The 110714-nt window shown below is 62.1% G+C and carries 106 protein-coding genes, 1 tRNA gene, 5 pseudogenes and 1 riboswitch (2 of these 113 running past the window's edge); of the genes and pseudogenes, 63 read left to right on the top strand and 49 right to left on the bottom strand.

Annotation, left to right across the window (positions count from 1 at the left end; all coding sequences use genetic code 11):
* Positions 1–446: the final stretch of an ATP-dependent DNA helicase gene (locus RHE_RS14180; protein WP_011426017.1), read on the top strand. It extends 682 nt beyond the left edge of the window; the window shows 446 of its 1128 coding nt (coding positions 683–1128); the start codon falls outside the window, past its left edge; the stop codon is at positions 444–446.
* A 71-nt stretch (positions 447–517) separates the two neighbouring features.
* On the opposite strand, the gene RHE_RS14175 is transcribed toward RHE_RS14180, so the two are convergent.
* A complete protein-coding gene (locus RHE_RS14175) occupies positions 518–1210 on the bottom strand; it encodes a MerR family transcriptional regulator (RefSeq protein WP_011426016.1) in 693 nt (230 codons plus the stop codon).
* Between the two features lie 431 nt (positions 1211–1641).
* Here RHE_RS14175 and RHE_RS14170 point away from each other — a divergent pair, with 431 nt between their 5' ends.
* Positions 1642–2394: a pyridoxine 5'-phosphate synthase gene (locus RHE_RS14170; RefSeq protein WP_011426015.1), complete on the top strand. Its 753-nt coding sequence runs from the start codon at positions 1642–1644 to the stop codon at positions 2392–2394.
* 233 nt (positions 2395–2627) lie between these two features.
* On the opposite strand, the gene RHE_RS14165 is transcribed toward RHE_RS14170, so the two are convergent.
* Positions 2628–3536 (bottom strand): SDR family oxidoreductase, encoded by a 909-nt coding sequence (locus RHE_RS14165; RefSeq protein WP_011426014.1) that lies wholly within the window; start codon positions 3534–3536, stop codon positions 2628–2630.
* Positions 3537–3658: 122 nt separating this feature from the next.
* Between RHE_RS14165 and RHE_RS14160 the strand changes: the two genes are divergently transcribed.
* Complete coding sequence (locus tag RHE_RS14160; RefSeq protein ID WP_011426013.1) at positions 3659–4075, top strand: winged helix-turn-helix transcriptional regulator; 417 nt, start codon at positions 3659–3661, stop codon at positions 4073–4075.
* Here the strand turns inward: RHE_RS14160 and RHE_RS14155 are convergent.
* The 4 genes from RHE_RS14155 to RHE_RS14140 all read right to left on the bottom strand — a co-directional run bounded on the left by RHE_RS14155 (position 4072) and on the right by RHE_RS14140 (position 7952).
* A complete protein-coding gene (locus RHE_RS14155; protein WP_011426012.1) occupies positions 4072–5286 on the bottom strand; it encodes an MFS transporter in 1215 nt (404 codons plus the stop codon). The two genes, RHE_RS14160 and RHE_RS14155, sit on opposite strands and share 4 nt — an antisense overlap.
* A 107-nt stretch (positions 5287–5393) precedes the next feature.
* The gene (locus RHE_RS14150) at positions 5394–6017 is read right to left on the bottom strand and encodes a TetR/AcrR family transcriptional regulator (RefSeq protein WP_011426011.1); all 624 of its coding nucleotides are present in this window, start codon (positions 6015–6017) and stop codon (positions 5394–5396) included.
* Positions 6018–6077: 60 nt separating this feature from the next.
* Entirely contained in the window at positions 6078–6995 is a 918-nt protein-coding gene (locus tag RHE_RS14145; protein ID WP_011426010.1) for a bifunctional helix-turn-helix transcriptional regulator/GNAT family N-acetyltransferase, read from the bottom strand.
* Between the two features lie 237 nt (positions 6996–7232).
* On the bottom strand, positions 7233–7952 hold the full coding sequence (locus tag RHE_RS14140) for an aspartate/glutamate racemase family protein (protein ID WP_011426009.1): 720 nt from the start codon (positions 7950–7952) through the stop codon (positions 7233–7235).
* A gap of 154 nt (positions 7953–8106) precedes the next feature.
* Between RHE_RS14140 and RHE_RS14135 the strand changes: the two genes are divergently transcribed.
* The 4 genes and pseudogenes from RHE_RS14135 (at position 8107) to RHE_RS14125 (ending at position 13177) form a co-directional block, all read left to right on the top strand.
* On the top strand, positions 8107–8571 hold the full coding sequence (locus RHE_RS14135; RefSeq protein WP_011426008.1) for an Lrp/AsnC family transcriptional regulator: 465 nt from the start codon (positions 8107–8109) through the stop codon (positions 8569–8571).
* A gap of 238 nt (positions 8572–8809) precedes the next feature.
* Entirely contained in the window at positions 8810–9337 is a 528-nt protein-coding gene (locus RHE_RS31740) for a BA14K family protein (RefSeq protein WP_011426007.1), read from the top strand.
* 239 nt (positions 9338–9576) lie between these two features.
* On the top strand, positions 9577–10842 hold the full coding sequence (locus tag RHE_RS14130) for an NAD(P)/FAD-dependent oxidoreductase (RefSeq protein WP_011426006.1): 1266 nt from the start codon (positions 9577–9579) through the stop codon (positions 10840–10842).
* Between the two features lie 368 nt (positions 10843–11210).
* Positions 11211–13177: pseudogene (locus RHE_RS14125) on the top strand (GTP-binding protein).
* Positions 13178–13395: 218 nt separating this feature from the next.
* Here RHE_RS14125 and RHE_RS14120 read toward each other — a convergent pair.
* Positions 13396–14442 (bottom strand): NAD(P)-dependent alcohol dehydrogenase, encoded by a 1047-nt coding sequence (locus RHE_RS14120; protein WP_011426005.1) that lies wholly within the window; start codon positions 14440–14442, stop codon positions 13396–13398.
* Positions 14443–14646: 204 nt separating this feature from the next.
* Between RHE_RS14120 and RHE_RS14115 the strand changes: the two genes are divergently transcribed.
* The 3 genes from RHE_RS14115 to RHE_RS14105 all read left to right on the top strand — a co-directional run bounded on the left by RHE_RS14115 (position 14647) and on the right by RHE_RS14105 (position 18386).
* Complete coding sequence (locus RHE_RS14115) at positions 14647–15555, top strand: AraC family transcriptional regulator (RefSeq protein WP_011426004.1); 909 nt, start codon at positions 14647–14649, stop codon at positions 15553–15555.
* Between the two features lie 90 nt (positions 15556–15645).
* Positions 15646–16704: a glycosyltransferase family 2 protein gene (locus RHE_RS14110; RefSeq protein ID WP_011426003.1), complete on the top strand. Its 1059-nt coding sequence runs from the start codon at positions 15646–15648 to the stop codon at positions 16702–16704.
* Positions 16704–18386, top strand: coding sequence for a hypothetical protein (locus tag RHE_RS14105; RefSeq protein WP_042118735.1), 1683 nt, complete (start codon positions 16704–16706; stop codon positions 18384–18386). Before RHE_RS14110 ends, RHE_RS14105 begins: the two co-directional genes overlap by 1 nt.
* Before the next feature lie 177 nt (positions 18387–18563).
* Here RHE_RS14105 and RHE_RS14100 read toward each other — a convergent pair whose 3' ends face one another.
* Both RHE_RS14100 and ugpC read right to left on the bottom strand, forming a co-directional pair.
* Complete coding sequence (locus tag RHE_RS14100) at positions 18564–19568, bottom strand: sugar-binding transcriptional regulator (protein WP_011426001.1); 1005 nt, start codon at positions 19566–19568, stop codon at positions 18564–18566.
* Positions 19569–19650: 82 nt separating this feature from the next.
* Positions 19651–20694 carry a sn-glycerol-3-phosphate ABC transporter ATP-binding protein UgpC gene (gene ugpC, locus RHE_RS14095; RefSeq protein WP_011426000.1) on the bottom strand — a complete coding sequence of 348 codons (1044 nt, stop codon included), beginning with the start codon at positions 20692–20694 and terminating at the stop codon, positions 19651–19653.
* A 152-nt stretch (positions 20695–20846) separates the two neighbouring features.
* On the opposite strand from ugpC, the gene RHE_RS14090 reads away from it, so the two are divergent.
* From RHE_RS14090 to RHE_RS14065, 6 genes are all read left to right on the top strand, one after another.
* On the top strand, positions 20847–22205 hold the full coding sequence (locus tag RHE_RS14090) for an extracellular solute-binding protein (RefSeq protein WP_042118732.1): 1359 nt from the start codon (positions 20847–20849) through the stop codon (positions 22203–22205).
* The gene (locus RHE_RS14085) at positions 22192–23184 is read left to right on the top strand and encodes an ABC transporter permease subunit (RefSeq protein WP_042118731.1); all 993 of its coding nucleotides are present in this window, start codon (positions 22192–22194) and stop codon (positions 23182–23184) included. The genes RHE_RS14090 and RHE_RS14085 overlap by 14 nt, the downstream gene beginning before the upstream one ends.
* Positions 23185–23186: 2 nt before the next feature.
* Positions 23187–24107 carry an ABC transporter permease subunit gene (locus RHE_RS14080; RefSeq protein WP_011425997.1) on the top strand — a complete coding sequence of 307 codons (921 nt, stop codon included), beginning with the start codon at positions 23187–23189 and terminating at the stop codon, positions 24105–24107.
* 28 nt (positions 24108–24135) lie between these two features.
* The gene (locus tag RHE_RS14075; protein ID WP_011425996.1) at positions 24136–24864 is read left to right on the top strand and encodes a glycerophosphodiester phosphodiesterase family protein; all 729 of its coding nucleotides are present in this window, start codon (positions 24136–24138) and stop codon (positions 24862–24864) included.
* Positions 24865–24867: 3 nt separating this feature from the next.
* Positions 24868–25584 (top strand): HAD family hydrolase, encoded by a 717-nt coding sequence (locus RHE_RS14070; RefSeq protein WP_011425995.1) that lies wholly within the window; start codon positions 24868–24870, stop codon positions 25582–25584.
* A gap of 152 nt (positions 25585–25736) precedes the next feature.
* Entirely contained in the window at positions 25737–27368 is a 1632-nt protein-coding gene (locus RHE_RS14065) for an FGGY-family carbohydrate kinase (protein ID WP_011425994.1), read from the top strand.
* Between the two features lie 27 nt (positions 27369–27395).
* On the opposite strand, the pseudogene RHE_RS14060 reads toward RHE_RS14065, so the two are convergent.
* Positions 27396–27853 (bottom strand): annotated as a pseudogene (locus RHE_RS14060) (hypothetical protein).
* 173 nt (positions 27854–28026) lie between these two features.
* On the opposite strand from RHE_RS14060, the gene RHE_RS14055 reads away from it, so the two are divergent.
* From RHE_RS14055 to RHE_RS14040, 4 genes are all read left to right on the top strand, one after another.
* Positions 28027–28692 carry a TetR/AcrR family transcriptional regulator gene (locus tag RHE_RS14055; protein WP_187331690.1) on the top strand — a complete coding sequence of 222 codons (666 nt, stop codon included), beginning with the start codon at positions 28027–28029 and terminating at the stop codon, positions 28690–28692.
* A gap of 50 nt (positions 28693–28742) precedes the next feature.
* Entirely contained in the window at positions 28743–29762 is a 1020-nt protein-coding gene (gene ilvC, locus RHE_RS14050; RefSeq protein ID WP_004668557.1) for a ketol-acid reductoisomerase, read from the top strand.
* 244 nt (positions 29763–30006) lie between these two features.
* Complete coding sequence (locus RHE_RS14045) at positions 30007–31068, top strand: polysaccharide pyruvyl transferase family protein (protein WP_011425991.1); 1062 nt, start codon at positions 30007–30009, stop codon at positions 31066–31068.
* Between the two features lie 115 nt (positions 31069–31183).
* Positions 31184–32485, top strand: a complete 1302-nt coding sequence (locus tag RHE_RS14040) for a Coenzyme F420 hydrogenase/dehydrogenase, beta subunit C-terminal domain (RefSeq protein WP_011425990.1) — start codon at positions 31184–31186, stop codon at positions 32483–32485.
* On the opposite strand, the gene RHE_RS14035 is transcribed toward RHE_RS14040, so the two are convergent.
* From RHE_RS14035 to RHE_RS14025, 3 genes are read right to left on the bottom strand one after another with little or no spacing between them, the layout of a single operon-like run.
* Entirely contained in the window at positions 32459–33433 is a 975-nt protein-coding gene (locus tag RHE_RS14035) for a beta-xylosidase (RefSeq protein WP_011425989.1), read from the bottom strand. The genes RHE_RS14040 and RHE_RS14035 overlap by 27 nt on opposite strands.
* A gap of 32 nt (positions 33434–33465) precedes the next feature.
* Positions 33466–34065, bottom strand: coding sequence for a histidine phosphatase family protein (locus tag RHE_RS14030; RefSeq protein ID WP_011425988.1), 600 nt, complete (start codon positions 34063–34065; stop codon positions 33466–33468).
* Positions 34062–35165: an inositol-3-phosphate synthase gene (locus RHE_RS14025; protein WP_011425987.1), complete on the bottom strand. Its 1104-nt coding sequence runs from the start codon at positions 35163–35165 to the stop codon at positions 34062–34064. The genes RHE_RS14030 and RHE_RS14025 overlap by 4 nt, the downstream gene beginning before the upstream one ends.
* A 143-nt stretch (positions 35166–35308) precedes the next feature.
* Between RHE_RS14025 and RHE_RS14020 the strand changes: the two genes are divergently transcribed.
* Positions 35309–37057, top strand: coding sequence for a hypothetical protein (locus tag RHE_RS14020; RefSeq protein ID WP_042118725.1), 1749 nt, complete (start codon positions 35309–35311; stop codon positions 37055–37057).
* Positions 37058–37086: 29 nt separating this feature from the next.
* Here RHE_RS14020 and RHE_RS14015 read toward each other — a convergent pair whose 3' ends face one another.
* From RHE_RS14015 to RHE_RS13980, 8 genes are all read right to left on the bottom strand, one after another.
* A complete protein-coding gene (locus RHE_RS14015; protein ID WP_011425985.1) occupies positions 37087–37830 on the bottom strand; it encodes a TIGR04290 family methyltransferase in 744 nt (247 codons plus the stop codon).
* A gap of 426 nt (positions 37831–38256) precedes the next feature.
* The gene (locus RHE_RS14010) at positions 38257–38580 is read right to left on the bottom strand and encodes a hypothetical protein (protein WP_011425984.1); all 324 of its coding nucleotides are present in this window, start codon (positions 38578–38580) and stop codon (positions 38257–38259) included.
* 75 nt (positions 38581–38655) lie between these two features.
* Entirely contained in the window at positions 38656–40227 is a 1572-nt protein-coding gene (locus RHE_RS14005; RefSeq protein WP_042118722.1) for a PQQ-dependent sugar dehydrogenase, read from the bottom strand.
* Positions 40227–40664: a DUF2231 domain-containing protein gene (locus RHE_RS14000; protein ID WP_011425982.1), complete on the bottom strand. Its 438-nt coding sequence runs from the start codon at positions 40662–40664 to the stop codon at positions 40227–40229. Before RHE_RS14000 ends, RHE_RS14005 begins: the two co-directional genes overlap by 1 nt.
* A gap of 269 nt (positions 40665–40933) precedes the next feature.
* A complete protein-coding gene (locus RHE_RS13995; RefSeq protein WP_011425981.1) occupies positions 40934–41521 on the bottom strand; it encodes a class I SAM-dependent DNA methyltransferase in 588 nt (195 codons plus the stop codon).
* The gene (locus RHE_RS13990; RefSeq protein WP_011425980.1) at positions 41511–41834 is read right to left on the bottom strand and encodes a type II toxin-antitoxin system RelE/ParE family toxin; all 324 of its coding nucleotides are present in this window, start codon (positions 41832–41834) and stop codon (positions 41511–41513) included. Before RHE_RS13990 ends, RHE_RS13995 begins: the two co-directional genes overlap by 11 nt.
* On the bottom strand, positions 41818–42069 hold the full coding sequence (locus tag RHE_RS13985; protein ID WP_011425979.1) for a ribbon-helix-helix domain-containing protein: 252 nt from the start codon (positions 42067–42069) through the stop codon (positions 41818–41820). The genes RHE_RS13990 and RHE_RS13985 overlap by 17 nt, the downstream gene beginning before the upstream one ends.
* A 333-nt stretch (positions 42070–42402) precedes the next feature.
* Positions 42403–43503: a branched-chain amino acid aminotransferase gene (locus tag RHE_RS13980; protein ID WP_011425978.1), complete on the bottom strand. Its 1101-nt coding sequence runs from the start codon at positions 43501–43503 to the stop codon at positions 42403–42405.
* 380 nt (positions 43504–43883) lie between these two features.
* Here RHE_RS13980 and RHE_RS13975 point away from each other — a divergent pair, with 380 nt between their 5' ends.
* Positions 43884–45104: an aminotransferase-like domain-containing protein gene (locus RHE_RS13975; protein WP_011425977.1), complete on the top strand. Its 1221-nt coding sequence runs from the start codon at positions 43884–43886 to the stop codon at positions 45102–45104.
* A 225-nt stretch (positions 45105–45329) separates the two neighbouring features.
* Here the strand turns inward: RHE_RS13975 and RHE_RS13970 are convergent, their stop codons facing one another.
* Positions 45330–46388 carry an aldo/keto reductase gene (locus RHE_RS13970; protein ID WP_011425976.1) on the bottom strand — a complete coding sequence of 353 codons (1059 nt, stop codon included), beginning with the start codon at positions 46386–46388 and terminating at the stop codon, positions 45330–45332.
* A gap of 206 nt (positions 46389–46594) precedes the next feature.
* Positions 46595–47065 carry a MarR family winged helix-turn-helix transcriptional regulator gene (locus RHE_RS13965; RefSeq protein WP_011425975.1) on the bottom strand — a complete coding sequence of 157 codons (471 nt, stop codon included), beginning with the start codon at positions 47063–47065 and terminating at the stop codon, positions 46595–46597.
* Positions 47066–47256: 191 nt separating this feature from the next.
* Here RHE_RS13965 and RHE_RS13960 point away from each other — a divergent pair, with 191 nt between their 5' ends.
* From RHE_RS13960 to RHE_RS13915, 10 genes and pseudogenes are all read left to right on the top strand, one after another.
* A complete protein-coding gene (locus tag RHE_RS13960) occupies positions 47257–48024 on the top strand; it encodes an alpha/beta fold hydrolase (RefSeq protein ID WP_011425974.1) in 768 nt (255 codons plus the stop codon).
* A gap of 134 nt (positions 48025–48158) precedes the next feature.
* On the top strand, positions 48159–49136 hold the full coding sequence (locus RHE_RS13955) for an ABC transporter substrate-binding protein (protein WP_011425973.1): 978 nt from the start codon (positions 48159–48161) through the stop codon (positions 49134–49136).
* A 7-nt stretch (positions 49137–49143) separates the two neighbouring features.
* Positions 49144–50838 (top strand): ABC transporter permease, encoded by a 1695-nt coding sequence (locus RHE_RS13950; RefSeq protein WP_011425972.1) that lies wholly within the window; start codon positions 49144–49146, stop codon positions 50836–50838.
* Positions 50826–51846: pseudogene (locus RHE_RS13945) on the top strand (ABC transporter ATP-binding protein). The gene RHE_RS13950 and the pseudogene RHE_RS13945 overlap by 13 nt, the downstream one beginning before the upstream one ends.
* 272 nt (positions 51847–52118) lie before the next feature.
* Positions 52119–53228: an endonuclease/exonuclease/phosphatase family protein gene (locus RHE_RS13940; RefSeq protein ID WP_011425970.1), complete on the top strand. Its 1110-nt coding sequence runs from the start codon at positions 52119–52121 to the stop codon at positions 53226–53228.
* Positions 53225–53998 (top strand): NUDIX hydrolase, encoded by a 774-nt coding sequence (locus RHE_RS13935; RefSeq protein WP_020921712.1) that lies wholly within the window; start codon positions 53225–53227, stop codon positions 53996–53998. Before RHE_RS13940 ends, RHE_RS13935 begins: the two co-directional genes overlap by 4 nt.
* Positions 53999–54062: 64 nt before the next feature.
* Positions 54063–54974 carry a PhzF family phenazine biosynthesis protein gene (locus RHE_RS13930; protein ID WP_011425968.1) on the top strand — a complete coding sequence of 304 codons (912 nt, stop codon included), beginning with the start codon at positions 54063–54065 and terminating at the stop codon, positions 54972–54974.
* Between the two features lie 219 nt (positions 54975–55193).
* A tRNA-Lys gene (locus RHE_RS13925) sits at positions 55194–55269 on the top strand.
* 124 nt (positions 55270–55393) lie between these two features.
* The gene (locus RHE_RS13920) at positions 55394–55690 is read left to right on the top strand and encodes a hypothetical protein (protein ID WP_042118718.1); all 297 of its coding nucleotides are present in this window, start codon (positions 55394–55396) and stop codon (positions 55688–55690) included.
* Positions 55691–55780: 90 nt separating this feature from the next.
* The gene (locus tag RHE_RS13915) at positions 55781–56083 is read left to right on the top strand and encodes a hypothetical protein (protein WP_011425967.1); all 303 of its coding nucleotides are present in this window, start codon (positions 55781–55783) and stop codon (positions 56081–56083) included.
* 335 nt (positions 56084–56418) lie between these two features.
* On the opposite strand, the gene RHE_RS13910 is transcribed toward RHE_RS13915, so the two are convergent.
* Positions 56419–56733 carry a hypothetical protein gene (locus tag RHE_RS13910; RefSeq protein WP_020921710.1) on the bottom strand — a complete coding sequence of 105 codons (315 nt, stop codon included), beginning with the start codon at positions 56731–56733 and terminating at the stop codon, positions 56419–56421.
* A gap of 428 nt (positions 56734–57161) precedes the next feature.
* Here RHE_RS13910 and RHE_RS13900 point away from each other — a divergent pair, with 428 nt between their 5' ends.
* Both RHE_RS13900 and chrA read left to right on the top strand, forming a co-directional pair.
* A complete protein-coding gene (locus RHE_RS13900; protein ID WP_011425966.1) occupies positions 57162–57977 on the top strand; it encodes a chromate resistance protein ChrB domain-containing protein in 816 nt (271 codons plus the stop codon).
* A gap of 1 nt (position 57978) precedes the next feature.
* Complete coding sequence (gene chrA / locus RHE_RS13895) at positions 57979–59400, top strand: chromate efflux transporter (RefSeq protein ID WP_011425965.1); 1422 nt, start codon at positions 57979–57981, stop codon at positions 59398–59400.
* Here chrA and RHE_RS13890 read toward each other — a convergent pair whose 3' ends face one another.
* Together RHE_RS13890 and RHE_RS13885 are read right to left on the bottom strand one after the other, a co-directional pair.
* Positions 59401–60732 carry a hemolysin family protein gene (locus tag RHE_RS13890; protein WP_011425964.1) on the bottom strand — a complete coding sequence of 444 codons (1332 nt, stop codon included), beginning with the start codon at positions 60730–60732 and terminating at the stop codon, positions 59401–59403. It lies immediately after the preceding gene.
* A gap of 93 nt (positions 60733–60825) precedes the next feature.
* Positions 60826–61209 carry a VOC family protein gene (locus RHE_RS13885; protein WP_011425963.1) on the bottom strand — a complete coding sequence of 128 codons (384 nt, stop codon included), beginning with the start codon at positions 61207–61209 and terminating at the stop codon, positions 60826–60828.
* Positions 61210–61440: 231 nt separating this feature from the next.
* Between RHE_RS13885 and RHE_RS33255 the strand changes: the two are divergent.
* Positions 61441–61533: pseudogene (locus RHE_RS33255) on the top strand (RcnB family protein); the annotation flags it as partial.
* Positions 61534–61862: 329 nt separating this feature from the next.
* Here the strand turns inward: RHE_RS33255 and zigA are convergent.
* Together zigA and RHE_RS13875 are read right to left on the bottom strand one after the other, a co-directional pair.
* A complete protein-coding gene (gene zigA / locus RHE_RS13880; protein ID WP_011425962.1) occupies positions 61863–63068 on the bottom strand; it encodes a zinc metallochaperone GTPase ZigA in 1206 nt (401 codons plus the stop codon).
* 138 nt (positions 63069–63206) lie between these two features.
* Entirely contained in the window at positions 63207–64265 is a 1059-nt protein-coding gene (locus RHE_RS13875; RefSeq protein WP_011425961.1) for a zinc ABC transporter substrate-binding protein, read from the bottom strand.
* A 101-nt stretch (positions 64266–64366) separates the two neighbouring features.
* Here RHE_RS13875 and RHE_RS13870 point away from each other — a divergent pair, with 101 nt between their 5' ends.
* The 3 genes from RHE_RS13870 to RHE_RS13860 are packed head-to-tail and all read left to right on the top strand — an operon-like array spanning position 64367 to position 66505.
* Positions 64367–65305 (top strand): ATP-binding cassette domain-containing protein, encoded by a 939-nt coding sequence (locus RHE_RS13870; protein WP_011425960.1) that lies wholly within the window; start codon positions 64367–64369, stop codon positions 65303–65305.
* The gene (locus RHE_RS13865) at positions 65298–66110 is read left to right on the top strand and encodes a metal ABC transporter permease (RefSeq protein WP_011425959.1); all 813 of its coding nucleotides are present in this window, start codon (positions 65298–65300) and stop codon (positions 66108–66110) included. The genes RHE_RS13870 and RHE_RS13865 overlap by 8 nt, the downstream gene beginning before the upstream one ends.
* Entirely contained in the window at positions 66107–66505 is a 399-nt protein-coding gene (locus RHE_RS13860; protein ID WP_011425958.1) for a Fur family transcriptional regulator, read from the top strand. The genes RHE_RS13865 and RHE_RS13860 overlap by 4 nt, the downstream gene beginning before the upstream one ends.
* Before the next feature lie 235 nt (positions 66506–66740).
* Here RHE_RS13860 and RHE_RS34350 read toward each other — a convergent pair whose 3' ends face one another.
* A complete protein-coding gene (locus RHE_RS34350) occupies positions 66741–68027 on the bottom strand; it encodes a hypothetical protein (protein WP_042118714.1) in 1287 nt (428 codons plus the stop codon).
* Positions 68028–68217: 190 nt separating this feature from the next.
* Here RHE_RS34350 and RHE_RS13850 point away from each other — a divergent pair, with 190 nt between their 5' ends.
* A complete protein-coding gene (locus RHE_RS13850) occupies positions 68218–68793 on the top strand; it encodes a transglutaminase-like cysteine peptidase (protein WP_011425956.1) in 576 nt (191 codons plus the stop codon).
* A gap of 69 nt (positions 68794–68862) precedes the next feature.
* Positions 68863–69261 (top strand): ester cyclase, encoded by a 399-nt coding sequence (locus RHE_RS13845; protein WP_011425955.1) that lies wholly within the window; start codon positions 68863–68865, stop codon positions 69259–69261.
* A 21-nt stretch (positions 69262–69282) separates the two neighbouring features.
* On the opposite strand, the gene RHE_RS13840 is transcribed toward RHE_RS13845, so the two are convergent.
* A complete protein-coding gene (locus RHE_RS13840; protein ID WP_011425954.1) occupies positions 69283–69654 on the bottom strand; it encodes a hypothetical protein in 372 nt (123 codons plus the stop codon).
* Between the two features lie 311 nt (positions 69655–69965).
* Between RHE_RS13840 and RHE_RS13835 the strand changes: the two genes are divergently transcribed.
* Both RHE_RS13835 and RHE_RS13830 read left to right on the top strand, forming a co-directional pair.
* Positions 69966–70367: a hypothetical protein gene (locus RHE_RS13835; RefSeq protein WP_042118711.1), complete on the top strand. Its 402-nt coding sequence runs from the start codon at positions 69966–69968 to the stop codon at positions 70365–70367.
* A 215-nt stretch (positions 70368–70582) separates the two neighbouring features.
* Positions 70583–71284, top strand: coding sequence for a methyltransferase family protein (locus RHE_RS13830; RefSeq protein ID WP_011425952.1), 702 nt, complete (start codon positions 70583–70585; stop codon positions 71282–71284).
* A gap of 163 nt (positions 71285–71447) precedes the next feature.
* Here the strand turns inward: RHE_RS13830 and RHE_RS13825 are convergent, their stop codons facing one another.
* Positions 71448–71978: a gamma carbonic anhydrase family protein gene (locus tag RHE_RS13825; RefSeq protein ID WP_011425951.1), complete on the bottom strand. Its 531-nt coding sequence runs from the start codon at positions 71976–71978 to the stop codon at positions 71448–71450.
* 10 nt (positions 71979–71988) lie between these two features.
* Complete coding sequence (locus RHE_RS13820) at positions 71989–72684, bottom strand: fumarylacetoacetate hydrolase family protein (RefSeq protein ID WP_011425950.1); 696 nt, start codon at positions 72682–72684, stop codon at positions 71989–71991.
* 269 nt (positions 72685–72953) lie between these two features.
* On the opposite strand from RHE_RS13820, the gene RHE_RS13815 reads away from it, so the two are divergent.
* A complete protein-coding gene (locus tag RHE_RS13815) occupies positions 72954–73706 on the top strand; it encodes a nucleotidyltransferase domain-containing protein (protein ID WP_011425949.1) in 753 nt (250 codons plus the stop codon).
* A 293-nt stretch (positions 73707–73999) separates the two neighbouring features.
* On the opposite strand, the gene RHE_RS13810 is transcribed toward RHE_RS13815, so the two are convergent.
* Complete coding sequence (locus RHE_RS13810; protein ID WP_011425948.1) at positions 74000–74980, bottom strand: SDR family oxidoreductase; 981 nt, start codon at positions 74978–74980, stop codon at positions 74000–74002.
* 161 nt (positions 74981–75141) lie between these two features.
* The gene (locus RHE_RS13805; RefSeq protein ID WP_011425947.1) at positions 75142–75699 is read right to left on the bottom strand and encodes a DUF308 domain-containing protein; all 558 of its coding nucleotides are present in this window, start codon (positions 75697–75699) and stop codon (positions 75142–75144) included.
* Between the two features lie 136 nt (positions 75700–75835).
* Here RHE_RS13805 and RHE_RS13800 point away from each other — a divergent pair, with 136 nt between their 5' ends.
* Positions 75836–76420 carry a TetR/AcrR family transcriptional regulator gene (locus RHE_RS13800; RefSeq protein WP_011425946.1) on the top strand — a complete coding sequence of 195 codons (585 nt, stop codon included), beginning with the start codon at positions 75836–75838 and terminating at the stop codon, positions 76418–76420.
* Between the two features lie 115 nt (positions 76421–76535).
* Here RHE_RS13800 and RHE_RS13795 read toward each other — a convergent pair whose 3' ends face one another.
* Positions 76536–78506: a CHASE2 domain-containing protein gene (locus RHE_RS13795; RefSeq protein ID WP_011425945.1), complete on the bottom strand. Its 1971-nt coding sequence runs from the start codon at positions 78504–78506 to the stop codon at positions 76536–76538.
* Positions 78506–82225, bottom strand: coding sequence for a FecR domain-containing protein (locus RHE_RS13790; protein WP_011425944.1), 3720 nt, complete (start codon positions 82223–82225; stop codon positions 78506–78508). The genes RHE_RS13795 and RHE_RS13790 overlap by 1 nt, the downstream gene beginning before the upstream one ends.
* A gap of 130 nt (positions 82226–82355) precedes the next feature.
* On the opposite strand from RHE_RS13790, the gene RHE_RS13785 reads away from it, so the two are divergent.
* A complete protein-coding gene (locus RHE_RS13785; RefSeq protein ID WP_020921689.1) occupies positions 82356–82895 on the top strand; it encodes a Pycsar system effector family protein in 540 nt (179 codons plus the stop codon).
* 66 nt (positions 82896–82961) lie between these two features.
* Here the strand turns inward: RHE_RS13785 and RHE_RS13780 are convergent, their stop codons facing one another.
* Together RHE_RS13780 and RHE_RS13775 are read right to left on the bottom strand one after the other, a co-directional pair.
* A complete protein-coding gene (locus RHE_RS13780; protein WP_011425942.1) occupies positions 82962–83450 on the bottom strand; it encodes a RidA family protein in 489 nt (162 codons plus the stop codon).
* Positions 83444–84169: an SDR family NAD(P)-dependent oxidoreductase gene (locus RHE_RS13775; RefSeq protein ID WP_011425941.1), complete on the bottom strand. Its 726-nt coding sequence runs from the start codon at positions 84167–84169 to the stop codon at positions 83444–83446. The genes RHE_RS13780 and RHE_RS13775 overlap by 7 nt, the downstream gene beginning before the upstream one ends.
* Positions 84170–84358: 189 nt before the next feature.
* On the opposite strand from RHE_RS13775, the gene RHE_RS13770 reads away from it, so the two are divergent.
* Positions 84359–85261, top strand: coding sequence for a LysR family transcriptional regulator (locus RHE_RS13770; protein WP_011425940.1), 903 nt, complete (start codon positions 84359–84361; stop codon positions 85259–85261).
* A 138-nt stretch (positions 85262–85399) separates the two neighbouring features.
* Positions 85400–86176 carry a DUF1194 domain-containing protein gene (locus RHE_RS13765; RefSeq protein ID WP_011425939.1) on the top strand — a complete coding sequence of 259 codons (777 nt, stop codon included), beginning with the start codon at positions 85400–85402 and terminating at the stop codon, positions 86174–86176.
* 145 nt (positions 86177–86321) lie between these two features.
* Here RHE_RS13765 and RHE_RS13760 read toward each other — a convergent pair whose 3' ends face one another.
* Positions 86322–87011, bottom strand: a complete 690-nt coding sequence (locus tag RHE_RS13760; protein WP_011425938.1) for a VOC family protein — start codon at positions 87009–87011, stop codon at positions 86322–86324.
* A gap of 147 nt (positions 87012–87158) precedes the next feature.
* Positions 87159–87593: a 6,7-dimethyl-8-ribityllumazine synthase gene (locus RHE_RS13755; protein WP_011425937.1), complete on the bottom strand. Its 435-nt coding sequence runs from the start codon at positions 87591–87593 to the stop codon at positions 87159–87161.
* 79 nt (positions 87594–87672) lie between these two features.
* Positions 87673–87815: riboswitch (FMN riboswitch) on the bottom strand.
* Between the two features lie 519 nt (positions 87816–88334).
* Between RHE_RS13755 and RHE_RS13750 the strand changes: the two genes are divergently transcribed.
* A complete protein-coding gene (locus RHE_RS13750; RefSeq protein WP_041678693.1) occupies positions 88335–88781 on the top strand; it encodes an SRPBCC family protein in 447 nt (148 codons plus the stop codon).
* Positions 88782–88954: 173 nt separating this feature from the next.
* Positions 88955–89263 carry a GCG_CRPN prefix-to-repeats domain-containing protein gene (locus RHE_RS13745; RefSeq protein ID WP_011425935.1) on the top strand — a complete coding sequence of 103 codons (309 nt, stop codon included), beginning with the start codon at positions 88955–88957 and terminating at the stop codon, positions 89261–89263.
* 75 nt (positions 89264–89338) lie between these two features.
* Here RHE_RS13745 and RHE_RS13740 read toward each other — a convergent pair whose 3' ends face one another.
* Entirely contained in the window at positions 89339–89563 is a 225-nt protein-coding gene (locus RHE_RS13740) for an alpha-amylase family protein (protein ID WP_020921685.1), read from the bottom strand.
* A 450-nt stretch (positions 89564–90013) separates the two neighbouring features.
* Here RHE_RS13740 and RHE_RS13735 point away from each other — a divergent pair, with 450 nt between their 5' ends.
* The 5 genes from RHE_RS13735 (at position 90014) to RHE_RS13715 (ending at position 95061) form a co-directional block, all read left to right on the top strand.
* Entirely contained in the window at positions 90014–91111 is a 1098-nt protein-coding gene (locus RHE_RS13735) for an adenylate/guanylate cyclase domain-containing protein (RefSeq protein ID WP_011425933.1), read from the top strand.
* A gap of 103 nt (positions 91112–91214) precedes the next feature.
* Positions 91215–92183 (top strand): ABC transporter substrate-binding protein, encoded by a 969-nt coding sequence (locus tag RHE_RS13730; RefSeq protein ID WP_011425932.1) that lies wholly within the window; start codon positions 91215–91217, stop codon positions 92181–92183.
* Between the two features lie 19 nt (positions 92184–92202).
* Entirely contained in the window at positions 92203–93207 is a 1005-nt protein-coding gene (locus RHE_RS13725; protein ID WP_011425931.1) for a FecCD family ABC transporter permease, read from the top strand.
* Between the two features lie 41 nt (positions 93208–93248).
* The gene (locus RHE_RS13720) at positions 93249–94241 is read left to right on the top strand and encodes a FecCD family ABC transporter permease (protein WP_011425930.1); all 993 of its coding nucleotides are present in this window, start codon (positions 93249–93251) and stop codon (positions 94239–94241) included.
* Positions 94242–94248: 7 nt separating this feature from the next.
* A complete protein-coding gene (locus RHE_RS13715; RefSeq protein ID WP_011425929.1) occupies positions 94249–95061 on the top strand; it encodes an ABC transporter ATP-binding protein in 813 nt (270 codons plus the stop codon).
* On the opposite strand, the gene RHE_RS13710 is transcribed toward RHE_RS13715, so the two are convergent.
* Complete coding sequence (locus RHE_RS13710; RefSeq protein WP_011425928.1) at positions 95042–95725, bottom strand: class I SAM-dependent methyltransferase; 684 nt, start codon at positions 95723–95725, stop codon at positions 95042–95044. The genes RHE_RS13715 and RHE_RS13710 overlap by 20 nt on opposite strands.
* A gap of 156 nt (positions 95726–95881) precedes the next feature.
* Between RHE_RS13710 and RHE_RS13705 the strand changes: the two genes are divergently transcribed.
* Together RHE_RS13705 and RHE_RS13700 are read left to right on the top strand one after the other, a co-directional pair.
* Positions 95882–96532: an ArsR/SmtB family transcription factor gene (locus RHE_RS13705; RefSeq protein ID WP_011425927.1), complete on the top strand. Its 651-nt coding sequence runs from the start codon at positions 95882–95884 to the stop codon at positions 96530–96532.
* Entirely contained in the window at positions 96529–97767 is a 1239-nt protein-coding gene (locus tag RHE_RS13700) for an MFS transporter (protein WP_011425926.1), read from the top strand. Before RHE_RS13705 ends, RHE_RS13700 begins: the two co-directional genes overlap by 4 nt.
* On the opposite strand, the gene RHE_RS13695 is transcribed toward RHE_RS13700, so the two are convergent.
* On the bottom strand, positions 97730–98686 hold the full coding sequence (locus RHE_RS13695; protein ID WP_042118706.1) for a LysR family transcriptional regulator: 957 nt from the start codon (positions 98684–98686) through the stop codon (positions 97730–97732). The two genes, RHE_RS13700 and RHE_RS13695, sit on opposite strands and share 38 nt — an antisense overlap.
* 187 nt (positions 98687–98873) lie before the next feature.
* Positions 98874–99896: an LLM class flavin-dependent oxidoreductase gene (locus RHE_RS13690; RefSeq protein WP_011425924.1), complete on the bottom strand. Its 1023-nt coding sequence runs from the start codon at positions 99894–99896 to the stop codon at positions 98874–98876.
* Positions 99897–100177: 281 nt separating this feature from the next.
* On the opposite strand from RHE_RS13690, the gene RHE_RS13685 reads away from it, so the two are divergent.
* On the top strand, positions 100178–101185 hold the full coding sequence (locus tag RHE_RS13685) for an SDR family oxidoreductase (protein WP_011425923.1): 1008 nt from the start codon (positions 100178–100180) through the stop codon (positions 101183–101185).
* Positions 101186–101277: 92 nt separating this feature from the next.
* Here RHE_RS13685 and RHE_RS13680 read toward each other — a convergent pair whose 3' ends face one another.
* Together RHE_RS13680 and RHE_RS13675 are read right to left on the bottom strand one after the other, a co-directional pair.
* Positions 101278–101607, bottom strand: a complete 330-nt coding sequence (locus RHE_RS13680; protein ID WP_011425922.1) for a hypothetical protein — start codon at positions 101605–101607, stop codon at positions 101278–101280.
* Positions 101608–101612: 5 nt separating this feature from the next.
* Positions 101613–102410 carry a DUF899 domain-containing protein gene (locus RHE_RS13675; protein ID WP_011425921.1) on the bottom strand — a complete coding sequence of 266 codons (798 nt, stop codon included), beginning with the start codon at positions 102408–102410 and terminating at the stop codon, positions 101613–101615.
* A 115-nt stretch (positions 102411–102525) separates the two neighbouring features.
* Between RHE_RS13675 and RHE_RS13670 the strand changes: the two genes are divergently transcribed.
* Together RHE_RS13670 and RHE_RS13665 are read left to right on the top strand one after the other, a co-directional pair.
* Entirely contained in the window at positions 102526–103746 is a 1221-nt protein-coding gene (locus RHE_RS13670; RefSeq protein ID WP_011425920.1) for a hypothetical protein, read from the top strand.
* Positions 103747–103773: 27 nt separating this feature from the next.
* Entirely contained in the window at positions 103774–104403 is a 630-nt protein-coding gene (locus tag RHE_RS13665; RefSeq protein ID WP_011425919.1) for a Vgb family protein, read from the top strand.
* A 96-nt stretch (positions 104404–104499) separates the two neighbouring features.
* Here RHE_RS13665 and RHE_RS13660 read toward each other — a convergent pair.
* Positions 104500–104847 (bottom strand): annotated as a pseudogene (locus RHE_RS13660) (N-acetyltransferase family protein); the annotation flags it as partial.
* A 95-nt stretch (positions 104848–104942) separates the two neighbouring features.
* Between RHE_RS13660 and RHE_RS13655 the strand changes: the two are divergent.
* Positions 104943–106685 carry a sensor histidine kinase gene (locus RHE_RS13655; RefSeq protein WP_011425917.1) on the top strand — a complete coding sequence of 581 codons (1743 nt, stop codon included), beginning with the start codon at positions 104943–104945 and terminating at the stop codon, positions 106683–106685.
* Between the two features lie 10 nt (positions 106686–106695).
* A complete protein-coding gene (locus RHE_RS13650; RefSeq protein WP_011425916.1) occupies positions 106696–107097 on the top strand; it encodes a response regulator in 402 nt (133 codons plus the stop codon).
* A gap of 149 nt (positions 107098–107246) precedes the next feature.
* Here RHE_RS13650 and RHE_RS13645 read toward each other — a convergent pair whose 3' ends face one another.
* Entirely contained in the window at positions 107247–108659 is a 1413-nt protein-coding gene (locus tag RHE_RS13645) for an aminotransferase-like domain-containing protein (RefSeq protein ID WP_042118702.1), read from the bottom strand.
* A 182-nt stretch (positions 108660–108841) separates the two neighbouring features.
* Between RHE_RS13645 and RHE_RS13640 the strand changes: the two genes are divergently transcribed.
* Together RHE_RS13640 and RHE_RS13635 are read left to right on the top strand one after the other, a co-directional pair.
* Positions 108842–109705 (top strand): DMT family transporter, encoded by an 864-nt coding sequence (locus RHE_RS13640; protein ID WP_011425914.1) that lies wholly within the window; start codon positions 108842–108844, stop codon positions 109703–109705.
* A 173-nt stretch (positions 109706–109878) separates the two neighbouring features.
* Positions 109879–110331 carry a DUF4168 domain-containing protein gene (locus RHE_RS13635; protein WP_011425913.1) on the top strand — a complete coding sequence of 151 codons (453 nt, stop codon included), beginning with the start codon at positions 109879–109881 and terminating at the stop codon, positions 110329–110331.
* Positions 110332–110429: 98 nt separating this feature from the next.
* On the opposite strand, the gene RHE_RS13630 is transcribed toward RHE_RS13635, so the two are convergent.
* Positions 110430–110714 carry the 3' portion of a cupin domain-containing protein gene (locus RHE_RS13630; RefSeq protein ID WP_042119270.1) on the bottom strand. The gene runs 102 nt beyond the window's last position, so only the last 285 of its 387 coding nucleotides appear in the window; its start codon lies beyond the right edge, outside the window — the gene reads right to left on this strand; the stop codon is at positions 110430–110432.

Here is a 110714-nt window from a genome sequence, read left to right as displayed (position 1 = left end):
GCTATAATCAGCGCCTGCGCGAATTGAAGGGTTTCAGCGCCGATTATCCGCAGACCGGCGACAAGCTCGTCTGTCTTCGGAACGATCCGGCCAAGGGCCTGCTCAACGGCTCGCTGTGGCAGGTGATGACCTCGTCCAAGGAAACGACGAAGCCCGGCATCAATCTCCTCGTCCGCCCGGAGGATGACGACATGGATCGCGGGGCGGCGAAGATCAAGCTGCTCAAGCAGGCCTTCGAGGATGTTGACGGTGAGATCCCCTGGAACACCCGCAAGCGTTACGACGAGTTCGACTATGGTTATGCCCTGACCGTCCACAAGGCGCAGGGCTCGCAATGGAACGACGTCGTGCTCTTCGACGAGAGCTGGGCCTTTCGCGACACGCGGGAACGCTGGCTCTACACCGCGATCACACGCGCGGCGGAGACGCTGACGATCGTGCGCTGATCCCGATCGCGTCGCGATTCCGATCAAGATTGGGAAGGGGCGGTGGCGACGATCTGGGCGTTGTCCGTGCGTCAAGCCTGCACGATGCCGAGCAGGACGGCCTTGGCGATCGCCTGAAAACGGTTGTTGGCGCGGAATTTCAGGATGATTCCAGCTTCGAGATCCCTGGTTTCGTCATGCTTCAGGTCGAGCGCCCGAGCGATGCGCTGGGTGGAATAGCCCTCTGCCATCAATTCCAGGCAACGCAGTTCCTGCACAGTCAGGCTTGAACTGTCCTGATTGTCATTGAGCGGCTGCGTCTCGATGCCGTCGTCGAAATCCAGGAGGTCGCCGACCTGCTGGAGCTGGCGGTGCAGCGTCGACATTTCGGCCGTCAGCTCGCGCTTGCGGACCTGCAAGGCCTCGCGAAACATCGCCTCGGCCGATTCCTGCGAATCGGCTTTGCGAAGCTCGTCCATCAATTCCTGGATAACCGCGATCGGCATGCCCGTCTCGCGGCAGACGGTGATGACAGCCATGCGCATCACGTCGTCCTGGCCATAGACCCGCATCAGGCCGATGCGATTGGCCGAGATCAATCCCTTTTCTTCGTAGAAATGCAGTGTCCTGTGCGTAACGCCGAATGCGTTGGCCATATCGGCGATAGGCACCGGACCTTCCGGTAGATCCGGCGGCAGCGCGGCCGAAGGCAGGAACCGGTATTTTGACCGGGCCTCCGAAGCGATACCGGCGGCAGCAAACAGGCGTTTGGAACCGTCTGGCATGAACCCTCCTAGGGCATCTTGTTGCACCTCATGCGGATTTGCCAGTTGCTTCCCGGTCGCGGCGAGTGGGGTTTCCTCTGAGCATCTTACATGGAGAAAGAAGCAGTACGCGGCTTACGTTTACGCGACACAATGTCCACGTTATGCGTGAACGATCTTTTTTATAAGTGCTAAAAATAATCTCTTTTAAATAGGATAGCAACGCGACGGGGCGCTTTGCAGGCTTTGCGCGAAGGTTCAAGCAAAACACGCGCTGCGCCCGCCGCATCTTCGCAGCCGGGGGAACTGCTATTCCTGGTACATTCCTCCCTGTTGTAATGCCGATTCATCAATGATCGGCGTTGCACTCATTTGCGAATCTCGTTGGCCATCGCCGGGCACTTGGCTTAAAAGCGTGGCCTCCCATTTCCGAGACCAATGGATAATCCGCCATGCCAGCCAAGCTCTCCGTGAACCTCAACGCCATCGCCATGCTGCGCAACCGGCGCGATCTGCCCTGGCCGAGCGTCGAAACCCTCGGGCGCATAGCCCTTGCATCAGGCGCCAGCGGCTTGACGGTGCATCCGCGCCCCGACCAGCGCCATATAAGATTTTCCGACTTACCCGTCATCCGCAACCTGATCGACGACGAATTCCCGAAGGCCGAGTTCAACATTGAAGGTTATCCCACAGAGGAATTCCTCGAACTCTGCGCCGGCGCTGCACCCGAGCAGGTGACGCTGGTGCCCGACGATCCGTCGCAGGCGACCTCCGATCACGGCTGGGACTTCCGCAAACACCAGGCGTTCCTCACCGATGTCGTCGCGCGGCTGAAGAAGATGGGATGCCGGGTCTCGCTTTTTGCCGACGGCGACGGCGATGCGGAAGCGGTCAAGATCGCCAAGGTGGTCGGCGCCGACCGGATTGAACTCTATACCGGCCCCTACGGCGGCTGTTACGACGCGCCCGAGCGGGCGGCTCCCATCCTCGAAGCGCTGGGAAAGACTGCAGACGCGGCGCTGGCGATCGGTCTTGACGTCAATGCCGGGCATGATCTGACCGTCGCAAACCTGCCTGATCTGGTGAAGCGCATTCCCGATCTTGCCGAAGTTTCTATCGGCCATGGGCTGACCGCCGATGCGCTGGAATATGGCATGGCGGAAACGGTGCGGCGGTTTTGCAGGGCTTGTGGGCAGAAGGTTTGAGGAAGGTCGTTGCCCTTAGCGCCTCGCGGGGGATCGAGTGACGACGTTCTGGCGGTGAGACGCACGGTGCATATTGAGTCTGCCGCGCCCAAGGACTTGGGCGCACTGGATTCCTGTGCTTGTCACAGGAATCCAGCCACGGCGCGTCTGCCCCGCGAGTGACTCATTTGCGGCAATGAGATTTCTCATTCAAAGCCTTATCCCTGCGGCAAGCGCAGGGATAAGCGAAGTGCTCAATGGCCCCCAGCGCTGCCAGCGGCCGTCAATGCAGCCTTATGCGCCACGAAGAAATCCTTCAGCGGCTGCGGCTGTTTACCCGTCAGCTTGGTGAAGTCTTCGGTCACGACTTCGAATTTGCCGGCGCGGATGTTCGCGTCGGCGGAGACCAGCATGTCGGCGATGAAGCCGGGGAGGCCGGCGCCGCGGATGCCCTGGCCGAGCTGTTCGTCATTGACGTCGACCACGTCGAGCGGCTTGCCGGCGGCCTCGGAGACGGTGGCGGCGACCTGCCGGTTGGTCAGCAGTTCAGTGCCAGTCAGCGTATAGGTGGCGCTTTCGGAAGTGCCGGAGGCGAGGGCGGCTGCGATCGCCAGGGCGCAGTCGTCGCGCGCAATGGTCGAGATCTTGCCGTCGCCCGTGGCGCTGTACCATTTGCCGCCCTGCAGGTTGTGCGGCATCCCATGCAAGTAATTGTCGTGGTACCAGGCGTTGCGGATGATCGTGTAGGCGATGCCGCTTGTCTTGACAGCGTTTTCGCTGCCGAGGTGATCGGGCGCGAAGATGACGAGCGAATCGTCCGGGGCTGGCATCGAGGTATAGGCGATGTGCTTGACGCCTGCCTTGACGGCAGCAGCGACGGCGGCCTTGTGCTGGGTGAGGCGCTTGCCGGGAGTATCGAGCGCGTCGGTGCTGATGATCAGCAGCCGGTCGACGCCGGCGAAGGCCTTCTCCAGGCTGGCCGCATCATCGAAATCAGCCTTGCGGGTGACGACGCCCTTGTTTGCCAGCTCAGCGAGCTTTTCCGGGCTACGCGTCGCCGCGACAATCCTGGCGGGGGCGACCTTATAGGTCTCGATGAGATGGTGGATGACACGCTGGCCGAGCTGTCCGGCGGCGCCGGTGACCAGGATGGTTTCGCTCATACGTCATTTCCTTCTGCGTTTGATGGTGGTCTCAAAAAGAGACTAACACTAGAATAGGAATTGACTTCGCGGTGTAAAGGAGGCAGTTTTTCGGCTGTACGTTACCAAAAGGGAACCAGCGGATGAGCGGCAAGGTCATCAGTCTGAAGAACAGGGTGTCGGGTATGCGGCGCGAGATCGATCTCGCCGGTCTCGATTTTTCCAACTGCCCGGTCAGGGACATGATGCAGCAGATCGGCGGCAAGTGGTCGACGCTGCTGCTGGAGGTGCTGGCGGCCGAGCCCCGCCGCTTCGGCGAGCTCAGGCGGATGCTTCCGGATATTTCGCAGCGCATGCTGACGCAGACGCTGCGTGATCTGCAGAGGGATGGTTATATTGCCCGCGAGGTCTTCCCGACCAAGCCGCCGAGCGTCGAATATTCGATGACCGAGCTCGGCCGTTCGCTCTACCAGCCGCTGTCGCAGCTTTTGAACTGGGCGGAAGCGAACCATGACGCGGTGCGCGCCGCCCGCTCCCGTTTTGATTCCGCCGATGGTTAGGCTTCGTTGCCACGCCCTTCCGTCAGGAACAGCATGAAGGCGAGTGCCGGAAAGGCGAAGCCGATCCAGGCGGTCATCGTCCAGCCGCCGGTCGCATAGGCCCAGCCGCCGAGTGCCGAGCCGATCGCACCGCCGGTAAAGAAGGTGGCCATGAAGAGGCCGTTCAGTCGGCTGCGATGTTCCGGGTTCAGCCCATAGATGGCGCGCTGGCCGCAGACAAGATTGGTGGTCACGCCGAAATCGAGCATGATCGCGGCCCCCGTCAGCAAGATCAGGGCGGTGAGCGAGCCGTCGGCGGCGAAATGGCTGATCAGGAAGGAGGCCATGCCGAGCAGCATGGCGATGGTCGAGGCGATTTTCGTCATGCCCCGATCGGCGAGCCGGCCGGCGATCGGCGAGGCGACGGCGCCGGCCGCACCCGCAAGGGCGAAGAGGGCGATGCCGTTCTGCGTCAGGCCGAATGCCGGGCTTGCGAGCAGCAGCGGCGTCGTCGTCCAGAACAGGCTGAAGGCGCCGAACATGCCGGCCTGGTAAAGGGCGCGGCGCTGCAGCACGCGCGAGGTCAGCGCCAGATGCGCCATAGACCCCAGCAGTTCGCCATAGCCGAGCTTCGTTTTCGGCACGCGAACCGGCAGGTTGGCGCGGAGTACGATGGCGAGCACGAGCATCAGCGCTGCCGTGACGTAATAGACCATGTGCCAGGAGGAGGCCTCGGCGACGAAGCTCGCGAAGGGCCGCGCCAGCATGATACCGCAGAGCAGGCCACTCATGACATTGCCGACGACCTGGCCGCGCGTCGCATCCGGCGCCATGTTGGCAGCAAAGGGCACGAGCACCTGAACGGCGACGGAGGCGAGGCCGATAGAGAGTGAGGCGGTGAGGAACATCGCGGGTGTCGTCGATACTGCGGCGCCAATCAGCGCCACGGCGGAGACGGCGATCAGCAGCAGCACCAGCCGGCGGTTTTCCGTCAGGTCGCCGAGCGGCACGATCAGAAGCAGGCCGAGGCCATAACCGATCTGCGTCAGCGTGACGATCAGGCCGGTTGCGGCAGGGGAGAAGCCGAGATCGGCGCTGATCGGGCCGGCGAGCGGCTGGCCGTAATAGAGATTGGCGGCCACCAGCCCGCAGGCGGCGGCGAAAAGGAAGGTGAGCCAAGGGGACAGCGCTCGTGACATGGCCTTATCCGGCGTGGTGGCTGAAATGCTCATCAGAAACTCCGGTATTCAAAGATTGTGAGAATTGAATGCAAGAATGCTGGCTGCAGCCACCCGATCCTTGACCGGATGCCGCTATTTCGATCGTTGGGCGTACCCGTTCAGGTCACGAGCTTCATCGCCGCTTCGGCTGCGGCAAACATCTCCTGCCTGCTGCGTCCTGTTTTGCCGATGACGCGCAAGCCCTTGGTCAGGCAGAGAAAGGCGAGGGCGGCGGCATCAGGGTCCACCGTCTTCGGGATGGTGTGGTCGGCCTGGCCGATGCGGATGAGATCGGCCATCAGCTTCTCGTCGGCGGCAAAAGCAGTGACGACATGGGCGGCCGTTTCATCGTCGAGCAGGGCGAAGTCATTGGCGCCGCCGACGACGAGACAGCCTTTGCGGCCGGCCTCGCCATGCGAGAGCTCCGTATAATACATCACCATCTGAAAGACCTTTTCGCGGCCTGTTTCCGCTGACGCGATCATTGCTTCCAGGCGCCGCCGGCCGAGCTTGCGATAGCGGGCAAAGGCGGCAACGAAGATGCCGCGCTTGTCCTTGAACGCCTTGTAGATGCTGCCCGAGGCAAGGCCCATCGCCTCGGTCAGCTCGCTGATCGAGGTGGCGTGGTATCCACGCTCGGAAAAGACCAGCAGGGCCGCATCGAGCGCTGCGTCCATATCGAATTCGCGCGGACGGCCACGGCTACGGGTTTTTTGATCTGATGTGAGGTCGGTAGCGGTCATGGTCCGTAATTAGGGAATGACCGTTTCCAAATCAAGCGAAATCTTCGCGATGCAGCAAATTCAGAGATCGAGTATCCAGGTTTGACCATTCGCCTCGGGGCCGAACATTTTATGTCTCTCCTCGGAGACAAGGCGGAAGCCAGCCTTGATGTAGATGCCACGGGCCGTCTCCAGCATATCGTTGGTCCAGAGCGAAAGCTGGCGATAGCCCTTCTGTCTGGCAAAGCGGATGCATTCGTCGACCAACAGTTTGCCAAGCCCGAGGCCGCGGGCTGATTTGTCGACATAGAGCAGGCGCAGTTTGGCAATGCCGTCGCCGCTATTGGTGACGAGGATCGAGCCGACATTGACGCCGCCGCGCTCGGCGATCCAGCAATATTCCTTCTCAGGATCGAAATTGGCGAGGAACTTTCCGGCGACTTCGGCGACCAGAGCCTCGAAGCGCAGGTCCCAGCCATATTCCTCAGTGTAGAAGCGGCTCTGGCTCTCGACGATCCAGCCCATATCGCCAGCGCGATGGGCGCGGATGATCGCCGGCGCGCGCTTCGCCGCCGGGTCAAGCAAAGCGCGGATCGTATTCATCGCCGAGACGACTGCCTGCGGCTCGCCGGCTGCGAGCGTGTCGAAACGGGTGGCGATCTGCGCGTTGGCGCGTCGTCCGAGTTCCTCGAACTCTTCTCGTCCCTGGTCGGTGACATTGATGATCTGGCTGCGCAGATCGGCCGGGTCGGGGCTAGTCTCGATCAGTCCTTCGGCGCGGAAACGCTTGAGGATGCGGCTGAGATAGGCCGGGTCGAGATGCAGATCGCGAGCGAGTGCGGTGGCACTGACGCCCGCATGCGAGCCGATTTCGAAGAGGATACGTGCATCCGTCAGCGTATACGGCGAGTCGAGATAGGCCTTGTTCAGGAGGCCGAGGAAGTTCGTGTAGAAGCGGTTGAAGTCGCGGGCAGTTTCGATGAGGACGATGTCAGACATGGTGATCTCCAGGTGGAGATCTCCGCAAGATTGCTGACGAGGCCTGGTCCTCGCTCGCCATCATCCTCGGCCTCGTGCCGAGGATCTGCTGCCATATCGGCTGGAAGCAGATGCTCGGGACAAGCCCGAGCATGACGAAAGAAGGTTGGCCGACTGTGTCAACAAACTGACAAAAGTCTCCGCATGAAGACCTTGTCATGCATTTAATTGACTGAGTCAACTAAATTGCAGCCTGCATCAAGCAGCGTGCTCTTCCACTTCTTCCTCTGCGCCAAGGGCGAATTCGACCGCAGCCCGGGCATGAATTGCCGTCGCGTCGAAGCCGGGCAGCGGCAGGCGGTCGGGGTCGAGGATGAGGCAGATCTCGGTGCAGCCGAGGATGATGCTGTCGGCGCCGCGCTCCGCGGCGCGGTCGATGATGTCGATCAGCTTTTCTCGCGAGCTGTCGCGCACCCTGCCGGCGCAAAGCTCGTTGAAGATGATGTCGTGCACGGTGGTGCGATCGGCAGCGTCGGGCACGATGATGTCGAGGCCGAGGCCTTTCATACGTTCGGCGTAGAAGCCGTGCTCCATCGTGTAGCGGGTGGCGAGCAGCAGCGGGCGCTTGCGGCCGGCGGCATGCAGCGATTTCGCCGTCTCGTCGATGATGTGGATCAGTGGCACGGAAATCCTTGCCGCGACCTGCTCGGCGATCAGGTGCATGGTGTTGGTGCAGATGAGGACGCAGCCGGCGCCGCCAGCCTGAAGGCGTTCGGCCACATCGCCGAGGCGGCGGGCGGCGTCAGCCCAGTCGCCGGCCTTCTGAAGAGCGACGATCTCTTCGAAATTGACCGAGTGCAAGATGAGCTCGGCTGAGGCGAGGCCGCCCTTGCGGGCGCGCACCATCTCGTTGATCAGGCGATAATAGACCGCCGAACTTTCGAAACTCATGCCACCGATCAGGCCAATCGTTTCCATCTCTTTACGCTCCCATGCTTCGAGTTTCGAAGATGATGACGCAATGTGGGCGCGCAATGTTTGCGTTGTTTGTTCCAATGCCGAACTATGTGGTATTTCTTTGCGCGATTTCATAAAATCGCGCAAATGAAACGCGCAAGGTACGCCTCACACAATGCTTGACGATCGCGACAGACGGATTCTCGACACGCTGCAAAGGGATGCTGGCATCTCCGTGACCGATCTTGCCGAGCGCGTGGCGCTTTCCGTCTCGGCCTGCTCACGGCGCATTCAGCGGCTCGAGGAAAGCGGCCATATCGCCCGGCGCATCGTCGTGCTCGACCGCGAAAGGATGGGCGTGCCGACGACGGTCTTTGCGCTGGTCAAGACGGCGCACCATTCCGATGAGTGGACGGAAAACTTCCGCCGGATCATCGGTGGCATCCCCGAGATCGTCGAGGCGCACCGGTTGACCGGCAACCACGATTACATCCTGAAGATCGTGCTGCCGCGCGTCGAACACTACGACGTGATCTACAAGCAAATCGTGCGCAAGCTGGAACTCTTCGACGTCTCGGCTTCGATCTCGATGGAAGAGTTGAAGCATGGAATGACGATACCCGTGGGTTACGTCCGATGAAAAGTCTGTGCCGAGGTTGGCAGTATGAACGCCGGAGATATTTGTAGCTTTTTCATGTCGGGGAAAATTTCTCTGGTCCGGGCGTCCGACACGATTGCACGCGGAGCCGATAATCTCCAGCGGCGGCCATAGCGATTCATTTGTCCCGGTATGGAACGTTTTTCGACATAATGCGTTCACCTTTGGTTCAGGAGGAGGGGAGGATATTCCTCCAGTTGGAGGATAGAGGAGAACAGTCATGAGAACCCTGACCGTCGCCGCGTTATGCTTGATCATAGGTGCCCCTGGCATCACGCCCGCTCAGGCGTTTCCGGCTATGAACCCACCCAAGATCGAGACACAGCAGCAGCAGATAGAGCAAGTACGATGGCGTGGCCGAGGCGGACATCATCGACGAGATAACTGGGGCTGGGCCTTAGGGGGTCTAGCCGTCGGCACCATCATTGGCAGCGCATTGTCACAGCCCTATTACGGCTCGCCCTACCGCTATTACGGGTCGCCTTACGGCTATTACGACCCGCCCTACCGCTATTACGGCTCGCCTTACCGCTATTACGGCTCGCCTTACCGGTACTATGGCCCGCCCTACCGCCACTATGGCCGGTATTATGCCCCGCCCTATCGGAACTATGCATCGACCGTCTATTACGGGCGGGGCGGCACTCATGTGAGCTGGTGCTACGCGCGTTATCGTTCGTATAGGGCTTTCGACAATACCTTCCAGCCCTATTATGGACCCCGTCGCCAGTGCATCAGTCCCTATTGATCCGCACTTGCGCATCGGCGCCGTGAACTGGTTCCAGGCCGACCAATGTGATGATCCGCTCGGACGGCCTGTTTGTATCGAACATCGGCAGAGGCCCAGTCTGGCTGCCGGCGCAGTTTTGCGCGACAAGCTCTGTTGACTGCGATCGGTGCAGGGGAGGCATTCCAAAACAGCAGTTGCAACCTTTGCGCCGAGGCCCACATTGGCTTTCAGCGAAAATGGCGCAGAAGGGGCAGGGCATGAGCGATCATCGCGTCGTCGTTGTCGGCGGCGGTTTCGGCGGGCTGCAGCTCGTCAACGGGTTAAAGGGCGCAGGCGTGAAGATTGCGCTCGTTGACCGGCGCAACCATCATCTCTTTCAGCCGCTGCTTTATCAGGTGGCGACGACCATTCTCTCCACATCGGAAATCGCCTGGCCGATCCGCCGTCTCTATGCCGACCGGCCTGATGTGACGGTGCTGCTCGGCGAGGTCACCGATGTCGACAGCGGCGCGAAGACGGTATCCCTACGCAACGGCATGACTCTTGGATACGACACACTGGTGCTGGCGACCGGCGCGACTCATGCCTATTTCGGCCATGACGAATGGGAGCCGGTGGCGCCCGGCCTGAAGACGCTGGAGGATGCGACGACGATCCGCCGGCGGGTGCTGCTCGCCTTTGAGAAGGCAGAGATGGAGGCTGATCCGGCCATACGCGACGCGCTGCTGACCTTCACCATCGTCGGCGCCGGGCCGACCGGGGTCGAGCTTGCCGGCATCATCGCCGAGCTCGCGCATTTCACGCTGCCGGACGAATTCCGCAACATCGATACGCGCAAGACCCGCGTCGTGCTGGTCGAGGCTGGCCCGCGGGTGCTGCCGACCTTCGCCGAGGAGCTTTCGGCCTATGCCCAAAAGGCGCTGGAGAAACTCGGGGTCGAGGTCCTCCTCGGCAAGCCGGTGACGGAGTGCGCCGCCGACGGCGTACAGATCGGCGAGACCTTCATCCCGAGCCGGACGATCGTCTGGGCCGCCGGCGTCACCGCCTCGCCGGCCGCCCGCTGGCTAAACGTGCCGGCCGACCGGGCAGGGCGCGTCGTCGTCGAAAAGGACCTGAGCGCGCCCGGCCTGCCGGATGTCTTCGTTATCGGCGACACCGCCTCCGTGATGCGCGACAATGGCAAGCCGGTGCCGGGTATCGCACCCGCCGCCAAGCAGCAGGGCGCTTATGTCGCCAAGGTCATCCGCGCGCGTCTTTCGGGCAAGCCGGCGCCGGCGCCCTTCAAATACCGGCACCAGGGCAGTCTGGCGACGATCGGCAAGAGTGCGGCAATCATCGATTTCGGCCAGATCAAGCTGAAAGGCTGGATCGCCTGGTGGATCTGGGGCATTGCCCATATCTACTTCCTGATCGGCACCCGCTCACGCTTCTCCGTCGCCTGGAGTTGGCTGTGGATTTATCTGAGCGGCCAGCACAGCGCCCGGCTGATCACGCAGCGGGAGACGATGCGGGAGGAGGGGTAGTCTGCTGCGTTGCCTCTCCGGCCTCAATCCTGAGGTGCCCCGAAGGGGCGTCGAAGGACGAGGCCGCCGTCGCTTCACCCAGCAGACGGCCCTGCGTTGCTGCAATCGATTCACAGGATCGATTGCTCCGCTCCTCACCCTCACCATGACGGCTGATCGTCGTGTCCCGAGGCGCACACGTCGCCCGCTGAAGCCTTGAAGCAGGGCGCGTTCAAGCTTGACACATCTCCTCACGCGCCCTTAGCATCCAACCCGCGTCTCCTACCACCGGAGGTCACGCATCCAGCCGCAACAACGGACAGAGGTTCCAATGCGCCGAGTCACTTCTCACGAAAATCACATCCGAATTTCTGAGAAGTTGGTGGTTCATGGGCACTTTGAATCTGGGCATCCTCGCCCATGTGGATGCAGGCAAGACTAGCCTTACCGAAAGACTGCTTTTCAACGCCGGCGTCATCGACAGGCTCGGTAGCGTCGATACCGGCGATACACACACGGACAATCTCGAACTCGAGCAGCAGCGCGGCATCACGATCCGGGCTGCGGTGGTGTCGTTTAAGATCGGCGACAGGACCATCAATCTGATCGACACGCCCGGCCACCCGGATTTCATCGCCGAGGTCGAGCGGGTGCTGGGATTGCTGGATGCCGCAGTCGTCGTGGTCTCCGCGGTCGAGGGTGTGCAGGCGCAGACCCGTGTGCTGATGCGGGCGCTGCGGCGGCTCGGCGTTCCCTTCGTCTTCTTCATCAATAAGGTCGACCGTCTCGGTGCACGCTATCAGGAGGTGCTGGAGGCGCTTGCCGCTCAACTCTCGGTCCGGCCGATCGCCATGTCCACGATTATCGATGCAGGCAGCAAGCTTGCCCGGGTCGAGGCGCTCGCTCTGAGAGACGAGCCGCTTTTTTCGGCGCTTTGCGAGGCGCTCGGGGAAAATGACGAGGCGATACTTGATGACTATGTGCTCGCTCCCGAACGACTGACAGAGGAAAGGCTTGGGCGCTCTCTGGCCGATCAGGTGGCGCGCGGCCTCGTGCATCCCGTCTTTGCGGGTGCTGCGATGACCGGTGTCGGCATATCAGACCTGGCATCGGCCTTTACGACGATCTTACCGGCGCGACGACCCGATGCGGATGGTCCGGTCGCGGGCAAGATCTTCAAGATCGAGCGCGGCTGGGCGGGGAAAAGCTGTGCTATCTCTCCCTGACCTCAGGCACGGTACGGCTCCGGCAATATCTGGATCTGCCGAAAGGCCCGGGACGGGTGACCGCGATCCAGGTGTTCGAGGATGGCCGGATCCATGGCGCCGAGAGCCTCCGCGCCGGGCAGATCGCACGCGTCAGCGGCCTGGCCGGAGCGCGGATCGGCGACGCAGTGGGCTCCGATCGGTTTTCCAGCGGGCAGGCTCACTTTGCGCCGCCGGCACTCGAAACCCGCGTGCTTGCCCGTCGCCCGTCCGACAAGGCGGCGCTCTGGCTAGTGCTGAGCCAGATGGCCGAACAGGACCCGTTGATCAGTCTGCGTCGCAACGAGGAGACGGACGAGGTGTTCGTCTCGCTTTATGGCGAGGTGCAGAAGGAGGTGATCCAATCGACGCTGCTGACGGATTTCAGTCTCGATGCCAGCTTCGAGGAAAGCACGGTCATCCTCGCGGAGAGGCCTGTGGGAATTGGGACCGGCCTGCAGATCCTCTTCAAGGAACCCAATCCGTTTCTCGCGACCGTCGGGCTGCGCGTCGAACCCCGCCCTCCTGGGGCGGGCAACAGCTTCGCACTGGAAGTGGAGGTCGGCCAGATGCCGGTCGCCTTTTACCGGGCGGTCGAGGAAGCCGTGTTCGAGACGCTGAACCAGGGAATTTTCGGCTGGCAGGTCATCGATTGCCATGTGGCGATGACGGCGGTCCGGCATAGTTCGCCGGCAAGCACCGCCGCCGATTTCCGGCAGTTGACACCCTGGGTGCTGGCCACGGCGCTGTCGGCCGCGCAGACCGTGCTCTGCGAGCCGGTTGACCGCTTTCATCTCGAGGCGCCGGCGGAAAATCTAAGCGGCGTGCTGACCTTGCTTGCGAGATCAGCCGCGATGACGACGGATTCGGTGATCGCCGATGGCGTCGCCCGGCTCGAAGGCACCATGGCGTCTCAGATGGTGCGGAGCGTCCAGCAGCAATTGCCGGGGCTGACGAGCGGGGCGGGGACCATGGAAACCGCTTTCGATCACTATGTGCCGATGGCGGGGCCCCCGCGCCTGCGCCGGCGTTCGGGGCCTAATCCATTCAACAGTGCGGAATATCTGCTGCGTTTGCGCCGGGATAGCTTAGGGGTATCGCTAAACGGCTGAGCTTTGCATCGGAGCTCAAGAGAGCTCATGCTGAGGTGGGTAGGCAGAAAGGCCGGAGCCTCGAAGCACGGGGCGGGCGCTCCGACTTGGTGGATGGAAGCGGCGTTTGCGGGCGATGCTTCGAGGCTCCGCCCTACGGGCTGCGCGCACCTCAGCATGACGGCGGTGGAGTTTGCCGCTTAAAAAAGGCGGCCCTCTCGAACCGCCTTCCATTATCCTCAGGCCGCCAGCGAGGCGATGTCGATGACGAAGCGGTAGCGGACGTCGCTCTTCAGGACGCGTTCATAGGCTTCGTTGACCTGGTCGATGTTGATTTTCTCGATCTCGGAGACGATGTTGTGCTTGCCGCAGAAATCCAGCATTTCCTGGGTTTCCTTGATCGAGCCGATCATCGATCCGGAGATGCTCTTGCGGCCTGGGATGATCGAGAAGGCATGCACCGGGATCGGATTTTCCGGCGCGCCGACGACCACGAAGGAGCCGTCCACCTTCAGGAGGCCGAGATAGGCGTTCCAATCGATCTCGGCGCTGACGGTGCAGATGATCAGGTCGAACGTGCCGGCGAGCTTGGTGAAGGTTTCCGGGTCGTTGGTGGCGTAATATTCCCTGGCGCCGAGCTTCAGACCGTCTTCCTTCTTGGAAAGGCTCTGGGAGAGAACGGTGATATCGGCGCCCATGGCCGAGCCCAGCTTGACGCCCATGTGGCCGAGGCCGCCCATGCCGACGATCGCGACCTTCTTGCCGGGGCCGGCATTCCAGTGACGCAGCGGCGAATAGAGCGTAATGCCGGCACAGAGCAGCGGCGCGGAGGCATCGAGCGGCAGATTGTCAGGAATGGACATAACATAGCCCTCCTTGACGACGATCGAGTCGGAATAGCCGCCCTGGGTGCGTGTCTTGCCGTCGGCTTCGAAGTCATTGTAGGTGCCGCTGAGACCCGGCATGTATTGTTCGCGGTCGAGGTCACGCTCGGCGCAGCCGATGCAGGAATCGACGAAGCAGCCGACGCCGACGCGGTCGCCGACCTTGAACTTGGTGACGGAGGAGCCGACGGCCGAGACGATGCCGGCGATCTCATGGCCGGGCACGATCGGATAGACGGCGTTCTTCCACTCGTTGCGGACGGTGTGGATGTCCGAATGGCAGATGCCGGCAAACTTGATTTCGATGACCACGTCATCGGGGTTCGGGTTGCGGCGTTCGAAGGTGAAAGGGGTCAGCGGCTTGGAAGCGTCGGTTGCGGCGTAGCCTCTTGCAATAGGCATGGGAACCTTCCTTTTCGTTTATGGGAGGGGTTGAGCGGGATGGGGGACTATTGCTTGGAACGGCGGGAGAGGGTTAGAGCGATCCTCTCAGCTTTTTGCATGATCCTGCAAAAGTGAGGCGCCCGCCTGTTTGCGAAACGGCTGAAGCACTCTAGATAGAGGCGGTATCGACGGCGTCGGACAATCGACAGAAAGAGTTGCCGCATGACCTTGCCCTTCAGCCCCTATCAGGAAATCGTCGACATCGCGATGCGCTTCGCGCCTGGCGACGGCGAGTTCTCGACTGCCATCGGCAATCTTCATGTCAGCCGCCGCTCCAAGCCGAGCGATCCCTTGCACAGCAGTTACCGGCCCTGTTTCGCTTTCGTGCTGCAGGGCGCCAAAAGCCTGCAGCTTGGCACGGAGCAGATCAGCTACGGCACCGGGGATTATCTCCTGACTTCGCTCGACCTGCCGGTCGCCTGGCGCGTCACGGAGGCGAGCCCCGATGTGCCGCATCTCTGTCTCGGGCTGGCAATCGATTCCGAGAAACTGCTGGAGCTGCTCAGCCGCATCGATATCCCGCGCCCGGCCGCCCATACAGACGGTCAGCGCGGGATGGTGGTGAACGTCGCGCCGCCGGAGCTGATGGATGCGGCCGTCCGCCTGCTGCGCTTGCTCGATCGTCCAGGTGACATTCCCGCCATGGCGCCGCTGATCGAGCAGGAAATTCTTTACCGGGTGCTGACCGGACCGCACGGCGCACGGCTGATCAATATCGCCACTGCCGACAGCCACAGCAACCGGATCGCGCGCGCCGTTGCCTGGCTGAAGGAGAATTTCGCGCGGCCGCTGCGCATCGAAGACCTTGCCGAGCGGGTCAACATGAGCGTGTCGTCCTTCCATCACCATTTCAAGTCGGTCACGGCGATGACGCCCGTCCAGTATCAGAAGCAGCTTCGCCTGCACGAGGCCCGCCGGCTGATGCTCGTCGAGCGGCTCGATGCCGGCACGGCCGGCCACCGGGTCGGTTATCAGAGCCCGTCGCAGTTCAGCCGCGAATACAGCCGCCTCTATGGCGCGTCACCAGCCCGCGATGTCGACGGCGTGCGCGAGATCATAGCGGCCGGATAGCGCTGGGGCGGCTGCCGGCCTGCCATTAAAGGATGTTTGACCTTTCCCGGCTAGGCTGGCGCCATCCATCAAGCAGGCACCGCCGTCCGCATGACGCAAGCACCGTTCCTTTCAATTGTCGCGCCTTGTCACAACGAGGAAGAAGGCCTGCGCGAATTCTGCCGCCGCGCCGCCGCTGCCGCGCAGAGCGTCGCCGGCGACGCCTTCGAACTCATTCTCGTCGATGACGGCTCATCTGACGCTACCTGGGAAATCATTTTGGATCTGGCGGCAAAAGTGCCGCAGGTGCTCGGCGTCCGTCTCCTGCGTAATCACGGCCACCAGCTGGCATCGACGGCGGGTCTTTCGGCGTCGCGGGGCGAGCGCGTGCTCCTGATCGACGCCGATCTCCAGGATCCGCCCGAGTTGCTGTTGATGATGATGCCGATCATGGAGCGCGGCGCCGATGTCGTCTACGGCCAGCGCACGCGCCGAGAGGGCGAAACCTGGTTCAAGCTCGCCTCCGCGTCGCTCTTCTACCGCGCGCTCACGAGGCTCGCTTCCGTGACCATTCCGCGCGATACCGGCGATTTCCGGCTGATGCGCCGGCGCGTCGTCGATATTCTGCTGGCGATGCCGGAGCGCGATCGCTTCATCCGCGGCATGGTGAGCTGGATCGGCGGCCGGCAGGTGGCTCTTCCTTATGAGCGGGACCCTCGTTTTGCCGGCACGACGAAATATCCGCTGCGAAAGATGATCAATTTCGCCCTCGATGCGATCACCAGCTTTTCGACGACGCCGCTGCGCATCGCCACATGGCTCGGCATGATCAGCGCCGGAGTTGCGGTCGCGCTGCTGGTCTATACTTTCATTCGCTGGCTGCAGGGCGAAACCGTCACCGGCTGGTCGTCCATCATGGCAGCCGTCAGTGTCTTCAGCGCCATCCAGCTGATCTGCATCGGCATCATCGGCGAGTATCTCGGCCGTCTGGTGCAGGAGAGTAAGAAGCGGCCGATGTTCATGATCGAGACCATCCTGCGCGGCAGCGAGCAGACCGAGCTGCCGGCCGCTTTTTCGGAGATGAGCGCCGGCGACAAGCGTGCCGCAGTAGACGCGGCCCTGGCATCCGATAAGCCGTCGCGCCCGCAAAAGAACGGCCGGATCGGCTGATGGACCGCATTGCGAGGTCTTCAATGGCGGCAGCCGAGCCTATGGAGCTGGCCGAGCGGCAGGATTCCACCATTGCGATTGTCGCCTTCGTGGGACTTGCGGCGATCCTGATCATACTGTTTCCCTTTCCGCCGGTGCTCGACTACGCCAACCACTACGCCCGCATCTGGCTTCTTTCCGGCGGCATCAGCGAGCAGCCGTTTTCTCAGATCTACGCGGTCGATTGGAATCGCACCTTCACTAATGTCGGAATCGATCTTCTCGCCTTCTTGCTGGGGCCGCTCGTCGGCGCTGACAGGCTGGCGCGAGCATTGCTTTTTTTGGCAATCGTGTTGCCGCCGATCGGTGCGATCGGGCTGCACCGTGCGCTCTTCGGCGGTCGGCACTATTGGCAGATCGCCATGCTGTCGTTCGGCTGGTGCGCGACGATGATCGGCGGGTTCATCAATTTTCAGATCGGTCTTGGCATGGCATTGCTCTTCTCGTGCATCGACCTGCGGCTGCAGGGCGGAAATCCGGTCTGGACTTTTGCCTGGCGGCTCGCCGCCGCACTGCTGCTGACGGTGATGCACATCTTCTCGCTCGGGTTCTATATCGCGATCGTCTGCGGCCTCGAATTTTCCTGGCGCATCGACATATTGCGATCAAAGACCGCGTTGGCGAGGCTTACCGCCCGCTTGGCGCTGGCGATCAGTGTCTGCGCCCTACCGCCGCTCGCGTTGTACCTCCGCACTGCTGCTTTACCGGATGCCGGCGGGAGTGGCCTTGGGCTTGCCTGGAACGATGGCGTCATCCTGATCCTCATAAACCTTGTCTCCGCCATCACGACCTATGTTCCATTGGTGGACGTCGTGCTGATTCTGCCACTGATCCTCATATGCACGCGGGCCGCACGTGCGGGCGACATGCAGGTGCATGCGGGGCTTGCCGTTACCGCCTGCGGATTATTGCTTCTTTCCTGTATTTCGCCGCGACACGCTCTCGGCACCGGCTGGATCAGCTGGCGCTTTCCGATCATGACGGCTTTCGTCGCCATGGCGATGATGTGCCCGTTCGCCAGTTTGACACGCCGGCAGGCGCTGTCGCTGGCGCTGATCATCAATCTCGCGGTCTTCGGCCGAGCCGGCTGGATCGGCTGGAATTGGTGGCTGGCGCAGAAAGATGTCGCGGCTGTCGAGACTGTGCTGAGAAAGATACCTGCCGGCGCGGCCGTGCTGCCTCTGGGGCATGAACCGGAGACCGCCAGCAGCCTTGCCCATTCCAATCGGCACTTTGCCTGGGGTTTGGATACCTTCCGGCATCTGCCGACGCTCGCCGTGCCGTTCTCGCATGCTTTCGTGCCGACGCTCTTCACGGCAAAGGGCAAGCAGCCGCTTTCCGTCCTGCCGCCATGGTCAGAGATCGCGGTTCCCGAGGGAAATCTGGTGTCGATCAGCGTACTTTCATGCCCGACAATGATGCGGGAGTATAAGGATTTTACGCCCTATCTGTCGGATTGGCGCAGGCGTTTCGATTTCATTCTCGTCGCCAATGCCGATATCCCTGACCGCTATGTCGGCAGCTTGATGCCGGCGGGACTGACGCTCATCGAGGATGCCGGTTTCGCGCAGCTTTATGCGATCGACAAGGTAATGCCGGCGGAACCTCTCTCCATCCCGGCCGGTTGCGCCAGGGCGTCCTAGTTAGAGCGGTTCAGCTTTTCACGGAAGCGCAGAACCGCTCTAAGCTCTTGGATTTACGCAATTCCCGGCAAAAGCAGTTCGCGCTTTGCCCGGCAAAAGCGGTTCGCGCTTTGCCCGGGAAAACCTCGCACTTTTCCTGGAATTGCTCCAGGCTGCCGATGCAGTGCATGTTCGGCTCTAAAAACCGCCGCTCGTCCTGAGCTCGACAGCAAGCTTTTGTGCCTGTCGTGCCGTGTCTTCGTCGGAAATCAGGATGTTGCCCAGGCCGGACAGCAGCACGGCTGCGATCGCCTGCGCCTTGTTCAGGCCCCCTGACGCGAAGACGACATTGGGAATGACGCGCAGGGCCTCCAGCTCGGGAGCGATCGCGCACCTGTTTATCGCATGGTCGATCGGCCGCCCGATCTTATCGACGAACTGGCCGAGCACGTCACCACAGGCACCGGCTGCGAGCAATTCCTCGATGTTGATGTTGCGTGGCAAGCCGTAGCGCATCAGCAGCGAACGCTCGGTCATGTCACCGATGCTGAGCACGATGATATCATTGGCCTCGATTTGTCGAAAGGCTGATTCAAAAACATCCTGCCGTACGATTGCCGTCCGCGATTCCGGGCTGCCGGCATAGATCGGAGCAGCCAGATAGGAGCATTCGGCATTGAGTTGGCGGGCAAGATCGCTTGCAATGTCAAAGGTATTAATTTCGATGCCGTGCGTCAGCCCGCCCATGACCGAATTGACGCAGATATCAGGCCGTCTGAGGGAAGGCATATGCCGCACCATCTCGCGGAGCGTCGCTCCCCACCCGACGCCGACGCCGCGGATATTGCCGCCGTTCAGCAGCTGGACGAGATAATCGGCGGCCGCCTGGCCGAGCAGGACCGGGATCAGTTCCGCATCCTCGGGCGTCGGTACGATAATTGCCCGATTGAGGTTGAATTCTGCCGCCAGCTGCTGCTCCAGGGCGACACAGGACGTCAGCCGGGAATTGAGGGTGATCGTCACAAGGCCAGATCGGCGCGCCTCAGCGATGATCTTGTTGACGCGAAGCCTGTTGGTCGAAAGTGCTTCTGCGATTTCACCTTGGGTGCGTCCCTCCATGTAATAGAGCCAGACCACGCGCACCTGCATCTGTTCGTCCGGGAGCGCTACGGGCGCGGAAGAAGCATTTCTGTTCTGTGACATGCGATAATCTGCGCCTCCGCTTCGACGCCATGGATCTCAAATCCCCGGCGCTTGTCAATCGCCGGAGGCCGTGTCAGCCGCTTCACCTCGATCGGTCGGTTCGCCGGCCGGTCGACTTGTTGAAGGGATGCAAGGCTTCCATGCGTACATGACACGAAATGCGATCACTTTCCCGCAGATGTCGATCGGTAGGCACGCTCGCGATGATACGCTTTCGGCTGTCGTCGATGCGCAGATGTACGTTGTTCTCATCGCCGACGGTTTCGATCAATTCGACATGGGCATCGAACCGGAGATCGTGCGCCGATCCGGCGCCGAGGTTGATCGCACCAGGTCTGATGCCGACGAGATCCGTGTCCCTGGGAAACGCGCGGTCGCTGGGGCCGAGTTCATCTAGATCGATCAGGTTCATCGGCGGAGAACCGATAAAGCCGGCAACGAAGACAGTTTCGGGACGGCGATACACCTCGACGGGTGTCCCGATCTGCTCGATTCGGCCGCCATTCATGACGACGAGCCTGTCGGCGAGGGTCATCGCCTCAAGCTGGTCGTGCGTCACATAGAGACTGGTCGTCTTGAGCTGCCGCTGCAACCTGCGAATTTCGACACGCATTCGCACGCGAAGCTTCGCATCCAGATTGGATAAGGGTTCGTCGAAGAGGAAGGCGGCGGGATCGCGGACGATGGCGCGGCCCATGGCAACGCGTTGGCGCTGTCCGCCCGAGAGCTGACGGGGGCGTCGCTCGAGGAATTCGCCGATTTCCAGAATGTCGGCGGCGTCCGCGATCCGCCGGTTGATCTCGTGGCGAGGAACGCGGCGGTTCTTGAGCCCGTATTCGAGATTCTGCCGAACGGTCATGTGAGGATAGAGCGCGTAGTTCTGGAAGACCATCGCAATGTTGCGGTCGGCCGGATCGACATGGCCAACGTCGTTGCCTGATATCCTGAGATGCCCGGAGCTTATGACTTCGAGACCCGCAATCATCCGCAGTAAGGTCGATTTTCCGCATCCTGATGGGCCGACCAGCACAATCATCTCGCCGTCCGCGACAGTCAGATTGATCCCTTTCACCGCGGGAACCGGTCCGTAGTTCTTCTTCAGGTCGATCAGTTCGATAGCCGCCATAACATCCTTCCTCCGAGGTCGTCATACATTTGTAACATACTATTGACATTTGTAACAAGTGACCCCAACCTTGTTTTATAGCCACTCTGGGAGGGGTTGACCGGCGCTCGGCGCACCGGTCGGCGAACAAAGGCAATGGAGAGGAAAACGAAATGACGGCAATGTCTTCAATAGGATCCCGTATCGGGCGGACGATCCGGTCATTCGGGGCGGGCGCTGCACTGATGACACTCGGATTGGCAAATGCAGGCCACGCCAGCGCCGCCGATCGCGTCAAGGTCGAATGGTGGAACGCGGCAGGCGGCCGTCTGGCCGAGATCACCAACAAGCTGATTGCCGACTTCAACGCCTCGCAGGACAAATACGAGGTCGTCGGCATCGGCAAAGGCAATTACGAGGAGACCATGGCGGCGATGGTGGCCGCCTACCGCGTCCACCAGCAGCCGGTGCTGATCCAGGCGGCCGAGCGGGGATTCCTGACCATGTACAATTCCGGCGCCATCATTCCGGTGCCGCAGCTGATGGAGAAGGAAGGCTACAAGATCGACTGGAACGATTTCGTCGCGCCGGTCGCCGGTTTCTATCTGGTCGACGGCAAGCCGGCGGCGATGCCCTTCAACAGCTCGACGCCGATCTTCTGGTACAATGCCGATCACTTCAAGGCAGCCGGCTTCGACAAGCCGGGCGAGACCTGGCAGGAGCTCGACAAGCAGCTGCGCGCCATCAAGGAGAAGGGCGTTTCGAAGTGCCAGATGGCGCTCGCCAACGACTTCTACTGGAGCCTGATCGAGAATTACGCGGCGATCCAGGACCAGCCTTACGGCACCAAGGCGAATGGCTTCGGCGGCCTCGACACCGAATTCATCTTCAACAAGAGCCCGCTTGTCGTCGGCCAGGTGACGCGCCTCAAGACATGGCTCGACGCCGGCATCCTGCAGATCGCCGGGCAGGGACTCTCGCCCGACCAGCTGTTCACCTCGGGCACCTGCTCGACCTATGTGGCCTCCACCGCGGCGCATGCTGCCGTCGAAAGCGGTGCGAAATTCAATTGGAGCGCAACCTTCCTGCCGCATGAGGAAGGCATCCAGCCGAAGAACAGCACTATCGGCGGCGGCGCGCTCTGGGTCCTGAAAGGCAAGTCGGAGGAAGAATATGCCGGCGCTGCCGCCTTCCTGAACTTCCTCGCCTCACCGAAGACGCAGGTCTGGTGGAGCAAGCAGACCGGCTATGTGCCCGTCACCAACGCCGCCTATGAACAGGCCAAGTCCGAGGGCTATTTCAAGGATCACCCGACCCGCGAAATCGCCATTCTCCAGCTGACGCGCGGCACGCCGACCGATAATTCGCGCGGCTTCCGCTTCGGCAATCATAACCAGTCGATGGCGCTTCTGGTGGAAGAAATCCAGGGTGTGTGGACCGGCCAGAAGACCCCGCAGCAGGCGCTGGATGCGGCGGCGGCGCGCGGCAACCAGATCCTTCGCCAGTATGAGCAGCTTCATGCAGCAAAGTAGAACCATGGGAAAGATGGAAGGCGCCGCCCGGCGCCTTCGCATCCCGGATCTTCTGTCGACGGGGCGCTCCATCGGGCAGCCTTCGGAGGCCGGGTTGAAGTCCGCCCACTTCAACAGGCCGTGGCTTGCCTTCGGCCTCGTTGCGCCGCAGCTGCTGATCCTGCTGTTCTTCTTTTTCATCCCGTCCTACAAGGCGCTGTCACTGGCCTTCGTTCAGGTCGATCCCTTCGGCGGCACGCAGATTTTCGTCGGGCTCACGAATTTCTACAATCTCTTTGCCAGCCCGGAATATCGCGGCAGCGCACTGTTCACGCTGTGGTTCACCGTTGCACAGAACGCCGCAACGCTTCTGCTTGCCGGTCTGTTCGCCTTCGCGACCGATTTCGTGATCAGGGGCAGGGGGATCTACAAGAGCATCATCCTGCTTCCCTATGCGATCGCGCCTGTCATTTCGGGCGTGATTTGGGCCTTTTTGTTCAACCCGGCGGTGGGGCCAATCGCGCAGCTTCTCCATGGGTTCGGCTTCGAATGGGACCCGAACCGGCGGCCATTCGATGCGCAGCTTCTGGTGACGATCGCTTCGGTCTGGAAGAATGTCTGCTACGACTACATCTTCCTCGTCGCCGCATTGCTGGCCGTGCCTGCCTCGCTGCTGGAGGCGGCAAAACTCGATGGCGCAGGACCCGTCCGGCGCTTCTTCACCATTTCGCTTCCCCTGATCTCGCCGACGATCTTCTTCCTCGTGGTGATGAACTTCGTCTACGGCCTGTTCGAAACCTTCGGTATCATCGACGCGGTCACCCGCGGCGGTCCGGCGGGGGCGACGAACAGCCTGGTCTACAAGGTCTATCAGGATGGTTTCGTGCAGCTCGACCTCGGCTCGTCGGCCGCGCAATCGGTGCTTTTGATGCTGATCGCCATCCTCTTCACCATCGTTCAATTCCGTGCGCTCGAGCGCAAGGTCAATTACCAGGTGTAGCCATGCCCGAACGCCATCTCGGCCTTTCGATCTTCTGCCACGCCATATTGCTGATCGGCGCGGTTTTCGTCTGCCTGCCGCTCTATTTCGCCTTCGTCGCCGGCTCGCTGACTTTGCAGGAAGTTCAACAGGCGCCGTTCCCGCTTTTGCCTGGCTCGCATTTTTTCGAAAACCTGGCTGCCGCCTGGCAGCAGGGCGAGTTCTCGCAGCTGTTCCTGAATTCGATCATCGTCACCGCCGGCATCGTCGTCGGCAAGCTGGCGATCTCGCTGATCGCCGCGTTCGGCGTCACCTATTTCCGCTTTCCGTTCCGCATGACGGCGTTCTGGCTGATCTTCGTGTCGCTGATGCTTCCGGTCGAGGTCCGCATCATTCCAACCTACGAAGCGGTCGCCGATGCCTCCGGGCCGGTCCGTTGGCTCGCCGGCATCATCGGCCTTTCCGGCGTCGTCGAAGGACTGACGGGATACAGCATCGAAGCCTCGTTGAAATGGAACATGGTCAACAGCTATGCCGGCCTGATCCTGCCGCTGATCGCCTCCGCCTCGGCAACCTTCCTGTTCCGGCAGTTCTTCCTGACCGTTCCCGACGAGCTTTGCGAGGCGGCCAAGCTCGATGGCGCCGGTCCCCTGAAATTCTTCAAGGATATCTTGCTGCCGCTGTCGAGCGCCAATATCGCGGCGCTCTCGATCATCTTGTTTCTCTACGGCTGGAACCAGTATTTGTGGCCGCTGCTCTTTACCACCGACAAGGAGATGGGAACGGCGGTGCTCGGGCTGAAGCAGCTCGTTCCGGTCTCCGACTCCGCGCCTGCCTGGAACATTGCGATGAGTGCTGCGCTGCTCGTCATGCTGCCGCCTGCGGCCGTCATTCTCTTCATGCAACGCTGGTTCACCAAGGGGCTGGTGGACTCCGGAAAGTAACAGGCCGAACTTCAAGGATATTCAGACGATGGTGCATATCATCGGCCACCGCGGTGGCCGCAATCTCTGGCCCGAAAACAGTCTTTCGGGCTTCCGCAAACTGGCGCAACTGCCGGTCGATGGCGTGGAGTTCGACATCCACCTGACGCGCTCGGGTGAAATGCTCGTCATTCACGACCCGACGCTCGAACGCACGACGGATGCACATGGGCCGGTTGCCGATCTCGGCCCCGGAAAACATCGGGAAATCAGCCTCAAGGACAGCGACGGGGAGGCGGTCCCGACGCTGGAAGAGGTGCTTGCCGTCTTCAAGGACACGCCGCTCGAGCTTCATATCGAACTGAAGACCGATGCCGACGGGACGCCTTACGAGGGGCTGGCCGCCAAGGCATTCGCCGCCGTCGAGCGGCTTGGGCTTGTGGGGCGGTCGATCCTGACGAGCTTTCATCCCGACGTGCTTGCCGACATTCGCAAGGCCGCTTCGGGAGTTCGCACTTTGTCGTCCTTCGACGCCAAGTCGGCCGAGCGTCTCGGCCTTGCGAGCGGCCTCAGCCTGATGAAGCAGCGCTCGGATATCATCGCCGTCGAGAAGTCGCTGCTTCAGGCGAAGTGGGACGAGATCACCCAACTCGTGCCGCTCGACCGGCTCGGCGCCTGGGTCCCGAACGAGATGAGCGATCTCGAATACTGGCTTGCCAAACCGATCCGGCAGATCACCACGGACCGGCCGGATCTCGCCCTGCAGGCGCGGAGGTGAGGCATGCTCGATAGCCGCATCGATCATCCCGGCACGCGAGGCGCCATGGACAGCATCGACCTCGTGATCTTCGATTGCGACGGCGTGCTGATCGACAGCGAGCCGATCGCCAGCCGTACGCTTGCGGAAATGCTGCAAGGCGCCGGTATTGCGATCAGCGCTGCGGAGGCCCATGTCAAATTCACCGGCAATTCGGAAAGCATCATCGCCGAAATGTGCCGGCGCGAATACGGAATCAGCGATGTCGCCGCGCTATTCGAGCGGTGGCATCTTCATCTGTTCGAGGAATTCGCCCGTTCGCTGAAGCCGATGGCCGGCATTGCCGAGGTCGTCAACAGCCTCGACCGTCCGAAATGCGTCGCCTCGAACAGCACGATGCGGCGGCTGCGCAACAGCCTGGGCAAGCTCGATCTCTGGGGCGCCTTCGAAGAGAGCGTGTTCAGCGCCGAAGCCGTTTCCCGGCCGAAGCCGGCGCCCGACTTGCTGCTGCATTGCGCCGAGCGTTTTCGGGCCCAGCCAGCCAGATGCATCATGATCGACGACAGCGTTCATGGTGTGGCGGCGGCAATCGCCGCAGGCATGACGGCCATCGGATTCGTCGATCCGGCCGATCCGCGGCCCGGTCGCCGCGCGGTGCTCGATGCCGCCGGAGCTGCCGCCGTTGCGACGGGGGCAGGGGAGCTCACCGCCATTCTGGAAAATGTCGGAGGAAGGCTCTGACGGCATCTGCCCAGCGTGTTGGCCTCCTTGCCATTGCGCTACGACTGCGTAATGTCAGCCTCTTTGGAGGCCGCGATCTTTCCAGACATAGAGTTTCAAAATCCGGCCGCGGCTGCCCATCAACCCGATCTCAGGCGAATTGAAGCGAGACCATGAGCGACACATTCCACACCGCAGAAGCCGGCGCCAAATATGTCATCGGCGTCGATGTCGGCACCGGCAGCGCCCGGGCGGGCCTGTTCGATATGGCCGGCAGCATGCTGGCCTCCGCCAAGCGCAATATCAGCGTGTTTCATGAGGCTGGTTCCATCGTCGAACAATCGAGCAGCGAAATCTGGAGCGCTGTGTGCGCCGCCGTGCGAGAGGCGGTTGTCGCAGCCGGCGTCGATCCGGCTTCCGTGGTCGGGCTCGGCTTCGACGCCACCTGCTCGCTCGTCGTTCTCGGCAAAGGCGGCAGGCCGCTGCCCGTCGGGCCTTCGGAAGATCCGGAACGGGACATCATCGTGTGGATGGACCACCGTGCCGTTCCGCAGGCGGAGCGCATCAACGCCTTCGGGCATGATGTGCTGCGCTATGTCGGCGGCCGCATCTCGCCCGAGATGGAAACTCCCAAGCTTCTCTGGCTCAGGGAAAACCGCCCCCAGGTGTTCGATGCCGCCCGGCAATTCTTCGACCTTGCGGATTTCCTCACCTGGCGGGCGACCGGCGACCTCTCGCGCTCGACCTGCACCGTCACCTGCAAGTGGACCTATCTCGCCCATGAGAAGCGCTGGGACGGCAGCTATTTCCATCAGATCGGCCTCGGCGTGCTGGCGGACGAAGGTTTTGCCCGCATCGGCACCTCCATCGTCGAGCCCGGTTCGGCGCTAGGTCAGGGACTGACCGTTGCTGCGGCAGAGGACCTCGGCCTGGTGCCGGGAACGGCGGTCGCGGCCGGGCTGATCGATGCCCATGCCGGCGGCGTCGGCACCGTCGGCGCCGATCCGCAGGCCAATCTCGCCTATGTCTTCGGGACCTCCTCCTGCACGATGACCTCGACGGCGGATCCGTCTTTCGTTTCCGGCGTCTGGGGACCCTATTATTCGGCGATGGTGCCGGGTCTTTGGCTGAACGAAGGCGGCCAGAGTGCCGCCGGCGCGGCGATCGACCAGCTCCTCTCCTTCCATCCCGCGGCCGGCGAGGCGAGGGAGCTTGCGACGAGCGCCGGCACTGCGCTGCCGGTCCTGCTTGCCGACATGGCCGCCGGCAGGGGGGGCCGTGCTTCCGATGCGGTCAGGCTGGCGGCTGGGCTGCATGTCGTTCCCGAGTTCCTCGGCAACCGCGCGCCCTTTGCCGATCCGCATGCCCGAGCTGTTATCGCCGGTCTCGGCATGGAGCGGGATCTCGACAGCCTGGTTTCACTCTACATCGCTGGGCTTTGCGGCATCGGCTACGGCCTCAGACAGATCATCGAAACGCAGGCCGAGGCGGGCGTCAGCGTCGAAAACATCGTCATCAGCGGCGGCGCCGGCCAGCACGATTTCGTCCGCCAGGTGCTCGCCGATGCGAGCGGCAAGCCGGTGGTCGCCACGGAGGCCGAAGAGCCGGTGCTGCTCGGCGCAGCGATCCTCGGGGCCGTCGCCGGCCGCCAATTTGCCGATGTGCGCGCGGCGATGGGCGAACTCACGAGGGTGGAAACACGCTTTCAGCCGTCAGACGGCGAGGTTTCCGACCTCCACCGCAAGCGTTACGAAGCCTTCAAGGAGCTGCAGACGCTGGCGCGCAAGCTTCGCAGCGATGGCTGACATGGCTGCGCGACAAACGTTTCGGGACTAATTGTTAATGGCGATGATCGCCCAATGGCTCTCGTCGCAGGCGTTGTCGTCGCAGACCGCGCCATCCAGACGGCGCCGTTGGCGAGCATGACGCCGTCGCTGCTGACGAAGAGATCCTGATATTGCTGGCGGCCGACGGCGCGGCGGGTCTCCGGCGTCACCAGATCGTCGAAATTCTCGACAAAATCCTCGGCGTTCTCGACATCGTAGGTCTCGCCGTTCACCTTGACGGTCAGTGGATATTCGGCAAGGCCGGCAACGCTCTCGGCGTCGCCGGAGCGCATCGCCGCAACGAGCTGGCGCAGCGGCCGGTCGAAGCCCGCGGCATCGCCGTGCAACTCCTCGATACGGTCATAGACCTCGCTATCCGACTGCGCGGCGGCGCGGTCGGCGAAGGGCGGCGCTGCCAGGAGCATCGCTCCGGCCAGGAGAAGGGCAGCAAAATGGCGCGACATGGAAGGCTCCCGGCAAATGACGTTCGACAAGCATTATGCAATCGCCATCAGTGTCCGCCTATCCAATTCTGGTGCCGCGCCCGCCTTTCTCGTATAAAAATCTGCCGGGCCTGGCTTGACGGCCCGTTCGGTTTGCCGCATAAAGATCACGAACCGTACCGTACGGTACGTATGTGGGAGCCGTGACCTTGTCTGTCGATACTGCAGAGCCGAGCGAATTTTCGCCGCGCCAGAACGCCGTTCTGGAGCAGGCGCTGCGGCTGCTCGTCGATGGCGGCGAGAAGGCGCTGACGACCTCTGGGGTCGCGCGCGCCGCCAATTGCTCCAAGGAAAGCCTCTACAAGTGGTTCGGTGACCGGGACGGTCTGCTCTCGGCGATGATCGCCTATCAGGCGAGCAAGGTGCGCACCTTCGAGCGCAACGGCGAGCGGCTGACGGCGGCGAGCCTGCACGACCATGTTGTCATCTTCGCGCGCGATCTGCTGGAAGTGCTGGCCGGCGATGTCTCGCTGGCGCTGAACCGGCTGGCGATCGGCCAGTCCCATCGCGACGGCTCGAAGCTCGGCAAGCTGCTGCTGGAGCGCGGCCGCCGCCAGATCGACCGGCGCGCCATGGCGCTGATCGATGCCGGCAAGAGGGCAGGGCTGCTGCGCTTTGCCGATGCCGACGAAGCCTATCATACGCTATACGGCCTTGTCGTTTCCGATCTGCATGTGCGCATGCTGCTCGGCGAACCCGGCCTCAAGGATACCGCGCGCCAGGCGGAGAAGGCGGTGACCGCCTTCCTCCGGCTCTACGGCACGGAAAAGGTACTGGCGGAGATGCCGGCTCTCGGCTGATTTCGCCTTAATGACAGTCAATAGGACAAGCACAAGGGAAGGAACTTCAAATGCGCGTCTATTACGATCGTGATGCCGATCTCAACCTCATCAAGGCCAAGAAGGTCGCCGTCATCGGCTACGGCTCGCAGGGCCGTGCCCATGCGCTGAACCTCAAGGACAGCGGCGCCCAGAACCTCGTCATAGCTCTCAAGGCCGGCTCGCCCACAGTCAAGAAGGCCGAAGCCGACGGCTTCAAGGTCATGACGGTTGCCGAAGCCGCCGGCTGGGCCGACCTGATGATGATGGCGACGCCGGACGAGCTGCAGGCAGACATCTACAAGGCCGATATCGCGCCGAACATCCGTGACGGCGCAGCGATTGCCTTCGCTCACGGCCTCAACGTTCACTTCGGCCTGATCGAGCCGAAGGCTTCGGTCGACGTCGTCATGATCGCGCCGAAGGGCCCGGGCCACACGGTTCGCGGCGAATACCAGAAGGGCGGCGGCGTTCCCTGCCTCGTTGCCGTTCACCAGAACGCATCCGGCAACGCGCTTGAACTCGCTCTCTCCTACGCCTGCGGCGTCGGCGGCGGCCGTTCGGGCATCATCGAAACCAACTTCCGGGAAGAGTGCGAAACCGACCTCTTCGGCGAACAGGTCGTTCTCTGCGGCGGTCTCGTCGAGCTCATCCGCGCCGGTTTCGAAACGCTCACCGAAGCTGGTTATGCGCCTGAAATGGCCTATTTCGAGTGCCTGCACGAAGTGAAGCTGATCGTCGACCTGATCTATGAAGGCGGCATCGCCAACATGAACTACTCGATCTCCAACACGGCCGAGTGGGGCGAATACGTCACCGGTCCGCGCATCATCACCGAAGAAACCAAGGCCGAGATGAAGCGCGTCCTCAAGGACATCCAGACCGGCAAGTTCACCTCCGAGTGGATGCAGGAATACCGCTCCGGTGCTGCCCGCTTCAAGGGCATCCGCCGCAACAACGACAGCCACCAGATCGAGGAAGTCGGCGCCAAGCTGCGCGGCATGATGCCCTGGATCGGGAAGAACAAGCTGGTCGACAAGTCGGTCAACTAAGCTGTTTCGCTAACAGTAGACGGGGAGGCCGGGATGAAAGCTCCAGCCTCCAGACTGCTGATAACCCCTGGCTGAGCTGGGGGTTATTTGATTCATTGCGACATGCTGAAGAAAGCCTGCTCGGGGATCGAGCACCGGTGGGTGGTGGATCACATCGCCAACGAAGAGGCGAGCTTCGGTTTGTTGGGAACGGAACTGGAGTTGATCGGTTAGTGCGATATATTCGATCTACTTCAGGGACCAAATGCCTAAGGCCGGAATTCTTACCTTTCACCGCTGCATAAATTATGGCTCCTATTGGCAGGCACGCTGTCTGGCCGAAGGCCTCGCGTCCATGGGAATAGAAGCCGTTCTGCTGGAACACATGTCCGATCGCGTGAACCGCGCGGAATGGCAATGCGCACTGCAACCGCTGCTTCCTGCCACCACGCCGAAGGAAGACTACCCGCTCTACAAAGCGAAGATCCGGAAATTCTTTCACGCGTTCGCCAGCTTACCTCTTTCATCGCCTTTTCCCTTGGAGAACCCAGCCGCGATGGACGACTATTCGCTCATTGTCGTGGGCAGCGACGAGGTGTGGAACCTTCGCCATCCTTGGTATGGCGGGTATCCGCTGTTTTATGGTGAAGGGGTGCGATGCGGACGGCTTGTTTCCTATGCCGCGACGTTTGGAAGCCTGACATCGTCGCAGCGACTGGAGGGTTGGGCAGAAAAGCTGCGAAAGTTCTCTCATATTTCCGTCCGGGACCTCCATTCGGAGCTGATCATCCGCGAGACATTGGGACTGGAGCCCGAACTCGTTCTCGACCCGTGCCTGCAATTTCCGCAGATGATGAAGGCGAGCAGGGATGACGGGGAGGCGGCAGCCTATATAGCCGTCTATGGGCACAGTTTTCCCACGTGGTTCCAGGATGCAGTGCGCCGGTGGGCAGGAGACCGGGGCTATCGGCTTGTCAGCATCGGCTATCGGAACGATTGGGCCGACGAGCAATGGATTGACGCCGGGCCGGAGGACTTCGCCACATTCATTTCCGGAGCAAAGGCTGTCGTAACGAACTTCTTTCATGGATGCGTGTTCTCGCTTGTCAACGAGAAGCCATTTGCATGTGTCCTCTCCGATTACCGCTCTAATAAGATACGCGATCTAACGCGGCTCGTCCGAGCCGAACATCATGTACTGACCGAAGATACGACACCATCGGATCTGGATACTATCCTCGATAACCCGCTTCCTGTGGGCATTTCGCAGCGAATATCTTCGCTGCGCGATACATCCAACACCTATCTCAGCCATGCCCTGCAATAGCTCCGGTCAACAAAATCGGCTCACGCCGGGCATCGCTCCCAAGGATATTGCAGGCTCCGGCTGCTGCATCGGCTGCGGCTCCTGTGCCGCAAGGTCAGCGCGACCGGATGTGCACATGGAACTCGACCGGTACGGGCAGATGAAGCCGACAGGCCCGAAGACTTGGTTGCAGGGCCGTGATGAAGAATTTGCGCGAATTTGCCCGTTTTCGCCGATGGCCAGGGACGAGGATGAATTGGCAGCCGAATATTTTGCCGCTGCGAAAAACCGAGACCCTCTGCTGGGTCGTTACGAGGCTGCTTTTGTCGGCTATGTCGAGGAAGGGGAATACCGTTCGAACGGCAGCTCCGGCGGCATGGTTACTTGGGTGGCAGCGGAATTGCTGCGCCTGGGGCTTGTCGATGGTGTTGCTCACGTCAAGGAGAGCGATGATCCGCAATCGGAACGGCGCCTGTTTCATTATTCGCTGTCACGTGATCTGCAGGAACTTCAGGCGGGCGCCAAATCGCGATATTATCCAGTCGAGCTTTCCGGAGTGCTTCAGTCCATTCGCGAGGCGCCCGGCCGGTACGCCGTGGTTGGCATTCCTTGTTTCATCAAGGCGGTGCGACTGGCCTGTGCCGATGATCCAGTATTGAAGAAGCGAATTGCCTTCACGCTTGGGCTGTTTTGCGGCCATATGAAAAGCGCGCGCATGGCCGAGAGCTTCGCATGGCAAATGGGGCAGGACATCCGGAAGGTTAAACGGCTCGACTACAGGAAGAAGGCCCAGGATCGGCCTGCGAATTGGTATCGGGCTGAGCTGACACTCGAAAACGGAGAGACGTGCGCCCAAGACTGGTGGCATCTGGTCGATGGTGACTGGGGTGCGGGCTTTTTCCAGAATTCCGCCTGCAATTTCTGCGACGACGTCGTTGCAGAAACGGCCGATATCGCATTCGGGGATGCCTGGAAGGAGCCCTACTCCTCTGATGGAAGAGGAACGAACGTGGTGATCGTCCGCTCAAAAGCACTTCTAGATGTGATCCAGGCGGGAAACGCCGAGAAGAGGATCGCACTGTCTTCTGTGGATTCCGACTTTGTTGTAGCCACCCAAGCCGCCGGATTCCGTCAGCGTCGCGAGGGCCTCGCGTTCCGGTTGACCTGGCCTCATATGCGTATGCGCCCGCGCAAACGTGTCCGTGCCGGTCGCCATGGCCTGTCTCGGCGGCGCATGGCGCTCTACATCATGCGCTATTGGATCAGCTTCTGGAGTCACCGCGCCTTTGCAATCGCCGATTTCTTGCACAGCCCCAGACTTTACATTCTGTGGGCTCGTGCTGCCTTGGCATGCTATCAGGGAGTCGCTTATTCCCGGGGGCCGATTGGCCGGATAGCACAGAGCCTGGGTCTAGCCGGTTCCGAGGGACGCACGTGATTCAAGCCCCAGCAGACGGGCAGCTGACTTGGCAACGCGTGACGCATATCCGCTATCCCTGCGCGGTGCATAACGTTCGACCATTTCCTCGCAGAACCCTCCGAATTCTTCGGGCACCAGGGGTGCACTGGTATGGTGCGGCGCGATACCTCTATGCTCCGGCGTGAAGCAGAATGTCACCGTTACGTCGAAGTCTTCGAGGGCACGCATCTGCCGGTCGAACCAATCGAGGGCGTTGGGCCGGAATCGGTCCGCCCAGGAAAGCCCGGTGCGCACAGATTTCACGCCCAGCCGCCTCATCCAGGCAGCGGCCTCATCCAGCCGCGGGTCTTCGAAGTGGAACCACTGCACCAGCCCGAAATCCGGCGTGTGTTTGGCAAACTCCTCAAGCGCCGGTTTGGGCGTTCCGTCTTCGCGCAGAAGGCCCATATAGTAGTGCCTATAGTAGGAGGAGCCTTCGGCTTCGCGATGACGCGTTGTTGCCTCCCATGATCGGGGGAGGTCGTAGAGGCTGTACCACTGGCAACGCTGGACTCTGCCCTTGAGCAACTCGGCCGTACGTCGCAGACCCCACAATTGTACTTCCTCGGCGCCGAAGGTCGAGACGCCCACTTCGCTGACCCAGATCGGCAGATCGGTGACAGCGCGGATTTCATTGATTTTCTCCGGCCACTCATGAATTTGCCAGAGGTTCCAGTCGAGCGGGAAGCCATGCAGGGCGACGGCGTCGAGGTGATCGAGCACGCCGTAATTCTTCATGCGGCTGATGAAGAAGGGGTCGATTGGAGATATTCCGCCGAGCACCTTCGTCAGTTCCGGATTCTTGGCTGCGATGGCATCGGCCGCCAGGATTGCCATTTGCGCAAACAGGCTCCATTCAGGATCGATCTCCGGATCCCAGTGCGATTTGTTGTTCGGCTCGTTCCAGATCATCGTAGCTTCGATCATTTGACTTCCCCGGGTAGGATCTAACGAACGGCTTATAGGGTCACTTCGTTGAGCGTCATCACTTTTGCACCCCAGTCGCCGATCACAACTGTCGTGACGGAAGCGGGTGCAATATCAAATCTGGGCCAAGCGTCGATTGGAAGTCCCAGAACATGACTCACAGCCGCCTTGATGAGATCGGCATGAGACACAAGGGCTATTCGCCTGTCGTTGCCGACGCTGGTCAAAGTCTCCATCAGGCCGAAGATCCGTGTCTGGACGTCCAGCATCGTCTCGCCTCCTGGCGTGCGGGTGAGGCTGCGTGAGATATTCCAGCGGCGCCACAGCGGATCGTCATTGAGAACTTCGAACGTCTTGCCGGACCAGTTGCCGAAATTCACCTCGTCCAAGGCTTCGTCTGTTTGCGGCAGAGACAGGCCACAGGCTGTTGCTATACCCACTGCCGTCTCGCGTGTTCGTTCGCGCGGGCTGGTGTAGATCGCATTGATGTCCTCGCGTCGCAGCCGCTGTCCGAGCCGCTGAACTTGCAAGCGGCCGGCATCGCCAAGCGAAATTCCAGCTGTACGGCCCGCCAGGAAATTCCCGACATTATCATGCGCGGCGTGACGTATCAGGAAGAACGTTGCCGTCATTCCGCGGCTCCGCGCAGAACATCCTCCTGGTCATCGATGAAATTTTGCGTTCGACGGCGGGCCTCGTGATCGGTGAATTGTTGCGGCGGCGATTTCATGAAATAGCTCGACGGCCCTGTCAGGGCTCCGCCCAGACCTCGGTCGAGCGCCAGTTTGGCGCACCGTATTGCATCGATGACCACGCCGGCGGAATTGGGGGAATCCCACACCTCAAGCTTCAGCTCGGCATTGAGCGGCACACCCCCGAAGGTGGTGCCCTCGAGACGGATATAAGCCCATTTCCGATCGGTGAGCCATGGGACATGGTCACTTGGGCCGACATGGACATCGTCAGCCGGAAGCGGAATATCCAATTGGCTGGTGACCGACTGGGTCTTGGAGATCTTCTTTGATTCCAGCCGCTCGCGCTCGAGCATATTGAGAAAATCGGTGTTTCCGCCGAAATTCAGCTGATAGGTGCGATCCACTCGGACGCCTCGTTCGCGGAAGAGATTGACGAGCATTCTGTGGACGATCGTTGCCCCCACCTGGCTCTTGATATCGTCGCCGATGAGCGGCAGCTTGCGGGCAGCAAACTTCTGCCGCCATTCCGGTTTGGAGGCTATGAATACCGGAATGCAATTGATAAAGGCGCAACCTGCCGCGAGGGCCTGTTCGGCGTACCATTTCGTTGCTTCTTCCGAGCCGACTGGAAGATAGGAAACCAGCACTTCCGTCCGGGTTTGCCTAAGAATTTCCGCCACATCAACTGAAGGCTCCGTCGATTCCTCGATCCGATCTTTAAGATACTTGCCTATCCCATCCATCGTCCTGCCGCGTTTGACCTCGACCCCAGTCGGAGCGACGTCTGCGAAACGTTGGGTGTTGTTCGGCTCGGCGTAGATCGCTTTCGCGACATCATGCCCAACCTTTGAAGCCGCGACATCGAATGCGGAAGATATCTCAATATGATGCACGTGATATCCGCCAAGATCGATGTGCATGAGGCCTGGAACCGGCTCGTTTTCTCGGGCGTTATTATAGTAGGTAAGTCCTTGAACCAATGACGAGGCGCAATTGCCAACTCCCACCAATCCAACGCGAATGGATTTCGAACGCATGGCTCCCTCCAGGGGCTGCTTGCTGCGGCATCTACAAAGCTAACCAGCGGGAACCGCAGCGGTTCCCGCTTTTCTGTTTTTTTGATCAGGTCTGACGATCTCCAATCAGTTCGGGCAGGCATTGCGGCAGGAAGGAGGACTGGGTGCTTGTCTATGGCGATGTCGAGCACATCGAGAGGGCGGCAGCAGTACGTGCATCGATTTCAAGACTGATGACTGCGTGCATCGAAATGCAGCCAAGCCGGCGGCGCCACGAAAGCCTGGTTCGAGCCTTCATGCTGACTGGAGAACTGGTGCAAGGATTGGCCGACCAGGAATTCGCAAGCAAAAGGGCGGACGATCTGTCCGAGCTTCAGGACGCAGGCGCCAAACTTCTGCTCATGCAATCACGCGCGATCATGCAATCTTGGCAAAGCGGATTTGCCGGCATTTTGTCCTTTCCGGAGGATTGGGCATCCAAGCTCGATCTTTTGGACAGCACCGATCCGGTGCGAATGAAGCGCGCTGAGGGCTATGCATTTTATGCCTTGTATCCCGAGAGCTATATCGAAGCTGCTTCGGTCTCAAATCTAACGCCTAAAACGGTCGTCATAGGGATACGCAGCATCGGGACCGGGCTCGCGGCCCTGGTTTCCTCAGCCTTGGGTGCCGAGCCCGCCTATTCGCTGCGCCCGACCGGCCATCCCTTCGAACGGCGCGTACGCGTCACACCGGCTCTTTCCGAGCGCATTCTCGCCGACCGTGACACCGATTTCGCCATCGTCGATGAGGGGCCGGGGCTATCGGGGAGCTCGTTCGGCTGTGTTGCGGACTGGTTGCAGGCGAACGGCGTCGCGTCTGGCCGGCTTCATTTTTTCCCGAGCCACGCGGGTGAAGCGGGCCCGCATGCAAGCGAGCCGCATCGAACCCGGTGGCGAGATCGGCCACGCCATGTCGTCAGCTTCGACGATCTTACCCTGAAGGCCCAAGACCCAAAACATCGTCTGCAGACATGGGCCGCCGATGTTGTCGCAGTTGCCCCTTCGTCATGGCGCGACCTGTCCGGTGGCGCATGGCGCGATGTTCGGTATCGCGATCCTTCGCATTGGCCGCCGAGCTATATGCAGATGGAAAAACGCAAATTCCTGATGGAAGCCGAAGGAGCGGCTTGGCATGTCAAGTTTGCCGGGCTTTGCGGGAGCCACGTGGACAAGGCCAGAAGAGGCTCTTTGCTGAGCGAAGCCGGATTTATTCCGAAGATTGCCGGCACCTGTTACGGATTTATTGTCGAGGAATGGCTGGATGGAACGCCCCTCGACCATAGCGGTGTAAGCAGGCGCGATATCGTGGATCACCTCGGGCGTTATCTCGGTTTTCGTGCCCGCCACCTCCCGGCACGAAACGGCGGCGCGTCGATCCACAAACTTTGTGAGATGGCTATTTTCAATATTACGGAAGCGGTAGGATCGGACACGGCAGAAAAATTGAGGTGTGTGATGGGCGCGCCCGAGCGCCTAGCCGGGCGATTGCGACGGGTCGATACGGACAACCGGCTTCACCCATGGGAATGGCTGACGACCACCGCCGGGCGCATCATGAAGACGGATGCGCTCGACCACAATGCGGCCCACGATCTGATCGGGTGCCAGGACATTGCCTGGGACGTCGTGGGTGCCTGCGTGGAGTTCGAACTCTCGAGCAAGGAGCGTGATTGTCTTGCCGATCTCGTCGGGCGGGAAGCGGACTGCGATCTGCGCGACGATGTGCTCAAGTTTTTTGAGGCCTGTTATCTCGGTTTTCAGATAGGTCTGTGGTCGCAGGCCAGGGCCAGCGTCGATGGCGCCGAGAGGGAGCGGATTGAAAGCACCATCAAACGTTACCTGGACCGCCTGCCGCAATTGGTCGGACCCTGACTGCGGAAGCGGCCTGGATCCGAAGTCTTTCAGCAAAGTGACGGAGGCGGTTCCGCCATCGGATGACGGCTTCCATGTTCCACCAAATAAACTTCCCGTTCCGGATTAGCACGAATGACGAACCCGGCGCTTCTCAGCATCGCCTCGACCGCCGCCTTGTTCGGAATGAACCAATTTGTGGGGTCGCCAGCGTAACGTCCTTCCATGAAATACACCTTGGGAAAGCCGCGCTGCTCAAATATCGTCGTGTTGAAGAAGTCATAATTTTCGCTGAGTGCCGCGACTTCCTCTTCACCCCGCTGCATGCATTGAAACAGCATCTGGCCGCCGACGACATGCTCATGCAGAAGGTCAAGTGCCAGCAGCGGATGCCGCAGGTGATAAAGGACGCCCATGAAAAGGACCAGGTCGAATCTCTCCTTGAGCTTTTCCACCTCGTAGACCGACATCAGCTTGAACTCGATGTCCTCACCTGTCTGTCTGGCCGCGAACTCGGCTTGCCTGAGATAATGCGGGTCGGAATCGATTCCGACGACCCGTCCGGCATTTCTTTTCTTCATTTCAAGCGAATAGAAGCCGGCATTGCAGCCGACGTCGAGAACGCTGCATCCCCGGAGGTCTTCAGGTACAACCTGCTGAAAATGGGCCCATTTGAAGGACGGATAGTCACCAAGGAAATGATCCGGCGCGGTCTGAACGCCTTTAATTCGCAGGTTGTGAAACCACGGCCTCAGGGCTGCGATGTCGCTTTCCAGTCGAGCCTTCTCGTTCATTCCGTACTCCGATCCGCAGCGTCGATCATTCCTTCGATTGCGCCCCCGATATGTGTGTCCGGTTACGTTTGAATTTTCTGATTGCCGACCGTATCTGCTCGACGGACCGGGGGCCGATCCCCGCGAGCTTGAGGAGTTCGGCGTTCTTCATGTCTGCCAATTGGCTCATTCGGTGAACTCCACTTCTGGCGAGCGAACGGGCTATCCATCCAGGGAGACAGGTGGTCAATAAGGGATCTTCGGTATCTCCCCCTCCAATCTTCGTCCGCTTTTGAGATACCTGCGGCATGTTCAGCTTTAGCCGGCTTCGTCAGATTGTGGTCGAACCCTCTTGATGGTTTTCGGTTCCCGCTGAAGAAGAAAAACCCGCCAATTGTGTGCGAGATTGTCTTTCTCGGTCCGCACAAGGACCTCTAGACAGTGAACCTAATCATGAGAATCGTTCGACGGATTGGTGTTGGGCGGCATATCTTCCGGGCGGATGATGCGCGAGTTACCGGTGTCGGGCGCCGGCTCCACCATCTCGGTGTCGCCGACGGGAGGAGGCCTGAGTTCGCCGTTGCAGTCGCTCAGCTTCTCGGAGAGATCTCGGTGATCATCCGCTGAACCGCGGCCTTGGTTTGGCTGTGACGGGGCGACGCATTTGTCAGGCGGCGCCTGCGCGCTCGCCTGGAGCGGTAGGGGAAGGATCGCCACGGCGAGCGACAGCGCGCTCAGGAGTCGTCTGAACTTCGGGGCTGTGGTCGGCATGCCTGAAACCTGCGTTTGGAGTTTATCCAAATTTCATCTCAGTCCTTCTTTCGAGTTAGGCGTCCGCCAAAATCTTTAGGGGCCGGCCGCAGGGGCAATCTGCATCTGCACAGGCTGAAACTTGTCCGGCAGTCCGGAAAGTGGTTCCTGGCCGGTCAAGCGCTCGTCGGCCGAGGCCTGATGTCCCTGGGTTTGGGCGGTGGAATTCGTCGTTTCCGTTCCAATGCCGGGGTTCGAATCGAAAGTCCGCGCCGTTTTCGAATTCGTCGAGCCTTGCGGTTTCCCTGAAAGCTGGTCCGTGCCAATTGGCTGCGGCGTGACTTTGCCGTCGGATGAAGCGACGCGCCAAACGGTATTGCCGGCATCATCGGCAACAAGCAGCGCTCCCGTCCCATCGATCGCGACTCCGACCGGCCTCCCCTTTGCCTGATCGCCCCGGATAAAGCCTGTGACGACATCCTGCGCCTTGCCAGATGGCTTGCCATTCTGGAACGGTACGAAGATAACTTTGTAACCATTGAAGCTATTCCGGTTCCAGCTGCCGTGCTCGCCGATGAAGGCGCCGTTGGCGTATGCGGCCGGCAGCGCGGAATTCATCGAGAAGGTCAATCCGAGCGCGGCAACATGGCTGGACAGGGCGTAGTCCGGTGGGATTGCCTTTTCGACCATGTCGGTTCGTGGCGGGTGAACGCGAGCGTCGACGTGCTTGCCGTAGTAGCTCCACGGCCAGCCGTAGAAGGCGCCGTCCTCCACAGAGGTCATGTAGTCGGGAACGAGGTTTGGGCCGAGCTCGTCACGCTCATTGACGACAGTCCAGAGCGCACCCGTTTCGGGGTTGAAGGCGAGACCGTTCGGGTTGCGCAGACCGGAGGCGAAAACGCGGGCGGCACCGGTCTGCCGGTCGACTTGCCAGACCGCTGCACGGCCTTTTTCTGCTTCGAGCCCGTTCTCAACAATGTTGGAATTCGATCCGACCGAGACATAGAGTGTCTGGCCGTCGGGGCTGAGGGCGAGATCTTTTGTCCAATGATGATTGATCGGGCCGCCGGGAAGCGGCGTCAGTATTTTCGGCTGCGCGGCGACCTCGTTCCGGCCAAGTTCGTAAGGGTAGGCAAGGATGGCGCTCGTCGTGGCGACGTAAAGCGTATTGTCTATCCAGGCAAGGCCGAAGGGAGAATCGAGCTCCTTCAGCAGGTCATGGCGTTCATCGACGGTGCCGTCGCGATTGGTGTCCCGCAGCAGGGTAATGATATTGCTCTCTTTCTGTTCACCGCTGCCGCCGTGGGCAATCGACATGATCCAGCCGCGGATGAGATCCTTCGGCCGCGACGTCGGTTCGCCGGTTGGGCCGCGGGACTGGACGACGAGCACGTCGCCATTTGGCAGGGTATGGACCGTGCGTGGATTGGCGAGGCCCTTCGCATAGGCACTGACCTTCAAGCCGTCGGGAACGGCAGGCGTCTCTCCTTCCTTCCAGCCGACCACTTCGGCGACCTTCAGATCAGATATCAGGGAGGAAGATGGCTCAGGCAGAACCGGATTCGGGCCGATCTGCTGCGACAGATCGAATTCGGCCTCCTGCGCCGACGCGCCGAATCCGAAGAAAAGCAATAGAACCGACGTGCCGAGAATGAGAGATCTCATCATCATATCCTCCACGCCAATCTGGCATACTTGCGGGCGGAAACAGCGGCTGCCACCAGGCAAAGCGCTGATGTAACGGCCGAGAGCGTCAGTCCATAAGGAACCACGGCAGTCCATCCGTCGCCGGCATGGACAAGGCTGTTCAGGAAAGCAAGGGCGAGGATGATCAGGTATAGAAGCACAGACGGGAAAGCCGCCCGCAACGCACGGGTGCGGGGCCGCACGAGATCAATCAAGCCAGCCAGGATCGCAATCACGCCGAGCACCAGGCCGGCGCACAACAGCCAGGCGGAGAAGTTCTGCCACATGAGGTTGTTGCTCTGCCAGAAGGCGATATCGGTCGCGAGCGCAAGCGTGAAGCAGACGAAAGGGAACGGGACGAAGAGCGACTGTATCGGATAGGCGGTCGCGTCTCGATCGTTGGGGGAAAGTACAGCCATGGCATGCTCCGAGCGGCAAGAGCGCAGATATGCGATTCAACCGTGGAGGCAGCGGATGGTTCCGTTACAGCGGTTTGTCGATCGCCTCTTCGGCGGAATCGTGGAATTGCGGCCACCTTTCGCGTTGCGCTACCGGAATGACAATGTGGGGGGCACTACCCTCTGTCGCTGATCCCTGCGACAGGCAGAGGAATGAAGGAGGGGGCGGCGTTTTCGCCTAAGCGCGACGGCGCCAAGACTGCCGCTGACATGGGGGGCAAGCTCCGACCTTATCGTTGCGCACTCACAATGAGCCAGCGGGTCGGCTTGCCGTCATATCCGCCGCCGTTGCTTTCCTCTACAGCGAGGTTGCGCCAGCCGCCCGCCGTCAAAAGCGCCGACAGCCAATCGGCGGATGGATAGTTGTAATAGCGCCCGAAGCCATCATGCCCTTCGGCTTCTCCCGACTTGAAGCTTGCGTGGAGGATGCCGCCGGTTCTGAGCGCGCGGTGAATACGGGCGAAGATCTCGGGCAGGGTCGACCTCGCGACATGAAGGAGGCTCGCTTCGGCCCAGACGCCGTCGAACGCGGCCTCGGCGTTGAGATCCTCAAACAGCATCACCATGACCTTCCTGCCGATTCGCGCCTCGGCCTGTGCCGCGAGTTCGGGTGAGCCGTCGGTTGGCGTCACGTCGAAACCTTGAGAGAGCATGTAGGCGCTGTCCTGGCCGCCGCCGCAGCCAAGTTCGAGGATCGCGGCCCCCGGCGCAAGTCGGGCAAGAAAAGCGTCGAGTTTCTGTTTCGGCAGGCTGCGCGCGCGGTTGGCATATATTTCTGCGTTGTTGTCGTAGAAGGCGGAGGTGCTGTCATGGGGCATGGGGGGCGGTCGGTCCGGATCGTCGGTTGGACTGAAGATGTCCTTCGGCAAGCCGGTCGGCGCCGATGATGTCGATGACGAGGATGCCGTTGGGTATTTCCCGGTAGAAGGCGATATGGAGGCGGCGCAGGCCGGCGCCAAGCGCGTCGCACTCGTCGCCCATGGCGGGTACGCGCGAAAGAAGTATGAAAATCCGGTCCCAGTCGAGAAGGTAGGCATCCGCCTGCGCTTCGCCGAAATGCAGATTGGCATATTCGTCGATGCCTGACAGTACGGCGTCGGTCGTCCGGGTCAGCCTATAGGTGGTTGTCACGCAGCTTCGCCTTCGATTCCAACAGGATATCGGGAATGCGCCGATCGCTGATACCGCTCTCCTCGGCCTGCCTCAGGATCTCGCGCAGTTCGTCGTCGTCGAGCTTGCGATGGTCCTGGTCCTTCACGATCAGCTCCGCCATGAATGCGTCGGCGCTGTCGTATCTGCCGCTTGCGACATGGCGCGAGATGTAATCCGCCAGACTATCCGGGAGCGAGATCGTCATTTTCGCCATTGAATTCGCTGCCGTCCGTGCGTGCCGGTTCAGCTGTCCCTGATGCCCGTTACCATTCCCCACCCTGTGATAGAAGCGTTGCCGCCCGCCGTCGAGCGCTTGGGTCACATGATGGTCAGTCTTCTTATCGCTGTAGACGGCACGTTCGAGATCCTTGAAGCGGGTGTCGCAAGTCAGGATGTCGGCATCGTGGCGCTCGCGGTCGCGTAAATGATCGCATCGGCGTCGGCGAGTTCGAGAACTGCCGTCAGCCCGGCTTCTTTGAAGGCGAGGCAGAGAGCGGCGCCCAACATGTCAGTGTTGGCGCCGCCCTTCGCGTGAAAGGTCTGAAGTTCAGGCCGGGATGAGGCGGGTCCAGCCGTGCACATCGTTCGTTACGCCCTTCTGCAAGCTGACGAGCTGCTGGCGCAGTTCGCTGGTCAGCTTGCCGGTCTGGCCGTCTCCGACCAGAAACTCGCCGCCGGCATGCCGAACCAGGCCGATGCCCGCCAGGACCGCGGCAGTACCGCAAGCGAAGGCTTCGACGAGCTTGCCACTGGCGGCATCCTCTTGCCATTCCGCGAAGGAGTAGGGACGCTGCTCCACGCGAAAGCCCCGTTCCTCTGCGAGCACGATGACGGAAGCCCGGGTGATGCCCGGCAGGATCGTGCCGCCAAGGGGCGGGGTCACCATCGATCCATCATTCATCACGAAGAAGACGTTCATGCCGCCGAGTTCTTCGACCCAGCGATGCTCCGCGGCGTCGAGGAAGACGACCTGATCGCAACCCCTCTTCGACGCCTCGGCTTGCGCCACGAGGCTGGCTGCGTAGTTTCCGCCGCATTTTGCAGCGCCGGTGCCGCCGCTGGCTGCACGGGTGTATTCGGTTTCGACCCAAAGAGAGACGGCCTTCGCGCCGCCCTTGAAGTAGGCGCCGACCGGAGAGGCGATGACGCAGAAGACATATTCCTGAGCCGGACGAACGCCGAGGAATGCTTCGTTGGCGAACATGAAGGGGCGAAGGTAGAGGCTGGCGTCGCCCGAGGGAATCCAGCCCTTGTCGACACGGACCAGTGCTTCGACCGCCTTCAGGAAGAGTTCTTCGGGCACGGGAGGCATCGCCATGCGGGTCGCCGACTGCGCGAAGCGGCGTGCGTTCTCTTCAGGCCGAAAGAGCAGAATCCGGCCATCGTCCGCCTTGTAGGCTTTCATGCCTTCGAAGATTTCCTGAGCGTAGTGCAGGACGGCGCTCGCAGGATCGAGTTCCAAGGGGCGCCTGGGCGTAACCTTCGCATCGTGCCAGCCCTTGTCGGCCGTCCATCGTGCCAGGACCATGTGATCGGTGAAGAGCTTGCCGAAGCCGGGCGCCTCCAGTGCCTGGAGACGTTCGGCGTCCGAGACGGGAGATTTGTGGAGTTCGATTTTGATTTCCGGAGAGGCCGACGTCACGGTCATTGCTGGCACCTTGATATTAAATTGAATAGTGGCGGCGACACTACCGCCGCCGAGCCGGTTTTGGAAAGGTCTGAAGCAGCCGGTTTCGGCTTGATCAGAGGAATAATCGCTTGATGTGGCAGACGTCGAGCAACAAATTCGGAGTCGAGCGCCTTCGATCGGGGATAGCGTCACCATCAAGTGAACCGCGACATCAGCAGTACCCGAAAGGAATTCGGTCGGGAAATCTCACTCTTATCGGGAATGACGTTCGCGAATTTGCCAAGGCCTCGGAAATAAGATCTCCGACTTGTCACCATCACAAGAAAATAGGTCAGTATTATTGACATAATTTCCGCCCCATGGTTTGTCGGCGGCATAGAAAATACGAGGAAACCTCCATGCTGAATTGGGACACCATGTTTGCGTCGCGCTCGTCGCGCATGCGCGCATCCGAAATCCGCGAGCTCCTGAAGCTTCTCGACCAGCCCGACATCATTTCCTTTGCCGGCGGCATTCCGGATCCGGCGCTGTTTCCGGCCGAGGAATTCCAGCGGGCCTATGCCGATATTTTCTCGGGTGCGGCCGTCAACTCGGCGCTGCAATATTCGGTCAGCGAAGGCTACAAACCGCTGCGCGAATGGCTGGCCGGGCAGATGGGTGCGCTCGGCATTCCCTGCGAGCTCGACAATGTCTTCATTGTCTCCGGCTCGCAGCAGGGGCTCGATTATCTCGGCAAGCTCTTCCTGTCGCCCAATGATACCGCGCTCGTGACCTGGCCGACCTATCTAGGCGCGCTGCAGGCCTTCAACGCCTATGAACCGGCCTACGACCAACTGACGCCGAACGGCAACCGGACGCCCGAGTCCTACCGCGCCGCGGCCGCGGCCGCCGGCGGTAAGGTGAAATTCGCCTATCTCTCCGCCGATTTCTCCAATCCGACCGGCGAAACCGTCGATCTCGCCGGCCGCAAGCGGGTGCTGGCGCTTGCCGAAGAGCTCGACATTGCCGTGATCGAGGATGCGGCCTACCAGTCGCTGCGTTATGACGGCGAGCCGATCCCGCCGATCCTGGCGCTAGAGATCGCCGAAAAAGGCCATATCAACGATACGCGTACGATCTATTGCGGCAGCTTCTCCAAGACGCTGGCGCCCGGCCTTCGCGTCGGCTTCATCGTCGCCAATGCGCCCGTCATCCGCAAGCTGGTGCTGATGAAGCAAGCGGCCGACCTGCATTCCTCGACGATCAACCAGATGGCGATATCAGATGTCGCCTTGCGCGGTTTCGACAAGCAGGTCACCAAGATCAAGGCTGCCTACAGCCAACGGCGCAACTGCATGCTGGCGGCGCTTGAGAAATACATGCCCAAGGGCACCGGTTGGACGAAGCCGGAAGGTGGCATGTTCATCTGGGTCACTCTGCCGGAGGGCATGGACGGCGCCAAGCTCTTGGCGAAATCGCTGGAAACCGCCAGGGTCGCCTTCGTCCCCGGCAAGGCCTTCTTCGCCGACGGCTCCGGCGCCAACACCTTCCGGGTCAGCTTCTCCTGCGCCAACGAGCAGATGATCGAGGATGGTATAGGCCGGTTGGGCAAGCTGATTTCGGCTGAGATCGGCGGGTGATTGCTTGAGAGCGGCTGCACGAACGCCCTCTCGTTCCTCATTCCTGCGTCCTCAGGGCTTTGCCCGAGGGATGTCACAGAAATCCAGCCACGGCGCGTCCGCGCCGTGATTGACTCTTACGCTGGATTCCTGTGACAGGCACAGGAATGAGCGAGGAGGGAGAAGTGCTTCCTGCGGTGCAAGTGCATCGTGACGCGTATCCTTCACCGTGCAAGGCCTCCGGCACTATTGCTGGAGATGAGGGCCGAAAAGTTCGAGATCGGCTTCGCTCAGCCGATCGCTGGCCGTGTTCAGCTGGTGCCAATAGGGATAGAGCACCGGCGGAAGGCTGACTGCGTCAAGGCGCTTGCGCTCTTCATCGGTCAGCGTCAGCTCGGCGGCAGCGATGTTGTCGCGGAACTGGGCTTCGGTGCGCCCGCCGATGATGACCGAGGTGACGGCTTTGCGTCCGATCAGCCAGGCAAGCGCCACTTGCGCGGCCGAAACGCCGCGCTCCTCACCGATCGCTACCAGCGTCTCGACGATGTTCCAGAGGCGGTTTTCATCGCGAATCGGCGGCTCGGTCCAGCCGGCGAACTGGCGCGTACCTTCGGGCGCGGCCTGGTTGCGGCGGTGTTTGCCGGAAAGCAGGCCGCCAGCGAGCGGGCTCCAGACCAGCACGCCGAGCCCCTGGTCGATCGAGATCGGCAGCAGTTCGTATTCAGCGTCGCGCGCTTCCAGCGTGTAATGGATCTGCTGGCTGACGAAGCGCTGGTAGCGGTGCTCGTTGGCGATGCCGAGCGCCTTCATGATGTGCCAGCCGGAATAGTTCGAGCAGCCGACATAACGCACCTTGCCCTGGCGGATCAGCGTGTCGAGCGCTTCCATCGTCTCTTCGAGCGGCGTCTGGCCGTCCCATTCATGCACTTGGTAGAGGTCGATGACGTCGGTCTTCAGGCGCTTCAGGCTCGCCTCGCATTCGCGGATCAGGTGGTAGCGCGACAGGCCGCGGTCATTCGGGCCGTCGCCCATGCCGAAACGGGCCTTGGTGGCGAGCAGCACGCCCTGCGGCCGCTTGCCGGCGAGCGCCTCGCCGATGATATTTTCGCATTCGCCTGAGGAATAGACGTTCGCGGTGTCGATCAGATTGATTCCGGCATCGATGCACATGTCGATCATCTTCTTCGCCTCGGAGACGCCGAGATCGCCGACCATCTTCGCCCAGCCGACGCCGCCGAAGGTCATCGTGCCCATGGTCAAAGTCGAAATTTTCAGGCCGGAACGGCCGAGCAGGCGATATTCCATTGAAACTCCTCCTTCATCGAAACCGGGTTGACGTACCCCAGCGCGGCCGAATGGCAATGGCGGCGTGTTCACGCCTGCGTGAGGTTAGGCAAGATAGCGGGTGCCGGCATTTCGGGCCGCGCGTGGCGGCGGCAGACGGATCGTACAATATGCCGCCGGCTTGTCGAACGAAAATCGTCGCAGCGGTGCGGGGAGGTGGCCTTGCCTCAGGCCTCGTCCTTGTCCCTGCTGTGAATGTTGTCGCGGATCGACGCGATCGTGTCCCGGATCTTGCCGACGGTCTCGGGGTCGAGGCCGACGGCCTTGCCGATGCAGTCGAACACATGGGTGGCGCGGCTTTTCAGTGCCAGTCCCTTCTTCGTCAGGCGCAACAGCACCTGGCGTTCGTCGGCGGGATTCCGGTTGCGGGTGACGAGGCCTATATTTTCCAGCCGCTTCAACAGCGGAGTGAGGGTGCTGGAGTCGAGGAAAAGCGTCTCGCCGAGATCCTTCACCGTGCGGTCGTCACGCGCCCACAGGGCGGTCATCGCCAGGAATTGCGGATAGGTGAGTTCCATTTCGTCGAGCAGGGGGCGGTAAAGCTGGTTGAAGGCATGGCTGGCCGAATAGATTGAAAAGCAAAGCATTTCATCAATCTGCGGCACGTCGGCGAGATCATTCGATGTGGTGTCTTTCATCACGCTCTCCTCTCTGTTGAGTATAATTTGTGCGCGATCTGTTTGCAAGCTATTGACGCGTGGGAAGAGATGGATTAGATAGATCGGGCACAAAGAAATCGTAGACAAAATAAATAATGAATTTGAGGGCCGGAAAGCACGTCAACTCCGCTTCGGCTCATGTGACATCCAACCGACGAAAGGAAAGACCAATGTTCAAGTTTGCTGCTGCCGTTGCCCTGGCGGGCGCTCTGTTCTCCGGTGCTGCCGTTGCCGAGACGGCCAAGCCGACCGTCGTCCTCGTCCATGGCGCCTTTGCCGATTCATCCAGCTGGAACGGCGTCGTCGAAATCCTGCGCAAGGACGGCTTCCCGGTCGTGGCGGCCGCCAATCCGCTGCGCAGCGTTGCCAATGATGCTGCCTATGTCTCCGACGTCGTCGGCAGCATCGCCGGCCCCGTAGTCCTCGTCGGCCATTCCTATGGCGGCCAGGTCATTTCGACAGCGGCCAATGGCCACGGCAACGTCAAATCGCTGGTCTATGTTGCTGCCTTCGCTCCTGAAGCCGGGGAATCGGTTGCCGATCTTGCCGGCAAGTTTCCCGGCGGCACGCTGAGCGGAGCCCTGGCGGCTCCGGTCAAGCTCAGCACCGGCGGTGTTGATCTCTATATCGACCAGGCGAAGTTCCATGACCAGTTCGCCAGCGACGTGCCGGCCGAACAGGCTGCGCTGATGGCGGCCGCCCAACGGCCGATCACCGAAGCGGCGCTCACCGAAAAATCCGGCGAGCCCGCCTGGGAGAAGCTGCCGTCCTGGTTCGTCTACGGCACCGGTGACAAGAACATCCCGGCCGCAGCCCTCGGCTTCATGGCCGAGCGGGCAGGGTCCAAGCGCACCGTCGTCGTCGATGGCGCCTCCCACGTCGTGATGGTGTCGCATCCTGTGAAGGTCGCCGAACTGATCGAAGAGGCCGCGAAGTAGCGTTCGATCCAAGGGCCGCGGCGCGAAAGTGCCGCGGCCCGAATGCCGGCAAGCGGGGGCCTGCCGCCGCCTGTCACATCTCTGTCAACGACCCCTAATAAGGGAGGGGTGACGCAATTCCGAGGACGCCTCCCATGAAGACGATCGTTTCCGCCGCAGCCCTTCTCGCCGCGAGCCTGCTTGCCATTCCGGCTTCAGCCGCAAACCTCGTTCTCTACACCAGCCAGCCGAACGAAGACGCGCAGGCGACGGTCGATGGCTTCATGGCCGTCAATCCCGATATCAAGGTCGACTGGGTGCGCGACGGCACGCCGAAGATCATCGCCAAGCTGCAGGCCGAGATCCAGGCCGGCAATCCGGTGGCCGACCTTCTCCTGATCGCCGATATGGTGACGCTGGAGCGCCTGAAGCAGGAGGGCAAGCTGCTCGCCTACAAGTCGCCGGAAGCCGCCCAATACGACGCCACGCTCTATGATGCCGACGGCTACTATTACTCGACCAAGCTGATCACCACCGGCATCATGTACAATACCTCGGCTGGCATGAAGCCTGCGAGCTGGAAGGATCTGACCAGGCCGGAAGCCAAGGGCCTCGTCACCATGCCGAGCCCGCTCGCTTCGGGTGCGGCCCTCATCGATGCCCAGACGCTTGCCGCCGTTCCCGGCCTCGGCTGGGATTTCTACAAGTCGCTCGCCGAAAACGGCGCGATCGCCGCCGGCGGCAATGGCGCCGTGCTGAAGTCGGTCGCCTCGGGCGAAAGGGCTTACGGCATGGTCGTCGATTACCTGCCGATCCGCGAGAAGGCCAAGGGCGCGCCCGTCGAGTTCGTCTTCCCGAGCGAAGGCGTTTCGGCCGTGACCGAGCCGGTCGGCATCCTCGCCAGCACTAGGAATGCCGAGGCCGCCAAGAAGTTCGTCGATTACGTGCTCTCGGAAAGGGGCCAGGAAGGCTTCCTCAAGCTCGGCTACATCCCGGCACGCAATGGCATGAAGGTGCCGGACGGCTTCCCGGCGCGCGAGACGATCAGGGTCCTGCCGGTCAATGCCGCAGAAGCCCTGAAGAATACCGACCAGGATCTGAAAACGTTCTCGGGCATTTACGGCTCGAACTGATCTCTTCATGCCAGGCTATGTCAGAACAGGAAACAGCCAGCCGCCCTGGCTGTTTCCTTTTGTCGTCATCACCGTGCTGATCCTCAGCGTGCTGCCGCTCGCCCGCCTCGCCATGGTCGGGATCGCGGCCTTCGCCAATGGAGGCATCATCGATGTGCTGAGCGCGCCGTCGCTCTGGTCGGCGACCTACTACACCATCGTCACATCCGTTGTTGGCACCATGATCTCGCTCGTCATCGGCTGTCTCTTCGCCTTCCTGCTGACGCTGACGGATATTCGCGGCAAGGGGCTGCTCAGCTTCTTTTTCGTGCTGCCGATGATGATCCCGCCGCAGGTGACGGCGCTTGCCTGGGTGCAGATGTCGGGGCCGTCAAGCCCGCTGCTGAAGGCGCTGGCGATCGCTCCGCCGCTCGGCTCGCCGCAGCCGCTCTATTCGGTCGGCGGCATCGCGCTGCTCTATGGCGTGCAGCATGCGCCGCTCGTCTATCTCGCGCTTAGGGCCGGGCTGATGACGCTGCCGCGCGATGGTGTTGAGGCCGCGCGGCTTTCCGGCGCCTCCAGCTTTCGGGTCTTCAGCGACATCATCCTGCCTCTGTCGCTGCCCGGCATCATCGCGGGGGCGGCGATTTCCTTCGTCTCCTGCACCGGCAATTTCGGCATTCCCGCCATTCTCGGCATTCCCGCCTCGATCTTCACGCTGCCGACGCTTGTATTCACCAAGTTTTCCGCCTTCACCAGCCGCACGTTCGGCGATGTCGCCGTGCTCTCGGCGATCATCGCGATGATCTCGGTAGCGGGCTTGATGATCCAGGACCGGGCGCTCAGAGGCCGCGATTACCGCGTCATCGGCCTGTCCGGGGCGAGTGCCGCCGTCGAGCTCGGCGCCTGGCGGTTTCTCTTCACGCCGATCCTCTGGGCGATCCTGTCCTTCATGCTCGCCGCACCCTTCTTCGCGCTCGTCGCCGGCGCGCTGGTGCCGGCCTATGGCGTGCCGCTGACCTTCAAGACCATGTCGCTGCATGCCTTTGAGGAGATCCTCTTCCGGCAGGCGGTGACGCGCACCGCTTTCGTCAATTCGATCTCGCTTGCCGGCGCCACCGCCGTTTGTCTCCTGGTGGTGACCGTGCTTGCGGCCTATATGCTGACGCGGCGAAAGGATGCGGCCTCCCGCATCATCGCCAGCCTGATCGAGATACCCTATTCGCTGCCCGGCATCGTCATGGCGGTCGCCTTCATCCTGCTCTTCGCGGCACCGATCCCGTTCCTCCACATCTCGCTCTACGGCACGATCTGGATCATTCTCATCGCCTATTTCTCTTGGTTTTTCGCCGTCAGCCTGAAACCCGTGGTCAGCGCCTTCCACCAGCTCGATCCGGCGCTGGAGGAGGCAGCCCGTCTTTCCGGCGCCGGTTTCTTTCGGCGGCTTTCCGATATCATCGTGCCGCTGATTGCGCCCGCCGCCGGCGCTTCCGTCATCCTCGTCTTCCTCATCGCCTGCAACGAGCTGACGATCTCCGCGCTGCTCTGGTCGGCCGGCACCCAGACGCTCGGCGTTGCCATCTACAATCTCGACGACAGCGGCAGCTCCGACCTTGCTTCGGCACTCTCCGTGCTCGTCGTCCTCATGGTCGTCATCATGATGCTGCTATTGGAACTGCTGGCGAAACACCTGCCGAAGGGGGTGGTGCCATGGCGAAACTGACCCTCAACCGGGTGGCCAAGGATTTCGGCACCGGGCGCGCGGCTGTCAGCGATTTCTCGCTCGATGTGCGCGAGGGCGGCTTCCTGGCGCTGCTTGGGCCATCCGGCTGCGGCAAGACGACGGTGCTCAGGATGATCGCCGGCTTCGAGACGCCCTCCGACGGCTCGATCCATCTTGGCGAGCGGCTGCTGGCCGATGCCGCCCAGTCGCTGCCGCCCGAGAAGCGCAACATGGCGATGGTCTTCCAGTCCTATGCGCTCTGGCCGCATATGAGCGTCGCCGGCAATGTCGGCTATCCCCTGAAAGTGCGCGGCGTCTCGGGCGAGGCATACCGGGCGAAGGTCGGCGAGGCGCTTTCCACCGTCCGGCTTGCCGATTATGCGGGCCGGCGGCCAGCCGATCTCTCCGGCGGCCAGCGCCAGCGCGTCGCGCTCGCCCGCTGCCTGGTGACCTCGCCCGACGTCGTGCTGCTCGACGAGCCGCTCGCCAATCTCGACCGGCACCTGAAGCATGAGATGGAGGAGACCTTCCGCGAGTTTCACCAGCGCTCGGGTGCCACGATGATCTACGTGACCCACGACCAGAGCGAGGCGATGGCGCTGGCGACCGACGTCGCCGTTATGTCCGAAGGCCGCCTGCTGCAGGTGGCGCCGCCAGCCGAGATCTATGCCCGGCCGGAGGGTCGCATCGTGGGCGGCCTCATCGGGCGCGGCGCGATCCTGACGCTGCCTGTCATGGGCGGCGAACGCCAGCTGGAATGGGATGAACTGCAGGACGCGCTGCAGGCGGCCAACACCGATGGCGCCGATATTCTCGTGCGGCCGGAAGATGTGATCATCGGCGGCGAGGGGGGCTGCCGCAACCGTCGAATCCGTGCTGTTCGAGGGTGAGCGCTACGCCGTGAAGCTGACGCTCGGCAACGGGCAGACGCTGCGCGCCTACAGCCGCGTGGCCGTCGTGACTGGTGAAGGCGTGCGCGCCGTCATCCGTGCGGGCTGGCGACTTTGATGTATAGAGAACCGGCGTCTACGGGATGCCCGTCTTCGGAGCGGGGCGAACGCACCCAGGCATTTAGCCCAAATGACTTATACCGCGGTTCGAGCAACAGCAGCTCGTCGAGCAGTCCTGATGGCGGACACGGCCAACCTCACGATAATGCCACTTCAAGCCCGCCCAGCCATATCTAGGCGCAGACGGCACTTGTCCGCATTTTTCTTGGTCTGCCGTCTTTCCCTGCGGCGATTGCCGGTTAAGGTACGCTCCGCAACCGGACTCCCGCCATGTCGCTTCGCCTCGCCACTTTCAACGTCGAAAACCTGCTGACCCGTTTCGATTTTACCGGCTTCCGCAATCAGCTGCGCCAGGACCGCGTCATCAAGCTCTTCGAGGTCAACAGCGAGGGCGTCTACCAGCAGCTCGAGCAGGCCCGGGTGATCGCCGCGGCCGACGACACCAGGCAGATGACGGCGCTCGCCATCGCCGATGCGGATGCCGATATTCTCTGCCTGCAGGAAATCGACAATATGGCTGCTCTGCAGGCCTTCGAATACGGCTATCTCTTCCGCATGGTCGGAAACGGCTACCGACAGAAATTCCTGGTCGAGGGCAATGACAGCCGCGGCATCGATGTCGCTGTCCTGATGCGCGAGGAAACGCGCGACGGCCAGAAGATCGAAGTCAAGGACATCAGAAGCCATGCAATGAAGACCTATCGCGACTTTGATCTCTTCGATGAGGACCTGGCGCTCACCAATCGCATCGACGACAAGATCTTCAAGCGCGATTGCCTGGAGCTCGATCTTCTGATCGGCGGCCGACCGCTCTCGCTCTACGTCGTGCATTTCAAATCGATGGGCAACCCCCGTGACGGATTGGACGGGCGGCAGTCGACGCTGCCGCTCCGTCGTGCCGAAGCGCGCGCCGTGCGCCGCATCATCGAGGACAGGTTCGGCGCCGGCCGCACGGCCAAGAAGAGCTTCGCCATTTGCGGTGATATGAATGATTATCAGGAGCGCGTCGATGTTGTTGGCCGGCGCGGCGCCGGTTATCGTTTCGAGCATCAGCCAGAGGCCGAAAGCGCGCTCGACGTGTTCAGTCATGACGGCTTTGCCGAAAATGTCGTGGTCCGTCGCCAACCCCTTGATCGTTGGACGCTCTATCACGCGCGCGGACCGCAGGAGCAGCACCTTTGCCAGCTCGATTATATCTGGCTTTCCCCCGCGCTTGCCGCCCATAATAGCGGCCGCGTGCCCGAAATCATCCGCAACGGCCAGCCCTACCGCACCGTCTTTCCGCCAGGCCAGGAGGTGGAGCGATATCCACGCACTGGCTGGGACCGGCCGAAAGCATCCGATCACTGCCCCGTCGTCATGACACTGGATCTCCCATGAAAACGAATTTGAATATGAAATTTCCGACGAGCGATATCTCCGATGATTTTTTGGACTGGCCGCCGGAAGCGACCGTTTTCCCGATCGCCGGCGTCGACCTGCGTGTGCTGCCCGGCACCCATCCCTTCGTCACCGCCGAGGAAGCGGCGATCCGTGAAAACTGGGCGAAGGAAACCGCCGCCAACCCGGCGCTGTTCGATGGCCGCCTGGTGTTCCAACAGCGGCTGTCGTTCAGCCAAGAGGGGATTGCAGGCGAGGGCTACGTCACTCCATTTTCCGCCTTCATGTGGTGGCGCCGGCAGCCGCAGCGCCAGGGCGGCCTGCACATCTTCGCCTATCCGGTGCTCGAAAGCTCGGACGGCGCGCTGGTGGCGATCCGCATGGGCGCGCATACCGCCAATCCAGGCCAGGTCTATTTCGCGGCCGGCTCGCTGGAGCCGGAGGACATCATCGACGGGCGCTGCGACATCGAGGCCAATATGCGTCGCGAAGTTCACGAGGAGACCGGACTGGACCTGGCCGATGCGGTCGCAGCGGAAGGGCTCTTTGCCAGCCATGCCAGGCGCACGGTGACGCTGCTCAGGCTCTTCCGCTTCGACATGACGGCGGACGAGATGGTGGAGCGGATCGAGGCCCACATGCTGGTGGCCGAGGACAAGGAAATCGCAGGTGCGGCGGCGATCCGTTCGGCCGATCCAGCGGCCCATCCCTATAACGTCGCCATGCTGCCCGTCATCGACTGGTATTTCGGAAGCGGTAACCGGCGCTAGCGCCTTGCACTCGACCGCTTGGTCGGGCAGGTTGGCGGCGCGATGACGATTCAGGGAGGCCGATGTGGCGCGAAGCTACAGCGTCTATGACGTGTTCACCGATCGAAAACTTGCCGGTAATCCACTGGCGGTGGTCTTTGACGGAGACGATCTCAGCGACGAGGCGATGCAGGCGATCACCCGGGAGATCAATCTCTCCGAGACGGTTTTCGTGCAGCCCTCGACCAATCCCGCCTATGCGGCGAAGCTCCGGATCTTTACGCCTGGCCGCGAACTGCCCTTTGCCGGTCATCCTACAGTTGGCACTGCGGTGGCACTGGCCGAGCGGGCTCATGGCGCAGCGGCGGTCGATCTCGTTACCGTGCTCGAGGAAAATGTCGGGCCGGTGCGTTGCGCCGTGCGGCTGAGAGAGGGTGAGGCGAGCTTTGCCGAATTTGACCTGCCGCGCAAATCGCAGCAGGCCGTAATGCCGCTCGACAAGCTCGGTATTGCCGATGCCCTGTCGTTGAAGGTCACCGAAATCGGCTTCGAAAATCACGTCCCCTCGGTCTGGAGCGCCGGCGTTCCGTTTCTGCTCATTCCGGTGCACGATGTCGGCACGGCGCAGCGGGTGGAATTCGATCCGCAGCTTTGGGAAAAGATCGTGCCCTTCGTCGATGGCGCGCTTGCCTCGGCCTATGTCTATTGCCGCGGCGGCGTCAACCACGTGGCGAAGTTCCATGCGCGCATGTTCGCCAGCGGCATGGGCATCGTCGAGGATCCGGCCACCGGTGCGGCGGCGGCCGCGCTTTCCGGCGCAATCCGCCATTTCGACCGGCTGACGGACGGGCACCACCCGATCATGATCGAGCAGGGCGTCGAGATGGGCCGTCCGTCTTTCATCCACCTGCATATCGATGTCGAAGGCGGGACGATTTCCAACGCGCGGATCGGCGGCCAGGCGGTGCGGCTGGCGAGCGGCACACTCGACCTTTGAGTTTATGCGAGCGCCCCGCTCCGACAGGCGGGACGCTCTATCACCTTGAATTGGCGCGTCATCCCTCTTGGAGATCAACTCCGATTTCCAGGATTGTGCGCCGCATTTCGGCGCTGCGGAAAAATCTTTGAGATTAACCAAAGAATTTTCGTTGATGCGCTGGACAAGCCAGCCGATCCTGTTTATACGCCCCGTCACACCGCGCAGCCAAGCGCGAACGGGTGATTAGCTCAGTTGGTAGAGCAGCTGACTCTTAATCAGCGGGTCGTAGGTTCGAGCCCTACATCACCCACCAAATCTCTTGATAAGATTGATTGAATTGCATCAGCGTATGGTCTCGTTTCGAGACCGGCAGTTTCGGCGCGACTGGCTGCGTCGACCTGCGCATCCTATCTCCTCCTCGTTAACGGGAGTGGTCCATGAGAACCGTCATATTCGCCGTGGTTTTATCCTTGCCACTGCCGGCCTTTGCCGCCAGCGCAATGGAGGTCAGAGCGGGGGACCACAGCTGCAGCGAGCTTGCGCAGATCATCCGACAGAACAAGAAGGTCTTTGTCCGTGTCGGCCTCGGCGGCCGCAGCTTCCGCTACCCGCCGGCGCAGTGCGGCATGGGCGACAAGCGCAGTACCGCAAGCGTTCGCGATGCCGAAGGGAGCGCTTGCGTTCTGGACTATGCCTGCGTGTTCGACCCGGCGTCGCCCTATAAATTTCCGTGAAATCAGAATTCGTTTTCAGTTGCGTGGGATATCATCCGAAACCGCTCTCGTTTTTTTGCTGCCATCACGCTCTCGCATCCAGGAGTTCCCATGAAAAGCGTCTTTTTGGCCTTCGCCCTGTTGTTTCCGTCCGCAGCCCTTGCCGTCGAGGCGGTTGAGGTCAATGCCAGGGATCACGGCTGCAAGGAGCTTGCGCAAATCATCCGAAAGGACAAAGCCGTTTTCGTGCGTATGGGCATCGGCGGTCGCAGCTTCCGTTATCCGCCGGCCCGATGCAATCTGGGTGACAAGTACGACAATGCAACGGTGAGGGATGGGGACGGGAAGATGTGCGTTCTCGACTATGAGTGCGTGTACGATCCGCAGTCCTTCTACAACAGGATTCCCAATTAATATCGGGCTGCAGGTTACGCTTCACGCGGGGACCGTGAAATCGCTCAGTCTTCACCAACAGGCCAAGAAAAAAGGCCGGGCGAAACTCGCACCGACCTTCCTCGATCTGTCTCAATGACGGCTGCCAGTACATCCGTGGTCAGCCGTCAGAGACAAATTTCATAATCTCTAAATAAGTGCCGATTGCGGTTATTCAAGGGCCGGCCGGTAGAAAGAAGCCGTGCGTCACTCTGAGGTGGGGTCCCATACTCTATTCGATGCATAGATCCTCCTTGGCGTGTCCTGCCGGATACGCCAAGGAGGCATCTAGCGCGGCTTCTTACGATCGGCAGCGGTTACTGCTGGGCAGGAGCGGCCGGCGGGGTGGCCGGTGCAGGTGCCGGAGCAGGCGTTGCGCTGTTGTCGGTCGGAGCGATCGGCTTAGCCGGGGCCGGCTCGGACTGGGTCGTGGAGGCTGTCGTATCCGGCGAAGTGCCGGGAGATGTGCTGCTCCACTGCGAATAGGCGAATGCAGCAACAGCGATCACGGCCAATGCAGCAACCCAAACAACCCACGTATTGCTGCTGCGCGGCGTCGGCGTCGTGCGCAGGTCCAGGTTCGGGTTCAGCGGGCGGTTCGGATCGTTGGCATTATTGGGGTCGTACGTCATGGTACTTTCTCCTCTTTCGGTGAGGAAGAAATGGATGAGTGGGACTTTTGTTCCATTCTGGGGCCGAAGCGTTTGTATTGGCGGGGTTTTTGGCCCGCGAGTGACTTATGGGAGAGCTTTATGTCGGGGGCTGAGGAAGTTTTAACAGCGAGGCGGGCGCGGCTGTGGTTGATGGATGCAACGAGCAGCGCTGCGCGCGTCCTTCGAGGCTCCGGCCTTTCGGGTGCACGGTAAGCCGCGGATACACAGCACGGCTGTCATACGGACAGCATAGCAGTCACGTAAATAGGCACCAGCGCCGGGGAAGCATCTTCCTTGACAGGAGGGAATGGGTTTGCCAATGCTTTGGTTCTGGGGTTGCGATCACCCCACGAGGCGACATGCTGAAGAATCGCGTCCGGTAAAGCCGATCAACGGAGGGACGCGTCATGCCGTCATTTCTCGAAATATCTCCCGACAAGCTCAACCGCCTCATCGGCACTCCTGGGGCGCCCCGCATCATCGACGTCCGCACGGACGAGGATTTCGCGCTCGATCCGCGCCTTGTGCCGGGCTCGATCCGGCGCGACCACGCCGAGGTTGCGTCCTGGGCTGATAGCATCGATGCCGATGCCGTCGTCGTGGTCTGCCACAGGGGAGCCAAGCTCAGCCATGGTGTCGCCGCCTATCTCAGGCATGCGGGAATTGAGGCGGAAAGCCTCGCCGGCGGCTTCGAAGCCTGGGCCGCGGCCGGACCAGCGGTGCCCGAGGCGAAGCTGTCGCGCCGTGACGCGCAGGGGCGCACCGTCTGGGTGACCAGGGCGCGGCCGAAAATCGACCGCATCGCCTGTCCCTGGCTGATCCGGCGCTTCATCGATCCGAATGCCGTCTTCCTGTTCGTGCCGGCCCCTGAGGTTGTCGCTGTCGGCGAGCGCTTCGGGGCTGCGCCCTTCGACATCGAGGACGTGTTCTGGAGTCATCGCGGCGAGCTCTGCACCTTCGACGTGATGGTCGAGGAGTTCGGGTTGGCATCTGAACCGCTCTTGCGCCTGGCGCAGATCGTCAGGGCGGCGGATACGGCCAGGCTCGATCTCGCGCCCGAGGCGTCCGGTCTGCTTGCCGCTTCGCTCGGCCTCTCCAGAATGTATTCCGACGATCTGGAGCAGCTCGAGGCCGGAATGCTTCTCTACGATGCCTTCTTCCGCTGGTGCCGCGATGCGACCGAAGAGACCCACAACTGGCCTGCACCGAAAAAGAGGGCATGAGATGGTCGACATGACGGAGAATGCGCCCGCCGGACAGGCGGGCAACAAGGACGCGGGCGAGGGGCATCACCACGGCGTTTCGTTTGGGGAGGCCTTCCGGGTGTGGCTGCGTGTCGCCGCCTTGAGCTTCGGCGGCCCGGCCGGCCAGATCGCGGTCATGCACCGGATCATCGTCGACGAGAAGCGATGGATCGGCGAGCACCGCTTCCTGCATGCCTTGAATTATTGCATGCTGCTCCCCGGGCCCGAGGCGCAGCAGCTTGCCGTCTATATCGGCTGGCTGATGCACCGCACATTCGGCGGTCTCGTCGCCGGCGTGCTCTTCGTGCTGCCGGGCTTCCTGTCGATCCTCGGCCTCAGCTATGTCTACGCTGCTTACGGCAGCATCGGCATCGTCGCCGGCCTGTTCTTCGGCCTGAAGGCGGCCGTCCTTGCCGTCGTCGTGCAGGCCGTCATCCGCATCGGGAGCCGGGCGCTGAGAAACCGCGTCATGCTTGCCGTCGCGGCCGCCGCCTTCGTCGCCATCTTCTTCTTCCACGTGCCGTTCCCGCTGATTGTGCTGGCCGCGGGAATCATCGGCTTCTTCGGCGGCCGGCTCGGCCTCGACACCTTCAAGGCGGGCGGCGGCCACAAGGCCGCAAGCGGCGCGGTGCTGTCGGATGCCGAGTCGGCGCTTGGCGAGGGTATTCCGGCGCATGCGCGCGCCAACCTCGCCTGGTCGCTGCGCATATCGGCTATACTGCTCGCCCTCTGGCTGGTGCCGGTCGCCGTCCTTTACACGTTCTTCGGACCAGGTGACGTCTTCAGCCAGATCGGCCTCTTCTTCAGCAAGATGGCGGTCGTCACCTTCGGTGGCGCCTATGCCGCGCTCGCCTACGTCGCGCAGCAGGCCGTGCAGCATTTCGGCTGGCTGAAACCCGGCGAGATGCTGGACGGTCTCGGCATGGCCGAGACCACGCCGGGGCCGCTGATCATGGTGCTCCAGTTCGTCGGCTTCATGGCCGCCTTTCGCAATCCCGGCTCGCTCGATCCGATGCTTGCCGCCACCCTTGCCGCGATCCTGACGACATGGGTAACCTTCGTGCCCTGTTTCCTCTGGATATTCCTCGGTGCGCCCTTCATCGAAAAGCTGCGCGGCAATGTGGCGCTTGCCGGGGCAATGTCGGCGATCACGGCGGCGGTGGTCGGGGTCATACTCAACCTCGCCATCTGGTTCGGGCTGCACACGCTGTTTGCCGAAGTCGCGCAGGTCAGTTTCGGAAACCTGCGGCTCGATATTCCTGAGCTGCAATCTGCCGTACCGGCGGCAATCGCGCTCTCCGTCGCTGCCGCCATCGCGCTCTTCCGCTTCAAGACCTCAGTTATTGCGACGCTCTTCGGGTGTGCGATCGCAGGCATGCTCTGGACGCTGGCGATGAATTGATCAGGCCTCTGCTCCCTCGGCGGGAATGCGGGTTGCGAGCATCTTGTCGATGCGCATGCCATCCATGTCGAGCACCTCGAAGCGCCAGTCTTCGAAAAGGAAGGTTTCGCCGGCTTCCGGGATATGCTGGAGCTGATGCAGCGCGAAGCCCGCCAGCGTATGGAAATCGGCGTCGGGGCGATCCTTGAGGCCCAGTCGTTCGAAGGCGTCGAAGGCCGGCATCATGGCGTCGATCAGCAGCGAACCGTCTTCCCGTACGACGATGTCGGGCTCCTCGTCGGCGCCCGGCAGATCGCCGGCGATGGCCTCGAGCAGGTCGGTCTGGGTGACAATACCCTCGAGGCTACCATATTCGTCGACGACGATGGCGAGGCGCACGGGCGACGCCTTGAAGCTGTCGATGACGCGCACGACCTTGCTACCCTCATGCAGCACCAGGGGCTGCTTGATCACCTCCAGCGGCCTGACCTTGCCGCCGTCGAGAACCTGATCGAGAAGATCCTTCTTCAACACCATGCCGATCGGCTCGTCGATCGAGCCGCGCGCGACCAGCAACTGCTCATGGCTGCATTCTCGGATCGTCTTCAGAATCTCCGCCTCGCTGTCGTCGGCATCGAACCATTCGATGTCGAGACGCGGGGTCATGATGTCGGAGATCGGCCGGTCGCCGATGTTGAATACCCGCTCGACGAGCTGCTGCTGCACCTGGTTCAGAAGACCGGCCTCCTGGCTCTCGGCGACCAGCAACTTCAACTCCTGCGGCGAGTGGAACGAGGATTCTCCAGTTCCGGCGCGAAGGCCGACCGCCCGCAGCACGAGGTTGCCCATACCGTTCAAGGTGAAGATCGCCGGCTTGAACAATAGCAGGAAGAGGCCGAGGGGACGCACGACCGCAAGCGAGGTGGCCTCGCTGCGCTGCAGCGCCAGGCTTTTAGGCGCGAGCTCGCCGAGCACGATATGCAGCGCCGTGATGATGACGAAAGCGATGACGATGGCGACGGTATGGGCGCCGGTCGTTACCCATGGCTCAGGCAGCCACGAGAGCAACGGTTCGATCAGATGGGCGAGTGCCGGCTCGCCAACCCAGCCCAGAGCCAGCGACGAGATGGTGATGCCGAGCTGGGTGGCGGCGAGATTGGCATCGAGATTGTCGATGGCGCGCTGGAGAGCGGAGGCATTCATGTGACCGGTCGCGACAAGCTCGGCAACACGGCTGCGCCTCATCGAAACCAGTGCGAATTCGGCGGCGACGAAGAAGCCATTGGCAGCGACGAGAAAGAACACGGCTAGTATCCCGACAAAGTCGAAGAGCCCGCCCGCGGATTCGGACATATTCTGCTTACCCCTGAATTGATGCGAGTCCGAAACTACACGCTCGCACAGAGCTGGCAAGGCGCGGCCGCCATTCTTGCGATCCCGCGGCGCTTATCGCTTCGGCGCTTCGAAGAGCTCGACAGGGTTTCCGGCCGGGTCTTCCAGCAGGATCTGCTTGCCGCCGATGCCCTGGACTATGTCGTTGCGAAAATTCGCGCCCGCCTGACGCAGCTTGGTGACTTCGGCTTCAAGGTCGGTGACTTCGATCTGGATGCGGTTCCATCCGCCGGGCTCCGGCTTTCGTCCGTCGGGCATTGCCTGGGAGGCGCCGCCTGGTCCGGTCGTGCCGCTGACCAGCAGACGAAAACCGCCCCTCGTCAGAATGGCGAAGCTCGGGGCCGGGTGAAGCGCGACCGAGAAGCCGAGATGCCGCGTGTAGAATTCCAACGCGGCGTCGACGTCGTCAACGATATAACGCATGCTGATGCCGGGCATGATTTCCTCCATCATCTCTTAAGTCGAGCGATCCCTCGCGGCGGGTCCGACCGCGCCAGGCGCTCGATCGACGGCGCGGAACAACGCTCCGTTATGTGAATCTGCGCCCAATTCCGCAGAAAATCGAATCCGATCTTTGGGACTATGCGTCGATTGTATCGTGCCGGGAAAGCGGCTGTTCGGTGGGATGTATAGGATTAAACCAAGATATAAGGTTCTACCCCGCAGACGCCTCGCGGCTATCGCTGGGTCCGCGCCGACAAAGACTTTCTACTGATCGGCGTTGCCAGCGGGGTCATCTCCAGCGTCATTGTGGGACGTTGAGTGGTGGATGGATGAGGGCGGCTTCGGCCGCCTTTTCGAGTTGGGCGAGGGGTACAGAGACTTCGACTGGCCCGAGCCTCCGCGCCGCGATAAGCACCGTCGCTCTCCCCGCCCTCCCTCATCTCTGTGACGAGCACAGGGATGCGGGTGGGCGAGGTGGCGCCTGCCCTAAACCTTCCGGCCCAGAGCGGCGATGATATCAAGCAGTCTCTTGGGTCTTCCGGCATCAACCTTTACATCCCCCTCGTGCGTCAACGGATGCAGCCCCTCGATCGGCGGCAACGGCTCGCATTCCTCGCAGATGCAGCGATAGCGTTTCGCCGCCGCCTTCATGCCGCCTGCCTGTTCCAGCTGATGAAGGGATCGGGCAGGTTGCGCCAGCGTTCGGGTGTGAAGGCATCGCTGTCAACGAGACAGGCGTCGAGTTCTCTCCTGATCCAGGCCTCGTCCATCGGATTGGCGCCGATGAAGACGATTTCCTGGCGGCGGTCGCCCCAGACAGGGTCGAGATAGGGGCCGATTGCGCGGAGGAAGCCTGGCTCCTCGGGCCATTGCTCGCGTGGCACGGCCGCCCACCAGAGGCCCATCTTGCCGGTGCGCACGATCGCGCCGGCCTGGCTGACCTCGCCGACATAATGCGGCCGGGTCGCCAGCCAGAAGAAGCCCTTCGAGCGCACGACGCCGGGCCATGCCCGATCGAGAAAGGCCCGCAGCTTCGCCGGATGGAAGGGCCGCTTTTCGTGATAGACGAAGGAGCGGATGCCGTATTCCTCGGTCTCCGGCACATGATCCCTGAAGCCGTGCAGTTCCTTGTACCAGAGCGGGTGGGTCTCGGCTTTCTCGATATCGAAGCAGCCGGTGCCGAGCACCTGCGCGAGCGGCACCCTGCCGAAATCCGCCTCGATCAGCTTGGCATCCGGATTGAGGCCGATGATGATCTTGCGCGCGGCGTCGCGGTCTTCTTCGCTTGCCGTGCCGATCTTGTTCAGCACCACGACATCGGCAAATTCGATCTGTTCGACCAGCAGGTCGACGATGGTTCTGTTGTCGCCATCGCCCGCCGTTTCGCCGCGGTCGGCGAGGAAATCGGCCGAGGCATAGTCGGCAAGCAGATTGGCGGCGTCGACGACCGTCACCATCGTATCGAGCCTTGCGACGTCGGAGAGGCTTTCACCATTCTCGTCGCGGAATTCGAAGGTGGTGGCGACGGGCAGGGGCTCGGCGATGCCTGTGGATTCGATCAGCAGGTAATCGAAGCGGCCCTGATTGGCGAGATCGCGCACTTCCTTCAACAGGTCGTCGCGGAGCGTGCAGCAGATGCAGCCATTGGTCATTTCGACTAGCTGTTCCTGGGTGCGTGAGAGATTGGCGCCGCCATCGCGCACGAGCGCGGCGTCGATATTCACCTCGCTCATATCGTTGACGATGACGGCGACGCGCAAGCCCTCGCGATTGGTGAGCACGTGGTTCAGCAGCGTCGTCTTCCCGGCGCCGAGAAAGCCGGAGAGCACCGTGACCGGAAGTCTGTTATCCATGAGAACCTCATTGGTATTAATGTTATATCATTACATGTCTGGTGCCGAAAAAAGGCGGAACGGGGTCATCCGCCTCTTTCCGCTTCAGCTTTCCCCGGGGCGCTTTCTACTTGGGTGCTCCCGCGCGTCGCATGAATATCATGCGCTGGAAAGGCAAGCCTTGATGCTGTCGGCGATGCCGCGCATGAGGGTGAAGTAGAGATCAGAGCCGGCCTTCAGCGTCGCCGCTTCCGGATCGAGCACGCCGGATTTGGCGCTTGTGCCTTCGATGACGACCTTGACGAGGCGCGGCTCGAATTGCGGCTCCGCAAAGACGCAGGTTGCGCCGAGTTCGCCGACCTTGCGGTGGATTTCCGAGACGCGTTCGGCGCCGGGAATGTTTTCCGGGCTGACGGTGATAGAACCGGCGACGCGAATGCCGTAGCGGTGCTCGAAATATTGATAGGCGTCGTGGAAGACGACGAAAGGTTTGTCCTTGACGGGAGCGACGGTGGCGGCGATCTCCCTGTCCAGCGCCGTCAGCTTATCATCAAGCGCCTTGGCATTGGCCTGATAGGTCAGCGCATTGGCGGGGTCGGCGGCGACCATCGTGGTGGTGATGACAGCGGCCATCGCCTTTGCGTTCATCGGGTCGAGCCAGAGATGGGTGTCGAAGGCGCCGTGCTCATGCTCTTCATGATCATCATGATGCGCTTGCTCGGCCGCATGATCGTGACCTTGGTCATCTTCGGCGGCATCCGCATGCTCGGGAGCGCTTTCATGGTCCCCGTCGTCATGCGCCTCGAAGGCGCCGCCTTCGCGGAAGGGCAGCCTGGTCAAACCAGGCGCATTGTCGAGTTCGACGACACTGGCGTTCGAGCCCAGCGCCTCGAGCGGCTTTTCCAGGAAAGCCTCCAGGTTCGGGCCGACCCAGAAGATGACCTTGGCCTCCTGTAGCGACCGCGCGTTCGAAGGCTTCATGCTGTAGGTGTGCGGGGAGGAGGCGCCATCGACGATCAGCTCTGGCTCGCCGACGCCCTGCATGATTGCCGAAACCAGTGAATGGATCGGCTTGATCGAGGTGACGACGACGGGCGCATCGGCTGCCTGCATCGTGCCGGCAAAGAGCAAAGCAGGGATCGCGAAGGCCGGGATGGCGAGGGTAGTCGGAATTCTGAGGGCCAGGCTGTGCCAGGCAGGCCCCAAGGCGCGTTTCATCATGTGCTCCGCTTGAATTGCGAGTGTTATGTTATTACATTGATTGCGTTATGCTATAACGTGTGCAATAGCAGGATGCAACAGCGCTTTCGGAAAATTCGATGCTCTCTCCCGCAAATGCCAAGAACCAACGACTGGTTTCGCTCGAAGATGTCGGTGTCCTGCGCGGCGGCCGCTGGCTCGTTCGCGGCGTCGAATTTTCGGTCTCGCGCGGCGAGATCGTCACGTTGATCGGGCCGAACGGCTCCGGCAAATCGACGAGCGCCAAGGCCGCGATTGGTGTGCTGAAGCCCGACGAGGGGAGGGTGGAGCGTCTTTCCGGCCTCAAGGTCGGCTATGTTCCGCAGAAGCTTTCGATCGACTGGACGCTGCCGCTGACGGTGCGCCGGCTGATGACGCTGACTGGGCCGCTGCCGGAGCGCGATATGCAGGCGGCGCTCGAAGCCGCCGGCATTGCCCATATGATCGGCGCCGAGGTGCAGCACCTTTCCGGCGGAGAGTTCCAGCGGGCGCTGATGGCCCGGGCGATTGCCCGCAAGCCTGACCTGCTGGTGCTTGACGAGCCGGTGCAGGGAGTGGATTTCTCCGGCGAGATCGCGCTTTACCACCTCATCAAATCGATCCGCAATGCCAGCGGCTGTGGCATCCTGCTCATCTCGCACGATCTCCATGTCGTCATGGCCGAGACCGACACGGTGATCTGCCTCAACGGCCATGTCTGCTGCCGCGGCACGCCCGAGGCCGTCAGCCGCAGCCCGGAATATGTGCGCCTGTTCGGCAGCCGGGCGGCCCAGACGCTCGCCGTCTACAGCCATCATCACGATCATACGCACCTGCCAGATGGGCGTGTGCTGCATGCGGACGGCTCCGTGACGGACCATTGCCATCCCGAAGATGGACATCACGCTCATGATTCCCAGGAGCACGCACATGGCCAAGATCATGTGCATGCGCATGAGCACAGTCACGACGATCATCATGGGCACGACCATGCTCATGAACACGCCCATTCCCGCAGCGGGGAGGGCCGCCATGCTTGACGATTTCTTCGTGCGCGCCATCCTTGCCGGCGTCGGGCTGGCGCTGACGACCGGACCGCTCGGCTGCTTCATCATCTGGCGGCGCATGGCCTATTTCGGCGATACGATCGCCCATTCGGCGCTGCTTGGCGTCGCATTGTCGCTGCTCTTCGAACTCAATCTGACGCTAGCTGTCTTCGCCGTCGCCGCGCTCGTCTCGGTGCTGCTGCTCTTCCTGCAGAAACGCCAGGCGCTGTCGGCCGATGCGCTGCTCGGCATTCTTTCGCATGCCACGCTGGCGATCGGCCTCGTCATGGTCGCCTTCATGAGCTGGGTCAGGATCGATCTCATCGCTTTCCTGTTCGGCGATATCCTGGCCGTGTCCACCACCGATATTGCGCTGATCTGGGGCGGCGGGCTGTTCGTGCTGGCGGCGATCGCCTGGCTGTGGCGCCCGCTCTTGGCTGCCACCGTCAATGCCGAGCTTGCCGAGGCCGAGGGGCTGAGACCCGAGGGGGCGCGGCTGTTCTTCATGCTGCTGATGGCCGTCGTCATTGCCATTGCCATGAAGATCGTCGGCATCATGCTGATCACTTCGCTGCTGATCATTCCGGCGGCGGCCGCACGGCGCTTCTCGGTCACGCCGGAAATCATGGCTGTGCTCGCCTCGCTGATCGGAGCGGCCGCCGTCGTCGGCGGGCTGTTCGGCTCGCTGACCTACGACACGCCGTCCGGCCCCTCAATCGTCGTCGCGGCGCTGATCCTCTTCATTCTCAGCCTGCTTCCCGTCAGGCGCCGCGCGCTCGCGCAAGGACAAGGCTCATGACAACACCGCAACTCACAAAGAACCAGTCGCTGGTCTTCGAGGTGCTTGAGAAGGCCGAGGGGCCGCTCAGCGCCTATACCATCCTCGACAAGCTGCGCGACCATGGTTTTCGCGCGCCGCTGCAGGTCTACCGGGCGCTGGAGAAACTGCTCGAATATGGCGTCGTGCACCGGCTCGAAAGCATCAATTCCTTCGTCGCCTGCGCCCATCCGGGCGACAATTGCCACAGCCACGGCATCGTCGCCTTTGCCATCTGCGAAAGCTGCGGCCAGGTGATGGAATTCCACGACCACGAGGTCGACCACCGGCTGATGGGCTGGGTGCGCGGACAGAATTTCAAGCCCGAGAAGACCACGATCGAGATCCGCGGATTGTGCGAGGCCTGCGCGGCGTAAGACGGGAAACCGTTCCGTTGCCAACGATAGGGCGATCAAAAAGATAGGGCCGGCAAACCGGCCCTCCACTTGTTGACCACCTTTTTCCGTCCGAGTCATCCTCGCGCTAGCTTCGAGGATCTGCCTCGTGTCGACCGTACGGAGATGCTCGCGACAAGCGCGAGCATCAGGAACGAGGGGTTCGCCCGCTGCCGGCCAGCCGAGTGGCGCGGACAAACCGCCTCAATCGTTCCGATCAGTTTTTGCCGGAACCGCCCTTGCCGGCGCCGTCATTGCCGCTGCTGCCCGCATCGTCGTTGCTGCCCTTGCTGGCGCCGTCGTTGCTGCCCTTGCCGGCGCCGTCATTGACGCTGCTGCCCGCGCCGTCGTTGCTGCCCTTGCCGGCACCATTATTGCCGCTGCTGCCCGCACCGTCGTTGCCGCCCTTGCCGGCGCCGTCATGGCCGCTGCTGCCCGCGCCGTCGTTGCCGCTCTTGCCGGCATCGCCATTGCCGCCGCTGCTCGCGCCGTCGTTGCCGCTCTTGCCGGCATCGCCATTGCCGCTCTTGCCGGCATCGCCATTGCCGCCGCTGCTCGCGCCGTCGTTGCCGCTCTTGCCGGCATCGCCATTGCCGCCGCTGCTCGCGCCGTCGTTGCCGCTCTTGCCGGCATCGCCGTTGCCGCCGCTGCTCGCGCCGTCGTTGCCGCCCTTGCCGGCATCGCCATTGCCGCTGTTGCCCGTGCCGTCGTTGCCGCCCTTGCCATGGCCGTGATCTTCCTCGTCCTTGCCGCCCTTGCCGCCCTTGTCGCCCTTGTCGCCCTTGTCGCCCTTGCCGCCCTTGCCGCCCTTGTCGCCCTTGTCGCCCTTGTCGCCCTTGCCGCCCTTGCCGCCCTTGCCGCCCTTGTCGCCCTTGTCGCCCTTGTCGCCCCTGTCGCCCTTGTCGCCCCTGTCGCCCTTGTCACCCTTGCCGCCGGTGCCGCCCTGGTCACCGCTGCCGCCCTGGTCACCGCTGCCGCCTTGATCGCCGCTGCCGCCTTGATCGCCGCTGCCGCCCTGGTCACCGCTGCCGCCCTGGTCACCGCTGCCGCCCTGGTCACCGCTGCCGCCCTGGTCACCGCTGCCGCCCTGATCGCCGCTGCCGCCTTGATCGCCGCTACCGCCTTGATCGCCGCTACCGCCTTGATCGCCGCTGCCGCCTTGACCGCCGCTGTCGCCCTGGTCACCGCTGCCGCCCTGGTCGCCGCTGCCGCCCTGATCACCGCTGCCGCCATTTTGGCCGACGTCTTTGCTGTCCCCGTCATCGCCACCGTTGCCATTGCTGGATGTCTTCTTGCCACCCGCGTCATGGCTGCTGCGATCCTTATCGTTCGGACCGAATTTGCTGTCGGTCTGTATTGCCCGCGTGGGCATGCACAGCCTGTATTCGAGGGTGCCGCGGACTGCGGCCTTGCAATTAACGACTGTGGGGGCTGCCGTTGCCAAGCTGCTGCTTGCCAGAAGGGACGCCACAGCGAGGCTGAATTTTACTGCTCTGCTGATCATTTCACTCGTCTCCCAAGGTTAATTAACCGTTAATGGGGAGATCATTTATACTAACAAGGGATTAACATGAAGAATAAACAATGGTTATCTGTTTCAATCACCAAATACAGTTAAATTTGCAAGTATAAAATTTTAATAAATTTTTATACTGGCTGTGTTATTCTCCCGTGACGAACAAAGGGAATCGGCCATGAAGCGTCTCCTTTCTCTTGCGGTATTTTTGGTGATTGTTCCGCATTTTCAGGCATTTGCGGGATCGTCGCTGCCCGTGACGCGAAGCATCGGCGCACCGGTGGGATTCGCTGCGGCCTGCGCCAAGTACAAGTGGCTGTGCGGCAGGACGGTGGCGCAAGAGCTGAACGATCAGGCGGGAATAGCGCTTCTTCAAAAGGTCAATCGTGCCGTAAACGGACGTATCGTTTCGGCGGAAGATCGCTCGTCATCCGGAAATGGGGATGTCTGGTCACTACCGGTTGCCGGCCGTGGCGACTGCGAGGACTATGCGCTGCAGAAGATGAAGGACTTGATCGAGGCGGGTTTTCCATCGAACAGGCTGGCGCTTTCCGTGGTGATCGGACCGCATGATCAGAACCACGTCGTTCTGATTGCCCGCACGGCCGGCGGCGATTATGTGCTCGACAATCTGACCAGCGCCGTGAAGCCCTGGCGCACGACGGGTTACACGTTTCTGGCCACCCAGGATTTCCAGTCGCGCACCGGCTGGCGCGTGACGCTTGCCGGTCCCCGCGCCGGCGAGTTCTCCTGAGCTGAAAACCGCAAGGCGGCGCGCCCGCTGCCGCTGCCGAATGCTTCAGCCGCGCAAGGGAATTCGTCTGTGACCAAAACCGAACTTGCCGATCTCTACCGAGGCTATGTCGCTTGCCTGAACCGGCAGGACTGGCCCGATCTCGGCCAGTTCGTCGACGAGGATGTGGTCCATAACGGCCGGCGGCTTGGGCTTGCGGGCTACATCGCCATGCTGGAGCGGGATTTCGACGACATTCCCGATCTCTTTTTTTATGTGCGGATGCTTCTTAGCGATCCGCCATACGTTGCCTGCCGGCTGGGTTTCGACTGTTCGCCGAAAGGAAAGTTTCTCGGGCACGACGTGAACGGCAGGCGCCTTTCCTTCGCCGAGAACGTGATCTACGAATTCTGCGACAGAAAGATCATCGAGGTCTGGTCGGTCATCGACAAGGCGGCGATCGAGGCTCAACTTGCGGGTGGGCGTTAACCGAGCGGAGGCGGGAATTCGTCAGATGATGGCGACGCGCTTGCCGAAGGGCGTATCCTCGTCGAAATTGCGGGTGCCGATCCGCTCGCTTTCACCTGACAGGAGCGCCTGTTTCGCGTCTTCGCCGGCCTCTTCGCTTTCGCCCGATCGCGCATGGCCATGCCGCTTTCGTGGATGCTCCTCGTGATCGATGAGCAGATCCGCATGCGGAACAAGATTGCCTCTCCTATTCGTCCCCGCGGCTCCCTTCCATGCCTGCTGATCGGCCGTGATCTGCGACTGGCGGGCGGCAACCCAGGCATTCTCTGGTTCCGAGCCGATCGAGGTGCTGATGCCGACCTTTGTGGGCTCGGACGCGGCTGTGGAGGAGATGCTGCTGACGGCTTCGACCATGGGGCACTCCTGCTGGTGTGAACCGGCGGAGAAGTTGAGCCGTCATCCGACGGCTTATTGCCGATCCAGGATTTCAAATATTGGGCCTCAGCGGGAAAACGCAAGGCGGCATGGCTGCCCTCTGGAAAAGGCGGAATCAGGTGCAAAGCCGGGATATTCGACAATGGATTGCATGGCCGGCAAGCTGCCTGGCGCCTGCAAGATGTAAGAATCAGAAACACTTTGTGACTAAGCTACTACAAAAGCTGCGCTTTTCGACTTGCGGGGCAAGTAGAGATGACGGATATTGCTCTCATGTTGAGGACGCTCTCATGATCCGAATGATAGAAGACCCTGCCGAACTGGCTGGCGAAGACATCACTGGCAAATATATTCTCCGTAGGCTGAATTACCATTGGTTCGCTTACGGCAAGGCGGCTATCGTGACCGCCTGCAAAGGCACGATCCTCCACCTCGATCGGGAGGAAACGGTGTTTTCCGAGCGCTGGGGCCGTCGCGCCTATACAGGGACCGGTAAGCGTTATCCCGGCGGTATCTGCCCCATTTCGGCGGTCGCCTGTGTTTGCGATACTCCCGATGACGTCAATGCCGTCATTCAGCTGGATGTCGAAGCGCAGGACGAATTCTATCAGCTGATCGCCAAGACGGAAGCCAGGGTTCGGGCGCTTGCCGCTTCGTCGGGAGAGAACCAGTTTTTGGAAGCGGCCGAATAGGCGGTTTTTAACGATATCCAATACTGCCGCAACGGCAGTCCCCGACCACGCACCTGCGGAAACAATGACCTCTGTTATCGGAGGCGGTTTCATATGCCGCCTTGCTACCCGTTGTTGCGCGCGTTTCGCTTCCTAAATCAGGCATAGGACCGTCAGACCTTTGCGGCCGCTGCTGCAGCAGAAGGCGCTCGCGCCGGTGGAACGGAAAAACCGTCATGACGCAAAAACACAGCCAGCTGCGTCGCTCGGCGGCGCCGTCGCTCGGATCACTTGCGATAACCGTCGCAGTGATGGTTGTCGCACTGTTCTGGCCCGCCGGCACGTTCGCTTGGCCGCGCGGCTGGATCTTTCTCGGCCTCTTCCTGGCGCTGACTGCAATGGCTATCGTCTGGATCTGGCGGACGAATCCGGAATTGTTTGCGGCGCGCAGCCGATATCAGAAGGGAACCAAGAGCTGGGATGCCGTGGTCGCGACGCTGACGATCATTCTCTTCGCTGCCATTCTTCCGGTCGGCGCGTTCGACGATGGGCGTTTCCACTGGGCGCCGCAACCCTGGTGGGTCGTTTTCCTCGGCTATCTCCTGATGAGCGCCGGCTATCTCGGCCTCACCTGGGCTCAATCGGTCAACCGGCATTTCGAGCCGACAGTGCGCATCCAGACCAACCGTGACCACAAGGTGATCGACAGCGGGCCCTACGCCGTGATCCGCCACCCCGGCTATGCAACCGCCATTTTGCTTGCCGCCGGAACGGCGCTGTCACTCGGGTCGCTCTATGCATTGATCCCCGTGGGGCTGCTCGTCGTCGTGCTCTTTGGCCGGACGCTCGGAGAGGAGGCGGAGTTGCGCAAAGGGCTTGAAGGATATGCGGAGTATATGGAACGGGTGCGCTGGCGCTGGATTCCCGGTGTTTGGTGAGCGATTGGAAGCGCCTGTCACCCGCCCTCGGCCTTCGAGGCTCCGGCCCTTGGTCTGCGCATCCGAGGATGAGGGTTGATCAGTATGCCGTGTGTGGCTCGGCCTGCGCCAAATCCGAGGTTGCCGGCCGGCCGCTTCGAAGGACGTGGGCGGCCACCGGCAATCACCCAATCACCCTGAGATCCCGCGCAAACCGCTGCCAATTCGCCACATAATTTTCCGCCGAACGGCGGATACCCTCGACAGCCTTCTCGTCCAACACCCGCACCACACGGGCCGGCGTGCCGACGATCAGGGAATTGTCGGGAAATTCCTTGCCCTCCGTCACCAGCGCACTGGCGCCGACGAGGCAGTTGTTGCCGATCTTGGCGCCGTTAAGAATGGTCGCGCCCATGCCGATCAGCACGTTGTCGCCGAGCGTGCAGCCGTGGAGGATGGCGTGGTGGCCGATGGTGCAGCCCTTGCCCGTCGTCAGCGGAAAGCCCATGTCGGTATGGGCCATGACGCCTTCCTGGATGTTGGTCCCGGCGCCGATCGTGATCCTTTCATTGTCGCCGCGCAGCACCGATCCGAACCAGATGCCGACATTTTCGCCGAGCTCGATATCGCCGATCACATGCGCATCCGGCGCGATCCAGTGAAGGCCGGCGGGCGGCAGTTTCGGCGTCAGGCCGCCAAGCGCGTAGACGGGCATGAGCCTCTCCTCAGACGATGTCGACCGAAAGCGTCGCTACACCCTCAATGCCGCAGGTGATGCGGTCGCCCCTGGCAACCGCGCCGACGCCGGCCGGTGTGCCGGTCATGATCACGTCTCCGGGCGCCAGCGCGAAGAGCTTCGACAGTTCGGCGATGATCTCCGGCACCTTCCAGATCATCTGGTTGAGGTCGCCGTCCTGGGCGCGCCTGCCGTTCTGCTCCAGCCAGATCCGGCCATCGGCGGGATGGCCGACGCGGCTCGCCGGCACGATCGCCGAAACGGGGGCGGAATGTTCGAAGGCTTTGGCGAGCTCCCAGGGGCGGCCGAGCCTCTTGGCCTCGCCCTGCAGGTCGCGGCGGGTGAAATCGATGCCGACGGCATAGCCGTAGACGCAGTCAAGTGCATTCTCGGCCTGGATGTTCGCGCCGCCCGATTTCAGCGCCAGCACGCATTCCACCTCGTAATGCACGTCGCTCGACAGCGGCGGATAGGGGAAGGCATTGCCGGGCGGCAGCAGATTGTCGGCGTTCTTCTGGAAGAAGAAGGGCGGTTCGCGGTTGGGATCATGACCCATCTCGATCGCATGGTCGGCATAATTGCGCCCGACGCAATAGACGCGGCGGACCGGGAAACGCTCGTCGCTGCCTTCGACCGGCAGCAAAACCGATGCGGGACGCGGAATGACGGTGGCGGGATGGGGCATGGCGGGCCTTCCTGTTCAGCGAGTCTTTGGGCGCATCTTAGACGGAAAACAGTGCGGCGGGGAAGCGTGCTTGGCGGATTGACGCTGTTGCCGGCGGGCGATAACTTACGTTCATGAGCAGGATTTTCGCAGTCTCCACGACGTCTACGACCACCGTTTGGCGGTCGGTGGCAGACGCGTGAACTGAATTCCGTTCATTGCAGAACCAACCCGCCGGAAACGAGCGGGTTTTTTGTTGCCGCTCGTCTCCCGCCTCCGAGGACGAGAACGTGGACGACATCCAGAAACAGATTCTTGCCGAGCGGGCGCTCGCCGCCGCCTGCCGCTCTCTCGCCAGCCGCTATGCCGGGGCCGCCTTCGCCTATGTTTCCGGGTCCATCATGCGCGGCGAGGGGGCTGCTTTTTCGGATATTGATCTCATTGTCGTGTTTCCGTCGCTCGGCAGAGCCTGGCGGGAATCCTTCACTGAAGACGGTTTTCCGGTCGAAGCCTTCGTCCATGATCCGCAGACGCTGGCGCATTATCTCCATCAGGACGCGGAGAGCGGCTGTCCTGTCATGGTCAATATGGTTGCGACGGGCAGCATTATCGGGCCCGATATCGAGCGTGGGCGCCTCATGCAGGCGAAGGCGGCGGGCGTTCTCGCTGCGGGGCCGAAGCCTCTCGATAGCCCGAGCTATGATATGCTGCGCTATCAAGTCACTGATCTCGCCGACGACCTGCGCGGCGACCGGACGCCTAAAGAAATCGCTGCCATCGCGGCGGCTCTCTACCAGAAGCTCGCCGATCTGATGTTGCTTGGGCGCGGCGCATGGACCGGCCGCGGCAAGTGGGCGCCGCGGCTCATGATGAAGCTTGATGCGGAACTGGCCGCGGAATTCGATGCCGCGTGCAGGCTGGCGGTGCAGGGTGACGGCGCCTCGCTCCTGGCTCTCGCCGATCGGGAGCTTGCCCTGCATGGCGGGCGCTTTTTCGACGGCTTCAAGCAGGAGGCTCCGGTGGAGGCGCGGCGGCTGGAATAGGTGCAAGTGGTCAAGAGAGCCTCACCCTGAGGTGCCCCGTAAGGGGCCTCGAAGGGCGAGGCGGTCCGCCGGCATCGGATGTAGGCAAGAGGCAGCGTTGCGGGCGCGTCCTTCGAGGCTCCGGCCTTTGCCCTGCGCGCTCAGGATGAGGGATGTTGGAGGATGCCGCGTTCCAACGAGAGGGGAGGAGCATGGGCGAGAACGTCGCTACAAACTCCCTCATTCCTGTGCCTGTCACAGGAATCCAGCCACCGGCGAGTGCGCTGTCGCCACCACTCGCCGCCTGCCGTATCCTAACCAAGCCCACCTTGCTCCGCGCAAATCCTGTCAATCAGCCCATCGAGTTCACCCCTCGGCGGCCGGCCCTTAGCAAGGCGCTGCTTGAGGTGCATGATCGAGTCGGCCAGGATTTCATCCAAGCTCTCGGCGCAGGTGAAATCGCCCGCCACGCGCTTGACCTTGGAATTGTCGAAAATGGCCGTCCAGGCCTTGTCGCCGAGGAGCGGGCCGATCCATTCCGGATTGTACTTGATCAGCGTGTCCGTCGGCACGTGGACGATCTTGGCTTCCACGCCCAGCAATCTTCCGATGGTCTTCTGAATATCGTTCCAGAGGTGCGCACGATCGGAGGTGATGTGAAAAATCTCTTTTAGCGCCGCCTCTTTGCCGAAAAGGCCGACGAAAGGCACGGCGAAATCGACCGAGCGGGTGAGCGTCCATGGCGTGTGGCCGTCGCCGGCCACGAGGATGGGGTCGCCGTCCAGCATGCGTCTTGCCATGATATCGCTATCGCCCATCATGATCGGCAGGCCGGTGCGGATGGTGTGGCTGGGGCGGACGATCGTCCATGCGAGGTTATCGTACTTCTTGAGCAGTTCCTCGCAGGCGATCTTGGCCTGGCTGTATGGCCAGTAGGGATTGATCGCCGGCGTCTCCTCGGTGATCACGTAGTGGCGCGGCGGTTTTTCGTAGACCGAAGCCGAGGAGATGAAGGTGTATTGGCCGCAATTGCCCGAGAAGACCTCGATATCACGCGCCACCTGATCCGGCGTGAAGGCGATGAACTGGCAGACGACATCATAATTGGTCCTGGCGAGATCGGCATAGGCGCTCGACCCCAATTCGCCGACGATCGAGGTGACACCGGCGGGCAGGGCGGCGTCTCTCAAGCCGCGATTGTAAACGCTGACATGGTGGCCTGCAGCAGCGGCGCGTTCGACGCAAGGATAGGAAATCTGGCCGGTGCCGCCAATGAAGAGAACTTTCAAAGCCATGGGAGTGACCTCGGAGGCTGGGGGCGGGAACGATGGTCACCTTTCATAGCGCGAAAGAATGTCATCGTCTCCCGCAAATCTCTGCATCGCCGAGATCATGAGTGGCGTCGTGCCCGGCTTCCAGCGGCGGCAGGCCTACCGCCGCAAGAGCCGGATAGTGCCTATGCGTGCGCCTTGCGAAAGGCCGCGACGGCAAGCCAGATCGAGGAGAGCAGGAAGTAGAATGCGCCGAAACCCGCATAAGGCACGATATCGAGGATCGTCGGCGTGGCCGTGCCGAGCGATCGGCCGATCATGAAGCCGCCGGCAAGGGCGGATTGCGCGCCGCTCAGGATCATCACCCATTGGGCGCCTTCAGTGCGCCAGCGCCTCACGCCGGTATAGAGCTGCAACAGGCCGGAGAGGATGGCCCAGGCCCCGAAGACGGCGAGGACGGCATGGGTGCCGCCGCCAAGCGCGATAATGACGGCGAGCGCCGTGACCGTGCTGACCGCGACGTTCAAAGTTTGGGACGGGTTGGAGCGCAGGCCGCCATTGACCCGGGCGTCGACCAGATTGGCGAGCGCATCCCACAAGGGATAGATCACCAGCAGAAAGGCCGCCGCGCCCGGCTGGCCGGCAAAGGCAATGGCGGCGGCAATCCAGATGACCGAGAATGCGGCGCGAAAGAAATAGTAGGATCGCAGCCAGTCGGACTGGTTCGAAGATTCGGTTCGCATGGGTAGGCTCCTTGTTTGTCTACTAACTAGTAGGTAGGCTACAAAGTGGAGTCAATGCGGTTTCCGTACACCTTCTTGTGAAGGGAAACGGAGCACAAGGCCTTGACAATATCCCTACCAAAAGGTAGGCGACGCTATGAAATCAACGGCTTCGACATCGGACAAGATCCTCGATATTGCCCAGTCGCTCATCGTGGCGGGCGGCTATAATGGCTTCAGCTATGCTGACATTGCGGATGCGATCGGCATTCGTAAGGCGAGCATCCACCATCATTTTCCGACAAAGGCCGAGCTGGTCTCGGTGCTGGTGGATCGTTACACCAAGCAGGCGGCGGCGGGCTTGCAGTCGCTGCGCGAGCAGGCAGCAAGCCCTGCCGATCAGCTGCAGTTCTACATCGACTACTGGCGTTCCTGCATCGAGAACGCCGCGCAGCCGTTCTGCGTCTGCGCCATGCTTGCCAGCGAAATGCAGATGCTGCCCGACGAGGTGGCATCACGGGTGCGCGCCCATTTCCGAAATCTGGCGGCATGGCTGACCTCGGTGCTGCAGGCCGGCGTCGAGCAGGGGCTGTTCCGGCTCGACAGGCCGGAAGACCAGGCCCAGATGCTGATGGCTTCGGTTCATGGGGCTATGCTTTCGGCGCGGGCTCTCGGCGAGCCCGGATTGTTCATCGCGGTGGTTGGACCTGAGGTCGCGAAGTTGCGGGCAGTTACTCCTTAAGGCACCGCCGTCAACGAGGCATGCGACTAGATTGAGGCCGGGATCGGAGTGATCGAATGAGAACAAAAATAGCTGCGTTTGTCTTTTCTTGCCGCTGGTGGAATTAGTCCCCGACTTATTCCCCGCCATCGCCAACCAGCGCATCCTGCACGATCGCGTAATAGGCGGCAAGCTCGGGAATATCGCCGGCCAGTTTTTCGAAGATGACATCCGATGGTGCAAGCGTCCCAGCATATTTTGCGTCGATGAAGGCCTGATGAGCCGCCAGCGCTTTGGCGTCCGCTTTGTGCACGACGGTGAAGATGGGCGAGGGGACCGTGCGGCCCTTGACGATGATGCGGTCGAGTTCGACGATGATGTAAGCATCGGCGACCAGCCTTGCGGTTTCCTCGCCGAGCAGCAGCGCCACGCCGTAATTCTTCGAGGCGCCTTCGAGGCGGGAGGCGAGGTTGACGCTGTCGCCGAGGCAGGAATAGTCGAAGCGGCGGGTCGAGCCCATGTTGCCGACGATGCATTCGCCGGTGTTGATGCCGACGCCCATCTTCAGGACGTGCGGCTTGCGGCCAAGAGCTGCCGCCTCACGCTCCAGCTGGCCGTTCAGCCTCGATATGGCCGCCTGCATGGCGAGCGAGGCGCGCACGGCGTGAAGCGCATGGTCGGGATCGTCGAGCGGCGCGTTCCAGAAGGCCATGATGCAGTCGCCCATATATTTGTCGATCGTGCCGCCGTGATCCATCACCACATCGGAAAGCGGCGTCAGCAGCCGGTTGATCAGGCCGGTCAGCTGCTCCGGATCGTCCTTCAGCGTCTCGGCGATGGTGGTGAAGCCGCGTACGTCTGAGAACAGCACCGAGAGCGTGCGCCGCTCGCCCCCGAGCTTCAACTGCGTGGGATCGCTCGACAGGCGCTTGACCAGATCGGGCGAGATATACTGGGCGAAGGCGCGAGTGATCTGGCGCTTGTTGCGGCGCTCCTCGGCAAAATCGAAAGCGGCCTGGCCGAAGACGACGGAGATATAGGCGACCGTAGGCCCAAGCGGCGAGACGAAGACATGGGCCAGCCGGATGCCGGCGGCACTGACGGCCGCGAAGGCGAGGAGGGCGGTCGCACTGTTCACGACCGTCAACCATCCCGTCGAGCGCCAGACGGTGGCGGCGGCAAGCAGCACCGATATCAGAATGCAGGCGGCAACCGTCGGCAGCCCGGCCTCGGCGATCGACAGGCCGCGCCGGATATTGTCGTAGATCGTCGCCTGGATCTCGACGCCGGAGACGAGCTTACCGGTGTGAACGGTATAGGGGGTCGCGAAGGCGTCGACGCCGCCTTTGTCGATTTCAGGCGCATTCTGCAGGCTGAGGCCGACGAGCACGACCCGATCCTTGAAATAATCGGGAGGCAGCAGGTTCTTCGGGTCGAGCGCCTGATAATAGGAGACGGTGGGATAGCTGCGGGCTGGGCCGAAGGATTGGATAAGCCGACCGGCTGGCAGGGCTTCGGGCGCCACTCCCGAGGCCTTTGCAAGCATGGTGGCAAAGCCATCGTCGTAGCCCGGAATGCGGCGGAAGATGCCGTCGCCGCTGAGATCGATCGAGGCGATGCCGGTGACGGCGCCTGCGTCGGTCAACTGCGGCAGGGGTGTGGCGCGGATCAGTTGCGAGGCCTGTGGCGTCTCGATCAGCGTCTCGTCGCCAGCCAGCACGACATCGGGTCCGACGGCCCTGGTGATCGCCGCGTCATTATCCGGGTTCGAGGGCTCGGCCATGATGATGTCGAGGCCGATGACGCGGGCGCCGGCGGCGCGCAACTGGCTGATGAGCTCGGCATGGAGGCCGCGCGGCCAGGGCCATTGCGCATTGATATCTGCAAGCGAGGGTTCGTCGATCGCGACGATGACGGGTCCGCCGGGTGGCGGACGGGGATCGTCGACGGTCGAGAGATAATCGAAACTTCTGAGCTCCAGCAGCGACCAGGCGGGCAGGCGCGACAGCAGCGAGATGGCGATCAGCGTGGTGAGCGACAGCACCAGCAGCCTCAGATGACGGCCTCTGATCTGCCTGGCCTGCCGATGCTTGTCCCACACCCGCATCAGAAGCGGACTTTGAGCGTGCCCTTGAAGGCGCGGCCCCAGCCGGGCACGCCGGGCGTGACCTCGAAATCCTCGTCGAGCAGGTTATAAGCGGCCGCTTCCAGCTCGATGCGCTTGTCGAACGGCTCCCAGACCAAGTGGGCGTCGAGGCTCCAATAATCGTCGAGCTTGGTGCCGAACCGATCGCCGTCGCGCTCGCCGATATAGTTGGCGGCGACCGTCGCCTTGACCTTGGCCTCGTTCACCCAGGTCAGGGCAATCTGCCCGGAATTCTGTGGTATGAAGGGAAGAGGGCCGCCATAGATCGGCTCGAGCGGGTCCCTGTTCTCCGAATCCATATAGGCATAGGTGGCTGAAAGACCAAAACCGTTGCCGAGTGCGACGTTGGCAGTGACGGAAGCGCGATCGATGCTGCCACGCGAGATCGGCAGGCTGGTATCGGAGGGAAGCGAGATCAGCGGAAAATCGACCGAGAAATCGTGCAGTTCCTGATGCTGGTATTCGACCGATGTGAAGAGGCGGTCGGTCCATTCTGCATCCCATTGCAGGGCGACCGTGTCCGTATAGCCTTGTGGATTGGTGGAGAACTGGTTGGCCTGCAGCCCGAGTATGCCGATCGGGGCAAGGGTCGGCACGGTGGTGTCAAAGCTTTGACGCATGAAGGCGGCGCGCAGCCAGTGGTTTTGAACCGGCGTCCAGGCAAGACCGAAGCGCGGCTCCAGCCGGCTGATATCGATGCCATCGCCTTCCAGGCGCGTGGCGAACAAGGCGTATTCGCCCTTGAGATCGGGCGTGATCTCATGCAGCACATCGACATAGCCGCGGCCGATATCGACGGTATTCTCGGCGCGATCGGGAGGAGCTGTCACGCCTAAGAGCGTGGTATCGACGCTGCTGCTGGCATCCATCCAGCCGCCTTCGATGCCGTAGCGAAATGTCAAAGGTCCGGCACCTATGGAATGGCTCAAAGCGCCGATATAGGTATGAGATTCGGCCTCCTGAATGACGTCGGTAAAGGGAACGATGAAGGGAACCCCTGCGCCGATAAACACCGGGTCCAGGTCGACATCGAGCGCACTGTTCGTATTCGATTTGCTTCCTGAATAAAGCAGTGCCCCATTCAACACGTTTTCATACGCAAACGTGTGGCTCCAGCCGATGCCAGCATATGTGGTTTCTCGTAGAGTCTCCTCTGTTGTGTAGAGAGGCAGCGGGATAGGGACACGGAACAGGAGCTCCATGAACCCCGTGTTTGACGATAACGCGTTCAGTGTTCCATCATTCTTGCCATGGTTGACGAAGGCTACCACGCGATCGTCAGGCGTGACCGTTGCCGTCAGATAACCGTTGGCGCCCAGCAGCTTGTTATCCGTCTGGACACCGCCGGAATCCCGGTAGTCGCGGTCGAGCGCCAGCTCTTCCCAAGTCAGGTTGCCGTAGAAGCTGATCGGGATAGTGGAGTTAGAATAGCCCTGGATCTCGGCTTCGCCGATCCGTCTGGTGTGGCCATCGACGCTGTTGATACCGCCGCCGAGCGAGCCTTCGATGAAGGGCACATCGAAAAACGTTGTCGAACGCGAACGGCCGGAGAGCATGTGCGGATTGATCAGCAGGCCCTGGATGAAGGATGAGTAGCTCGATGCGTTGCCGCGGTTCTGAATGATGTTGTCGTCGCTGAAATTGGTGGCGTTGACGAAGGGAAAGATGCTTCCCTTGATCGACTGGTCGATATAGCCGCTGCCTTTGAAAGGATCGAATACGGCATCGCCATAATAGCGGCCCCAGGCATCCAGGCCCTGCAGACGGAAGGCATCGTTCAGGGTCGAGCCGGCGCTCGCATTGGCGCCTAGCGCGCTGTAATCGCCGCCGCGAGCACGCGAGCGGCGCAGGAATTCCTGGGCATTGTGAATTGCGCCATCGGCGTCGTAGTCGTCGATATCGACAGCCGTGCGGAAGGCGGAGATGGCGGGGTCGTTCTTGTCGAGCCGGTCGGCATTGTCGACCGCCTGGTTGGAGGGAAGGCGGTCGCCCTTTTCCAGATGCGCGATGGCGAGCCCCAGTTGCGCCGCCGAATAGCCGGGATTTGCGGTCGAGGCGGCCAGCAGGTCGTCAAGCGCTTTGTCGGTCTCGCCGTTCTGGAGGTAATAGCGGCCCCGCGCAAGTAGAGCGATGTCGAAGGAGGGATCGACGGCAAGAGCGGTGTCGATCTCGCGCTTGGCTTCCTTCATCCTGGACTGGTCGAGATAGAGAATGGCAAGATTAGCGTGTGGGGCTGGATCCTCGGGATCGAGTTCGATCGCCTTCAGGAAGGCTGCCTCCGCCTCGCCGTTGGCGCCGCGGTCGGACTGGAGCAGACCGAGATCATTCCAGTTCATCGACGAGCCCGGCATGTCGGCAAGAGACCGGCTGAGATCAGCAAGCGCCCCTTTGGTGTCGCCTTCATAGCTCTCGCGATAGCGCGCCCGCGCCTGCAGGCCGTCGGGATCGCGAGGATCGATCGAAAGTGACCGCTCGACCGCTTCCTTCATCTGAGCGGGGTCGTCGATGAGTTGGGCCAACAGCGCGCGCCGCGCCGGAAGAGTCGCATCGTCAGGATATTGCTTTTCAGCCTGTTTCAGTACCTCAATGGCGGCAGGGATATCCTTCAGGAAGCCAGCAGTATAAGCCTTGGCGATGGCGCCATTCGGGCCGATGGCGGCAGCGGCCGGCGGACTTTCCACCCGTTGCGGATCGGCGAGCGCACGCGAATAATAACCGCCATAAGTTGCAATAGCGCGGCGTTGCGGATCGAGGTGTGGCAACGCTTTTTCAAAAAGCCTGGCGGCTTCGGCATAACGCATCCGCCCGCCTGCGATCAAAGCTTCGATCAGCTCGGCGCGGGCGCGTTGGGCGGCCGACAACGGCAGGTCGCGGGTGCGGGCAAGGGACGCTAGCGCATCCTTGGCGCCATCGAACGTCAGCTGCGCCTCGGCAAGCGTCAACCAGTCCGCAGCACTGCGGCTTTGCGCCGGCACGGCGGCGATGCGCCCACGCTCGCTGCGCATGGTCGCCGTCGGCAGCGGTGAGGCGGGCATCAGGGCAAAGCCGTTGCGCAGGGTGAGATAGAAGAGCATCTGCTCGCGATGATCTGGTGTAACGATGACGACCTTGCGCGGCGCCTGCCCAATGGTGGCAGCCGCCCCTTCGCCCTCGTTCACCTCGACGCTGCCCTGCGGGTTGGAGAGCGCCACCCGGCCTTCCAGCACGATCATCGAAGTCTTGGCGCCCTCGACCGTCATCGTCCAGTCGGTGCCGCGGATCGCGGCTGCCGCCGCAGGCGTCTCGACCGTCAATCCCTGGCCGCCACGCTCGGCGCGCGCCCAGATCGTGCCGGACTGAAGATTGAGCACCGTATCGCCGCTCGCCGCCATCTTCTTGACCTGCAGCGAGGAATTGCGCCCGAGGCGGACCTGGGTGTGATCGGAAAAGACGATGGCGAGCTGGCCGTTGGCATTGGTGCGCAGCACGTCGCCGGTCAGAAGATCCTGGTGCAGGTCGACGACGCGCCAGTCCGACACATCGATGAAGCGGACCTCCTCGCCGGTCTTGCGGGCGATGACCGAGCCGGCGACGGGCGTTGTGCGCGGCACGGGATCGGCCATCGCAGGCAGCCCAAAACTGGGCACCGCAACCGCCAGCGCAAAGCCGACGCGACAGATGTTATTGGAGTAACCCCTCATGATCTCGACCCCATCCCCGCTTTCCCCTTTGTCGGTGTAGAGTGAAAAAGTCAAGCATGTTGCACACGTGTTCTTGCTTTCGTTTCAAAGTGTAATATCAGGGAAACACTGTAGGGGATGGAGTATTCAGGTGAGTGAATTCGAGAGTGCTTCGGAGGTTATGCTGAGCAGGCCGTCGAGCGGGGACGTCAGTGCTGAGTATTTCGACCACATCAAGAAAATCAACGACATATTCTATGATCAGGTCAAGATATCCGACCAAAAGGCTGCCTACATCTTTACTTTCATGCTCGCCTTCTTAGTGAGTTCCAGCGAGGTGAGGGCGGTTTTTAGCCTGGCACGTTATACGGGCGGTACGCCGGGAAGTATGCTTTTCTCCGGCCTGCTTGCCGCAGCCTCGGTCTTCTCCATTCTCTCGGCTATTCTGGTTGTGCTGCCGCGTCATTTAGGCACCTCGACCTCGCTCTTCTGGGGCGCCTGGCCGAAGCACCGCGACCTGTTTTTCGATGCCGCCGTGCGGCGAGACGAGCGCTATCTTTTCGACCAATATCTAGAAAATGCCAACACCCTCTCGACGATCGCGCGCAGCAAATATCGCTGTGTAACCTTCGCCTTTCGCGGGTTGATGGTCAGCGTCGTTGCCTATGTGCTGCTGTTGGCGGCAGGGTGAGGTTGCGCTGCCACTCTCCGAGGTAGCCATAGGGACGGGGGCGCGCTGAGGCGCCCCCGTCCCTCGTCAATCAACAACCTCGAGAACGAGCTCGATCTCGATCGGCATGCCGAGTGGCAGGCTGGCAACGCCAAGGACCACCCGGCCGGACAGTTTGTCTACACCGAAGACCTGGAGCAGCAGTTCGGATGCGCCATCGGCGACCTTGGGGTGGTCGCGGAAGTCGCCTTCCGTCGCGATGTAGACGCCGAGCTTGACGACCTTCGCCACCCTGTCCAACGAACCGAGATAGTCCCTGACGGCCGCAAGCCCGCTGAGGGTCGCCGTCTCGGCAGCCTTGCGGCCCTCATCCACCGTCAGCGCCCCGCCGACGCGGCCGAAATAGCGGGGCTCATGGCCGACAACCGGCAACATCCCGCTGAAGAAAACGAGGTTGCCGGAATTCGTCGCCTCAACATAGGCGCCGAAGGGTGTCGGCGGTGGCGGGAGGACGATGCCGAGCTGCTGCAGCCGCTGTTCCGCGCCGGCTGCCGGGGCTTTCGTTCCGGTCACCATTTGCCCAGATGTGCGCCGCCGTCGACGTGCAGCACCTCCCCGGTGACACGCGGAGCCTCGGTCAGGAAGACCACCGCATCGACGATTTCGGCAACGTCGGAAATGCCTGACATCGGCGAGAGCGTCTTCAGGAACTCCTTCGGATTATCCTTATGCAAGGGCGTGTCGACCACGCCCGGAGCGACCGTGTTGACGCGGATTCCATCGCTCGCATATTCCATCGCCAGGTTCTTGGAGATTGCATCGATGCCGCCCTTGGTCATCATCGAAACCGAGGCGGAGAAGCCGGCGATCGGATGGTCGATCAGCGGTGTGGTAATGCTGACGATGCTGCCGCCGGTCTTCTGGACGAGCATCTGCCTGATGACAAGCTGAGTGAGATGGATGAAGCCTTCGAGATTGGTCGAGGAGAGCTTACGGAAATCCGTCATCGTGTAATCAATGAAGGGCTTGGTGAGGAAAATGCCGGCATTGTTGACAAGGGCGTCAATCGAGCCAAAGCGGTCGATCGCCGCCTTGGCCACACGCGCCGCGGTCTCGGGATCGCCGATGTCGCCGTCGACCACTGCCAGCCTGTCGGAAGCGTTGAGAGCATCCGAAGCGCTGACTTGGCGCGAGGTGGCGACAACGTTGTAGCCGCGCTCGACGAAGGCGTTGACGAGGCCTGCTCCGATACCTTGGGAGGCGCCCGTAACGATGACAGTTTTATGCGTAGTCATGTTGAACTCCATTGATCTGGTTCGGGCAACGCGGGCCTTGCGAAGGCGAGGTCGCTCGAGATGGGGCCGCCGCGATCGCGACGCCATCAGCTGTTGCTTGTTTTTCGCAGAGTGAATATGGCGAAAACCCGATTGCGCGATTAGATGGAAATATCTGGATTCTCTTTTGCATTGATGCAAAAGTGGGGCATGGCGGACCTCAATGACATCGCTGTCTTCGCGAAGGTGGCGCAGTACGGCAGCTTCAGCCGTGCGGCCCATTCGCTCGGCATGCCTGTTTCAACCGTCAGCCGTAAAGTGACCTCGCTCGAGGAACAGCTCGGCGTAACGTTGATACAGCGTACGACCCGAAAACTCAGCCTTACCGCGCAGGGGCGGGCTTATTACGACAGGTGCAGCGAGCCGCTGTCCCACCTCCTCGATGCTGAGCAGGCGCTGGGCGAAACGCAGAGAAAGCCGGGAGGCCTCTTGAAGATCTCGGTGCCAGTCATCTTCGGACAGGAGGTCTTCTATGAGTTCATATCCGCCTTCCTGAAGACCTATCCCGATATCCAGGTTGATCTCTTCGTCACCAATCTATTCCTCGACTTGGTTGCGGAGAATATCGATGTCGGAATCCGTTTCGGCGACCTAAAGGATTCGTCCATGATCGCGCAGCGGCTCGGCAAGAGCGTGCGCTATCTGGTCGCGGCCCCGGAATATCTGAAGGGCAGGGCGATTCCCGCCAAACCGGAAGACCTGACGGAGCATCGCTGCGTACTCCTGAATGGCCGCAACGGCGAAGCGGAATGGCATCTCGTCAGCGGCCGCAAATCGCTGGACCTGCGTGTGTCGGGGCCGGTCTCGAGCCGGGATTTCGACGCGGTCAGCGCCTTCACTTATCGCGGCCACGGTATCGGTCTCCTGCCTTCGACCTATTGCGACGAGCAGATTCGAAGAGGCGAACTCATCCGCCTTCTTCCTGAGTGGTCGTCGCCGGAAATTTTCGTGCATGCCGTCTATCCTACCCGCCGCTTCCTGCCCTTGCGCCTGCAGGTCTTCCTCGAAGCGCTTAAGGCATGGAACACCCCGCTGTGGCTGCCATTGCATTGAGAGTTTCGGAATCGGTGCCGTTGAGAGACGCGACGCATTTTCATCACCGAAAATTGAAGCCCAGTGCCTCACCGTGCATCCTGCCCCGGCCAAGCTGTGGTAAAGTCTGTCGGCTTGGGGTGGCGCGGGGATTTGCCGATGCTGACAACTCTTGCGGTGCTCATGGGTGTTTCAGGAGTCGTGGCGGCCGCTGAAACCGCGCCAGCTGAGGTCGATGTGACGCTGGTGCTTGCCGTCGACACCTCGCGGTCAATGGATTTCGAGGAGATCGGAATTCAGCGCGACGGTTACGTCGAGGCGCTCAAGCACAAGGAATTCATCGATGCGGTCAAGGGCGGGCTCACCGGCCGCATCGCCATCAGCTATTTCGAATGGGCGGGCTATGTCGTTCAGGATTCGATGATCGATTGGCAGGTGATCGAGACGGAACAGGATGCGATCGCCTTTGCCGACAAGCTCGATGCCCGGCCGATTGCCACGCAACGGCGCACCTCGATCTCCACCGCCATCAATCAGGGCGCCAGCATGATCACCACCGGTCCCTTTCGCGGCAGGCGCGAGGTGATCGACGTTTCCGGCGACGGCCCCAACAATTCCGGCGATCCTGTCATACCCGCCCGCGACAAGGTGGTGGCGTCAGGCATGATCATCAACGGGCTGGCTATCATGCTGCGTCCTTCCGATGCCCCCGGAGGGCTCGACAAATATTACGAAGATTGCGTGATCGGCGGCCCCGGCAGCTTCGTGTTGCCGGTCCACAGGATCGAGGATTTTGCCATCGCCGTGCGTCGCAAGCTGGTCCTCGAGATCAGCGGCATTTTACCCTCGCCGACGGTGGAGAGGATAGCCGCCGACGCGCCGACGGCCGATTGTCTGATCGGCGAGAAGCAGTGGCGGGATATATTCGATCGGTGAGGCGCGACCTGGGATGAGCGCGGAGAGGGTATGCCGTGTGGTTGTCACATGGCATACCGGTAAAGCAAAGAAGAAAGTATCTGCCGCTCGAAGAGCCTCACCTTGAGGTGCCCCGAAGGGCAAGACAGCTGCTCCGCGCTGTCACCTACAACGGCAGCTGCCTGCCGGCCTGTTCGCTGACCATGTATTCGGCGTACCAGTCCGGCCAGTTCTCATCGTGTTTGCCGCCATTGCGTTTCTCGTGTTCGCCGTGGGCCTGGGCGGCGCGGCGGAGGGCGGCGGCGAGGTCGCTCGATGTCGGGAAGGCCGTCTCATCGGCATCGATGCGTCCCGGCAGGCGCGTGGTGACTTCCTGGAACAGCCAGCCGTTGCCGTCGGGATCCTTGAAGGAGGCGAAGGAACGGTAGCTGCGGTGGTCGGGGTCGCGGCCGGCAATGCGCAGGCGCCCGAAGAGATAGGGCTCGTCCTTGCCGGCATAGACGCCTGAAGCATCGTGGAAGACCTCGCTCACCTCGACGCCGCGGGCGATGAGATCGCGCCTTGCGGCCTCGATGTCGGAGACGATGAGATAGAGGCCCTGGGCGGAGCCGGGGGCGGCGGCGGTGACATTCTTGCCGAAGATGATCGCGCAACCGGAGCCCGGTGGGGTGAACTGGATCACGCGGAAATCGGCATCATTGGCGAAATCGGCGTCGAGCCTCCAGCCAAGGCTCTCGTAAAAACGTTTGGCGCGGTCGACGTCGGAAACGGGAATGACGACCACTTCGAGCTTGGTGTCGACCGGTCGTGTTTTCATGGATTCGGTGGTGGGTTCACTGCGCATTGCATTGCTCATCTTCAGCTCCCTTGAGGTTTGGATGCATTAAGAATGGCGATACATGTCGCGGTCGAGTGGACCACAGCGCGGGTGGGGCGTCGAATCAATTCTTCTGTCGATGTGGAGAAGACGGCGGGCCCATCCCGCCGTCTGTTGCGCTAGCTTCTAGGCCGCAAGGGCGGCGCGCGTTTTCCCGATCATCAGAGCGGCGCGCGCAGCCTCGCGGCCCTTTTCGACGAAATGGGCGCGGTAGATCTGCGTGTGATGCTCGGTTTCCTGATAGTGATGCGGCGTCAGCGAGACCGACAGCACCGGCACGCCGGTATCCATGCCGGCGCGCATCAGGCCGTCGACCACTGCCTGGGCGACAAATTCGTGGCGATAGATCCCGCCATCGACGACGAAGGCAGCGGCGATCACAGCGGCATAACGGCCGGTGGCGGCAAGATCGCGCGACAGGAGCGGCATTTCGAAAGCGCCCGGAACATCGAACACGTCGATCTGCTCGGCGGGAACAAGCTGTTGGAAGCCTTCAAGCGCACGGTCGACGATATCGGCGTGCCAGCCGGCTTTGACGAAGGCATAACGGGTGGGTGTCATGGTAATCTCCTTTGGCGTACAGACACATCACCCAAGGCGATCACGAGCATCCGAAGCCAGCCCGGAGGGCAGCAGCAGCGCACGTTCTCTTTCATCCGGACTATGACCGTCGGCTCAGGCATCTCACCTGATCTGCTGACCCTTCCGAGGAAGGCGCTCGCGGGCTCGCAATCGAAACTGCATACCGCCGGTAGGGACTTTCACCCCGCCCTGAGAACGGCGCGGACAATAGGGGCAAGGCGGCGGGCTGGCAATAGGGGAATGGATTGGTCGTGGTGCGGGCAGCTGCGGCGAGGTGTTACCGACACTCAAGAGGCGCTTACCACAGGGAGGTTGCGAATGCTGCGCGTTGCTTCAAACTCCCTCATCCCTGTGCTTGTCACAGGGATCCAGCGCACCCAAGTCTCCGGGCGCGGGAGAGTCACTCACGGCGCGGACGCGCCGTGGCTGGATTCCTGTGACAGGCACAGGAATGAGGAGGAGAGATGTGCCCTAGCAGGCTCCGAAGAGAGCGAGGTGGGAGCATCAATCCCAGTGAATGCAGGATGCAGCGCTGGAGAGAGTCCTTGGAGGCTTCGGCCCGCGCGCTTCGGGATGAGCGAGGTTGGAGGTAGCCGCCCGCCCCTTGCTGGACGCATCTTCAAGCCTACATGCTGCCATTGCGGGCACCCACGTCAATATAGCCTGATACGATAGCATGATACGCCGTTCCGAGACGGGGCGGCAACCATGGAGAAAGCGATGCCAGAGTCTTTCGTCGTGCGCCGCGAGGCGCATCTTGCGGCGCCGCCGGCGGCGGTGTTTGCGCTGATGACCGATCCGGAGAAGATCCTGCGCTGGATGGGGACGGAGGCCGAGGTCGAGCCGGAGCCCGGCGGGCTCTATCTCGTCAACGTCACCGGCGCCCGCTTTGCGCGCGGCTCGTTTCGCGAGGTGGTGCCGGTGCATCGGCTTGCCTACAGCTTCGGCTGGGATGGGAGCGAGGTGGTGCCGCCGGGATCGAGTCTGGTCGAGATCGACCTGATCGAGCAGGGAGGCGGGACGCTTTTGCGGCTCACCCATAGCGGCCTCCCAAGTGCGGAGCAGTGCGCCGGCCATGAGGAAGGCTGGGCGCATTACCTCGGACGGCTCACCGAGGTCGCCGCCGGGCGAGACCCCGGTCCAGATCCATTTTACGGCAGGCGATGAACGGCTTTCGGCAGGCGGCGGGACGCTCCTCAAGCGCTTGACGCTGCGGGAAGAACGGTCCGCCGGCGGTCGAAAAGTGCTGCTTTTTCGCCCGCAAACATGAACGTGCAATTCATCTCCAGTTCAATTTGGCGGTCCTAAGGTGATTGCGGCTGGATGAAATGGAGTTTTCGATGAAGGCACTTTCTATCGCGGCTGCCTTGCTCGCTGGCAGCCTCTCGATCGGTACGGCTCAGGCGATGCCGATCGGGGCAATCAAGGTTGAGAGCACTGTCACAAAGGTCGACTACGCCTGTGGTCGCGGCTGGCACCTGACCCGCTGGGGCGAATGCCGTCGCAACTGGCGCCGCCCGCCGCCTGTGGCTTTCTATGGCGGTCCGCCCCGCTGGGGCTGGGAACGGCGTCATCGCGATTGGGATGGCCCGCGCTGGCGCTATGAGCGGCGCTGGGATCGTGAACGCCGCTGGCGGGACGACTACTAAAAGCCGTTGACAGAGGCAGAGAAACGAGGGCCGGTGCGACGTTTCGCCCGGCCTTTATCTGTTGAAATACCGCGCTCAGATGCGGCTGACGAGCCAGTGCTTTCCGTCGATCAGCTCTTCGAGCTCGGCCGGATCCTTGACGCCGAACTCGAACCATTCGATGAGTTCCTTCGCCTTCCGCTTGCTTTCCTCGGCCGTAAACTCGATCCCATAGCGCGCACACCACCGCCGAAGGATCGACGTCAATAGCGTCATGTCATTCCCGTCAAGCGGGTCTTTCGGCCAGTATGTCGTGCCCATCGCAACCCCTCAATTGCTAAGGACAATCTGGCACATAATCGAATCGATGTCGCGCAATTTAAAAGTGTTTTCCAGATTTTTTTCCACCGCGGTGAATGGTTTTCCACAGAGTTGTTGAGCGGTGGGGTTGACAGGGTCGCGGAGGGACTCGGCGGGAGCAAGTGCCGACAGGAAATCCCCCCACGGTGTCCTCTGTTTGCCGGCAAAGTCACCTCCCTCATGCTTGGTCTTGCGCCGAGCATCTGACCAGGGCAATTGCTTGACAGAAACCCCTTTGTTTTCAAATCCGTAACGGGATCGTCGCAGATCCTCGGCACAAGGCTGAGGGTGACATCTCGGGCTTTGGCTGCCAACAGGCGGATACCGGAGACCCTCTTGAGAGGCCGCAGGAGTGTCCGTGGCTGATGTCCCGGGGTTGCCCGCGTCGTGTTGCAATGCCAATGTTAACCCATGGATCTGCCTTCCTCCATTGCCTGGCTGATTGACGAGGCTGCGGCTTCGCCCGGTCCCGAACGGTTTCTGGCCGAGCTCGGGCGCCGGCTGCTGGCCGATGGCCTAGCGCTTTCCGGCGGCGCGCTGACACTTTCGGTGCCGCATCCGATCATCGCGCGGCGCACCTGGCTGTGGCGGGCCGAAACCGGAGCCGTCATCGAGGCGCTGGGATTTGCTGCCGCACCTCAAAGCGATGGCGGGCGCGAATGGCTGGTTGGGCTCGGGCCGGTTTGGGAGGAGAGGGTTGGAGCTTCTCAGGACGGCGCCGTGCTTGGCTGGGCGGGCATCGGCAAGGGGGCAGGGGCGGATGAATTTTCTCGTGATGAAGCCGCGCGGCTGAAGGAGGTCGCGCGTTTTGCCGCCGCGCCGCTCGCAGCCCTTGCGGCGCGGGAGGCGCGGGCAGCACTGCTGGAAGCCTATCTCGGTCGGCGCAGTGCGGCTCGGGTTCAGTCGGGTGCGCTTGCCCGTGGCACCGGTGAGACCATTCGCGCCGCTCTTCTCTGCGCCGATTTGCGGGATTTCACCGCGCTTTCTCAGGTGACGGAGCCGCAGGCGATGATATCAGCGCTCGATGCTTATTTCGACCGCGTTGCCGGCGCCGTGCACGCCTTCGGTGGCGAGGTGCTGAAATTCATCGGCGACGGCGTGTTGGCGATTTTTCCCGTCACTGCCGCTTCCGGTGACGAGGCCCGGGCTGATCGAGAGGCTTGCGAGGCGGCGCTTCGGGCCGTCGCCGCCAGCCGCGCCGGCATGGTCCATCTCGATCGGATCCGTGAGGCTGAGGGGCTGGCGCCGCTGCCCTTCGGCGCTGCCCTGCATTTTGGCGAAATCCTCTGGGGCAATATCGGTGCCGCCGACCGGCTTGACTTCACCGCCATCGGCCCGGCGGTCAATCTGGTCAGCCGGCTGGAGGGGCTCTGCAGGCCGCTCGGCCATAGCGTGCTGATCTCAGGCGCGGTGGCTGCGAATACCGAGGCCGCGCTGATGCCGCTCGGCAAGCACGCTCTGCGCGGCATCGCCGAGCCGTGCGCCGTCTTCACTTTGGCTGAGGATTGAGTCCTGCAGTGCCATCTTTTCCCAAAAGCCGCGGCAAAAACATGATTGTTAAACTCCGCTTTTTTGGCTAAAGCCTCTGCCCGTCAGAGGGGAGTTTTCAGATATGACTCGATACGCACATAAATTTTTCTCGGCCCTAGGCCTGTCCGCAATGCTCATGGCAGGGGCCGCGCAGGCCGACGACGGCAAGAAAGTCTCGGTCGTCGACGACCGCGGCGTCACCGTCGAAGTCCCGGCACAGCCGAAGCGCATTGCCTCGATTTCCTATTTCGCAGATGACGTCGCGCTGGCACTCGGCATCAAGCCGGTCGCCAGCACCTATATGACGAAAGGCCGCGAGCCCGATTTCCTGCTCGGCCTGACCTCCGGGATGAAGCAGATCGGCCAGCGCGCCAAGCCCAATTTGGAACTTCTCTCCGAAGCCAAGCCGGATCTGATCATCGCGATCCGCCGCTATACGGCCGGCAATGCGGCGCAGCTTCAGAACATCGCGCCGTATGTCGCCTACAACATGGAACTGCTCGAAGAGAGCTACAGCGAGACCGCCGCCCTTTCCAAGCTGCTCGGCAGGCCCGAGCGCGGCGAGCAGCTGAACGCCGATTTCCGCAAGCATCTTGCAGAGTTCGCCGCCAAGGCGCCGAAAGACGTTCATCCGCGCTTCATGATCATGTGGGGCGGTGCAACGCCTTTCGCCTTCCACACGGAAAACACCTCGGCCTCGATCGTCGCTGCGATCGGCGGCGACAATGTTCCCGGTCCGAAGACCCCGGGCGGCGAGTTCGGCATCGACCTCAGCCTGGAGACCATGCTGGAGAAGGACCCGGAGGTGATCTTCGTCTATGATTCCGGCCCGGATCGGCCGCATGAAAGCAACCCGATCTGGTCGCAGCTGTCGGCCGTCAAGAACAACCGGGTCTTCTATGTCGGCGACCAGTGGGTCGAGACCAATGGCCCGATCGCTCGCGAAATCGTGCTGCGCGAGGCAGCCCACTACCTCTACCCCGACACGTTCCCGGCCGTCGACGTTAAGGCCGAAGCCGTCAGGCTGATTCCAGCCGAACTGCAGAACTAAGCCCAAGGGCAGGCCCGCGATGAGTCCTCGGCAATCATTCCTGGCCATAGGGCTCATCGTCGTCGCCGCCATGCTGGCGGCGATGCTCGGGCTGCTGGTCGGCGCCAAGACGCTCTCGGTCGAGACCGCGATTCGCGTGCTGCTGGCGCCCGACGGCAAGCTCGAATCCGTTCTCATCTGGACATTGCGCCTGCCGCGCAGCCTGGCGGCAGCTGCCGGCGGCGCGGGGCTTGCCGTTTCCGGCTATGTGCTGCAGACGCTGACGCGCAATCCGCTGGCCGACCCCGGCATCACCGGCGTGACCGCGGGGTCGGTCGCACCGATCGTCTGCTGCTTCGTCTTCGTGCCCTGGCTTTCGCCTGCCTATTATCCGTTCATCGGCCTTGCCGGTGGACTTGCGGCGGCTTCGGTGACGTTCTGGGTTTCGCGCGGCGGGCAAGGACGGCCGCTGCAGCTTGCGCTCGGCGGCGTCAGCGTCTCGCTGTTTCTCGGCGCGATTACCACCTATGTGCTGCTCTTGACCGGGCCGCAATCGGCATCACTGCTCTTCTGGCTTGCCGGCGGCTTCCAGGGGCGCACTTGGTCGCATCTCCTCTATATGCTGCCATGGACGATCGCCGGTGTCGTCGGGGCGCTCCTTCTGCGGCGTGTCATCGGCATGTTCATGCTGAGCGATCATGCGGCGGCCGGCATGGGCCTGCAGCTCGGACTGTGGAAACCACTCATCCTCATTCTTGCCGTCATTCCGGTCGCGGGCGTCGCGCCAATTGCCGGGCCGGTGGCTTTCGTCGGTCTTGCCGCTCCCCACATCGCCCGGTTGCTGAAGCCACGCGGCACCGGATGGGAGATAGGATTGAGTGCTGCTCTCGGCGCGCTGATCGTGACGGTCGCCGATGTTTTCGCGCGCAGCATCGCCATCCCGCGTGAACTGCCGGTCGGCATCGTCACCGCATTGTTTGGCGGCCCGATCTTCATCTATCTCGTCCAACGCGGACGGCTGAGCCTTGCGGGTGAGATGCGATGAGCGCGCCAACATCGATATCGGCCGGCCCGGCAAGCCTCGGCATGATAGCTGCGCTTGCCGCATTGGCGCTCCTGTCGCTTGCGGCGGCGATCTTCCTCGGCGTTGCCGATATTCCCATGGGCGACGTCGCGGCGGTACTGACCGGCGCCGGCTCGGCGGAAGCGCGGCTGATCATTCTCGATATCCGGCTGCCGCGCATCGCCACCGGGATTCTGGCCGGTATCCATTTTTCGCTGGCGGGATATCTCTTGCAGACCATTACCCGCAACCCGCTGGCCGATCCCTCGCTGATGGGCGTGTCGCAAGGGGCGACACTGTCGGTGACGATCTTCCTGCTCTTTACCGTCTATATTTTCGAGCCGGGCTCGAACACGCTGGCCGAACTGCCGGTGGCATGGTTGCCGGCGGCGGGCCTTGCCGGCGGCCTGCTTGCCGGCGGCGTCATCTATCTGCTTGCCTTCCGTCTCGGCCTCAGCGCCCTGCGCATCACGCTTTGCGGCGTCGCGGTCGGCGCGGTGCTGCATGCGGTGGCGATCGGCCTCATCGCCGGATGGGGATCGGCCCGCATCGAGATCATTCTCGAATGGCTGTCCGGCAGTCTCTACGCCCGCAGCTGGGATCATGCGCTGTTCCTGCTGCCCTTCACCATTGCCTGTCTCGCCATGCTGCCGGTCATCCACCGGCCGCTGATGCTGCTGCAGTTCGATGCGCCCGTCGCCCGATCCTTCGGGCTCGGCTATCGCAGGCAGTTCTCGATCGTGCTGATCGTCTCCTGCGCGCTTGCGGCAAGTGCCGTCGGCGCGGTCGGGCCGATCGTCTTCGTCGGCCTTATCGTACCGCATCTCGCCCGCTTCCTGGCGGGGCGGAATTTCAGGCTGTCGCTTGTGCTGACGATCGTGCTCGGCGCCGTCATCGTCACGCTTGGCGATCTCATCGGCCGGCTGCTCGGCCAGGCCGAGGAAATCCCGATCGGCGTGGTCACGGCCGTTTTCGGCGTGCCGCTTCTGCTCGCGCTGCTGCGCAAAACCATGTGAGGCCGAAATGCCATTGTCCTGTTCCGATCTTTCGGTGATGTACGGCCAGCGAAAGGCCCTTAACGGCTTCAGCCTTTCGCTCGAAAAGGGCGAGATCCGGGCGCTGATCGGACCGAACGGCTCGGGCAAGAGCACGGCGCTGCATGCGCTGGCAGGACTGATCCGGCCGGCCGGGGGCAAGGCGTCGCTGGATGGCGTTGCCATCGCTTCCATGTCCCGCCGCATGCTGGCAAAGAGGCTCGCCTTCTTGCCGCAGCAGCCGACCGCGCCTGATGAAATGACTATCACCCAGCTCGTGCGCCAGGGCCGCTATCCGCATGTCGGCCTGTTCCGCTCCTATGATAGCCGTGACGAAGACGCGATCGAATGGGCGCTCAAAAGCACCGGCCTGTCGGGGCTCGCCGACCGCAGCCTGCGGGAACTGTCCGGCGGCGAACGGCAAAGGGCCTGGATATCGGCCGCCCTCGCGCAGGAAGCGGAGATCCTGCTGCTCGATGAGCCGACCTCCTTCCTCGATATCGGCTATCAGGTTGAGGTGCTCGATCTCGTGCATCGGCTGAGCCGCGAGAAGGGCGTGACGATCGTCATGGCAATCCACGATATCAACCAGGCGATCGCCGTCAGCGACCGCATCTCGCTGCTCGAAAAGGGGCAGCTCAGATTCGACGGCGAGCCACGCGAGCTTGCCGAGCGCAACCTCGTCCAGGACATCTTCCGCGTCAGGGGTCGTTTCGTCCAGGTCGCTCCGAACAATCCACCGCATTTCGATGCGGAGCTGATGCGGCTTCAGCCGGCAGCGTCTAGCGCTTCACCAGCCTGAAGACGATCTTCGTCTGGGTGTAATAGTCCAGCGCATCGGCGAAATCAGGCGTCCAGCCATCCGCGACGAAGGGTATGAAACCCTCATATTCGAGCTTGCGGGCGGAGACGTCGAAGCCTGCCTTTTCGAAGGCGCGGCCGTAATCGGTGATCGACCGATCCTGAACGACGGTGTTGGTGCGGTTGGCGACGAGCTCGCGCCATCTCGGCCAGAGCGGATTATCCGTGTGGCAGCCGGTCACCGCATAATAGACGCCGCCCGGCTTCAGCGCCTGGCGGATATCGGCGGCGTGTGCGTCGATATCAGGAATGAGATAGATGACCTCATGGCTGACGGCGAGGTCAAATTCGTCGCTCCAGCCCTCCAGCCTGCTGCCGACCTGATGCTGGATCGGCAGATTACCTTTCAGCGTCTCGGCCTTGGCAATGGAGGTTTCGGCGATGTCGATGCCGAGCGCCTTGCGGAACGGGCGGATCGCATAGAGATGGCGCAGCAGGCCGCCCTGATTGCAGCCGAAATCGAGCACGCTTTTGTCGGAGAGGTCGCGCTCCAGCATGAGATCGATTAGGTGGCGCCAGATGGGCGCATGTCCATCGGCCATCCTGTCTTCGGCATCGGGGTCGATGTACCACGTACCGATGTTTTTCTGCGCTTCCTCAGCCATTCCTTGCCCTCGTTTCATGCGGATCGTGGCGATGGTCTTAGGGCGCGTGATGGTGCTTGGCTAGGGCCGACGCTGGTTTTCAAGGGTCTTTCGAAAGTCGAATAATTTTACAAAGAAATCTTTGCAAAGATTTGTTTGCAATTATATAATGAGGTCATGAAAGAGCAGAACTCCGAACCTGCCGCAGATGCTGTTGCCTCGCGTACCGTCAGCCGTGTCGTGCCCGAACCGTCCGCGCTGAAGGCGCTGGCCCACCCCGTCCGGCTGCGCATGCTCGGCATGCTGAGGCTCGACGGCCCCGCCACCGCGACGCAGCTCGCCGTCCGGCTCGGCCTCAACAGCGGCGCGACGAGCTATCATCTGCGCCAGCTCGCCCAATACGGTTTCATCGAGGAAGCACCGCATGCCTCCCGGCGCGACCGCTGGTGGCGCGCCAGCCATGAGCTGACCTCGGTTCCCCCGACCGAAGCCGAAGGCGAGGCGCTCGATCTCGACATGGCCTTCAACCAGGCGGCCCTCTCGCTGCAGGTCGGCCAGATGCAGCAGGCGCTGGAGGAATATGCCGAGCTCCCAGCGGAATGGCGCAGGGCGACGGCGGCCGACGACATCATCATCCCGATGACGGCGGAACAGGCCGAGGCCCTGACGAAACGGCTGAGCGATATCATCCTGGAAGCCATGCGGGCCGCCCCACCACTGGGGGAGGCCGCGTCCGGGAATCCTGACATGGTTCCTTTCTATGTCATGCTGCACGCTTTCCCCTTTCCGGGCCGCCTGCCGCACCGCGAGCGAGAGGACGAGCCGTGAGAAAGGGCAAGCCTTTCCTGGCGCTTGCCGCCGCAGAGACGCTTTCGCTTTCCGGCACCCGGCTATCGACCATCGCCATTCCCTGGCTGGTGCTGAGCGCCACGGGCAGCCCTGTACTCACCGGGCTGACGGCGCTGATGGAGATGCTGCCCTATGTGCTCGCCAAGGCGCTCGGCGGGCCGCTGATCGACCGCATCGGCGCCAAGCGCATCGCCATCATCTGCGACACGGCCTCCGTAATCGCGGTCGGGCTGGTGCCGCTTCTCGATCTCTTCGGCATGCTGACCGTGCCGGTGCTGCTGCCCGTCGTTTTTGTCATGGGCGTGCTGCGGGGGCCTTCCGATGCCGCCAAGCAAGCGATGGTTCCCGATATCGCTGCGCTGGCAGCCGTGCCGCTCGAACGGGTGACCGGCGTCTCCAGCGCCATCGAACGGCTGGCCTCAACGGTGGGCGCTGCCGGCGCCGGCGCATTGATCGGGTTGATAGGCCCGGGTCAGGCGCTCCTCGTCAACACCGCCACCTTCGCCGGCGCAGCGCTGGTCGTCGCGACCGGCATACCCGGCATGCGGCGCGCTCCCGAGCGGCCCGTCGCGCCCGACGCTCCGTCGGGCAACCTGTCTTCCTATCTCGACGATCTCCGGGAAGGCTGGCGCTTTCTGCGCAGCGATGCCGTGCTCGTCAGCATTGTCACGATGGTGGCGATCACCAATCTGCTCGATCAGGCCTATTACGCCGTGCTGCTGCCCGTCTGGACGAAGAACGCCGGTCATGGGCCGGAGCTGCTCGGAGCGCTGTTCGCCGCCTTCTCCGGCGCTTCGATCGCGGGTGCGGCGATTGCCGCTGTTATCGGCGAGCGCATGCCGCGTCTGATCGTCTATACCGTGGCCTTCCTCTTGACCGGATGCCCACGCTTTGTGGTGCTCGCGGTGGATGCGCGGCTCGGCTCCATCTTTCCGACGCTCGCAATCGCCGGCTTTGCCTCCGGTTTCCTCAACCCTATCCTGTCGGCAGTGATCTTCGAGCGCATTCCCAAGCCGCTGACCGGGCGCGTTACCGCGATGAACGCCGCCCTCTGCTTTGCCCTCATCCCCTTCGGCGGCCTCGTCGGCGGCGCGCTGATCAGCACGACCGGGCTTGGCGCAGCGATGCTCCTCGGTGGGCTCGCCTATCTCGCCGCGACCCTCTCTCCGCTAGCGCTCAAGAGCTTTCGCGGTTTTGATAAGGCTGTGGCGTGAGCCCGCGCAGACCCTGGCCTTGACCTCCGATTTCCTCGAGCAACAGATCGATGAAGCAGCGGACGCGCGGCTCCAGCACGCCTTTGTCGGAGTAAAGCGCCACGATCTTCGTGTCGTCGGTTTCTAGATCAGGGAGGACTTGCCGGAGACGGCCGGCGGTCAAATCGGCGGCAATGAGGAAGTCCGGCAGAAGCGCGATTCCGAGGCCGGCCAGGGCGGCATCGCGGACGGCTTGACCGCTGTCGAGCCTCAGGCGGCTGCGCCCCTGTGCCTTGATCCAGCCGCCGCCGCTGCGAAAGCGCCAGGCCTGCCTTTGCCCGCGACTGGTGAAGAACAGGCAATCATGGGCGGCGAGATCCGCTATCTCGCGCGGAACGCCGCGTTCGGCGAGGTAGGAGGGCGAGGCGCAGAGCAGCACCTTGTCACTGCCGATGACGCGCGTGATCAATCGGCTGTCGGCCGCAGACGGCGTTGCGCCAAATCCGATCGCCACATCGAAGCCATTGTCGAGAAGCTCGGCCGGGCGATCGGTGAGGCTCACTTCGACCTGCACGTCGGGCCAGGTGCGAAGATATTTGTCGAGCAAAGGGAGCCCGACAAGCGGTCCGAAGACATCGGGTACGGCGAGCCTGAGAACGCCTCGCGGCACACCGCTTTGCCCGGCAATGCTCGCCTCCGCCTCGTCGACCGATGTCAGGATTTGCAGCCCGTGATCGTAGAACACTCGTCCTTCATCGGTCAGGCTCAGTGTCCTCGTCGTACGGTTGAGCAGGCGCGCGCCGAGCCGCTCTTCCAGGCGAGTAACAGCCTTTCCGGCTGCCGAACGAGAGAGGCCCATGGCCTGGCCGCCGGCGATAAAGCTTCCGGCATCGACGACGGCCATGAAGATCAGGATATCGTTCAGGTTCGTGCGCGGCATGAAGGCAACTCGAGCGATTCAACTGCAGCCTTAACTCGGTCGCGATGTGACCGATTCAAGGCTCGCACCATCAACGTCGGCCGCGCCACTTAGGTCCCGGGCGCATCGAAATGATGGTGGTCGGCGACAGCTGCCGTTTCGCGTCACCACCGCCCAAATCGAAGGCTCGCGCCAACAAGCCTCGCCGTCAGCGCCAGCCGAGCGCGGGAGCGACGTGAGTGAGGATCGCTTCGATGACGTGGGCGTTGTAGGCGACGCCGAGTTGGTTGGGCACGGTGAGCAGCAGCGTGTCGGCCTCGGCAATCGCCTCGTCTTCCGCAAGCTGCTTGATGAGCACGTCAGGTTCGGCGGCGTAGCTGCGGCCGAAGATCGCCCGGGTCTTCTCGTCGATGAATCCGATCTTGTCGCCCTCGTCGTTGCCGTAGCCGAAATAGGCGCGGTCACGTTCGTCTACCAGCGCGAAGATGCTGCGGCTGACCGAGACGCGCGGCCGACGCGTGTGGCCGGCTTCCTTCCAGGCGTCGCGATAGGCGCGGATCTGGTCGGCCTGCTGGACGTGGAACGGCTCGCCGGTCTCGTCGTCCTTCAGCGTCGAGCTCTGCAGGTTCATGCCGAGCTTGGCTGCCCAGACGGCGGTGGCGTTGGAGCTCGCCCCCCACCAGATGCGCTCGCGCAGGCCCTCCGAATGCGGCTCGAGACGCAGCAGGCCGGGCGGATTCGGAAACATCGGGCGCGGGTTCGGTTTGGCGAAGCCTTCGCCGCGCAGCACTTCGAGGAAAACTTCGGCATGATGCCTGGCCATCTCGGCCTCGCTCTGACCTTCCGGCGGCGCATAGCCGAAATGACGCCAGCCGTCGATCACCTGTTCAGGCGAGCCGCGGCTGATGCCGAGTTGCAGCCGCCCTCCGGCGATGAGATCGGCAGCACCGGCATCCTCGGCCATATAGAGCGGGTTCTCGTAGCGCATGTCGATGACCGCGGTGCCGATCTCGATCCGGCTGGTCTTGGCGCCGACGGCGGCAAGCAGCGGGAAGGGGGCGGCGAGCTGCCGGGCGAAATGGTGCACGCGGAAATAAGCGCCATCGGCGCCGAGCTCCTCGGCCGCCACGGCAAGGTCGATCGACTGCAGCAGCGCATCGCCCGCCGAACGCGTCTGCGATTGAGGCGAGGGCGTCCAGTGCCCGAACGAGAGAAAACCGATCTTCTTCATGCCGCGCCTTTATCCGTTGCATCTCATGATGGATCGGTCATCGCATAGTTTCGGTGGGCAAGACAATCACAACCGGAATGGAATGGCGCGCTTGGCCGGAGGCGCTTGCTGAAGCGGGACGCGAGGCAACGCTCGTAAATGTCGGGAAATGAGTCGCATTTCCCGGACCGGCGCGCGGATACGCAAGGAGCGATGGTCGTTCGGGAACTCCGCTTTCACGAAGGTGTTTTGATGATGCGCTGCTGTGGCGCCGGCTTTCCCTAGGACAGAGAGGCGGAACGATGTCTATCAATCTCGAAAATGCGGTGGTCGTCATCACGGGAGCATCGAGCGGCATCGGCCAGGCCACTGCCGAAGCATTCGCGCGGCGCGGAAGCAGGCTGGTGCTGGCCGCTCGTAACGGCGAGGCTTTGGAAAAAGTTGCGGAAACGTGCAGAGGCCTCGGTGCGGAGGCGATATCCGTTGTCACCGACGTCACAGAGCCTGCTGCCGTGCGGGCGCTGGCCGACAAGGCGAAGACGCTCGGCGACGTCGACGTCTGGGTGAGCAATGTCGGCGTCGGGGCGATCGGTCGGTTCGAGGAGACGCCGATTGAGGCGCATGAGCAGATCATCCGCACCAATCTGCTCGGCCACATGAACGATGCTCACGCGGTGCTGCCGATCTTCCTGAAGCAGGGCAGGGGTGTCTTCATCAACATGATCTCGCTCGGTGGCTTTGCGGCGGCGCCATTCGCGGCGGCTTATAGCGCCAGCAAGTTCGGCCTGCGCGGCTTCTCCGAAGCACTGCGGCCGGAGGTGGCCGACAAGCCGTGCATTCACATATGCGACGTCTATCCCGCCTTTGTCGATACACCGGGCCTCAGCCATGGCGCCAATTATATCGGCCGCCAGGTCACCGCGCCGCCGCCGGTTCTCAATGCGCGCCGCGTCGCAGAGGCGATCGTCGGCGTCGCCAGGTCGCCGCGCGCCACCACCACGGTCGGCGTGGTCACCACTGCGACGCGGCTTGCCCATCTGCTGGGACCCAATCTTGCCGCCAGGGCTCTCGGCCGGCTGATGGCCGCCTATTTCAAGCGGGCGCCGCGCGCCGCCGAAAGCGACGGCAATCTCTACTGGCCCTCGACCGACGCCGCCCGGATCGATGGCGGGCTCCGATCGCGGCACAGGTATTCGGCGCCGCTCCTCCTCGGTCTCATCGCGGTTGCTGTGCTGGCGATCGGCGCCGCTGCGCCGAGGACGTACCCACGCCGGCGGCTGGCGTTGGATAGCCGGCACCGGTTCTGGTAGCCGGGTTGGATGGCGCAGATGCTGGAGGTTTGTATGGCATGCCGTGTGGCACGCCCTCTCCTCCGTTCGTGTGACGAGCACAGGCAAGACCATCACCATCGCTTCATGCCCCCACTAACAAGGCGTAGCCACGGAGCCAGGTGGAAGCCAGTCATCAGCAGGTACATCGGCACCATTCCGGTCAGCGGGAAGGTATCGGGCGTGGTGGTGCAGATCACGTCGGCGCTGCCGGTTGCGGCCGTCAGCAGCGCCATGATCGCTAAGGTCGGGGCGGCGGCGAGAGACAGAAAATCGGCGGCGAGAGCGGCTTTGGCCGGCTCGCCGGCGGGTTCGTCAGCAGCGGCGGCGAGCGACAGCCAGTTGTCTGTGTCGAGGGAGGGGCTGGCGTCAGCCCGTTTCGGGACGTGAGCGAAGAGTGCCATGACAGTCACTCCTTGCCATAGCGGTCGTGGTGCCGCCACCAGATGCCGGCTTCGTTGCGACCCTTCGGCGCGCGGTCCAGCCATTGGTACATGCCCCAGAGCCCGTCGAGCCCGCGCGCATAGCTGGAATAGCTGTGGTAGACGCCGCCGTCGATGAGTTCGAAGGCGCTGACGCCCGGGCGGTCGCGGGTATAGGTGGGAACGTCGGTGCCGGTCATCGTAGCGATCTGGACGATGGGTTCGTCGCTGTCGCGCGACTGCCATTGCGGCACTGTCTTGCCCGCCGCCGGTTCGGGGGCGGGCGGTTCGCGACGGTAGTTGTATTCGATCTCGCCGAGACGCTGCTGCTCCGGGCTGAACCAGACGCTGAAGTCGGCGTTGAAATCGCTGCCCGCCGACGAGGCCCAGGAAAAGCTCCAGTCCATGCGCCGCTTGAAGGCCTCCAGCTTTGCGAGCGGCGCGCGCGAGACCGTCCAGAAGGCGACGTCGTGATTTGCCAGGTGGACGAAGAAGCCGTTGAAGCCGTCGGCGATCGACGAGCAGGAGGGGCATCCGGCGCTGTAATCCGGCCCGAACATGAAGTGGTAGATCAGAAGCTGCGAACGCCCGCCAAACAGATCCTTCAGCGAAGCACCGCCGCCTTCGGTATCGAAGCGGTAGTCCTTGTCGATTTTCACACGGGGCAATTGCTGGCGTTTGGCCGCCAGCGCATCGCTTTGCCGCGTCAGTTCCTTTTCCTCCTCGAGCAGATCAAGTCTCGCCGCCAGCCATTGCTCGCGGGTTGCGTTCAGCATTGCCGTCATGGGTCTTCTCCTTTGCCTGTGTCTCGTCGTAGCATCTGGCTCGGTTGCCTGCCGTTGAGCGAAGATTACGGCCGGAGGGACAAACGCCGGGAGTGACAAGTGTGACGGGATTTGAATGGACTCGCTAATTACGGCTGCTGCGCAGGCGCTGGCATCTGGCGACACGCTTGGCGCACTGAAACGGGTGGCGCTGCGCGACGATGCGCCGGCGTTGGCGCTACGCGGCATCGCCATGGCGCAGCTCGGTGACCTCATTCGCGCCAAGGCGCTGCTGAAAAGTGCCGCACGCGCTTTCGGACCGCGGGAGGCGGTGGCCCGCGCCCGCTGTGTCGTCGCCGAGGCCGAGATCGCGCTCGTCTCGCGCGATCTCACCTGGCCGCCGAAGACGCTGGAGGCGGCGCGCAAGGTTCTGGAAGCGCATGGCGACCGGGTCAACGCTGCCCATGCCGGCAATATCGCCATTCGCCGGCTGGTGCTGATCGGCCGCCTTGACGAAGCCGAGCAGGCGCTGGCCGCGCTCGACCCGACGCCGCTGCCGCCGACCTTGCGGGCCGCCCATGAGCTTGTTGCGGTTGGGATCGCCGTTCGGCGCCTGCGCACGCATGCGGCACGCGCCGCACTCGACCGCGCACAGCTTGCGGCGCGGCGGGCCGACATGCCTGTGCTGATGGCGGAAGTCGAAACCGCTGGACATGTGCTCAGTATGCCGGCGGCGCGGATGGTTCTGCGCGGCAACGAGCGCCCGCTGCTGCTTGCCGAGGTGGAGGCGCTCTTTTCCGGCGGCACGCTCGTCGTTGACGCCTGCCGCCATGTCGTGCGCGCCGCCGGCGCGATGGTGTCGCTCGCGAGCCGGCCTGTGCTTTTCGCGCTCGCTCGTGCGCTTGCCGAAGCTTGGCCGGCGGATGTGTCGCGGGGCGCGCTGATTGCACGCGCCTTCCGCGGCAAGCATGCCGATGAATCGCATCGCGCCCGGCTGCGCGTCGAGATCGGCCGGCTGCGCGCGGAATTAGCCGGGCTGGCGGAAGTCTCGGCTACCAAGCGCGGCTTTGCCCTTTGCCCTGCCGGCGCTGCTGAGGCTGCAGTGCTTGCCCCGCTCGTCGAAGGGCCGCATGCGGCTGTACTCGCCTTCCTCGCCGATGGCGAAGCGTGGTCGAGTTCGGCGCTGGCGATCGCGCTCGGCACCAGTCCGCGCACTGTGCAGCGGGCGCTGGATGCGCTCGCCGGCGAGGAGAAGGTGCAAGCGATCGGACGCGGCCGGGCGCGCCGCTGGATGAGCCCGCCGCTCTCCTCTTTCCCGACGATCTTGTTACTCCCGGGACCGCTACCGAGCGACTAGTATGGGTCAACCGATAAGGAGGAAGACATGAAGACATCGGCTGCGACCATTCTGCGTGAATACGGACCCTTTCCCGGTGCGGAGCGCGTTCACGGCGTCACCTTCGACGGGCGGCATATCTGGTTCGCCTCAGGCGACAGGCTGAACGCGCTCGATCCCGACAGCGGCGAGGTGGTGCGGTCGATCGAGGTCGCCTCCCACGCCGGCACGGCTTTCGACGGCGAATTCCTCTATCAAATCGCCGAGGACGTCATTCACAAGATCGACCCGAAGACCGGCCAGATTCTTTCCACCATCCCGGCCCCCGGCAACGGCGGCGATTCCGGCCTTGCCTGGGCCGAGGGCACGCTCTGGGTCGGCCAGCATCGCGGCCGCAGAATCCATCAGATCGATCCCGAAACCGGCAAGATCCTGCGCACCATCGAATCCAACCGGGTCGTGACAGGCGTCACCTGGGTCGATGGCCAGCTCTGGCACGGCACCTGGGAAGGCGACGACAGCGACGTCAGACGCATCGATCCACAGACGGGCGAGGTGCTGGAGCGGCTCGACATGCCCGAAGGCGCCGGCGTCTCCGGCCTCGAATCCGACGGCGGCGGCTGCTTCTTCTGTGGCGGAGGCAACAGCGGCAAGATTCGCGCCGTGCGCCGGCCATGAGCGCTGCGCCGCCGGGTGCGGGTGCTGCTCCCTGCAAGAAGCCGGCGTCAAAGCACCCGCCTCGTCCTTCGAGGCCCCTTGCGGGGCACCTCAGGATGAGGCTCTCTTGGAGCTTTCGCGCGATATGAGCTTCCGCCCGAGAGCCTGGCCGCGATAGGTGGGAAGAATTCCCATGCCGAGTTTGCCGCGATGAGCATGGGACGGGAAGAAATGCCGGCTGATATCGCACCAGCCGACGACCTCTTCGCCTATCACAGCAACGAATTGCGGATTGCCTTTTGCGATCATGCCCGTCACGAACGCACGCGTCTGCAGCAGGGGCGTGGCTTCCAGCATGGACAGGTATTTTTTCTCTCGCGCGACCAGGTCGAGGGCGCGATGAAAACTGTCGATATGCGCAGCAGTGATCGGTTCGACGCTGATGCCTGACGTTTTGGGTGTCATTGCGGCCACAAGGTCTCCTTCGCAGACAGCGAGATATTCAAGACAGACGTGCCGCAGACCCGCACCGAAGCGCATAATTCATCCTCCGTCAACCTTTGCGTGTCAATTTCGAGGGAACGGGCGCCATCAAAGGGTTGCGAGTATTGAAGGTAAGGCTCACATCGCACATCACGCTCGTTCTGGTGGCGCTCACCTGTGCGGCGGCCGTGCTGCTGTGTGGATTTGCGTGGCTTGCCGCCGTGAAGGTCGATGATCTCTACTTACGCCGCCAGGCCGACTTTGTGCGACAAGGACTGGATGAGCAGATCAAGGCACTTCCCCGGGAACAGGAAAGCGTCACGAAATGGGACGACGCCTTCCTTTATTCCAAGCAGCGGAACCATGAATGGTTGCTTGACAACGTCGGCCGCTGGACGAGTCAATATTTTGGACACGATAGGACCTACATCTTCGACGATACCAATCGCCTGCTGTTTGCATTCCGCGACGGGACGGACACTATGCCACCGCGCCTCGGAAGCGACGATGGCGAGGAAATGACGGCGCTGGCGGGCGAGGCTCGGGTGGCTCTCGTCGAGCGCAAAAGGACCGGTGGCGAACCGCTTGGCCAGCTGGCCAGGGTACGTACGATCCTGATTGGCAACAGACCGGCGATAACAAGCGCGCGCCCCATTCTGCCGAGTTCGACAAGGATGCAAATCGAAGCGGGTCAGGAGTTCATCGCCGTCTCGGTCAAGTTCATCGACGGAAAAGCGGCTGAAAGCATCGCCCATTATGCGCGGCTCGAAGGGTTGCATTTTTCCCCTTCGAAGGGTGACGACGAGCGGGCGCAAGTGCCTGTCTCGTCTTATGACTGTGGGGTGATCGGCTATCTGGTGTGGCAGCCGATCCGGCCGGGCTTCATGCTGCTTCAGCAGATAGCGCCGGCGGGGCTCGGCTGCCTTGCCCTGTTGATCGCTGCGGTGTTCTGGCTCGGACGGGGATTGCATCGCACTTCGCTGATTCTGCTGGACAGTCAGGCCGAGATCACGCACCACCGCAACCATCTGGAAGAGATGGTGGCGGACCGAACGGCCGAGATCGAACGACAAAGGGAAGAGCTGGATCGCCTGCTGGTGCACGAGCGCCAGGTGAATGCGCTACAGCGCCGGTTCGTCGCCATGGCCTCGCACGAATTTCGAACGCCGCTCGCTATCATCGACGCAGCCGCCCAGCGGCTCTGCCGCTCTACGACCAACGTCAGCGGCGAGTATGTTCACGAAAAGGCCGGAGTGATCCGCAGCGCGGTGATGCGCATGGTCGATCTCATGGAGAGCATCCTTGCGAGCGGCCGGCTCGAAACCGGACAGATCATACTGAAACGGAGCGAAGATGATCTGAAAGCCTTGCTCATCACCTGCTGCAGTCGACAGCGCGAGTTCAGCCCTTCGCATATCTTCCATCTCGATCTCGATCTCATACCTGACGTATTGACCTTCGATCGAAGCGCGATGGAGCAGGTCTTCACCAATCTGATTTCGAACGCCGTCAAATATTCGCCCGATGCGCCCGACATTTATGTTCACGCCCGGGTTGACGCGAAACTGGTGGAAATCGCCTTTGCCGATAGCGGCATCGGCATGGATGCGGATGATCTGCCGAAACTGTTTCAACCTTATTATCGCGCCCGCAGCGCGACGGGTATCGCCGGAACCGGCATTGGTCTGAACGTCGTCAAGCAGATTATCGAGCTGCACGGCGGCACCGTCGAGGTGACGAGTGAGCTTGGCAAAGGCACAACATTCACCATTTCTCTGCCAATAGAGTTTCTATTGTCGGATCAACAAGTCGCAGCTTAAGGAAGAGCTTATGGTTACAGTCCTGTGCATAGAAGACGAAGTCGAGATCCGGAATCTCCTCGTCGAAGAGTTGAGCGACGCCGGATACAGGACGTTCGAGGCCTCGAACGGCGCAGAGGGCCTGGAAATGATCCTGTCGAAATGGCCTGATATCGTCATCAGCGACATTTCCATGCCTGTCATGGATGGGCACCAGCTTCTGGCGGAAATCCAGATCAATCACCCGGAGCTCTCCAACATTCCCTTCATCATGCTGACGGCGCTAACAGATCGGGAAAACACGCTCGCCGGCCTGCGGGCCGGTGCTGCGGATTATCTAACCAAGCCGCTCGACTTTGACCTGCTGCTCGCTAAGCTGGAGGGCTGTGTGACGCGGCTCGAGAACGATAAGGCGCTCAATCGGTCGTTTTAGTAAGATGGTGGTGAGGTGCTCTGCAGCTCGCTCCACCGTGGCTTTGCGCTTACCTTTTCCTCCTCCCATTCCTGTGCTCGTCACAGGAATGGGGGGAGGTTGGGGGCCAGACCATCAAAGGTCCCGCAAGCGGCTACCTTGCATCCCCTCTACCTCCCCAACACATCGCCCAACACCGCAAACACTCTCGCATCCAGCGTCTGCGACACATTGAACCGCATGAAATTCGTGGCCGACTGCGACAGGCTGAAAGCGTTTCCGGGGGCCAGCACGATCTTCCTTTCTAACGCGGCCCGCGCCACATCGGCCGCATCGACGCCGCCCGGCAGACGGCACCAAAGGAACATGCCGGCCTGGGGCTCCAGCCAGGGCGTTATTCCCAGACCCTTCAGCCGGGCCGAGACCTCGCCCATCGCCCGGGAAAGCCTGTTTCTCAGCGTCTCCATATGTTTGCGATAGCTGCCATCGCTCAAGACGTTCAGCACGAGTTCGGCCGTCAGCCGGCCACCGCCGAAGGAGGTGGCGATCTTGAGATCGGTCAGGCCGTCGATCCATTCCGGTTTTGCGGCGACGAAGCCGCAGCGGGCGGAGGCCGACAAGGTCTTCGAAAAGCTGCCGATGTGGATGACCCGCTCGAGCCCGTCGAAGGCGGCAAGGCGAGGCGCCGGCGAATATTCGAAATCGGCGAAGATATCGTCCTCGATGATGGTGAGGTCGAACTGGTCGGCAAGTTTCAGAAGCCGGTGGGCCGTCACGGGGGAAAGAACCGCGCCGGTAGGGTTGTGAATGGCGGAGTTGGTTATGTAGAGCCGCGGCCGCTCATGAGCGACGACTTGGGCAAACTGGTCGATATCGGGGCCGGACGGGGTGTAGGACACGCCGACGATCTTGGCCCGATGGGCGCGCAGCAGCGCATGGAAGTTGAAGTAGCAGGGGTCGTCGACCAGCACCGTGTCGCCCGGCTCCAGCAGAAATCGGCAAAGCAGATCGATTGCCTGGGTGCCGGATTCGACCAGCATGATCTGATCCGGCGAGGCTTCGATGCCGCGTTCGCCCATGCGCCGCGAAATCAGCTGGCGCAGTGGCGGCAGGCCGAGCGGCTGGCCGTAATCGGCAAGCGCCGGCCCATCGGCGCGGGAAAGCGTTCTGAGCCCGCGGCGCATCGCTTCGCCCGGCAGCCAGGCGGGCGGCAGCCAGCCGCAGCCGGGCTTCAGGTCACTCTCGCCGGCCTCCAGCGATTGCCGCGATATCCAGAACGGATCGACGGCGCGGTCGAGTTTCGGCCCGGTTTCGGCAAGCGCAAAGGGCGCTGCCTGGTTGGCGACGTAGAAGCCGGAGCCTGGTCTCGCCAGGATCGCGCCTTCGGCGACCAGGCGCTCATAGGCATCGACGACGGTCGATGTCGACAGCTTCATGCTGGCTGCCAGCCCACGCACCGAGGGCAGTCTCGCACCCGGCGTCAGGCTGCGTCCGGCAATGCGTTGGCGTATTGTCGCGACCACCGTCTCGACGCGCGTGCGTCCTGCCTGTTCTTCGTTCATCTGTATTGCTTTCCGAACCATAACAGTTTGTCGAAATCGTATCAGACTGTCACTGTCCTGGCCATCCGTCCTGACCGATAAAGGTCGCAGCGCGTCGCCGCGAATTTGATTCAGGTGACGTGCCTCAAGTCGTTGTTTTCATGCTTGTCGTTCAAGAGCCGGGGGCGGTTTGGACGGCAGGCGTCTGGAAGGAAGAGTGCAGAATGGAACGCATGACGGCAGGATGGATCAACGGCTTGATCGGCGTGGTGATCTTCAGCGGTTCGCTGCCGGCGACCCGTGTTGCGGTGGCGCAGTTCGATCCCGTGTTTCTAACCGTCGCGCGCGCGGCGATCGCCGGGGCTTTGGCGCTCTGCCTGCTGATTGCCTTTCGTGAAAAGCGGCCGTCGGGGCGCGATATCGTCTCGCTTGTCGTCGTCGCGCTCGGCGTCGTGGTGGGCTTTCCGCTGCTGACGGCGCTGGCGCTGCAGCATGTCACTTCGGCCCATTCCATCGTCTTCATTGGTCTCCTGCCGCTGGCCACGGCGACGTTCGGTGTCATCCGCGGCGGCGAGCGGCCAAGGCCGGCCTTCTGGCTCTTCTCCATTCTCGGCAGTGCGCTGGTGGCGGGTTTTGCCTTGACACAGGGGCTGAGCGCGTCGCCGCTCGGCGATCTCCTGATGCTGGCGGCCGTCCTCGTCTGCGGCCTCGGCTATGCCGAAGGCGGCAGGCTGTCGCGCACGCTCGGCGGCTGGCAGGTAATCTCCTGGGCGCTGGTGCTGTCGCTGCCGGTAATGCTCGCGGTCGCGTTTCTTTACCGACCGGCAAGTTTTGCCGGCATCGAAACTCCGGCGCTCGTCGGCCTTGCCTATGTCTCGCTGTTTTCGATGCTGATCGGCTTCATCTTCTGGTATCGCGGCCTGTCGCAGGGCGGCATTGCCGCCGTCGGCCAGCTGCAGCTGCTCCAGCCCTTCTTCGGCCTGGCGCTCGCCGCCACCCTACTGCACGAGCCAGTGACGTGGGCGATGCTTGGCGTGACGGTCGCCGTTATTCTCTGCGTGATGGGCGCACGAAAGTTTGCGAAGTAGCGGCTGACTTCGGGCCACAAAGCTGCCGCTCAATCGTCAGCAAATGGCCCTGTTATCGCCGCACTGAGCCCTTTTCAGGCTTCATCGTTGCGACCTCGCCAGCCTTTTAAGCGGCTGAGCGATCGACCGAGGCGGTCTTGCTGCCGTCCAAAATCACCGGAAAAGGAATGAAAATGATCACTCGTTACACATCCCTCGCAACGATGACAGCCGCGGTGTTCAGTCTGCTGGCTCTCAGCCCGGCATCCGCGGCCGAGCTTGCCCAGGCGCAACAGCAGCCGCCGGCACAGGGCCAGGCGCCGATGCAAGGACAGGGTGGTACCGGTGCGGCTGCCCCCGTCAGTGATCAGAAACTCGAGGCCTTTGCCGTTGCCTATGTGCAGGTCGATAAGGTCAGGCAGGAATATTCGGCCAAGATCGACGCGACGAAGGACGAAGCCGCCAAGCAAAAGTTGCAGGAGGAGGCCAAGAAGCAGATGGTCGATACCGTCAAAGCCTCCAACGCGATCTCTGTCGAGGAGTACTCCTCTATCCTGACGGCGGCGCAGAGCGACCCGGCCCTGGCCAAGAAGGTTCTGGACAAGATCGGCACACCGCCGCCTGCGCAGTCGCAACAGCAGCAATAGACAGCGCACTCCTGCATCGTCCTCAAGTCACACGAGGGGCGGGCGGCTAGAAATCCCGGCAGCGAGCGCTGCCTGCGCCCGCCCCAATCCTGACGGCCTCACCTGGTGGGCACGACCAGCGCCTCGCCCTTGCGAACGATATAGGTCGCCAACTCCGAAGCCCTGCCGCTGCCGACGTTCTTTGCCGAGTGCACTACGCCGGAGGGGATGAACAGGGACTGGCCAGCCTTGAGCGTCACCGGCTCCCCGCCGTCGAGCCGATATTCCAGAGTCCCCTCGAGAACGTAAGCGACCTCTTCGCCGGGATGCGAGTGGTTCGGTGCGAGCACGCCCGGAGCGATGTCAACGCGCACCTGGACGACCTCGTGGCCCGGCACGTGGAT

This window comes from Rhizobium etli CFN 42, from assembly GCF_000092045.1.
GTDB classification, from domain to species: domain Bacteria; phylum Pseudomonadota; class Alphaproteobacteria; order Rhizobiales; family Rhizobiaceae; genus Rhizobium; species Rhizobium etli.
This window is presented reverse-complemented; position numbering and strand designations above follow the sequence as displayed.

Excerpts from the sequence above, each read along its gene's own strand:
- RHE_RS14030 (WP_011425988.1), bottom strand. The coding sequence starts at position 34,065 with ATGACGGCAACGTTCTTCCTGATACGTCACGCCGCGCATGATAATGTC.
- RHE_RS13820 (WP_011425950.1), bottom strand. The coding sequence starts at position 72,684 with ATGCCCCATCCCGCCACCGTCATTCCGCGTCCCGCATCGGTTTTGCTG.
- RHE_RS13645 (WP_042118702.1), bottom strand. The coding sequence starts at position 108,659 with ATGGTTCGGAAAGCAATACAGATGAACGAAGAACAGGCAGGACGCACG.
- RHE_RS13720 (WP_011425930.1), top strand. The coding sequence starts at position 93,249 with ATGATAGCTGCGCTTGCCGCATTGGCGCTCCTGTCGCTTGCGGCGGCG.
- RHE_RS13830 (WP_011425952.1), top strand. The coding sequence starts at position 70,583 with ATGACGCAAAAACACAGCCAGCTGCGTCGCTCGGCGGCGCCGTCGCTC.
- RHE_RS13715 (WP_011425929.1), top strand. The coding sequence starts at position 94,249 with ATGCCATTGTCCTGTTCCGATCTTTCGGTGATGTACGGCCAGCGAAAG.
- RHE_RS14115 (WP_011426004.1), top strand. The coding sequence starts at position 14,647 with ATGACCTTGCCCTTCAGCCCCTATCAGGAAATCGTCGACATCGCGATG.
- ilvC (WP_004668557.1), top strand. The coding sequence starts at position 28,743 with ATGCGCGTCTATTACGATCGTGATGCCGATCTCAACCTCATCAAGGCC.
- RHE_RS13755 (WP_011425937.1), bottom strand. The coding sequence starts at position 87,593 with ATGACACCCACCCGTTATGCCTTCGTCAAAGCCGGCTGGCACGCCGAT.
- RHE_RS14105 (WP_042118735.1), top strand. The coding sequence starts at position 16,704 with ATGGACCGCATTGCGAGGTCTTCAATGGCGGCAGCCGAGCCTATGGAG.
- RHE_RS13685 (WP_011425923.1), top strand. The coding sequence starts at position 100,178 with ATGTCTATCAATCTCGAAAATGCGGTGGTCGTCATCACGGGAGCATCG.
- RHE_RS13970 (WP_011425976.1), bottom strand. The coding sequence starts at position 46,388 with ATGGAATATCGCCTGCTCGGCCGTTCCGGCCTGAAAATTTCGACTTTG.
- RHE_RS13665 (WP_011425919.1), top strand. The coding sequence starts at position 103,774 with ATGAAGACATCGGCTGCGACCATTCTGCGTGAATACGGACCCTTTCCC.
- RHE_RS14000 (WP_011425982.1), bottom strand. The coding sequence starts at position 40,664 with ATGGCTGTACTTTCCCCCAACGATCGAGACGCGACCGCCTATCCGATA.
- RHE_RS13730 (WP_011425932.1), top strand. The coding sequence starts at position 91,215 with ATGACTCGATACGCACATAAATTTTTCTCGGCCCTAGGCCTGTCCGCA.
- RHE_RS14110 (WP_011426003.1), top strand. The coding sequence starts at position 15,646 with ATGACGCAAGCACCGTTCCTTTCAATTGTCGCGCCTTGTCACAACGAG.
- RHE_RS13865 (WP_011425959.1), top strand. The coding sequence starts at position 65,298 with ATGCTTGACGATTTCTTCGTGCGCGCCATCCTTGCCGGCGTCGGGCTG.
- RHE_RS14035 (WP_011425989.1), bottom strand. The coding sequence starts at position 33,433 with ATGATCGAAGCTACGATGATCTGGAACGAGCCGAACAACAAATCGCAC.
- RHE_RS13985 (WP_011425979.1), bottom strand. The coding sequence starts at position 42,069 with ATGGCGAAAATGACGATCTCGCTCCCGGATAGTCTGGCGGATTACATC.
- RHE_RS14025 (WP_011425987.1), bottom strand. The coding sequence starts at position 35,165 with ATGCGTTCGAAATCCATTCGCGTTGGATTGGTGGGAGTTGGCAATTGC.
- RHE_RS14075 (WP_011425996.1), top strand. The coding sequence starts at position 24,136 with ATGGTGCATATCATCGGCCACCGCGGTGGCCGCAATCTCTGGCCCGAA.
- RHE_RS13670 (WP_011425920.1), top strand. The coding sequence starts at position 102,526 with ATGGACTCGCTAATTACGGCTGCTGCGCAGGCGCTGGCATCTGGCGAC.
- RHE_RS13955 (WP_011425973.1), top strand. The coding sequence starts at position 48,159 with ATGAAGACGATCGTTTCCGCCGCAGCCCTTCTCGCCGCGAGCCTGCTT.
- RHE_RS13960 (WP_011425974.1), top strand. The coding sequence starts at position 47,257 with ATGTTCAAGTTTGCTGCTGCCGTTGCCCTGGCGGGCGCTCTGTTCTCC.
- RHE_RS13980 (WP_011425978.1), bottom strand. The coding sequence starts at position 43,503 with ATGACCGTGACGTCGGCCTCTCCGGAAATCAAAATCGAACTCCACAAA.
- RHE_RS13950 (WP_011425972.1), top strand. The coding sequence starts at position 49,144 with ATGCCAGGCTATGTCAGAACAGGAAACAGCCAGCCGCCCTGGCTGTTT.
- RHE_RS13745 (WP_011425935.1), top strand. The coding sequence starts at position 88,955 with ATGAAGGCACTTTCTATCGCGGCTGCCTTGCTCGCTGGCAGCCTCTCG.
- RHE_RS14135 (WP_011426008.1), top strand. The coding sequence starts at position 8,107 with ATGCTTGACGATCGCGACAGACGGATTCTCGACACGCTGCAAAGGGAT.
- RHE_RS14070 (WP_011425995.1), top strand. The coding sequence starts at position 24,868 with ATGCTCGATAGCCGCATCGATCATCCCGGCACGCGAGGCGCCATGGAC.
- RHE_RS14170 (WP_011426015.1), top strand. The coding sequence starts at position 1,642 with ATGCCAGCCAAGCTCTCCGTGAACCTCAACGCCATCGCCATGCTGCGC.
- RHE_RS13650 (WP_011425916.1), top strand. The coding sequence starts at position 106,696 with ATGGTTACAGTCCTGTGCATAGAAGACGAAGTCGAGATCCGGAATCTC.
- RHE_RS13870 (WP_011425960.1), top strand. The coding sequence starts at position 64,367 with ATGCTCTCTCCCGCAAATGCCAAGAACCAACGACTGGTTTCGCTCGAA.
- RHE_RS34350 (WP_042118714.1), bottom strand. The coding sequence starts at position 68,027 with ATGATCAGCAGAGCAGTAAAATTCAGCCTCGCTGTGGCGTCCCTTCTG.
- RHE_RS14005 (WP_042118722.1), bottom strand. The coding sequence starts at position 40,227 with ATGATGAGATCTCTCATTCTCGGCACGTCGGTTCTATTGCTTTTCTTC.
- RHE_RS13920 (WP_042118718.1), top strand. The coding sequence starts at position 55,394 with ATGAGAACCGTCATATTCGCCGTGGTTTTATCCTTGCCACTGCCGGCC.
- RHE_RS13760 (WP_011425938.1), bottom strand. The coding sequence starts at position 87,011 with ATGAGCAATGCAATGCGCAGTGAACCCACCACCGAATCCATGAAAACA.
- RHE_RS14175 (WP_011426016.1), bottom strand. The coding sequence starts at position 1,210 with ATGCCAGACGGTTCCAAACGCCTGTTTGCTGCCGCCGGTATCGCTTCG.
- RHE_RS13770 (WP_011425940.1), top strand. The coding sequence starts at position 84,359 with ATGGCGGACCTCAATGACATCGCTGTCTTCGCGAAGGTGGCGCAGTAC.
- RHE_RS14145 (WP_011426010.1), bottom strand. The coding sequence starts at position 6,995 with ATGTCTGACATCGTCCTCATCGAAACTGCCCGCGACTTCAACCGCTTC.
- RHE_RS13835 (WP_042118711.1), top strand. The coding sequence starts at position 69,966 with ATGATCCGAATGATAGAAGACCCTGCCGAACTGGCTGGCGAAGACATC.
- RHE_RS14160 (WP_011426013.1), top strand. The coding sequence starts at position 3,659 with ATGAGCGGCAAGGTCATCAGTCTGAAGAACAGGGTGTCGGGTATGCGG.
- RHE_RS13695 (WP_042118706.1), bottom strand. The coding sequence starts at position 98,686 with ATGCCGCGCACGAACCTGAACGATATCCTGATCTTCATGGCCGTCGTC.
- RHE_RS13765 (WP_011425939.1), top strand. The coding sequence starts at position 85,400 with ATGCTGACAACTCTTGCGGTGCTCATGGGTGTTTCAGGAGTCGTGGCG.
- RHE_RS13910 (WP_020921710.1), bottom strand. The coding sequence starts at position 56,733 with ATGACGTACGACCCCAATAATGCCAACGATCCGAACCGCCCGCTGAAC.
- RHE_RS31740 (WP_011426007.1), top strand. The coding sequence starts at position 8,810 with ATGAGAACCCTGACCGTCGCCGCGTTATGCTTGATCATAGGTGCCCCT.
- RHE_RS14165 (WP_011426014.1), bottom strand. The coding sequence starts at position 3,536 with ATGAGCGAAACCATCCTGGTCACCGGCGCCGCCGGACAGCTCGGCCAG.
- RHE_RS13860 (WP_011425958.1), top strand. The coding sequence starts at position 66,107 with ATGACAACACCGCAACTCACAAAGAACCAGTCGCTGGTCTTCGAGGTG.
- RHE_RS13875 (WP_011425961.1), bottom strand. The coding sequence starts at position 64,265 with ATGAAACGCGCCTTGGGGCCTGCCTGGCACAGCCTGGCCCTCAGAATT.
- RHE_RS13690 (WP_011425924.1), bottom strand. The coding sequence starts at position 99,896 with ATGAAGAAGATCGGTTTTCTCTCGTTCGGGCACTGGACGCCCTCGCCT.
- RHE_RS14130 (WP_011426006.1), top strand. The coding sequence starts at position 9,577 with ATGAGCGATCATCGCGTCGTCGTTGTCGGCGGCGGTTTCGGCGGGCTG.
- RHE_RS13635 (WP_011425913.1), top strand. The coding sequence starts at position 109,879 with ATGATCACTCGTTACACATCCCTCGCAACGATGACAGCCGCGGTGTTC.
- RHE_RS14080 (WP_011425997.1), top strand. The coding sequence starts at position 23,187 with ATGCCCGAACGCCATCTCGGCCTTTCGATCTTCTGCCACGCCATATTG.
- RHE_RS13775 (WP_011425941.1), bottom strand. The coding sequence starts at position 84,169 with ATGACTACGCATAAAACTGTCATCGTTACGGGCGCCTCCCAAGGTATC.
- RHE_RS14065 (WP_011425994.1), top strand. The coding sequence starts at position 25,737 with ATGAGCGACACATTCCACACCGCAGAAGCCGGCGCCAAATATGTCATC.
- RHE_RS13940 (WP_011425970.1), top strand. The coding sequence starts at position 52,119 with ATGTCGCTTCGCCTCGCCACTTTCAACGTCGAAAACCTGCTGACCCGT.
- RHE_RS13790 (WP_011425944.1), bottom strand. The coding sequence starts at position 82,225 with ATGAGGGGTTACTCCAATAACATCTGTCGCGTCGGCTTTGCGCTGGCG.
- RHE_RS14100 (WP_011426001.1), bottom strand. The coding sequence starts at position 19,568 with ATGTCACAGAACAGAAATGCTTCTTCCGCGCCCGTAGCGCTCCCGGAC.
- RHE_RS13710 (WP_011425928.1), bottom strand. The coding sequence starts at position 95,725 with ATGGCTGAGGAAGCGCAGAAAAACATCGGTACGTGGTACATCGACCCC.
- RHE_RS13900 (WP_011425966.1), top strand. The coding sequence starts at position 57,162 with ATGCCGTCATTTCTCGAAATATCTCCCGACAAGCTCAACCGCCTCATC.
- RHE_RS13975 (WP_011425977.1), top strand. The coding sequence starts at position 43,884 with ATGCTGAATTGGGACACCATGTTTGCGTCGCGCTCGTCGCGCATGCGC.
- RHE_RS13965 (WP_011425975.1), bottom strand. The coding sequence starts at position 47,065 with ATGAAAGACACCACATCGAATGATCTCGCCGACGTGCCGCAGATTGAT.
- RHE_RS13890 (WP_011425964.1), bottom strand. The coding sequence starts at position 60,732 with ATGTCCGAATCCGCGGGCGGGCTCTTCGACTTTGTCGGGATACTAGCC.
- RHE_RS13750 (WP_041678693.1), top strand. The coding sequence starts at position 88,335 with ATGCCAGAGTCTTTCGTCGTGCGCCGCGAGGCGCATCTTGCGGCGCCG.
- RHE_RS14120 (WP_011426005.1), bottom strand. The coding sequence starts at position 14,442 with ATGCCTATTGCAAGAGGCTACGCCGCAACCGACGCTTCCAAGCCGCTG.
- RHE_RS14085 (WP_042118731.1), top strand. The coding sequence starts at position 22,192 with ATGCAGCAAAGTAGAACCATGGGAAAGATGGAAGGCGCCGCCCGGCGC.
- RHE_RS13675 (WP_011425921.1), bottom strand. The coding sequence starts at position 102,410 with ATGACGGCAATGCTGAACGCAACCCGCGAGCAATGGCTGGCGGCGAGA.
- RHE_RS14015 (WP_011425985.1), bottom strand. The coding sequence starts at position 37,830 with ATGAACGAGAAGGCTCGACTGGAAAGCGACATCGCAGCCCTGAGGCCG.
- RHE_RS13810 (WP_011425948.1), bottom strand. The coding sequence starts at position 74,980 with ATGGCTTTGAAAGTTCTCTTCATTGGCGGCACCGGCCAGATTTCCTAT.
- RHE_RS13915 (WP_011425967.1), top strand. The coding sequence starts at position 55,781 with ATGAAAAGCGTCTTTTTGGCCTTCGCCCTGTTGTTTCCGTCCGCAGCC.
- ugpC (WP_011426000.1), bottom strand. The coding sequence starts at position 20,694 with ATGGCGGCTATCGAACTGATCGACCTGAAGAAGAACTACGGACCGGTT.
- chrA (WP_011425965.1), top strand. The coding sequence starts at position 57,979 with ATGGTCGACATGACGGAGAATGCGCCCGCCGGACAGGCGGGCAACAAG.
- RHE_RS13995 (WP_011425981.1), bottom strand. The coding sequence starts at position 41,521 with ATGCCCCATGACAGCACCTCCGCCTTCTACGACAACAACGCAGAAATA.
- RHE_RS14010 (WP_011425984.1), bottom strand. The coding sequence starts at position 38,580 with ATGCCGACCACAGCCCCGAAGTTCAGACGACTCCTGAGCGCGCTGTCG.
- RHE_RS14150 (WP_011426011.1), bottom strand. The coding sequence starts at position 6,017 with ATGACCGCTACCGACCTCACATCAGATCAAAAAACCCGTAGCCGTGGC.
- RHE_RS13805 (WP_011425947.1), bottom strand. The coding sequence starts at position 75,699 with ATGCGAACCGAATCTTCGAACCAGTCCGACTGGCTGCGATCCTACTAT.
- zigA (WP_011425962.1), bottom strand. The coding sequence starts at position 63,068 with ATGGATAACAGACTTCCGGTCACGGTGCTCTCCGGCTTTCTCGGCGCC.
- RHE_RS13640 (WP_011425914.1), top strand. The coding sequence starts at position 108,842 with ATGGAACGCATGACGGCAGGATGGATCAACGGCTTGATCGGCGTGGTG.
- RHE_RS14090 (WP_042118732.1), top strand. The coding sequence starts at position 20,847 with ATGACGGCAATGTCTTCAATAGGATCCCGTATCGGGCGGACGATCCGG.
- RHE_RS13885 (WP_011425963.1), bottom strand. The coding sequence starts at position 61,209 with ATGCCCGGCATCAGCATGCGTTATATCGTTGACGACGTCGACGCCGCG.
- RHE_RS13740 (WP_020921685.1), bottom strand. The coding sequence starts at position 89,563 with ATGGGCACGACATACTGGCCGAAAGACCCGCTTGACGGGAATGACATG.
- RHE_RS14045 (WP_011425991.1), top strand. The coding sequence starts at position 30,007 with ATGCCTAAGGCCGGAATTCTTACCTTTCACCGCTGCATAAATTATGGC.
- RHE_RS13725 (WP_011425931.1), top strand. The coding sequence starts at position 92,203 with ATGAGTCCTCGGCAATCATTCCTGGCCATAGGGCTCATCGTCGTCGCC.
- RHE_RS13680 (WP_011425922.1), bottom strand. The coding sequence starts at position 101,607 with ATGGCACTCTTCGCTCACGTCCCGAAACGGGCTGACGCCAGCCCCTCC.
- RHE_RS13800 (WP_011425946.1), top strand. The coding sequence starts at position 75,836 with ATGAAATCAACGGCTTCGACATCGGACAAGATCCTCGATATTGCCCAG.
- RHE_RS14040 (WP_011425990.1), top strand. The coding sequence starts at position 31,184 with ATGGAACTCGACCGGTACGGGCAGATGAAGCCGACAGGCCCGAAGACT.
- RHE_RS13840 (WP_011425954.1), bottom strand. The coding sequence starts at position 69,654 with ATGGTCGAAGCCGTCAGCAGCATCTCCTCCACAGCCGCGTCCGAGCCC.
- RHE_RS13735 (WP_011425933.1), top strand. The coding sequence starts at position 90,014 with ATGGATCTGCCTTCCTCCATTGCCTGGCTGATTGACGAGGCTGCGGCT.
- RHE_RS14155 (WP_011426012.1), bottom strand. The coding sequence starts at position 5,286 with ATGAGCATTTCAGCCACCACGCCGGATAAGGCCATGTCACGAGCGCTG.
- RHE_RS13705 (WP_011425927.1), top strand. The coding sequence starts at position 95,882 with ATGAAAGAGCAGAACTCCGAACCTGCCGCAGATGCTGTTGCCTCGCGT.
- RHE_RS13795 (WP_011425945.1), bottom strand. The coding sequence starts at position 78,506 with ATGCGGGTGTGGGACAAGCATCGGCAGGCCAGGCAGATCAGAGGCCGT.
- RHE_RS13935 (WP_020921712.1), top strand. The coding sequence starts at position 53,225 with ATGAAAACGAATTTGAATATGAAATTTCCGACGAGCGATATCTCCGAT.
- RHE_RS13850 (WP_011425956.1), top strand. The coding sequence starts at position 68,218 with ATGAAGCGTCTCCTTTCTCTTGCGGTATTTTTGGTGATTGTTCCGCAT.
- RHE_RS14140 (WP_011426009.1), bottom strand. The coding sequence starts at position 7,952 with ATGGAAACGATTGGCCTGATCGGTGGCATGAGTTTCGAAAGTTCGGCG.
- RHE_RS13780 (WP_011425942.1), bottom strand. The coding sequence starts at position 83,450 with ATGGTGACCGGAACGAAAGCCCCGGCAGCCGGCGCGGAACAGCGGCTG.
- RHE_RS13825 (WP_011425951.1), bottom strand. The coding sequence starts at position 71,978 with ATGCCCGTCTACGCGCTTGGCGGCCTGACGCCGAAACTGCCGCCCGCC.